This is a genomic window from Silvibacterium bohemicum (assembly GCF_001006305.1).
In the GTDB taxonomy this organism is placed as follows: domain Bacteria; phylum Acidobacteriota; class Terriglobia; order Terriglobales; family Acidobacteriaceae; genus Silvibacterium; species Silvibacterium bohemicum.
Genome location: NZ_LBHJ01000018.1, coordinates 17,320 through 108,583 on the forward strand (window position 1 = coordinate 17,320; position 91,264 = coordinate 108,583).

Below are 91,264 nucleotides of genomic sequence, written 5' to 3' on the forward strand. Positions count from 1 at the left end.
AATGCCCCGGTGCCATCTGGATGCACCTTCACCGAAGTTGAGTCCAAACTGAAGGCTTCGATACGAATGCGAACGATCTGTTCCAACTGCAGTTTCTCAAATACACGATCCAAGGCTCCGCTCTTGGACCAGCGGTTCATCCGGGTGTAGATGGTGTGCCAGTTGCCAAACCGTTTCGGAAGCCCGCGCCACTTGCATCCATGCTCGGCCACGTACAACACCGCATTCAGAAACTGCAGGTTAGATAAGTTCACATTCCCACGCTGTACCGGCAAGCTATCCTTGATTCGCGCATACTGCTCTTCGCTGATTTCCATCTATACATAACTTACCGCTAATCTATGGAAATAGTGTTAACACGCCCTAATCCATTCATGCGAAGTTACTCACCGCACCCAGCATGTCGCGGCGGAGTCGTAACAGCCTGCAATTGATCAGGTTCACTTCCTTTACATCTACACCGTCGCCTTGTTTGCCCAAGTGATATGAGTGTTTCTCCAAGGATTCAGCGTCCTTGCCCAGCCTCGCAGGGCTTTCAAATCTTGTCCGGCTCACACGTTCTTAAGGCGGTCGATCTACCCGAGGAAATCCAATGCCCGAACCAGAGAAAACATCCAATAACGGATCGAATAATACAAGAAGACCAATCAGGGGGAATGAAACGGAGAAAACTAGAAGAAGAGGATTGACAATGATCATTCAGGCAGGCGAGTCGGATGATGGAGCGATCAGAGAGTTTATCAACGATTGTCTCGTGCCGATTCTTGCGGAGCGATTCATGAGTGAACAAGAAAAATAGCGTGAAACATTTCAGTACGGCTGGATTCGGCAGATGCCAGTGACGACCTCGAACAGCGGCATAAGAGGCCGGCTTGTCGGCAAGTTGACATTTCTGATACGGCCACGAACGTCTAGACACATGGTGAAGATTATAAGAAGATTTCCTCAAGTCGAGCTATGAGTTTGTGAATGCTAGCTGTCGCATCGCCTGCGGCATGATGTCCAAAAGTCTATTACTGTACTCATCATCCGACGGGTTTTCGTTTGGAGTCGGCCTCAGTTCTTGCCGATCTCATTCAGCTTCTGGCGTCCAGCCTTACTCATCCGGAGAGTCTGCCCATCCGTCGGCACTAAACAACTAGTTCTCCAGCCTAAACAAATTCAAATAGGGTTTCAATCCACGCTCCCGCGTGGGGAGCGACGGTAAGGCGCGAAGAGCCGCGACCACATGTTCAGTTTCAATCCACGCTCCCGCGTGGGGAGCGACCTCTCGACGCGTGCCCAGTAATACCAGACCCTAATGTTTCAATCCACGCTCCCGCGTGGGGAGCGACGGATTGTGTCTCTCATCGCCGGCTATTTTATTTGGTTTCAATCCACGCTCCCGCGGTAAGCGTGTGGTATTGGCCGTTCTTATGACAGGTGTGAGAGTTATGTATCCACATAGCGTTATGTGGATACATAACTAAGCGGGTGGGGTCTGGGTTGAGAGCGCGAGGTTGCATGGCAGCAGTTCGTTGATTCTGGAGATGGGATGGTCTGCGATACGAGCCAGGACGTGGCGGAGATAGAGCTCCGGATCGAGGCCGTTGAGCTTGGCTGATCCGAGCAGCGAGTAGATGGATGCGGCGCGTTCTCCGCCCGCGTTTGATCCGGCGAAGAGGAAGTTCTTCCGCCCAAGGGCGACGACACGCAAGGCGCGTTCGGCTGTATTATTGTCGATCTCCAGTTGGCCGTCGTCGGCATAGCGGGTGAGCGCGGGCCATCGCGAGAGGGCGTAACGGATCGCCGCAGCCGTCTCGGACTTGCGTGAGAGCGTCGTCAGCGTAGCTTCGAGCCAGTCGTTGATGCCGTCGAGCAGAGGTCTTGCCCTCGCCTGCCGTATGGTCTTCCTCATCTCCGGAGTGCTGCCGCGGATCTCGGCTTCGATGGCGTAGAGCGCGGCGATGGCCGCTCTCCCTTGCGGTCCGGTGAGTAAGTGAACCATACCGCGGGCGCGGTCCGATCGCCGGAAGGCCGGTCATCGCGAACGTAGGCCCAGAGCCTTCCGGTCTTGGTTCGTCCGTTGCCAGGCGCAAGCACCGGGACGGGTGTGTCATCGGCGTGCAGCTTGCTTGCCGCCATGACGTGATCGTGAACCGCATCCACCAGCGGAGCCAACAGCTCGCTGGCCGCTCCGACCCATCCGGCCAGCGTCGAGCGGTCAAGGTCGACACCTTCGCGAGAATAGATCTCCGACTGCCTATAGAGCGGCATGTGATCGGCATACTTCGACACCAGCACATGGGCGAGCAAGCCGGGACCTGCAAGTCCGCGTTCTATCGGCCTTGAAGGAGCTGGCGCCTGCACGATGCGGTCGCAAGCGTCGCAGCTGAGCTTCGGCCGTACATGGCGGATGACCTTGAAGCAAGCCCGCACATACTCCAACATCTCTGCAACGTCTTCGCCCAGTTCGCGGAGACGGCCGCCGCAGTCGGGGCAGGCCTCGTGTTCCGGCATGTGGGTGTGTACTTCGCGTGGCAGATGTTCAGGCAGAGGTCGACGGAAGGGCCTTGCCGACGTTGGGCGCTCTGCCGGGGAAACAGCCTGTAACTCTTCGATCGCGCTTGCCGCCTGCAGCTCTTCCAGGTGCAGCTCAAGCTGATCGATCTGGCGGAGCACCTTCTCACTCTTCGCACCGAAGAGCATCCGCTGCAGCTTCTCAACCAGCAAGACCAGCCGTTCGATCTCGCTGGTGCGCGAGTTCAGTGCCGCCGTGTACTTCTCATGCTGATCGATCAACAACGCCTTGACGGCTCGAATGTCGAGCGCATCGAGATCAGGAAGCGAGGCGGCAACCATGCACGCAGTATGTCATAAACGCGGAGGCTATCAATAGAAGAAAACCCCTATGAATACTGGATAGAAACTCAAACACTCATCACTCGTTCGGCGGTCCTGGCAGGGCTTCTCCAGTCGATGCCTTCCAGCAACATCGAGAGCTGAGCACGGGTAAGAGAGACCGTTCCGCTCGACGCCTGCGGCCATACGAACCGCCCTCGTTCAAGCCGCTTGGCCAGAAGACATAGCCCGTCGCCATCGAACCAGAGACACTTCAAAATGTCTCCACGCCGGCCGCGAAAAACAAAGACATGCCCCGACAGAGGCTGCTGTTCAAGCACCGTCTGCACCTGGGCACTGAGCCCGTGAAAGCCGCGACGCATGTCTGTCACGCCAGCAGCGATCCAGATCTTCGTTCCCGCCGGAAGAGCGATCACGCGCGAAGACTCTTCAGCACAGTACGCACCAGCTCTTGATCGACACTGCCTTCGAGGCTGATGCGGATCTCTCCTGGCAACTCGATATGAATCGCCGCGGAACTCGAACAAGGCGCTACAGCCAGGGCAGAGTGCGGCGACTCCTCCTCCTCCGATACGCTGACAGGGAGCAACTTCATCGCGTTCGCCGGCGCCGCTCCCAGCTTGCCTTCGCGATACAAGCGACGCCACTGGAAGACCTGGTTCGCGTTGATGCCGTGCCGCAACGACACCTTCGCCACCGAAGCCCCAGGTTCCAACGTCTCCTCAACCACCCCCCGACGCTCCGCAGCGCTACGACGCCGACGAGGTCTCGCCCCTAAACCACCACTCACATCTGCGTCCACCATCCACACATCATCACGGCGCGGCCACACCATGTACACCCGGCCAACACTGCACGCTTACCCACCAACCGCTTCAGCTTCGAGTTCTCCTGCTCCAACTCCTTCAACCGCTTCGCCTGGTCTACCTTCAGTCCGCCGTACTCCTTACGCCAACGGTAGTACGTCTGCTCGACGATCCCTGCTTTTCGGCAGGCCTGATCGGTCGCCTTCCCGTTCGCCACAAGTACTTCCACCTGCCGAAGTACGCTCACAATCTGCTCGGGCGTATATCGCTTCCGCGCCATCCAAATGCTCCTTCAAAGAAATTTTCTCTCTTCGCATTTGGCCTAAATCTTGGCAGGCACTCCAGGTCAATGCGCTACACTAACTCCTCACTGGTACAAATCATCGGGCAAGCCAATTGGATAAGGCTGTGCCAAAGCCCGAAAAAATTCGGGAACCCTTTCGGCCCCTCGACATGGGCGAAGACATTCGGCCAGAGCCGATAAACAGGTGATATTGAAGGGGTTGGTGGTGGACCTGATCGGGATCGGAGTATCCTGCCTACTGATTCTATGCAACTTACTGATTTCAAAAGGGCCAGAATTGCCAAATTTCCACCATTGCCGCTTCGGACGTACGTTTTTTGTACGAAAATATCATAAATATCCTTAGACATTCCTCGGAGTAGCCATTTGACGTTTCCCAGTTGACACCGGCCACAGGCAAATGGTGAGATGTCGATGACGTAGGATCTCTTTCGCACATCGCTGAGCTGCTTTGGAACAAACTCAAACCCTCCATATTTAGTACTGCGCCTACAACTTCACCGACGAGCAGCTAAACGAAATCATTGCTTTCTACCAAGTCGAGCGCTGGAAGACTTACACACTGGAAGTCCACAACTAAGCCCACACGGGCGACGGCAGCACGGATATGAAGGCTAAGATTGAGGCCCTCCGTCCAATCGATGCCTCTCGTACTCTACGCACCTTGATGACTTCGGCTACTGCATACCCAGACCGTCGGCCTTATGATAATTAGGGTAAGGCGGCTTAGCGAACTGCGGCGATGGGTTCTTCTTCAGTTCGTCGAGCACAATTTGCACGGCACGTTCGAGCTGCGGGTCGTGACCATCCGCGGTCGACCGCGGATCCTCCTCGACAGTGACATCCGGTGCGACGCCGTGATTTTCCACTTCAAACTCCCCATGCAGACCGTACAGCGCCGTGCGCGGGGCGGTGACCGTGCCGCCATCGAGCAACACAGGATATTCATCGATGCTCACCAAGCCGCCCCAGGTGCGCGTCCCCACCAATTGTCCCAGCTTCGCCTGGCGGAACAGCCATGGTAGAGCGTCCCCGCCCGAACCTGCATTCTGGTTGATCAACATAGCCTTGGGTCCGAAGATCGCACCCGTCGGCTCGGTCGTGGTCAATCCCTCGCGTGACTCGTAATTGAGCATTGGCGTGCGCTTCAACACGTCGATGACGTAGTCCGCAATTTCGCCGCCCATGTTGTAGCGGTCGTCGATAACAACCGCCTTCTTATCCACTTGCGCAAAGAAATAGCGATTGAAATTATCGAAGCCGGCACCCGATGTATCCGGCATGTAGACATACGCCACCTGACCATTGGAGAGCCGGTTCACCTTGCGAACGTTGCCGTCGATCCACTCCTGACCGCGCATCGCTCGCTCGCTCGCCACAGGAAGCACCAACACTGTATGCGAGCCCGAGCCATTTGCGTTCGGGCCCACAGTGATGCGGGTCTGTCTGCCTGCAACCCCCTCGAACGCTGCGTACAAATTGTCCGAAGCGTACAGCGGAGTTCCATTCACAGCCAGCAGATACTCGCCATCATGAACGTTTACGCCCGGTTGCGTCAGCGGAGAGTAGAGCGTCGGATTCCAGTTTCCCCCCCTGACCACGTGCACGAATTTGTAACGGTCATGCTCAATGGAATAGTCCGCGCCCAGCAGTCCTGTCTTAGGAGCATCCTGATTCCTGTTGGGAGCCTGAATGAACATGTGGCCCACCGTAAGCTCGCCCAGCATCTCATGCTGCAGGTAGGTAAGGTCGCTGCGCGATCCTAGCCCCGAGAGATATGGTTCATACTTCGCGCTGATCTTCTTGAGATCCAGCCCATGATAGTGCGGATCGTAAAAGAACTCGCGCTCGATGCGCCAGGTCTCGGCATACATCTGCCGCCACTCTGCTTGTGGGTCGATATTTGCCTGCATACCGTCGAGGCGCAGCGATTTACCCGGTGTTCCATCCGCGGCTCCAGGTGCAAGATCGCCTTCGGCCGCAATAAACCAGCTGTCGCCTTTCCTATAAAGCATCTTATCCCCGTCGAAGGATATAAGCAGAGTCGCCACATTATGAAGTACATCCTCTGTCTTGCGCGTCTCCAGGGTGAAGCGCCAAACCGAGCGCAGCATCGAAGGCTCTTTGACGGAGGAGTTGGCCGCCGCCCCACCCTCACCCAACAGAAGGACACCGGTCTTGCCCACCTGCAGCGTCACATAATTTCGCGCCGGAATTGGCAGCGCTAGAATACGCTGTTCGATTCCATCAAGATCTATCTTCACGGCTGAACTGGGCTTGGCTCCATCCTCCTTCTTCTCCGAAGATGCGGCCGCATACCTCTCCTCATCGATCTTCGTGGCATCGGAAGGAGCAAGCTTCTTGTCCTCATCGGATTTCGCTTTTTCGTCGTCGCTCTCTGGCGGAACCGGCGACGGATCATCCTTCGACAAGACCGCAACATACACGTTCGCAGTGGTCGTGCGGTTGAACTTACTCATGCCAGCATCGTCGATCGATGGCCCAATATTCGTACTCGCTGTAAAGAAGATGTACTTCCCACCCGCATCGAAAACCGGGTTAGTAACATTACTCATGCCATCGGTAATCCGTGTGCTCTTGCGACTCTCGATAGAGTACAGAAATGCGGCATTCTCGAGGTTTGGCAGCGGCCGTACATAAAGAATCCACTTGCTATCCGGCGAAAAGCTTGCTCTGAAATGGGATGGTTGGAAGCCCTCGCGGAGGTACGTTTCGACTTTGATTGGCATGCCGCCATCGACATTCACATACCAAAGATTCAGCCGCTTATCGCTGAACAAAATGTGCTTCGAGTCCGGCGACCAGCGCGGAGCATAGTAGTAGGTCGGATCCGGTCCGAGAGCAATTACCTTTGGCGCCGACAGACCATCCTGATCGCGTATATAAAGCTGGTACTCCCCCGAGGCATCGCTGAAATACGCTATCCATTTTCCGTCTGGCGACCAAGCTGGCTCGCGTTCCGCTGAGCTCGAGCTATTGGTCAAATTGCGAACGTCGCCCTTCTCTGCCGGTACCGTGAAGATATCACCATGAGCTTCAAACGCCGCGCGCACCCCGGTGGGCGAGATATTCATATTTTGAATCTCATCGCCGCCAATCTTTTCAAGATGCGGTAACAACGCAGGCAGATCACCATTGAGCGTAATGCGCACTTCATGTTCCTCACTACTGGCAATGTCATACAGATGGATTGAGCCGAACTGCTCATACACAATCGTGTTGCCATGTCCGCCAAGTGTTTTCAGATCGAGTCCGTGATTGTCAATCAGCTGCGTCACATGCGCACTCTTCGTGTCGTAGCGGAAGAGCGTCATCGGTCCGTTGCGGTCGGAGAGAAAGTAGACGGCGTCGCCAAGCCATACCGGACGGGTGTCGTTCGAGTTCTCGCGCGGCACCTTCGTTACGGCGAGTGTCTTCAGATTGACGATCAGCACTGGCTGCGTTTGACCGCCACGATAGCGTTTCCACGACTCCGCCTGCCACTGCAGAAACGGGCTGAAAGCTAACTGTGTTCCATCCGGCGACATCGAACCGTCACTCACCGAAGGCAATGGCAACTGCTCTGGCAAACCGCTCCCATCCGCATGCACGCGATACATCTGAAAGTAGTTCCGATATGCATTCTGCTTGCTCGTCATCAGCACATAGCGGCCATCCGGTGCCCAACCAGTGACATAGTTCCCCGCTGGCTGATAGGTAATGCGCCTAGGCATTCCACCGTCCACGCCGATGCTATAGACGTCCTCACTGCCACCAACGAGCGCGGAGTACGCGATCGTGTGGCCGTCCGGCGAAAAGAACGGACCTTCAAGCACGTTTGCCGTCGAAGTAAGCCGACGCGCCACACCTCCACTCAGCGGCACCGTCCAGATATCGTCTGCATAGCGGAATGCAATCTCGGTATCGGACAACGACGGCGATCGCAGTATATGCGGGGTTTGGGAGTAAATCGAACGGACAGAAAAAACAACAGTGACACACGCAAAAGCGAGCGATTTAATTCGAAGCACGGAAGCTCCAGAGTTCCAGGTTGTAGCCATTCGAGGCTATTGATTGGATCCTCTTTCGGAATCTGCCACGACAGAAAACACGTCGCGGAGGCACAGCGTATTTCGGTAGTGCTCGGGCAAGTGATTGAAGGTAAGTACGCGAACAGACTTGTTCCACAAAGGCAGGCCGTAGGCCTAGAGTATTTCGTCACATCGATTAATACTTGTCAAACAATGACAAGTTATGAATAAAAGCGACATGATTCTACAATATCAAGATTATTCAGACTAAGGTTCACTCGCTACTTCGATCTGTCGCAGTAGATTTAACATCTGCTTTGGCTGATACCGCTTCCTTCGTACCATGCGCGCGCTTTTCAGTGTGTCTCTTCTACGCATGTACATTTCAGGACGGGTACTTCACCGAGAAGAAGAAACTCATCGTTTCGCTCGTATATATAACGAATCTTATAGGGTTTGGTTTACACAGCCATTCGATTTGCTTCATTCGAGTTGCTCCTTGAGCCGCAGGGTACCATCCCTCTTCCGTGGTACAGAATCAACGGGTTCTTGTTCTGCTGCTGAAGCTTTTTGAAAAGTCAAAGAAATTATCCATGCGAGGCAAGGTGAGCAGTCCCAGCATGCGAGGTTGCATGCCGGGATTTCACTACCAAATTTGGCTGGCAATCCACCATCGGTTATTGAAGAAGATCAGACTGGTCGCGCTACGCGTGTGAGGAATGGTTTCCAGGTCTGACTGCTTCGCACCTTCTCCTCCAATGCCATCCGCGTTCGCCAGCTTGACCCCTTGTGTTGGCCTGTCAATCATAGTCACGTGAACGGAGTCGACTTTCACATACCAATCCGTTTTTTGTAAAAGTTCGGTGAGGGCCTGGACCATCTTGTCCAGAGAAAGGGACGAGACTACTTTGGTCCCGTCGGATTGTGTAAAGACGTAGGAAAAGAGGACATTGGGGAGAAAGAGGGAGCGGAAGCGATCGGAGTTCCAGTCACCCTTGTGTCCGCTTGAGGACTCACCCATGGCTCTGACAATAGCCTCCGGGGAGGAGACGTCTTCGGGCCGGGCAGCCGGCACTAGTTTGGATAATTGTTCTGCGGTGTAGCTGGTATCGACCCATGGCTGAGGCGAGGTTGGGGCTTTGTCTTCCCCGGCAGGAGTTTTGTCCTGACTAAAGGTTGAGGGTGGAAGGAATGCGACAAGAAAGGCGATGACGAAGAGGTTGAGGGAGAGCTTCGAGGTATTCATGCCCTAATTCTAAGGTGCGCGAATTAGAATGTCAGTTGCTATTGATAATGCCGCGTTCGCGGTTGGCGATGAAGCCGGCGAGATAGGTTACAAGTTCGTCGGTTTAGCCTTGGCCACCATCATATGGATGGCGATGAGGGCTTCTAGATATTAAGTTTGGAGGTGAGGAGGGTGCGGTAGCGTCGCGTAGTTCTTTGAGCCGCTCTGGGGTAAGGTCTTGCGTTCGAGGCCGAGTTTGTGGGACTGTAGCATGCAGTCCCACTGGTTTCACTGATCTCTTTTGTTCGTTACCGACCACTGCCCAACAGCTCGTGCAGCTAAAGATTGAGTTAGGGAGGCGCCTTCCCAGAACTAAAAAGCGCACCAGTTGTGAAGTCGAAGCCGTCTATCAGTAATATGCCCCTACGAGATATCAACAAGGTGAGCTAGGATCGTGCGGAATATAGCAAATCCTTGCGAAGTACAAAATCCACGATGATCCATTTCATTTATTTTGTACAGATACCCGCATTCGTCAAGGCATTTTTGATCTATTGCGGTTGCTTCGAGAATCATTCCGTATTCAGTATTTCCATACATGTTTTCTTCGGACTCCGCTTTGTCCCAGATCGCGGTGTTTACCGATCCAGGTCCCACGATGATGACATCGATTCCGAAGATTAGTAACTCATGGCATAGCGATGCCTTCGAGCGCGTGCTTCGAGCGGTATAGGCTCCAAGAAACGAGAAGCCAATCTTTTCAGAAACCGAGCTTATGTTCACGCTTTTAACGGGGGACAGGACGCTCGCGGTCCGTTCCGAGAAGAGGAGCAAATGCCTCTGTCACCATTAACGGCCCAATAAGATCCACTTCGATCTGCCGCCAGAAATCTGGGAAGACAGATGCAGTAAGGGGCCCGAAATAACGATGCCCGCGTTATTCACCACTCCAGCCAGAGTGCCAGCGCCGAGCGCATTGTTCACCTTAAGCGCGGCTCTCTGGACGGCCTCAGAATCTGTCACACCCATCAGCAACGGTGTGAATGCATCGCCGAATTCAACCTAGAACCGTTCAGCATCACTCTGCTTGCGCACACTCCCGAAGACTAAATCCCTTCGAGATGAGTGCTTCGCAGATGCCCCAGCCAATGCCCGTTGAAACTCCTGCTACAACTACCGCCTTGCTTCGCGTACTGTCACCTCAATCTCAAAGATGTACGATATCCGCATCATGCACGCTACCCGTTTGTATTGACAGTCTTTCTGTGATAATTTTCATTTCACTCCTTTTACTTCGCTGTTCGCCACGGTCGCTATTACACTGATCAACGATACTGCAGAGTTGCATGAATGCGGTTTTCTCGGCTCTGATAGAAAAGATGCAGTACCTGGAGATTCCTTTTAAAGAATGAATTCTAATTAAGTTAGCGGGAATTGGCGGAAAGCACTGGTTGAACGCCACGCTTTCCCTCCGGATCGAATGCGATAGAGCGTCGGAATATGAGCGTTTTGTGCATTATGTGTCTTAAGGTACTGTAAAGGCGCACGCGACTACTCCACGTTTCTCTTGATTCGATTGGGTCCGGATCTCAGTGGTTGGCGACTACCGCGCGGCGCGGGTTAGACTGTACGGAGGAAACCGAGAAGATGCCGGAAGTAGACCTCCTGATCGTCCCAGAAGCACATATGGCTGCCGTTGGGGCAGATGGCGGAGGTGGCGTTGGGCATGAGGGTCGCCATCTTCTTCATGTCCTCGGGGTCCATCTCGTCATAGCGGGCGCCGATGGTGAGGGCACGGATCTTGATCTCGTGGAGGCGATCCCATCGCTCCCAGTCCTTCATGTTGCCGGTGACCACGAATTCGCTCTTACCCTGCATTTGGTTGTAGATTTTCAGATTGGCAAGGCGGAAGCTGCGGGTGACAGGCTCGGGCCAAGGATGGGTGCGGCAAAGCATTTGAGGATAGAGATCCTCCATCATGATCTTCTCGTAGGCCGGATTGTCGTAGTCCTGCTTGGCATCAACGGCATCGAGCTGCGCGATCTTTTCGGGGGAGAGCAGGGTTTGCTTCAGTGTGGCAGTGCGCTTGAGGTAGGCTTGCATGCCGGCGGCCATATCGGAGATAACGAGGCCGCGAAGGTTCTGCTGGTACTTGAGGGCATAGTCGATGGCGAGCATGCCGCCCCAGGAATGTCCGAAGAGAACAAAGTGGTCAAGACCGAGGCCGCGGCGGACCTCTTCGACCTCTTCGGTGTAACGCGCAATATTCCAGAGCGAGGGGTCATCGGGGATGTCGGAGTTGCCGCAGCCTAGCTGGTCGTAGTAGTACATCTCGATGCCGGCCGGGGGGAGGAAGGACTCCATGGCTTCGAGATAGTCATGGGCAAATGCTGGGCCGCCGTGGAGCAGGAGAACCTTGACCTTGCCGCTGCCAACCTTCTTAGTCCAAACCTTATACTTGCCGCCGACGACGGGGATCATGCGAATGCCTGCAGTTCGGATGCCGGGAGGATTGAGTGGCTCGCCGGTGGCTGAAACGGTTTCAGGGAATGGGTCGGTGGGGAAGGAGGCTGGTTCAAGTGCCACAGCGGCTCCGGTGGGAAGGCAGAGCGCGGCGAGGGCTGCAGTGCTGGAGACAAACGTACGACGATTCATTATCGATTTTCTCTTTCTTACTTAGTTGTTGTAGCCTATCGTCGCGAAGGAATTCATGAGCCAGACTACTCAACTTCGATTGGGTACTTGACCATTCAAGATCGCATTGAGTGGCCTGTCCATCAGAATTCAATATGGCGTACGCGTAAATAACATTGGAAGCACTAGAGGATCTCTAAGAGATCGAATGACAATAGTCAGCAGGCGCACGCCTCGCACATATAAATAATGAATTCTGGTGCTGTGTCCGATACTCTTCCGAAAGAAAGTGGTGGCGATACTTTGCACTGCCTCTGCAGGCGAAAGGCCTGCTTTAACTAAACGTCCATTTATTAGCCCCCGAGAGAACCCGTATGGAAGCACTGTTGCTGGGTGGGAGAACTGAATGAACGTTGATAAGTTGAAACCGTCCACTCGGATATCTGTTTCTAAACGTTCCAGTTACTCACTACAGAATTATTGCAAATAGTCCAAAGATCGCAGGCACTGTGAGTGCATGCATGGCGCCCGCGGACAATCGTTCCTCATGAAATTTGTTCTCGGCTTCGTCGAAGAATGACTCCTCACTAGGTTATTCAATTGTTCCACCTGGCACTTGCACAATAGTGACGCTTATGAAGAAAATAGCCATCATTCCGACACCCTGCGCCAGATAGGTCCCGCTTCGTGCAAGCACCTTATGCGAAGACGGCAACCACTAATGCGAGCAAGGAGCTGCCCATCACTCACCTTGCAGAATCTAAAGTGTCCAATTCCAAAATAGGTGGGGACTTCGGTTCCACCCCGGAATCTTATGTCCCAACCTCGACTCACAGTCAAGACGGCCAAAAGCGGCTTTCAATTAATGGGAATGGTCCGCCGCTTATGCTCTCAAGGAGGGGCTTGGGGTATAAGGGGTGCACGGAGGAGACGTCCATGGAACTACACACGATAGGCATTGATCTTGGCAAAACGGTCTTTCATCTGGTTGGCCTGAATGCATGTGGAGAACCCGTGGTGCGGAAGCGGTTTTCTCGATCGCAGCTGCTACACTTCACTGCGAATCGGAAAGTCGGAGTGATCGGCATGGAAGCTTGTGGCGGAGCGCATTTCCTTGGCCGTGCGTTGCGGGAGCGGGGTCATAACGTGCGATTTGACCTGAGCCCTCCAGTTCGTCCAAGTGAGAATACGATTTGGACGAGGGAAAGGGATGAGCAGAAGCAAGCACACGGAGGCGGCGATCATTGCCGCGCTGAAGCAAGTCGAGGCGGGGCGCAAGGTTGAAGATGTAGCCCGCGAGCAAGGTGTTTCCAAGCACACCGTCTACGCCTGGAAGGCGAAGTACGGCGGCATGGATGTGAGCGAGGCCGAAGAGGTCAAGCACCTCCGGGATGAAAACGCGCGACTGAAGAAGTTCGTCGCCGATCTGAGCCTTGATAAAGACATGCTGCAATCAGTCATAAAAAAACTCCCTCGGCTCGTAGCACGAAGGGCAGAAGTAAGGCGCTTGCTGGAGGAGTTCCGGGCCAGCGAGCGCCGCGTCTGCGGGCTGATGGACGTGCCAAGAATCACTTATCGCTACCAGAGCTGCCGCGACGACGGCGAGCTGCGCGAGCGCCTGTTAGAGCTGGCTAGGGAGAGGCCGCGGTTCGGCTACCGTCGACTGCACATCTTGCTGCAGCGAGAAGCGGTCACGGTCAACCATAAGAAGGTGCAGCGCGTGTATCGCGAACTGGGACTTACGGTAAAACGCACACGGCGCAAGCGGCTGGAGCGCCTGCTCCGGCCGCGGCCTGTGCTCACAGCTCCGGGCCAGGAATGGTCGATCGATTTCGCCAGCGATGTGACCGCCGGCAGTCAACGGATCCGCGTGCTGAGTGCGATCGACAGCTTACCAAGCAGAGCCTGGCCTTGGAAGTAGATACCAGCTTCCCCAGCCGGCGCGTGACCCGAGTGCTCGACCGAACCATCGGCAGGTATGGCAAACCGCAGGCGATTCGCTGTGATAACGGGCCTGAACTAACCAGTCGGCACTTCCTCGCATGGGCGATCGAGAACAAGATCGACATCCTGCACATCCATCCCGGAAAGCCTACTGAGAACGCCTATGTCGAGAGCTTCCCCAGACGGCTCCGCGATGAGTGTCTGAACGTGAGCTGGTTCTGGAACCTGTTCGATGCCCGAAGAAGATCTCTGCCTGGCAGCTGGATTACAACTCCCAGCGCCCGCCGTTCGTGAAGACGAACAAGAATGACTACATCACTGCTTCCGCAATCGCTTCATCGTGTGTAGCTCCATGGACGTCTCCTCCGTGCACCCCTTATACCCCAAGCCCCTCCTTGAGAGCATAAGCGGCGGACCATTCCATTAATTGAAAGCAAAAGCGGACGCTTACCTACGATCGGAAAACGATCACAACGATAGTGCTCGGGGCTTCCCACTACCTCAGTTGCTCACGCCCGTTAAGTTGACGATGTCTGCATTAGTTGGCGCTATCCTGCTTTGCAAACGCAAGAGTTTGAGCCTTTGTTGATCTCTCTACGCGCCTCCAGCATAACCACATCAAGATCGACGTCAGGATCATCAGCGGTGGTATAAACAGGCCGCCTTCCGGACCGATTTTCCCACCGCTCCAGAGGATAGAACCTGTCAAATGCGTGGACAGGAGATGCCCTTCTGAGACCAGGCCGCTGTTCGAGGTACCGAAAAAGTAGGTTTCAGCCCAGTCCCAGGCTGTATTGAAGCCGACCGCCCACCATAGTGAGCCGGTATACCAGAGGCTAAGGAAAAGGACCATCTCAAACACGAAGGCATTTCCTATATAGAGGAATCCCGCTCTATGTGTTCCGATCAAGAGAGAAAAGAGGAGCGAGAGGGTCAACGCGGCAAACCAAAAACCAATGCCTCGAGTAAGGGTGAACTGGAGATAACCGCGAAGCAGGGCTATTTCCCAGAAACAACCCACGATTAGCGACACAGCCCAAGCCAACGCAAATTTTATGACAGATGTCCCATGCAGTCCGACACCATCAAACATCAGCAGATGAAGGCTCCACAGTATCCCTACCAGAATGGACAGTGCGGCGAACCCTGCGACGAGTCCCCAGCACAGATGAATCCAGCCAGAGTTGTCGCCGAAGTTATATGCAGCGATTCTGCGTCCTTCTACTCTTGCCATGAGAACGGTACTTATCAAGAGAACAGCACTCTGGATCACCTCGCGCGTGAGGTGGTTACCCGGGGTAATGAGATGAGACCTGCCATTCCAGGCACCGAATATATGCTCCAGCGGCGAGGCAACAGCAGTTTGCAGTGACATGTAAATTGCCGCAAAGAGCAAGATGCCCCAAAGCGATCGAAGTTCTCCATGACGGAAGAACACATTTATGAGCCTGAATCTCGACGTTTGTTGATAGATTCCTTCTTGTATTCGATTCTTCATGCTCATCTATGTCCTAATCTTTGGCCTTTACACCCAAGCTTAGCTTACACAAAAAGCGTTAGTGGCTTGAGAGCCATAATGGCGGCGCAGATTGTTCGCGATCAGGTGAGGTCGTGGGAGGCACCGTCAAATTAATGATCGAGTTGCATCCTCGATGCGGGCAGGAGTTCGGGAGTTCGTTGCGATCCCATGTCCTCAGGAAGTGGATCTACAATTCCGATAGCATGCCAGAGCTGGGGTGCATGTGTGAGCAGACGCCGACAGCCACCTCTTTCCGCGGCCCAGAATCAATAGGTTCTTGATCTGCTGCTGTAGTCTTTTGAAGAGGTGTAGACGAGCATTGCGGGGTCCGCAGATTCGCGACGACTCGACTGATCAAATCGAAACGATAGGGGAGGTCAATTGGATCCGCATAGGTGTGGACCGCCCCAGGTTCTATCTGGGATTGCGCTTCAAGCATCTGAGAAAATAGGAGCAAAGCGATAAGCGCCTGAAACTCGAGGCAGCTCTTAAATCGACGTGCATGAATCAAAAGGCAATCTCCATCTTCTTCTGCTGGCCAAAAGAACATCCTTGCCATAATGGACGAATCTATTGTTAAGGCGTTATTGGCAATATGACGTGGGACGGCCGTTCAGGAGAAGAATATATCCGCTGGATAGCAGAAATATAATCTTCGGGTTTCGCTTGATAGATACTCTGAACAAACCGCTGGGGATTTCTGTCTATGACAGGAAACCAAGTTGATTGAACTTGCAACATGATTCGATGACCTTTCAGAAAGACATGATCGTGATCGCGCAAAGGGATTTCCCACAGTTCAGGTTTATTTGCAATGATCGGCGCGGCATGCTCAAAGCTATTCAGATAGCGGCCCCGCCGAATTTCCATAGCAATGGGCAATTCGTAGCCATTCATTGAATCAGCGTATGTCTGACGCTTATCTTGCCCTGATGAAGCTGTACTCTTTTGATTGCTCTGCGGGAAAATGTCGATCAACTTTACCACGAAGTCGGAGTCGGTACCTGAGCTCGAAGCGTAAAGCTCAGTTGTAATTTGTCCCGCTACAGTCAAATCATGTTCTAAGGGCTCGCTTACAAAACTGAGTACATCGGGGCGGTGATCTACAAAACGTTGATCTGCCATCTCCCAAGTAGGCCATCCCTCGCCTCCTATGAAGGTGGGTGATATCGGGCGCTGGCGGTAAGGAACAGGATTGGATGGATCCGACACATATTCGCGAAACTCAGAAACATCTCCATGCGGAGGTGCAAAAGAGAGAGAGCCATCGGAATGAAGATACAGGTTAGTAGGGACAGAAGACTTTGGAGGCCACTCAGAATAATGACGCCAACTGTTCGAACCCGTCTCGAAAATTGAGATTTTATTTACAGGTTTCTCCCCTTCTCCATGCAAATAGTAGCGAAAAAAGGGAGCTTCAATTTCACGTCGGAATTCAGCAGAGGTGTCATGTTCACCGAATGGCAATAAACCGATATGCGTTCCGTCGCCCTGCCACTGGCCATGGTACCAAGGTCCGGCTACCATAAAATCAGTATCGTTAGAACCTAGTTCCTCTACGTGCCGAAAGAGCTTCCAAGGTCCCCAGGGGTCTTCTTGATCCCAGAAACCCGCAACGTTCAGGTTGGGTATTTTGGAATGGCTAAGTTGGCCTAGCCACGCCTGTCGTTTCCAAAAATCGTCGTAGTCAGGATGCGTCACTATATCATTCCAGAACGACAGCGTTGAATGCAGATATTTAGCGTTTGCATTACTCAATGCACCAAGTTTTATATACCACTCGTAAGTATCGTATTCGTCAAAGTCGAAGATCGAGTTCTTATTCCGATCTGTCTCTTCTAATATCGAGTACTCGAATGCATAGCTCTCCCTCAAAGCTCCATAGCGGTGCGTATCATCATTCATCCATTGATCCACCGAGGCAGCTTGCTCGCTGATCGCCTTTAGAGCCGGATGGGGATGCAATAATGACAAAGCGGCTGTTAGTCCTTCATAGGAAACGCCATACATCCCAACTTGACCGTTATTGTTGGGAACATTCTTCACGAGCCAGTCGATTGTGTCATAGGCATCATCCGTCTCATTGGGACCGCCATGACCCGTGGGGTCATATCGGGAGGTTATATCGAATATGCCCTCAGAACCGAAGCGGCCTCGTATATTCTGCCAAACAAAGATATATCCGTCGGCTGCTAGTTCCCTCCAGCTATTCCGATCACGTCTTTCTCCGTTCAAGACCGCATTAAATGACTTTTCCGTAGGGATTCCGTACGGTGTACGAGTAAGTAAAATTGGAAGCGCTCTAGGATCTCTAAAAGATCGGATGACAATAGTCTGTAGACGCACGCCATCGTGCATAGGAATCATGAATTCCTGTGCAGTGTAAGACACACTTTCAGAGGCAAGTGATGGCGATATGTATGCGTCTGATGCTACCGGAACAAACAACGCTATAATAATTAGCCAATAGAATTTTATTTTCTCTCTATCAAACATATCTACCTCAAGCCCAATAATCTTGGGCGGTCATAACAATTCCCGTAAACAGGATCTGCGATAATGTACGATCTCCCATCGCCGCAGGTACATACGTGCCTTATAAGGAGTCGAGGTCACCATCATCAATGGTGATAGCGCCCGAAAGAGAAATGCCGTTCTGTTAGCGCAGGTTCAATGGAAATGATTTGAAACCCCGCAGCGCATAATTTGGAGCCCACTGAGGACGCTTGTTAGCAAAGCTCATCTTGGGGAAGCGTTGAGCTAGCTTAAGAATGGCCGTCTGCGCTTCCAAGCGGGCGATCTGATTTCCGATACAAAAATGTGGACCAGCACCGAATGCTAAATGCGAATTATTCGCTCGAGTCGGATCAAATATATCCGGATTCCCAAACTGTTTTGGATCGCGATTTGCCGCACCAAGCATGAGTAATATGGGCTCGCCAGCGCAAACGTTGGTCCCTTCGATCTCAAGATCCTCCTTGGCCAGACGTGTGATAAATTGCACAGGGCTCTGATAGCGAAGAAGTTCTTCGACGCAGCTTCGAATCAAATCTGGCTTGGCGCACAACCGCTGGAGCTCATCTGGATATTGCAGCAGCGTGTAGATTCCATTTCCGATCAAATTTCGTGTGGTCTCGTGGCCCCCGAACAGGAGCATCGCACACTGCGCATACAATTCATCTTCTGTCAGCATCTCCCCATCTGCTTCTATCTGGAGAAGCAAGCTGATCAGGTCTGTTCCCGGATTGGATCGACGCTTGGCGACAACCCCGCGGAAGAATTCGGTTAGCGAAAGCAGCGCATCCTGGGCAGCGGTGCATTGCTCAAGTGTTCGCTGAGGATTTCCGATCATTATTGCGATGGCATCAGACCATCGGATGAGGTCCTTGTGCATTGATTCCGGGATATCAAGTAAATGGGCGATTACCTTTACGGGAAGAGGATGAGCAAATTGGCTCATGAACTCGATTTCCGATTCGTCGGTGAGTGCATCTAGCATCTCGTCCGCGATTGCCTCGATGCGAGGACGAAGGAGTTCCGCCACGGCAGGCGAAAATCCCTTATTCATTAATTTGCGTAAACGCGAGTGCTCAGGGGGGTCCATGAAGAGCAACCAAAGCCCAAGCATTTTGACAAGTATCGAATAGTTCGATCGGTATTCTTCGGGGATGGCGCGCATAAAAGCGCCGGTACGCTTGGAGGAGAATCGCGGATCCCTTAGCAAAGAATATACCAATGGGTAGGAGAAGGCAGCTTGCAAACCCGTCCCAATATCCACGAAATGGATTGATCCTTCGGCCAAAAATTGTCGGTAGGCCGTGTATGGATCATCCAGGAACCCATCGACAACGATCTTCTTTGGTGAAGGCTTAATAGCTTCTGCTGACATGCAAATCTCCTGAAGGTGTTTCGCCTGACCAATGATGCGATACGAAAACATCCACTAAACATCTCTCGACGATGGCTCGATAGGAGACGGATTGTTCGTTTATTAAGGTCGGTTAGGGACCATCTTCAACGTGGCTAATCAGACCAATGTTGAGTGACGTATTGCTTCGACCTTTTCAAGACCTTCGAGCTCGACGCTTTCACGACTTATTCGTTCCACTTTGTTTGCGCGCTATGTGCCCCATAGAAAGATATGAATATTTCAAGGGCAGGAACCTCAAGCATCTTGAAGGTCGCAATGCTATCTCAAACCCGCTTCTCCCTTGACGGCCTCGAACAAACGCTCAGAGTCATAACCTAGTCCCTTCTTGAAAACAAGCTCGGGCTTACGGATAACTGAAGAGTCATGTTCGAAATCTCCGTCCAACAGAAGGAGATCGGCTTGCATTCCAACTGCGACTCTGCCGATTGCATTTTGTTTGCCAAGATACGTGGCAGCATTGCTTGTATATATTTTCACTGCTTCTGCGGGTGAAAAACCTGTTTTAATTAGAAGTTCCATCTCCCGCTGATCGCCAAATCCAGGAAGAACGCCGCCAAAACCTGTCGGATCACAGCCAGCCATCAACAATCCGCCCTGCCGTACGAACTCTTGTTCAAACTCCATCTCTATGCGTAAAAGCTGTTCAGATCGCGAGCCATCTTTGCGACTTTCATTGAAGTTTCGGCCCTTCATGTAGCTCTCCCAAGAGGCTGCCGCCATTGCATCGTGGCTGGTCCTAAGCGATTCGAGTGGAGGCTCGTCCGCGATCTCCATTTCAAATATGTCCAATGTTGAAGTAACGGCTACATGATGCTCCACCAAGGTACGAATCATCTTGAGCACTCGTGGATCTCTCATTTCGAGCGACTGCTCCATTTCGCGTGCTGATGCTTCAAAGTCAGGGCACACATCCGCCTGTTTCTTCGAATAGAACTCTGTATCGACAATGATTCCATGCTCGAGATTGTCAATTCCCATTTCAGCCGCTTCCGAAAATCCTACAGAACATAGGTGACCTGTGATCTTAGCTCCGAATTGATGTGCTGTATCGATTGAGGCTTTTAGCTCCGAAGGAGTGATATGCATGTAGGCTTTGAATGATGTGACACCCTCTTCGTGCCAATACATTACTGTTCTTTTTGCATCTTCCGGTCCACTAAGTTCATGGTTGGGAATCTGTAGAGTAGGCGATCCTTCCAGGTATGGCCCCGTGACGTCAAGATCAGGTCCGGCCTCACGCCCCTTTTCTATTGCTTGCCTCAAATTCAAGTCCAAGTACGGGTTTATCGATCCAGCCGTACGTGCCGTAGTGATTCCCGCCGCGAGGTAAAGCATCGGGCCTGAATCGCCTTGTTCGGAATACATGGCGATCTGTCCGCGGAAGCCCCCAGCGGTCGGATAAAACAGATGTTCATGCATTCCGATCAGACCGGGGAGCAACGTTTTTCCCTTTTCGTTGAGAATCTTAGTCCCGCTCGATGGAACGACATCTCGGCTCGAACCAACGGCAACAATCTTGTCGTGATCGATCACGATAGTTTGATCGTATCTGGGCGGCCCTCCGCTACCGTCGAATAGAGTTACATGTTCTAGTGCGATCTTCGGTCCAGGCTCGCGTACCATAGCGTCCGCGCGTACTGGGCCGATCAGACGATTCGTCGATTCGGGAAATAGGGGAGAAGATGAAACCTGAGTCTGAGAGTAGGATTGATGTGTGATAAATAACGAGATATAGAACAACAACTGGATCGGTAATTTATGACTTGGTATTTTAGAACTGCGCATTAGATTCTCCGAGATATCTAGATAGTGTTGTTAGGCCGTTTCTGCTTCCTATCGCATCTGATCAGGCTGGTTCCTTGCTGCACGACACACAAGGGCGACACCACAATCTTTGCCGTGTCTCGACATAGACTCAAGCTGTCGGCACATCCGCCGAGGGATCTAACAGACCTGATTTGCTGAAAACATTCTTCAATACGCCCAATAACATCCAGCCAATTACGAGATAGGGCCAAAGATTACCTGGCCGACTCGGCACTGGATACAGGCTGTTGTATAACGGCCAAAGAAGAAGTATTGTTCCTGCCAGACCAAGAACAATCCATCCAACATGTCGACGGCGAAATGCCTCTGCTGTCTCGGCGGCTGTCATCGAGAGATACACAAGAATGAGGGATAAGATTCCAATGGTCACCACGCTACCGCCAAACACTATAGGTCCGACCTTAATGCCCCACAATAAAAGAGCTGCAATGCTTGAACCGCTAACTGCCAATAGAGCTCTCGCTGGAGTACTGTTCTTGGGATGTAGAACTGCAAGCCAAGGTACTCCTCCGGCCGGCGCAAGAGTATAGAGCATACGCGCCGCTGCCGACAAGGAGCCGATCACACAAGCAAAGGCACTCGTCGCTGTGGCCAAGTCAATGCATTCCGCAAATTGTCGAGAGACGAACCGATTTGACAGATCACTAAGAGGTGCTTCTGCCTGAGCCAAAGTCTGGATATGGTCTATTCCATAGCCAACCACTTGGGCATACATCACTATGACATACAAAATGCCGGACAAGACCAAGGTTCCAATGATGGCTAAAGGAATAACCCGCTTTGGGTCCCTTGTTTCTTCTCCTAGAGTGGCTGCACCCTCAAAACCCGAAAATGAGAGGATCGCGAAGATCATACCGTAGCCAATTCCCGACCAAGCATGGAAGTTGTTTGGGTGAAACGGAACCCTTGAAAGGGGCACTCTCATCAGGATGCGGATGGCTAGAAACAGAATGGAACAGACCGAGAGCATTTCAAGACCAAGCATGACTCTCGTCGCGATCCGAGCATCGTTCCACGTCAACCAGAGACAGACGAGCATTCCTAGTGCGCTTATGTATAGCCACAGATGGGGGCTTTGGATTCCCCATTCAGCGAAAAATGCCGCAACAAAGTTACCGACCATTGCCGCTGCCCCCGCAGTAAGCATGAAATAGGTCAGGAGAAGCGCCCACCCAGACATGAATCCGCATCGAGGTCCAAACGTGTGTCCCACGTATGCATAAACTGAGCCCGAATTGCTAACACGTCGCGCGAATGCAACAAAGCAAAAGCCAACGATTATCATAGCGAAAGCGCCGAATACAAAGGATAAAGGAGCAAACACTCCAGCAGCGCCAACAGCTAACGTAGTACTAAAAGCCATTGCCATGGTTGGTGCGATTACTGAAAGCGAAAGTCCGAAAGCTTCAAGTAAACCTAAATCACGTCTAAGCTTAATCATTAACTGTCTCTCACGTTAACCAGAACTATGCATTTATTGGTCGCTTATAAGTTCCGCATTAATAATTAATAAATGATGGGGCGGAGCAGGTTGGAATCTTCAGAAATGGACAGACGGTATATACGCTCCGTTGGGGGGAATATAAGAGCCGATGGTCATGTGGGTATAGGGGATGATTACTCGCATCCCGTTCTCCAGACACCAATGGAACAACTCTCGATTGCGCGTGGGAATGAAGATTCCAGTGCCATCGATCCTGTCAGCATGGGAGAGCAAAGCTTGCATTTCTAGGGCGGATTCACATACGGCATGAGCTAGATATCCGAATCCTGAGGCATATCCAGCAATTCGGTCTTTATGTTCGACGACCAGAGCGTCCTTCCGCTCTATAGCGGCCTTTAGCTCAATGGAGCGATCAAAGCCATATACCTTGCGACAGATATTGTTCGCTGCGGCCAGATCGGCTGGTACAGCGACGCGGACTCTGCGATCAGGGATAATAGCCCGCGGTTCTATGGGCAGGCCAGCCATGACAGCCATGGGTTCTTGAACGGCAAAACCTAACTTTGCATATAAGGAGAGTGATTGAACATTGAAGGATGCCTGCATGAGGCGAATCCCCATCGACGAACGCTGCCGGGCTTTGTCCAAAGCCGCTATCATCAACATTCGCCCGATTCCACCGAACTGAGCATCTGGGCCCACGGAAATCGGCCCGATACCTATAATTTCAGTTCGCTCGTCGAGAAAGACGCTGCCGATTACACGCCCGTCCATTTCAGCCACAAGAAATTGAAAGTTCTGATCCAGAAACAGCAGATGGAGAAGATGCTTACCATCCTCTAATGTTGGCACCTCAGAAGGAAAGCCATGTTGGCTATTCACCATCGAGAATGCTTGATGGAAGATGGAACTGCAAATATCGACATCGTGCGCGCTACCCCTTCGTATTGACAGTCCTTCTGCAACAAGTGTCATTTCACTTCCTCTTCCGTTCGTTGTTGGTCATGGTCCATATCCTACTGATCAACCAGATATCGTAGCGGGTATTCTTGCCCGTGCGAGAGTGGCCATATGTAGCCGATCCTTTGAACTGATTGCTCAATAGAGTCGTCTGCCTTGGCGTTAGTACGGGTCACCTGCCGCCTTATAGTTCAGCGTTAGAAGCTAGTTGAGTTTCTGAAGTGGTAGCGGGAAACATTCTACATGTGATGAAAGGTTTGTATATCACCAGGGCCGATGCGCTCACCTGACAGCTTCAAACCTGGATAGCGTGTCAGATTGATCGTGATGGGTTGATGTTCGCTGAGCACGAAGGTTATAGGTGCATTGGGGTCTGAGGCCAGTGCAAAGCTGCCGTCTTTCTGTTTGAGCAGACGTTCAGGCATCTCATTGAGAGCTTCAATCATCAGTCGTCCGTTTTCTTGAAAGACGCGATATGTCTGCCGGTATTGGGAGAAGGATTCGTGGTAGGCGCCATTAATAACTTTCAATCGGTAAGTCCCGGTGAACTGGCTGCGCTCCGTCACTGTGGTCGGCTCATCAGACAAAAAATTATGCGAGATTTGGTTAGTCTGAAGGGCAACATCGGGAAGTCCGAGAGCTTTGCGGGCTACCGCCATTCCTATGTCGGCGGCGTTCTGGCCGGCCGTATTGCTGAGAACTACTACCGTCAAATCTTCTGCAGGGAATTCGTAAAGGCTGCCGCTGTAGCCGAGCAACGATCCATTCTGGCCGATGCTGCGGTGGCTATCTTCATGGTTGAGGACCAGTGCCAAACCATAATTCACATCGGGGTCATGGCCAGAAATGTGCAGACCAGAGGGATCTGCTGTACTCATCAATCGTAGCGTTTCGGGTCGCAGGAGCTTGCCTTGGCGAACTGCATGCCATACGCGATAAATATCCGTTACGTTGCTGCAATAGCGCAGGTCATAGCCGGCGGCAGCGCTATCCTCGGTGGCCGGAGTATAGCCGTTGGCAGACAAGTGGTAACCATGAGAGAGTCCGTGAACCAGCGTGGAGTTGTTACATGGGATGATAGTCGTTGCTCCTGAGGGAACGAAAAGGTTTTGCTGCATGTATTCGTCATAAGTCTGTCCAGTAACCCGCTCAATGAGCATATCAAGGAGCTGAAAGTTTGAGATGGACCAGTCCCACTTTATCCCAGGCGGTGCAACCCATGGTCGTCCGGAGAAGAGCGCCATCATCTCATCCTCGGACTTTGGTACCTGGTAAGTGGACTCGAACTGATCTCCAAGATAATGATAGTCTACGATTCCAGATGTATGGTTGAGGAGTTCGCGGACAGTTATATGATGTCCCTGGAGGGGAAACTCTGGAATAAGGCGGGAGATGTCGTCGTCGAGGGATAGCTTACCTCGCTCAACCTGTTGCATGATAGCTACCCCTTCAAAAGGGGCTATGGGTCCTACAACGTGATAAAAACTGTCTGCCTGGGTAGGGGCTTCAAGCGCTAAATCAGCAAAGCCATAACCCTTATGAAGAATGATCTTGTCGCGCTGGACGACCAGAACGGAGGCGCCAACAACTCGTTCCTGAAGGATCACTCGGTTAGCGGCGGTGTCAAGATTTGCCTCCATTGTTTGGCCGGCCAAAGTAATGCTATAGGCCGAAACAAGAGCTATAAATGCAATGAACGATGTGGCAGATGGCATATGAAGACGAGTATCCTTTGCAAAAGACATACTGTAGAAAGCGTAAAGGGTCACAGGGCGCCATTGATAAGTCGCTCTTGCCCATTACGTGCGGGACAAATAGCACGAAGCAATAGCAATGATAAAGTGCCACAATAACAAACCATCAGTTAGACCAAGGCGCGATCTTGATGGGTTCTCTCATGGTGGCTAATTGTTGTTGCTGGTGGAATAGAATGTATGAAGATCGCCGCTGCCGATGCGTGCGCCTGTAAACATATAGGGGCCCTCCTCCATATTCATTTCAATAGTGCGGTCGGCTTTGACATTGAACACTATGGATCCAGTTGGAGATGAGTTTCTCGCGAAACTTCCATCAGCCTGCTTGAGTAGGCGTTCTGGTGCGTCGCCTAGAGCTTCAATCATTAGACGCCCGTTTTCGTTAAAGACCCGATACGTACGGCGATACTGTTGCAGCGTCGCTCGACCTGTTTGGACCGCGGGCAGTCGAACAATATATGTCCCAGCGATTTGGCTTTGTTCTGTTGTTGAGATGGAGTTATCGGACAAAAGTCTTGGTGACTTCGACGGACCGTCCGTTGGCAATGTTGGCAGTCCCAGAGCTCGACGAGCCAGGGCTCGTCCAATAAAATAGGCGCTTTGATCATTCACATTGGAAAGAACCACTACCGTTAGATCATCCGCAGGAAACTCGTACAACGAGGCACTATGACCAAATGACGCTCCATGGTGGCCAATATTATTATGGCCGTCTTCTCTGCTAAGGACGAGAGACAGACCGTACTGTATCTCCCTGCCTGTCGCGAATGCATGAGTTGTTGGCCCCTCAGCAGTGCTCATTTGTGCGAGTGTCCCGGGGCTCACCAGTTCACCCTTTCGAAGCGCACGCCATATATGGTATAGATCAGTAACAGTACTGCAGTAACGCATCTCATAGCTGTCCGACATCCCATCTGCGTGCGATATGGCAAAGCCATCCCCAATGCGGTCGTATCCAGTGGAAAGACCACGTATCAATTTGGAATCGTCGTAGTATGTCGTGGAGGTTGCATTTGCCGGCTCTAATATGTTCTTGTGCACATATTCTTCAAAGCCTTCACCTGTGACTCGTTCGAGGATCGTCACCAAAAGTGGGAAATCGGAAATGGTCCAGTCCCAGCTTGCCCCGGGCGCATGTATCCATGGCCGGCCTGCAAAAAGAGAGATCACCTCGTCCATGGCTTTGGGTCGCCGCTGAACGCTATCGTCTGAATCTCCGAGATAGTGGTAATCGGGGATACCAGAGGTGTGATTTAAAAGTTGACGAACCGTGATAGTGTGCCCCTGCGTAGAAAACTCGGGTACAAATTTGGAGATGTCGTCATCCAAAGAGAGCTTGCCACGTTCCACTTGCTGCATCACTGCAATACCGACAAGAGGGAACGTGGGTCCAACAACGTGGTATACGCTGTCAGGCTGAGACAGGACACCTAGTCCTATATCCGCTTTACCATATGCCTTGTGGAGTAGAACATGGTCGCCCCGCGCCACAAGCACGGATGCGCCAACCACATGTAGCTGTGCGACAGCAAACCTAGCAGTCTCATCAAGATTCTTTTTCGACACCTCCGCGAAGCAGTTAGCCGTGAGGCTAACAATTAGAGATACAGCAAGAAAGAAGATATACTTGGTGTAAACAATATAGCCGCGCAGATCTCTAATGCTGACATGATTCCCGCAATAGCCAAGTTCCAATCGACTGCGATCGCTAGCTAGCGCGATTGACTTCGGAGGAAATATCTCCGACGCGCAAGAGAAGTCGTATGAAAAACAATGTTGATGTGCGGATATTGCCTGAACGTTGATAGGTCCCACACCGTTCACTCGGATGTTTTCTTCTAAACGTCCCAATTACTTACTCCAGAGGCTGTTGCAAATAGCTCAAGATCGAAAATGCTGTGAGGCCAATGGATGGCCCGCAGGGGACTGGTGGGTCTTGAAATCCGTTCCCCGCCTCCCAGGAAGATGCCTCATTCAATGGTACTCAATCGGTTCTAGTTGCACCTGCAAAATAGCGACCTATATGAACAAAACCGCCATAATTAGTTTGACACAGTTGGCAATCAACCTGCTCTTATTTAAGGAGTCGCAGTTAGGCGCGGACCGGTCGAGTTATCGCTATGAGCCTCGGCCGGACCGCAACGTGGAGCTGCGCGAAGCACTGCTGGAGCTGGCAAGGCAGAAGCCGCGCTACGGGTATCGACGACTGCACGCGGTGCTCTGCCGCCGTGGGCACGAGGTGAACGTGAAGCGTATTTACCGACTGTACTCGGAAGCAAAACTCGCGGTGCGACGGCGCAGGCGTAAGCGGCTGGTACGCGACTCGAGAGTGTGCGTTCAGACAATGGCCCGGAGTTCTGCTCACGCCGGATGCTGGGCTGGGCCGAAGAGCGCAAGGTTGCGTTGGTTCATATCCAGCCTGGCAGACCGACGCAGAACGGCCATGTGGAGAGCTTCCACGGACGGCTGCGCGACGAGTGCCTGAACGTGAGCTGGTTCCGCACGATGGCAGATGTGCGGCGCACCGTGGCGAACTGCGGGAGAAATACAACAGCGAGCGGCCACGCAGCTCACTCGGATATCGGACGCCTGCTGAGTTCCGGCAAGCGTTAGGCGGCGAGACAATCTCGACGACAAACCTCAACCAGAGAATCGCAGCTATGAATGGCTGAAGGTTCGGGGGCACGTCAGCGGCCTCTAAAATATCAAACCGCTCTATGTGGATTTCGTGGCTTCCCCGCAATTTGAATGCGGCATATCGACGGCGACCACAATGAGATTGCTTTCAGGTGAAGTAGAACCTCGCAGCCAACGGGGGCATAGGAGCGAAAGGGCTACTGATATGGGCCCGCGACTTTAGAAGGTTCAATCGCGTAGTTCGCTATAGCCACAATAGCACTTCATAAGTCTTCCCGGGCGAGACCGGGCGATCTACCGAAATGTTTGTGAAATGTTCGCGAAAAATGCGCCCCATCGGTAAAGCCTGACATCAACGCAATGTCGAGAATACTCAGCGAGCGATCTTGCAATAACTTACTTGCCTGCTGGAGCCTATATTGAATTATGTATTGATGAGGAGTTACTCTCATGCTCTCTTTGAACATGCGAAGAAAGTGACGTTTACTAACGCCTGCCTCTTGAGCCAGATCGCCGAGGCTCTGGTTTGGATCATGCTGGATGCGTTCAAGCACCCGGCGAAGGGATGCCCCAGGAAGTTTAGAAGAATACCTTCGCTCTCGGGCAGTATATGTGCGTAACCCATAGACCAAGCGCGCAGCTAAAGCATATGACAAGTGTGTTGCGTACAAACTTCCTATATGTTCTTGCTGGACTACTTCGCGGCCGAGAAGGCCTAATATTTGTTGCGTGGGAGGATCAGTAAAGAATTGATTATGACTCAGACGCTGCTCTGACACGTTATCGATCGCTTCGCGATCATCGCACATTTCGATTGCAACTTCTTCAACTAAAGACCGTTCCAGACCGCACAGGAATATGTTTGTCCGAGATGGATGCCTAAAAGAAGGAAGAAGTCCGGGCTCAAAGAGATGCAAACTTCTAGGGGGTTTTGTAAGTTTCTTCTCTGAGAAGTTTGATATACGGTGAAATACCGAAGTCGGAGTTGCCCCTAGATGCGTGGTCAGCAAAAAAAACGGGTTTTCGACGGCCTCATGTTCAGAAGGATTTGTGCTGTATTGCGCAATTCCAATTGCCTCCCAGCCGAGACCGTTACTTGAAAACTTCAGTGCTCCATTTCCTTCGTAATACAGATCACAGCCATTGTGCCACTCGACAATAGAAGTCATGTTCGGATAACAGCTCCAGTTTCTTAGGGATTCTTAGCTCGGGGTCGTATGCTCCGTCTCAATCAGACAGTCAGGTTAATGCATTTCACTTCGATTTCATCGCATTCGGTTATGGCACACAAACTGCGACATGCTCCTGGGTACGGTGCCAGACTTCGGTGCGGCCAAAGAGTGATACTCCGATGTACCCATGCAGTTTCAACCCGGAATCGTCAGTGACCATAGTCGCGCTGTAGGTCTTGCCAGAATCGGGATCGTAAATCTTTCCATCTTTGGCATGGCTGGGGTCGGTGATAACGAATCCCGCCCCAATTTGGATACCGCACAAGGGACGCTTCCTCAATCTCTCATCCGGGTTCTTGTCGTCCTTTGCTATCCGATCTGTAGTCCAGACGAGCTTAGTGCAAAGGGTTTGTTCGCCACACGGGTATACGGTGACTACTGAATGGTCGGGTGTAATCCAGTTTCCGATCATCGTGTTGTTGGCGGCGAGAAGAGGTGCTGTGTATATTGCTAAGAAAGTACCGAACCATACAGAAATCTTCATCAGTGTGACCTTTCGTTGCCAGGGGATGATGTTGCGAACGCATCGTCCTTTGAGTTCAGTGGCTTCCATGTAATCCAGCGGAGATCCAGGACAACAAATGCGTATAACGTAGGGACAAGGAGAAGAGTCACGATCGTGGAAAACAGCAGCCCTCCAATCTGGGCATAGCATAGAGGCTCCCAGAGCGGTCCGCCGTGTGCCGCCAAGGGGATGAGGGCGAAGGCGGTAGCTCCAACAGTGATGAGCACAGGGCGTAATCTAAGCAAGCCCGCATCAATGAGGGCTTCAATCAACGGCTCTCCCTTCTCACGTTCCTCCTCGATATAATCGAAGAGGACGATGATATGGCTCACGATTACCCCCATCAGACTGGCTACTCCAAGAAAAGCCATAAAACCAAAGGGTTGGTGCATCAGGTAGAGTGCAGCGAACGCGCCGACACAGCCGAAGGGGATTGCGGCGAAGACGATCAGGGGCTTTACGATATCTCGAAACTGGAGCATCAAGGCGAGATAGATTGCAAGGACTGACACGCTTAGCGCGACAGCAAGATCTGCAAACCCACTGTTTTGCTCCTTGTACTCGCCGGCAAAGACGAGTGAATATCCAGGTGGAAGATGCGCTTTCATTTGGTCGATCTGCGGCATGGCCGCATCCAGGACGTTCGAAGCAAGCCCTCCAGACATGGGATAACAGGAGACGGTGATCGCCCGCGAACGATTGAAGTGGAGCAGGACTCCAATCTCCGAGGTTAAGTCGGTTGCAGCTATTTGTTGAAGAGGAACTCGACGTCTGTCTCGCATGGAGTACGCATATTGATTCTGCACGTCAGATACAAGAGCACGATCCTGAAGACGTTGACGAAGGATGATCGGGATAGATTTATCCCGGTCGTAGAAGCTTCCGACCTGGATACCTGTCGTATTCATAGTCGAGGAACGGGCAACATCCTGATTCGTGATGCCTGCGATGGCCGCCTTGTCAGGATCAATCTGTTCAGCCAGTGCGAGTCGGTCTTCGCCCCAGTCATCGCGAATGCGGGTAGCCGACGGCACGGCACGAAAGATCGTCTTTAGCTGAGCAGAGAGGGTGCGCAGAGTTGTTATGTCCGGTCCGAGAATGCGGATGGAAACCGGTGCCGCGATGGGGGGGCCAGTCTGTAGTTGCCGGACATCAACCCTGGCGCTGGCCACCTTCTGAGAGATCGCTGATTGAAGAAGAGGCACTAGCGAGTTAGTATCCCGCTTATCGATGGTTTCAATCAGGATCTCCGCATAGTTGAGTTGAGGCGCTTCGGGAGTGACGGAATCCCAAAAGCGCGGACCACCCCCACCTGTGAAGCTCGTAAGTGACTTGAGTACCAGAACTCCGGGCTTCGCTCTGTGCGGGTCCTGGGTATACTGCGCGGATACGTTCCTGATGATCTCTTCGACCTGCCGAGTAGTTTCACTCGTCTCTGCGAAAGTCGCTCCTTCGGGAAGCCATATGTCCACATACGACAGGTACTGTAGGTCGTAGGGGAAGAAAGATGAGTCCAGCCTGGACATCAGGATTGCCCCACCAATCAGGAACAGGAGTGAACCTGAGAGGACAGCCTTTCGGTGTTCGATGGCCCACTGTCCGATGTTGGAATAGCGCTTGGCGAAGCGGGACTTTTCAACCGCTTCGCCCTGACTCCGCGACTTCCTGCGTAGCAATAGCTGACCCATAACCGGGACAAAGGTCATCGAGACGATGCGTGATGCAATGAGAGAGCAGGTAATGACGATGGGCAGAGAAAGGATGAACTGACCGGTATCACCATGCAGCAACAGGAATGGAAGATAGGCCAGAATGTTAGTCACTGTTGCGAAGAGAATCGCGCGAGCGAGCTTAGTCGGGCCCAGCCATCCGGCGATTCCGGGCGGGTGTCCGGATGCGAGCTCCCGCTGGATAGCATCGCCAGCCACAACGGGATCGTCTATGAGAAGGCCAAGCGCGATGATGAGACTGGCTATGGATACCTGTTGAAGATCGATTCCAACTGCGGCCATCATTCCAAGTGTCATGGCCAGGGTGATGGGAATAGAGCCGGCCATCAATGCCGCAGAACGCCAATCCCAAAACCCCATCAGAGAGACAGCTATGACCAAACCAATGGCTTCCCAAAGCGAGGTCGTGAACAGTCCGACATTTTCCCTGACCTGTCGGGGTTGATCGGAGGTGCGTGCGATAACAAGATCGTTGGGGACGACTTGCCTGATCTGACGCAGATCTGCATCCACAGCTTGGGAGAAATCTTCGATTTTGTGCCCCGGACGCATCTCCATGGAGATGGTGACAGCACGGCCTCGCTTCCATGTTCCTGATGGGTCACGGTAGGTCAGGAAATTGAGAAAACTCGGTGGAGACTCGTACCCGCGACTAATGGAGACGACGTCGCGCAGATACGCAGGTGCTTTCCCATTGCCGGAGGAAATGGGAAGCCCTGCCAGGTCTTCGAGCGAATGGAACTCGCCCTTGGAAGTAACGGCGACCTGCCGCTCGCCAGCGTTGATTGTTCCACTAGGCTCGACGATGTTACGACTGCTTAACAGATCTGGCAGGGCGAGTGGGCTGAAATTGAGAGATGCAAGACGATTGGGGTCAAAGGTGAGAAAGAGCCGTTCTTCGGGTACTCCGGTGCGATCGACTCTGGTTACTTCTTCTACCTTTTGAAGACTTCTGGCGATCTGGTCGGTGTACGTGTCGAGTTGGCGATAGGTGTACTTGTTTGGACTTGTCTGCTGGAGTTTAGTCTCCAGATCAGCAGGATTGCGAATGATTGCGGGTGGCCAGATGTCCGGGTCCAGTTCGTCGGACGGCATTCGCTGCTGGAAAAATCCATGCAGCGCCCTGGAGATCGTCAGGTCGTCTTGGTCGGAGGTGCCGTCCAGAATGATTGCACCTTGGTCCAACACGGTATTCAATGAGGTAAAGACGTGCTTCCTCAATAGATCTTCCGACAGCAACTGCAGCACGCTCTTGAGAGCGGTCGTATCCAAATTGGCAGGAAAGCAGATCACGATGGAAACAGCGGTACCCTGCTCTGCTTTTGCCTGTCGAGTATGTTCGATCAAAGGCTGGATCTGATGAGCTTTCAAGCCGATCTCCAGGTCGGAGACGGGCGGACTGGCGACCGTCAGCATCAGGGCCGAGGTATCGCCAAAATCTTTGATGTACTGCACAGGACCCGCACCAGCCGGGAGGTCGGAAATCTGAGCGAGTTTGATGCCTACATCATCGAATTCCTTGTCCGTATCCTTCGTATGAAACTCATCGAGTTCAAAGACAACTACCGACTGACCCGCACGCGAAGATGATCGTATCTCCGAGACCATGCCGTTTTGATCGAGAACTCCCTCCACCTTCTTGGTCACCAACTCTTCGACCTGTTCGGCTTTTGCGCCAGGCCACTCGGTTACAACCATTGCTTCCCGCACCGGAGTCTTCGGGTCCTTGCGCTGGGGCATGCTGCTGTATGCGTAAATCCCCCAGATGACGGTCAGTCCCATCAATAGCCATGCGATTGCATGATGCTTGACGAAGAATCGCGAGGTATTGTGGGTAGACCGGATGTGATCTTCGTCGCTAATGTGTGCCATAGATTTCAACCTCACCGAATCTCGGAGACTGCTTCTCCATCTACAAGATCGTTATTCCCCTCAAGCACCACCCTCAGACCTGATCGGAGACCACTGCGGATCGTGACGTTGTTCCCCTCAACTCGGCCGATCTCGACCGTTTGGCGATGGGCGAATGTCTTCCCGCCTTCATCTCTCAAAACGAACACCGAGTAGGTGCGGCCATTTGTGTTGGGTATAAGGGCGGAGATAGCAACGATCACCAGGGTGGAAGCATCAATGGCCGCTGGAGATGGCACACCGACGCTTGCGATCATGCCAGGACGAATCTGATGGTTGGGATTTCCGATCGTCACCTCAATCTGAAATGTGGAGGTTTGAGGATCGGCAGCAGGCGAGATCATGGTGACGGTCCCGACGAATGATTCAGTGCTGAGAACGTCCACGCGCACCGGAATCAGCAACCCCAAGTGAAGCTGTGGGAGTTGTATGTCCGGCACGGCGAAGGTAAGTTTTACATGGTCGATGTCAGCGAGGACAAAGGCTGTTCCGCCAATCGAGGCCAGACTGCCTTTCTCCACGTTTCGTGCGAGAATCACGCCGCGAAATGGTGCGTGAAGCTCTATATCTTCAAGCTGAACATTTTTTTCACGTCGCTGTGCGACTGCGTCTTCAATCCTCGATCTCTGCAACGATATGGCAGCCTTGGCATTCTCAAGCTGTGATTGAGCGACCTCATAGCGAGTCCTGGCCGAATCGTGGTCGGGTTGTGTCATCGCGGACTGTTGAAAAAGTCTCTCCGCCCGTCCCCAATCGATCTCCGCGTGCTGCGCTTCCACCGTCGTCTGTTGCAATTGAGCCTCAGCCTCCGCCCGAGATGCGTAGGCTCCTTGAACTGATGCGTTGGCCTGCGAAGAGCGAGCTTCGGACTCAGTTGGGCGTAGCCGTGCTAGAGGGGCTCCTGAAACAACCGAATCACCAGCATCGAGATTTCGCAGCCTGCCATCCGCTCCGCGCCGCTGATCGATCCACGCCACATATCCGCTTGTCTTGAAGGATAATTCCACCTCTGCGACCGGAGAGATCGCCGCTGTATATCGCGCTTCATCTCGTGCAGGCAGAATCGATGAGACGACTGAGGTAGTTACGGCTCGCGATCGAGGCTCGGCGCTGGGAACTTTATTACAAGCCACGAGAACCCCGCTCAGCATGAGCGCAAAGGCGAAGGTTAGGAACCCGATACGATTATTCACTCGTCTTCTCCCATTGCTTTCCTCAGCTCTGCATAGGTCGTTTGAACACTGCTGCTCGCTTGAAGCAACGACTGCCGTGTGCGTTGCCTGATACTTTCGAGCTTTAAGACCTCGTCGAGAAGGACCGCATGCTGTGCGTACTTTTCCTGCGCAATACGGAGGGCCTCGTCCGTACCTTCCGCGTCGATTTTCTCTGCTTGCAATAGTTGGCTAGCGGCGCGTGCATTGCGGAGAGCCAAGTTCACCTCAATGCTCATCTTTGCTTGCAAATCCGTCGCGTTCAGGCGAGCTTGGCTTACAATCGCAGATTTCTCGGCGAGTTCGTGGTGCTTCCGGCCCCAATCGAACGGTTCCCAACGAAGTTGAACTCCTACCTCAGCGTATCCAGGTCCTCCAATAGGCAGTGAGGCCCCAGTGAGGGCGACGTAAGAACCCTCAATGCTGACGTCCGGGATATACTCAGCCTTTTTTGCGCGTCGGTTCAGGTCGGCCTGTTCTACCTGCAGGCCGGCCACCTTAAGATCAGGACGAAGGGCCATTGCTCGTTCTACCGCTTCGGCTTGCGAGGGCAAAACTAACTCCTGTCCAAGATCGGAATCAAGCGTCATCTCCGCCTCAATCGGCCGTCCCAATACGGCGTTCAGCTCTTCTTTGTCTGTTGCCAAGGTATTGGAGGCGGAAGTCTCGTCATACTTTGCATGCAACAGATGCCCCTGTATGCCAAGTAGATCTGATAGGAGGGCCGCCTTTTCTGCAACATAGATTTTGGTGACTCGTTCGAGCTCCGAGTAGAGCCGGACGTCGGCTTCTGCGGTCTTAATAGCGCTGTCGTCATCGACGATCTGGCAGTAGAGCTTCCGTACCTGGTTGACTATCTCCTGCTGAGACCGTTGCATTCGCAGGTTGCTGATCTCATGCCCGACCTTCAACGCCTTTATTTCAAGGCCCAATTGATACTGACCTGTGAGAGGTTCAAGGACCTGGCCAAAGACGAAGGCGGAAGGTGTTCGTGAGGAGTTGAGCCTGAGAGCTTGCTGAGGAAATGGAGCGCCCCCGCTAGTTCCCAGCGATCCCGCGGTCAGATCGAGATAGGGCCGCGTCAAACTCTCGCCACCATCGGCCAACACCGAAAAGGAAGGTAAGCGTCGCGTAGACGCGGCTTTCACATTGGCGTCCGCCCGAGCGACATCAAGAACGTCCAACTGAATTGAACGGTTGTGCGCCAAAGCTAATTGAATTGCATCCTCCATCGAGAGATCCGCAGTTTGGGCACAAACCGAAGGCGGCAGGCACAGCAGCGCCAACACAGTTGCCGAAGCAACTCCACTTAGGGACACGGCCTTTCGTCTTTTGTGCTCAATGCTCACACTTGAAGCCTACCACATGTGCATACATTGCAACATTCGAGTTTATGTTCGTATTCAAATGTTGTTTGGTATATTAGTTGAAGCGGGGAATCTTCCTGCGCCTCGATGGTCTCTCTCTACCCTCCGCGCATTCAAACGACAAAGGACACACATGAACTACACCTCTGCAGCAGGCACGTTCGACAGGCCGTCTGCCCGCGGCGCCACATGGTTGGCATTCGTGGCCGCCTTTCTGATGGGCGGATCGTCGATCGGTCTGAACGCGCAACAAATTCCGGAGTTGCCGGATGCGCCCAGCTTCGCCGTGGCACCTCAATCGTCCTCACAATTCGAGAATTCGGAAGACAGGGCGTTCAATCCAAGACACAATCAGGGTTCTTCTCTGCCTGGCACACTCAATCCTTTGACTCCATTTGGAAAGTTCGTATTTGCCACGAAGAGCAACTTCAATGCGTCGGCACTACTCTTCGCGGCAGCCGGGGCAGGTATCAACCAGTCACAAAATCTGTATCCTGAATTTCATCAGGGAGCGGCTGGCTATGCACGAAATTACTGGCATGTCTTCACAGACCAAACTGTCGATGGCTATGTGGCCAGCTTTCTCTTACCTGCCACCCTCCATCAAGACCCACGTTACTATCCCCTCAATCAAGGAGGAGTGTTGAAGCGGACGCGGTATTCACTGAGTCGTCTATTTATCACTCGGACGGATGACGGTGGAACGACCTTCAATACCTCGGAAGTCCTTGGTTCTGGCATGGCAGCCAGTGTTTCAAGCCTCTACTATCCAAGGCGGGAGCTGACGTTCTCGATCGTCAGTCAGCGTTGGATTACGGACATCTCAGGGGATGGACTCATCATGGTGCTCAAGGAGTTCTCACCCGATCATGGGCATGCGCTAGGAAATATGCTGCCGGGTCATCGGAGTCGCAAGAATGGCTCCGAGGACTGATCGTTGCCATGACATGGCTGCCAAATCCCTTCCATGCTGAAGAGATGACCATTGTTATGATGATTGGATGGCCGCTGTGAAGAAGAGACTGACGAGACAGGAAAGCAAGGCATTGACCCAGGAGAAGCTGCTGGTAGCTGCCGCCAAAGCATTTGCTCGCCGCGGATTTGCCGGAGCCTCCATCGATGAGATTACCCAGGCTGCTGGATTCTCACGAGGCGCTTTCCACTCCAACTTCAAGAATAAAGATGCACTCTTTCTGGCTCTTATAGAACGAGAGATCATGACTCTCACCCACGGAGCACACGAGAGCATCACCGCCTCTTCGTCCGCTAAAGAATCGCTCGAAAACCTGCGGAAGTTTTATGCACCTTTCGGTAGCACGGAAAAGGATGCTTTCCTCCTCATTACAGAAGCTTATCTCTATGCGGTGCGGAATGTTCGGTTCGGGAAAAAGCTAAGTACGCTTTTCCGCAAAGTTCACGACGAACTGAAGCTCTCTCTTGAGCGCTTTCATGAGCAAACGCGCTATAAGAATCCTATTCCGGCCGACCAGCTCATCTTAATCGGGTTCTCCCTCGGTCACGGGTTGGCGCTTTATAACCTAATGGATGGCGAAAGGTATCCGGAAAAAATGGTCGAGTCCAGCCAGGAGCTTGTCTTTGACAGACTCATGGGTTCGACCGGAAAGTAAGCAAGGGGCGTTTTCACAAAGCATACACGAATGGAGATTTTCGGGATAGTTGCATTTCTCGTCTCCATGCTGGATAAGAACTGTGGAGCCACCACTAACACAGATTCTCCTACTACGTGTTGCTATGCGATAGTGTGTTGGCGGCCCTCCGATCCTTCGACATCGCGGCGAATCAGTTAGCTGCGAAAGTTAGATTTATCGATAGAGCAAGAACTACGATGCGCTTTTATAATAGAAAACTTAAAACCGATTTCGATGACTAGCTAACGTGACTGAATTTTGAGAGGTTTCCTAGACCAAGACAGAAGCTACATGGAAGGCGACGTCGATAGTGAATTATCGAATTAACGTTGGTTAGTTTACAAGCCGTCCTTTCGTGTCTTTCTAAACGGCCAAAAGGCTTTCGTAATATCTCAAAAAATTACATGCTCTGTGCGAGCATGCGTGGCAGCAGACGATAGTTTACTTGTGAAATCTGGTCGTTGGTCTCATCGGAACAAACCACTCATCGATAAAATGACTCAGTTGTTGATTCGGCAATTGCAAATAGTGGACCATTATGGAAAAAAGCGCCATGATTTTAAATATCCATCAGCGGAGTTGTCTTTACGAATGAACCCAGCCTGTGGTCTTCTTAATAAGTCTTAAGGACCCACATGCCTTGGAAGTTGGCTCATGAGCACTCAAAATCTATTCTTTTTGGGGTTGCTCCGTCCAATATGAGGGATGCGTATGACGCTGTTTCTGCGATGCAGGTTTGGGAACTTTGGGCTCTTCCAAGAACGATTCAACAGGAGGCAGACCTTGTGTTCATCTTGTGAGCTATGCAGGAATGTGGCGAGTATCCATAAGCCACATTGGAGAGCTATGCCATGCCGTCAAGTCCTGACCCTCTCGATCTGCAGTGCGCGGTGACACTTGCGGAAACCCTCAGTTTCACAGATACGGCAAACCGGCTGCACATGACGCAACCGGGCGTAACGGCACGAATCAACCGGGTGGAGAAGAATCTCGGATACAAGCTGTTCGAGCGAAGAAAGGGTATGGTGAAAGCCATCACGCCCGAAGGTTTCATCTTCGTGGAAGAGGCAAAGCTTGTGCTTGAGCAACTGAATCGGCTAGTCCTCCGAGCCGAAGCCGCCCATCGGGCCGTCTCGGAGACGCTTTCTATCAGTCGGTCACACCACACTGACCTGCAACTGCTCTCCATCGTGGTTGCGGCACAGGCAATCGAGGGTTCTCATATCTCAATCGAGGCTCCCTGCAACTCGGACGAAGAGGCCATCGACGCGCTCCTGACGGGGAAAGCCGACGTAGCGTTGGTCTCATGGCCGATCAACGAAAACCAAATAGCGGCTCTCCATCTCGTGCACGATCCCTTGGTGGCCGTGCTTCCGGAGAATCACATGCTTCGGGACCGCACCGAGATTCATGTCGTTGATCTCCGCAACGAACAAATCATTGGGTCGAAGTACCAGTTTCCAGCGACGCTGAAAGAAGCATTGCTAACGAAGTGTAAATCGCTTGGTTTCATCCCTGGATGGCTGTGTATTACAGCCTCTCCCGCCGAGTCCGTTCACTTGGTGGATACAGGGGTAAGAGCCGGTATTACCATCGTGACAAAGCAGTACGCGAAGGAACTTGCGCTGACAAAGGCCACCTGCGTTCCCATTGCGGATGCCGAACTTGCCTTCGAATATGGCGCGGCTTACCGGCAATCCGACCACCGTCCGGTACTGAATGCTTTCCTTCAATATCTGGTGGAGAAATGCCGGCCTATGCCGAGCCGGAAACGCAAGCCTGCTCGTGCCACGCCGAGTCTCACTCGCAGGGCGACCGGCTGAAGCTCGGTCTATGCCGGTCTCTGTACCTGAAGGACATCCTCCACGCGCCGCCTACCTTGGTGTCGGCTGATATAGACGACCAGGTCGATACATCGCTTCACATCCTCTTCCGCCACATCCAATTGCAGGTTGGCACTGCTGCGGCTGGCGAGGCTGGCGAGGCGGCGGACGGATTCGTGCGCGCTGCTGGCATGTATTGTCGCCAGCGTTCCACGATGGCCTGTATTCATGGCATCCAGTAGTGTCCGGGCCTCCGGGCCGCGCACTTCCCCGACGATGATGCGGTCTGGCCGATGCCGAAGGACAGCTTTTAACAGGTCGTCGAAGGTGACTTTATCGCGATGAGTGTCTACCTGGGATTCGGTCGAGACGATGTGCGGCTTGCGGATGTGAAGCTCTGCAGTGTCCTCGATAAGCAGGATGCGCTCCTCTTCGGGGATCGCATCGGCCAGCGTGCCCAGGAGCGTCGATTTGCCACTCCCAGTTCCGCCGGCGATGAGGATGTTCTGCCCTTCGCATACCGCTTGGGTCAGCATAATGGCCTGTTCGTCGGTCAGCATTTGGACCCGTATCAGGTCCGCCAGCGTAAAGTTCCGCGACGTGAACTTGCGAATAGTCATCAGGGGCCGAGGATTGACCACGGGAGGAATCATGGCCGCCATGCGGCTGCCATCGGGCAGGCGCAGATTCAGGATAGGTGAATCGGCGTCCAACTTTTTGCCGAAGCGGTTGGCGATCACCTCAAGGCCAGTCTGGAGCGCGCCCTCGTCGAAGCGGATGTCAGGGAGATGTTGGATATGTCCACCTTCCTCTATCCATATAGAAGAATCAGGGTTCACCATGATCTCGGAGACGGTCTCGGCATCCAGCAGATGCTTGATGGGTTTCAAAAATGGGGTGATGACTTCAAAGCTCACGGGCAGACCTCATGAATGAAAATCGTGATCGCGTGGTCGTGGCGATGGGCATGTGGGAATCGCAAGGCGATTTCCAAGGACAGGGGGAAGGGTGGGAAACAGCCCGACCGGTTTCCGTCTTTTCCTCGGTCCGGCATTTCCATCGCCTCTGCCGAAGTTTCATACGGACACCTGCGCGGGATCGAAGCCGATCTGCTCCTGTTCGAACCAGCTCATAGTGACAGGCAGGAAGTCCGGCTTGAGATAGCAGTAGGTGGCCGGCTGCGGACTGATCCCGTCGAATGCGACGACGATGGACTGCGCGTTCTTAAGATCGAAGAAGACCTTTTCCTCGAAGACAGGTTCTTTCTGTTTCTGATACTGCTTGACAGCAGCGACCGAACCTTTGCTGGCTGAGGTACGGCCCGAAAGCCACCCGACGTTGGCATTGGTCGAGGTCTCGGACAACGTGTAGCCAATTCGGGTGCGGTCCTCCTTGCCGCAAAGCTCTGAAGCATAGCGGGCGGTCTCAGGATCGGAAGTCGTCAGAAAGACTTTCGTGCGAAACGCCTGGAGGAGAGTCTTTACGCCTTCGTTCGGCAGAGCATCTTTCAGGCTGGCGACGGATTGCGTAGCGACGATGGGGATACAGCGCGGCTGACGCGAGAGCGACAGGAACCGTTCGTCTCCAGTCGGATTGTCGCCGCCTACCGTTGCGAAGTTCTGGTACTCATCGCAGATGAATACCGATGGCCGGTAGTGCTTGTCCGGTTCGGCATCCATTCGGGGTATGCGCAGGAGCATCGCCCGCTGATAGTCGATCTTCATCATAGTGCCGATAGTCTTGGCGAGCGCAGGATTCAAGGCAACGGGAAAGTTCAGCCCGACGACCTTGCCGGACTCGATCAGCTCGTCAAACGGCGGCATGACGATCCCGTCAGGATCGGAGGCGCAGGGTCTTCCTTGGTAGAGCTCCTTGGGCGGGCAGAAGACACGGCGCACATCTGGATCTGTCTCGAAGAGCGAAAGGAAAACGGCGATGCCCTGGACGATGGATGTCTTTACTTCGGAGCGAAAGAACTTCCAATGCTCCCAATACCAGTACTGGACGCTATGGAAGCGTTCGCGCGCAGCGGCATCGGCTGGCTTGCGAGTGAAGACGAGGAACTCGATGGAGGTCTGCTCGGTGAGGGCCGTCTCCAGTTGTTCATCCCATCTCGCCAGATAGAGATTTGACTTGGCATCCCATATGAAGCCGAGCGGAGCGAGCGGAGCTTCCTCGTTGAGATAGTTCTGCTTGTCGATGCCGATATAGCTGGTTGTGCTGAACTGAGAGCCTACTTCGACGAGCATTGCCTCCAGGCTTCCGGCGCTGATGACGGTCTGGAAGATATCGACCAGCGTAACGTAGCCATCGCGGATACGGTGCAGCAGAATCACGTAGCGGACCAGATCGGTATAGGACTGCTGCCAGAAAGGTTCTTTTCCCTTTCCCCATATGGAAGTGATGATGGAAGCGATATTGAACGCCTGGGCGTAGGCATCGAGCAAGTTGTTCAACGGGTTATAGCGAACGTTGCCGTGAAGCGAGATCTCGACATAGTCGTTGTCGCGCCCGCACCACTTCAGGATGCGTTGTAGCTGTCGGCAGAGATCGCCTTTGACTTCGAGCACGATGCCGGAAAGCTTTCGCTCAGGATCATCAGCTTTGTATGCGAAGAGCTGGCGCATCGTGGGCAGAATCAGTCCGTAGGTCTTGCCAGATCCAATAGAACCGAAGGACGCAATGCCGGTATAGAGTCCACGCTCGGGAATCGCAAGCCATGAAGGAAGCGCGGCTGCGCTTGGCGTCAACCTGCTATGAACTTCTCCGACGATTAGGGACAGGTCCCTACGCTCGAGCGGGTCGGGATACGGAGGCAATGCTCCGGGGTTCAGTTCCAGCTCACTCTTATAGAGATGGACATACAGAAGTGAGAAGCCCATCGACAGGAGAATGAATGGCGTCGAGTACAGGAACACTTGATGCGCCATCAATAAGCCATGCACGATTTCCGGCCTCTCCATCTCCATCAGCCGAAGCATGGAATCGGTATGGTCGATGGGAAGCAGTGTGTTCAGGATGATGTCGGACGCCGCGCTGAGACCAATCGAGAGCAGGAAGCGATAAGCAATCAGCGGGCGAATGATTCGTTGCATACGAGGAGAGGATCGCATTGAGGTCGTCTCCTTTATGCGTGGGCAGCGGTGCTCGATACCGGCACATCCGGTTTCGTAGCAGTTGCCGATGCTGGTTTGATGGGCGACGGTCCCGGCTTCGTGTCACTGGCGGTCTGTGTGGCATTCGCCGGGAGACTCGCCTTGTATTTGAGGAAGTCCTCTTCCTGCGCGATGGCGAAGCGCAGCAGCTCGTTGATGATGTAGTGGGTTTCATTGTTCGACCACTTGGCCATCAGCTCGATGTCATCGGCGACGGTCTGGTCGATGGAAGATTGCAATTTGGCGCGGCGGATGCGACTAACGCCGTGCTGTAGTTTCAGTCTGCTCATGAGTGTCTCCTGTGAGTGAGTTTGGAATCGGCAGCAGATGCAAACAGCATCAGCAAACGATCACGAAAGAATCTGGCTTGTATCCGTCGCAGATGGAACGAGCATCAGGAAAATATCTGCGACAGATACGTTGGGTATCCACGGTGCGGAGGGGGGAGCGACCAGCGCGGCGTTAGCCGTCGCGTCAGCCCCGAAGGGGCGGGGTCGCTCCCCCCTCCGCACCTACTTACCACTCATCACCACCGTCGCTAAATAGCTGTTCCTGCACAGTTTGGCGTTCACGGACTGTCGTGTTAGTAGACCGCTGGCTAGACCCGAGATCCGACACTTTTATGCGCTCTCTACGGAAGTGATGGAGCGGATAGCGGTATGGCAGGACGACAGGGACGAACTTCCTGCGCTCTGCCTGTCCGAGAAACCGGCGCCGGATGCGCTCGACGTCTCCTGCCGCGATGAGTGCCTGGTGTTCCGTGGCGGTGTAGATCGCGTCACCATCACGAAGGACGGCGAGGTCGCGCAGCGAAAGCGCCGACTGTTTCGTTTCGGTCTGCCGACGCACGCGAAGGTAGTCGATCAGGTGATCGACACCGCGCGGAGTCGTGGCGGTCGTTCCAGGCCGCTCGTCGGTGAGCTTTGAAGCAAACAGGCTGCGGGCACGCTCGAAGTTCTGCGGCGAGTCCGACAGATAAAGCAGCTCGAAGCCAGGGAGCGCACGGAACAGCGGGGCATATCGATCGAGGAAATGCTCGAAGCCGGAGGCGGAGAGCGCGCCCTCATCGATATAGCTGAACGAGAGACCGCCATCCTTATTAAGGATGGCGGGAAATTCCTCGGCGAAGGCCACGCCGCGGGAGCGCGGCAGGACAGACTCACTGAGGCCGCTCGTCTCAGTGAAGTGGCTCACCTTCGCGGCTTCGGTGTCCAGCAACGTCTCGCCAAGATGGTCGAGGACGAAGTCCAGAACCATGAGGCGTGACTTGATCGTCGCATCGCTTTTCAGCCGGCGATGGTGCGAAGCGCCGAGCCCGGCAGCTCCGTACACCTCGGAAGAGGTGAGGTGGTAGGCAGAGCGAGCCTGCCCGCAGGCGATGCTTTGGATGTGGCCGAGCGCGAAGGCCCGGCGCAGGAACTGCGCGGCCAGAGCGCCACGGCCCCGCTCGATGAAGCGGAGATACTGGCGGCGGAGAAAATATCCCGAGTGCAGGGCGGCGAGATACAGGAACGCGGCCTCGCGTTCCGTGTAGCCAGCCGACTGCAACACCGGAATGGGATCGTAGGTGAGTGTCATAGGTCCCATGCTCATAAATCAAAGATGTCCCGCATCATCTGGTGTTCGTCCTCGATCTTGGCGCTGATGCTGGCGCGGTCGGAGCTGGAGGCGTAGTTTCGGAAACCTGCCTGCGCCTTGGCGCGCAGGTGACCGCGCCGGTACGCAGCGGTCAGCACTTCGATGTCCTCGTGACCGCCCGTGCGTGAGCCCTGGTCGGCTTCCTGGCTGCGGGCGTCGTCATTCGGGTCAAACTCGATACGCGCGTCAGGGATCTGGATGCCGCCGTTCACAAACGGCAGTGAGTGCTTGGCGGCAACTTCTTCCTTGATGTCGGCCATATCACGCTTCGGGTCGGCCTTCCGTGCCCGGTAGATGTCTTTCTGGACACCAGCCTTAATCTCGAAGTCGAGCTTGACGCGGAGATTGCTGCCGCCGTCCCGCTCGATGCGCTGCGACGCATCGCGGTAGGCGCGATAGATGAGCGAGTCGTGCTCCATCTCGCGCGGCTTCACAAAGCCGTAGTACACGGTCTGGTCTTTCGGGACCTCGCCGCTCTTGCGAAGCCACGCGCGACCATCGCGAGTCAGCGTGGCCACTTCAGCGCGGTCAATCTGACGCCGCGTTCCATCGCGACGGAGATTGATGTGGCGCGTCTCTACCAGTCCTTTCGAGCGGAGATAGTTCAGGTCCTCACCAAGCTTGCGCTGCTTGCCGTCATAGACGGAATCGGCAAGATCGCGGGTGCGAACCACGCGAAACTTCCCCAGCTCCAGCATGACCTTGCGCTCCTCTGGGCGAAGCTGCATGCCGATGGTCTGGGAAGGAATCTTGTTTCGCTGGGGGCGACGCGGGTCCGTACTTTCGCGCGGGTCTTTGACGCTGCGCGGACGAGGAGCGGCTTCGCGTTGACGCTCGGGGCGCCTGGATGGAGCGGAGCGCGAAGGCGCATGGTTCGTGCGGCTTTGATCCGCACGCTCCTTGATGGATTGAAGGTGGCGCTGAACGGAGTTCGGCTCCTGCGGACGAGGCGCGCTCGTCTGCGGCGAGGTTTCTCTCCGGCGAGGCAAGTCCTGTGGAATCTCAATTCTCATGACTCATCTCCATCAGCGGCGCTGTCCTGAGAGGCCGTGAGCGAGAAGTCAATGGATGCCTGCTCTGTTTTCTTGCCGCGTTTCTTCTTCCCGGCATCGGGTGGCAGAACGTCGATCTCCAGCTTTGGTTTCCTGCCGGTGACACGACGAACGTCGTAGTCACCGGCATTCGTGAAACGGTCCATGTCTTTCTCGGCCTGCTCGCGCAGCGCACGAATCTTCGCAACAAGGTCAGGGGTGCGTTCGATTGGTGAGTCGTCGGTGTGCATGGCTAGAGTTGCTCCTCCTGATCGCTGAAGCGCGACAGAATCTCTGCCGATAACTCGCTCTTGCCGGTATGGATCTCCTGGTCGAAGTGCTTCAGCTTGCGGCCAGTGTCTCGCAGGAAGAACTTGCGCTCGATCCAGATGGTGAGGCCGAGGATATTGGTGAAGAGCAGAGCGCAGTAAAGCGCGATGGTCTTCAGGTAGGCGTGCAGGATGAGAGCGCGCCACGCGGTGAGGAACACAAACTCGCGCGACAGCCAGAAGATGAGTGCGAGAAAGGCCAGCGTGGCGACGAAGACGGCGTTGGCGATCATGGGGTCCTTTCTGCCGCGATGAAAGAGCGGCACTGTGAGAGAAAATGCGGAGAGGCGTAAGCCTCTCCGCGAGAAGGCGAAGGACGGCGTTAGCCGTCCTCGCCCGTATCGACGACTACCATCGGGCGCTCCAGCTTGCGAACCACGAGCGCGCGGACTTCGCCGACATATCGTTTCGCGCTGAAACGCTCGCCTTCCACGACAACCGGTCGCTCATAGTCGTGGACGTAAAGCTCTCCTTCGACCTCGACGTAGTCGCCGCGTCTCATGCCGCGGGTAAAACCGCAAAACCACGGGCCGGGGCAGACGACCCGGTGTGTGGTGATGCGTGGGGTCCACTCGTTGGTGGCGACATCCCATGTACCGGACATCGTTGCCAGGAACAGGACCGCGAAAGCGTCCTCGGTGATTCCATCCGAAGTCGGCACCTCGGCATCCTTCGTGAGGAAGCCACGGAGTTTGAGGGTGTTCTCAAATAACTGCATAAGTCACCTCCCGAGGGAGGACAACGCGGCCTAAGCCGCGTCGCCCTCCCTGACCGGCTGGGCGTCGAGGTTCTCGGCGCGTGAGCTCGCGGGCTGCTCCAGCTTCTTGACGAAGCTGGCGTGTACCTCCGAGTTGCGGAGAGTTACTTTCACCTTCTTCTTGGCGTCGCCGAACTCCTTCTCGTACTCGTTGCTGCACTGCTCGCCCTTGACTTGCACGTAGTCGCCCTTCTTCAGGTTCCTCGCGTGATCGGCGGGCTGGCCGAAGGCGACGATGCGGTGCCACTCGGTGCGGTTCACCCACTGCTGGGTCTGCTTGTCCTTGTAGCCGGACTTGGTGGCCAGCGACAGGACCGTGAAGGTCTTCTGCGTTTTGGTTGCGATGATCTCGGCGTCCTTGCCAAGGAAGCCCTTCAGCGTGATTTCGTTTTCGTAGAGTGCCATTGTTTTTCTCCTGTTTGTATTTGCCCGAAGTTCCCTCGGGACACTCTTGCGCGAAGCGACGCGAGTGTGCCCCGCTCCCAAGGCCGAAGACGTGCTTTTTCGGAAGGTTCGGAAAATCTTTTCTTTCCGCGTTCTTTGCGGGAAGATCCGAAAAGATTTTCTGAAAGCCGAAACCCGTAGGGCGCACGAAGTGCGAAGCAGAACGGCTAGGCCGACGGGCGCGGGATAAGCACCGAAGCGAGTGACCGAGGGAAAGCAGGGAAAATACGGGAGAAATGGCGCTCTATGGAAACGGGTACTTTGCTGAAGGCCCGTTGCACCGGATGCCGACGCAACCAGACAGCGACAGTACCTGCGCTCACGGTACTGTCGCTGGCTACCCGCACCGGCTACAAAAGCAGATCGTGGGTGAACCACACCGATCTCTGCGCCCCATCGTCCCCCGCAGCCCGCCATGCGAGGAACCTGTATGCGGGCGACGGAGGCAAGGGCGAGTTGTACGGCTCCGATGCGAAGATCGGCGACGGCAAGAAGAAGACCGCTCTCTTGCGACACGGGGGTACGCGCCAGTATCGTCTGCTGTGCCTGAGAACTCATGCGTCCCCCTCGACACCGGGGCGGTCACGGAGGATCGCATCGACGGCTTCAATGCGTTGTCCGATCCAGCGCATGACCGGGACAGCCATTGAGTTGCCGAGAGCTTTGTAGCGGGGGCCATCGGATGCCATCTTCCCGCGATACTCGACCAGGGTGTAATCGTCGGGGAATCCCTGCAACCGCTCACACTCGCGCGGTGTCAGTCGGCGCACAGCCATCTGCGGAGTCATCACGCCATCGACCCGTCCGCCCTCGCCGCCACGTTGAAGAGTCCCGGCTACATCCGTCGATGCCGTCAATTCTCCCGACCAGGCGACAGGCTGCTCCTGTAAGACGGCGGTCGTTGAGCTGTTCTCGATACCGCCGGGGGCGCGGGTGCGGAGGCTTGCTGCAACTTCGGTGGCCGAGGCTCCGGTGGTACTCTCGCTGCCGTGGAGTGTAAACGCAATCGTCGGTGCATTGCGCCCGGTGGCATTGGAATTAGTGCCAAGCGACTGCATCACATCGCCGCTCAGAACCTCGCCATCCTGATTCTGCGCGAAGGCGATCGCTACCTGTCCACCACCGTTCGGATGGCTTCCGTCGTGACCCATGCCACGTAACGTCGGCGCAATGTCACTCGCGTCGCTGCCGGAATCTTTCGCGGAGAAGGCGATATAGGATTGCTGCTTCACACCCGGCCGCGACGCCAATGCGCCGACTGTTTTGCCGTCTCCGCCAAACAGCCGCACCTCGTTACGGAGGTTTTGCGAGAAGGCGACAGCCTGAGTTCCTCCGCCACTTTCCAGCGTATGCGCGACGTGGTCTGAGAAGCCGCTGCCGTTGGACTTCGTGTGTGCGGTGCTGATGGCGACGGGAATCATGGGCACGCCGCGCCCGGTGCCGTTTTCACCGGCGTCGAAGCCATCGGCGCTAAGGGAATGGACAACGGCGGGAACAAATAGGCCCGCACCGTTAAGGGCATGTTGGTTCTCCAATCCCATCTTGCTGCCGAAGTGCGTATCGATGGTCGGGGCTATCTCAACAGGCAAGTCTTCCAATACGCCGACGCCTAGTTGATTGCGGACGAAACCATCCTTGCACCCTGCGTCGATGGTCGGAGCGATGTCTGTGAGGCGACCGCCAGCAGGGCCGACCTCAACGCCTGCGGCAGTTCTTTTCCGCGTTTCTCGGCGCGGCGGAGGATACCCCGACAGGCTGTGCCGCTCAAGTAATACTGCCGCGGCAGCTCGCCAGTTTCCAAGACATCCGACAACGAAGACGCGACGCCTTCGCTGGGGTACTCCAAAGTGTTGAGCGTTAAGAACTCGGTAGGCGACCCCATACCCGAGTTCGACCAGCATCCCGAGGAAGGCTCCAAATGTCCGTCCGTCGTCGATCGACAGGACGCCGGGGACGTTCTCCCACACCAGCCATAGGGGCCTGAATCTACCAGCAAGTCGAGCAAATTCGATGGTGAGGTTGCCACGCGGGTTATCCAGTCCCGCTCGCTTACCGGCGACGGAGAAAGACTGGCAAGGTGTTCCTCCGGCCAGAAGGTCGATTGCTCCAACATCGTCCGCTCCTATCTTTGTGAAATCTCCGGCGTTCACAATCGCGCCATCGGCAGGCAGAGCAACGACGTTGCGAATGGCTGCGGCGCGGCGCTTCGCCTCGTTCCTGTCCGGCGCATCGTGCGGGCTGGGCATATGAATAGGCCGCGATGCGCGATAGCGCGAGCTTAAAAGCCAGCAACAGAACGGGTCGATTTCGGCGAACATCGCAGGCTTCCAGCCGAGAGGTTGCCATGCAACCGACACGGCTTCTATCCCAGAGCACACGGACAGATACCTCACGCCGCACTCCGTGATGCGCGCTTCCGCGCGCAGAGCACGTTGAGCGCGCCGAGGATATGGGCCATCGAAGTGTTCCGGCCATAGAGCACCATGTCCGCGTAGCGGACCGGTGCAAGGTCCCCTGCGCGATCTACCAGCAGTACAGGTGCGTGGAGGTCCGCTTCCAGCAGCCGGTGAATGAGCCTGCCCGCGAGGTCACCCTGCCGTGCATGGATCAGGATGCCGCACACCAGATCGCCGGTGACCATGACGGCAGCGGCGCTGCGGCAGTCATCGACAGCAGTGACCTCATAGGGTTGCAGACGCAGTGCGAACGCTGTGGAAGACAGCAGCTCGCGGTCCGCGCAGTAAAGCAGTATGGGTTTCTTGGATCTCATAGTTGTCAGCTCCCAAACGCCTGGTCTTCGTGGACATAGCTGATGACCACGCCGAGCGGGTTGGTGAGCAGCATCGCGTTCGGCACCGTGTCGCGGAAACCATAGACGACATTGGCGGTCCATCGCTCGCGACTCTGTTCCTGCTGATCGCCGGGCGAATAGAAGACTTTCTCCAGCTCGATGTGAGCGCGATACAGGGCTTGCCGCGTATCGTCGAGCACCACGGCTTTGATCTCGATGTCCACGTTGGGCGCGCTGGGATCAAGCAGAAACGTCTCAAGTGTTTTGGCCTTGTTCACGCGCGCGAGTGTGCCGGACTGCAACTCGTTCGAGAAGAAGTTCAGCGACTCGGCGAAATCACGCTGCAATGTGGCGTGATTTCGTCCGTAGTAGAGCTGCGCCCAACGTGCGAGGTAATACTTGCTGACGCGCTCGATAGGGACCTTCGAGAAGTCGTCGTAGTTGACGACCTGCCCGCGTCCGATGTCGGAGACAGAAATGACGATGGGCTTCAATCGCAATGCCGCGGTCTGTGCTCGGTAGAGGAGCGCAAGCGAAGCAAGCGTGACGACCGAGAGGACGAGCAGCGCGACCTTCAGATAAGTATTGGTGACGACCGGTTCCGCATAGCGTTCGAGAAACCTATGGCCGGCGCTGGTAGTGATGGGAGTCTCTAGAGTCGGCATGACTAATCTCCCATCACGTTGACCCAGGTGCCCGTGCGTCCGCTGAGGATGGCGGAGGTCAGCTCGGGGATTTTGACAAGGCCGTAGACGCAGACGAAGAGCGTAATCAGCAATGCCGGCAGGATGGTCAGCGCGTTCTCAATCGTGATCGTGCCGATGATTTGGAACATGGCAGCGAGAACTTTGGCGAACACATAGATGAAGGCCGACGCGACAACCTGATAAAAGCTGAAGCCGATGAAGGCTTTTAGCCAGCCCCAAAACAGCCAATCCATCTTTGGCACGATGAACCACGGGATGAAGACGGGACCTATCAACACACACACGGCAGCGGCCACATAACCGTAGGCGATGACCGCGAAGGCGACGGCCTCCATCGTGGCGAGGATGACGGCGACCAGCAGGTAGGTGAGGTCTTCGAGGATGTTGAAGCTGCCCGGAGGCTGACCGAGTTGCTGCTCGGCGTTAGTGATGGTGGTGGCGATCTCCTGCGTCTGGCTGGATTCGATCTTCGTCGAGAGGCTAAGGCCCTCTTTGGTAATAAGGTCCGAGAAGCTGTAACTCGTGCCGGGGATCGGCGTCGAGTAATACGTCAGCATTCCGAGACCAAGCGAGATCATCAGAATCAGGTCGGCGAACTTGGCGAAGTGGAAGCCGCCGAGTCCCTGCGAGGCGGACAGGGCGGACTTGATGCCGAACCACACGATGAGGATGGTGGCCAGGCCACGGAATATGTCGAGTCCCGTGGCCTGGAGGGTATTGCTCTGGGAGGACAACAACTGAGTGATGGCCTGCCCGAGTTGGGCGATGATGTTCTGTCCCATTAGTTGCTCCCGTTGATGCTGAGTGAGATCGAGTGCATCGAGCCGCTCACGCCGTTGTTCACGTTCTGCATGGTCGTCGGGAAGTTTTGCTGGAAGTAGACCGAGTTATTGAGGGAGCGGTTCTGCCCATCGATCTGCTGCTTCTGCGCGACAAGCTGCTGTTGCAGCGCGGCCATCAGCAACTGATTGGTGTCCTGCTGCGAATGAATCTGGAGCAGCGTGGCGGAATTGATCTTGCCGAGTAGGGCGTTCTCGGTCTGTTGAGTAGGATCGGTCGAGTACGTGTCGGACTCAAGGTTCGCCAGCTTCGTGGCGAACGTCTGCGAGTCCGAACGAATCGTCCCGAGCGTGGCAAGTGTGTTGGTGGTGGTCGTCTGCGCCAGCTCGGACGTAGCGTACTGGTTGGCGACAGTTGCCTGACTGCGTGAGTTGAGCGAGGAATAGTTACCGGAGGGATAACTCTGCGCCTGAATGTAGGCGCTGTTATATCCCTGCTGTGCATTGGTAAGAGCGCCGTAGTTGAGCGCATTTACGAGCGCGGAAGTATTGCCGTAGGTGTTCGCCGGGGCCTGCAGACTCGTCCACTGCGACCAGTCGGCCTTGTACCGCGCTTCGAGGTTCTGCGGCATCTGCGCCATCTGGTGGGCGAGGTTGTACATGGTGACGATCTGGTTGCGGGTATCGACGGCGGTCGTATAAATCTGCGAGCCCTGCTCGATCTGCTGAAGCGCATGCGCAGATTGCGTGGGGTCGAAGACGATGCCGCTGCCGAACTGCGCGTGCGCCATCGGCGCGAGCGCGAGAACAGAGAGAAAGAGGCTGTACAGCTTGATGGACTTCATGGTGGAACCTCCGTAAAGGCGCTCACAGAGCGCCGGGTTATGAATGGATGGGCTGCGTTACATCACGCTAGACATGTCGTGGTTTTCGTATGCGGGCAGGAGCATGTCCTGGGTGATGTAAATCTTGATCCGATGGCCGTTGCGGATGGTGATGGTGGGTGGGATATTGATGAAGCGATCGAGTACCGTCGCACCGGACTGCGAGAGGCTCGAAGCGATGCCTTGCCGGTAGGCTTCGCTGCCGGTCTCGTTGTAGCCCTGGTTGAAGCTGGTAGCCTCAGCAGCGCCGGAGATGACACCGAGCGCAATCGACGCGCCGAATATCTCCATGTAGTGGTTGTTGACCTTGTCCTTGACGCCGCTCTCACCTGCCTGGTCGAGACCGTGGAACGCATCAAGGTCCACGGAGTATTTGTCGGGCATGAGCATCCGGTGGAAGGTAAGGGCGAGGCGCTTCTGGCCGAGGCTGCCGACCTTCTGTGCCGTACCGAGGATGAATGTACCTTCGGGGATCAGGACGTGCTGACGGTCCTCGCTGTAAACGGGATTCGTCACCATGACCTTCACGTCGCCGACGAACTCCCCGTCGAGGCGGTCCACCAGAACGGTGTCGATGGTCGTACCCTCGAAGAGCGCATAGGGCAGACCATGTGCGGCGTTCAGGTTGATCTCCGGCGCACGTTTGCTGGCAGTGGCGGATGCAGCAGCAGCGGGCGCAGCAGCAGCCTGCGTGGGAGCGGTCGGCGGCAAGCTCGAAGAGCGAGCAGCGGCGCTTTCGCTGAGGCTGACAGGCTCTGCCGATGGGTGCGAAGCATCACCATCGGCGGAGACGAGATTCGACGCGAAGCGGGATTTAAAGGCCAGCGCCTTTTCTGCATCCGCGACGGTATCGCGCGGCGGTTCTGCCGGGGGCGGCAACTGCATAGCAGGAGCCGCCGTCCCGACAGGCTGGCCGGTAGCAGGGTTGATGGAGGAGGGAGTGGTGGCGGGAGCGGCTGTGCTTGCTGTCCGCGCCTGCTGCTGGCTCTGGCGCTGGTCGGCACTCAGATCCTGCTCCAGCTCCTGTATCTTCCTCTGGTTGGCATCCGTGGACACGGCCAGCGGCGATGACGCCGTGTCCTTCGGTACCGGCTTGGCATGGTTCTTGGAGAACATGACCGCCATGAGGATGAGCACAGCGAGGCCGGCCATGACATAGCCCTGCGCCTGCTTCGGAACAACACCCTCCGGCCTGGCGCGTTTGTCTTTCACACCAGAGGTGTTGTCGGTGGATGGAGCCGCAACCTGCGACTCCAGAGCGGGTGTCTGTTTTTCGTCCGCCATCGGCATCACTCCCCCTTCCGCTCGAAGTTGAGCTTGCGTTTGCCGATTTCGAGATAACCCTTATCGACGACGGTGGGGATGACGTAGGTGCCGTTTTGCAACTGAAAGGTGATGAGGTCGGGCTTGCCGTCCTTCAGTTCGTAGATGGAAAACTTCTCCGAGGCTGACGACTTGATGTAGGTGAACTTGTCGTCGTGATAGATCGCGCTCACATCGAAGGGCGATTCATTGTGATAGCTGTAATCGAACTTGAGCGCCGCAGTGGGATAGTCGGCACGGAACTGCTCGACCGCAGCAGCGGCGTGGGTTTGTGCGGCTTGCGCCTGGGCGCGTGCCGCATCCACCTCGCCAGCGGACACGAGCTTACCGGCGCCATTGGAAGCGGCAAGCGAGGACGGGTCGGACGGCTGGATCACGACCTTCAGGTCGGGGTCGCCGGACTCGACATCGTCGAGCACGAACGAGTACACCGTGCCTTTATCGGTAATGAGGTTGAGGTTCGAGTGGATGCCTTCCTTGGCAGGATGCAGGAAGCAGTAGTTGCCCACGGTGTCGATGATCCAGAAGTCCTTATCGCCGGTGGCGACCTCCAGAATCTTCTCCGTGCTGGGCAATTCAATGAGCGTGGTGTAACGCATCTTGGCATGGACGCTCACGATGTCGTTGGTGTGGTATTTAACCAGGCGGGCGGTCTGCTGGCCGTGGGCCACGGTCGCGGCCAAGCCAAGTAAGAGTGGAATGATGGGTGCTACGGGGCGCATGAAATCTCCTTTGAGAATGGTTGGAGTTATGAGTTGAGTGGGTTGGGGTAATCGTGAGCGAGTTGGATCAAACCTTGTTCCGGGCCGAAGCGGTTGAAGTAATCCTGTTTGCGGATGTTGTCGCGGGCGTTATTGGTGGCCATCCAATACGTCAGTGCATCGACTTCCAAAACCAATTTCTTAGTGCCGCTAGGCTGGATAAGCAGCAACTCGCGCTTGGGCACCAGCGACTCCAGCAGCTCAAGCTGGGTATCGTTCAACTGGAAGATTTCGGCGTACAGCTTGCGGTCGATGTTGGGGTTTGCGAGGAATATCTTGGTGGGGCAAGACTCATTGATGATGTGCAGCATGTCGGAAGCCGCCAACTCCACCACCGACTGCGTAGCGAGGATCATGGCCGCGTTCTTCTTACGCCACGTCTTCTCGGCGCGGGTGATCCAATCGCGGATGATTTTATTCTTAAGGAAGATCCACGCTTCATCGATCAGGAACGGCTTGAATGTGCCGACATTCTCCGAGGTTTCGATCTTCGAGGAAGCCCGCTGCAAGACATAAAAGAGCAGTGGCTCCAGGATGTCCGGGTAATCGCTCCATCCGTCGAAGTTGAAGGTCTGGAAGCGGGCGAAGGCCAGCGTGTCGTCTACGTTGTCGAAGAGATAGCCGAACTGTCCGGCCTGAGTCCAGCGGTGCAGGCGTTCTCCGAGGGGTCCGAGGATGGACGCGAAATTGGTAAGCGTCCGAATCTCGCTCGGAAGTTTGTAGACGCGTTCCAGTCCTGCATAGAGCGCCTTCTCGTCGGCAGTGGTCAATTCATAGCGTCCGCCGCCTTCGATCAGTACGCGAAGGAAGAGAAATAGAAAATTGAGATTTTCGAGCGTGGGTTCGAGGGAGAATGGGTTGATGCTGAAGCCTGGGTTCTTGAGGCCGACGTTGAGGTACGATCCGCCGAAGGCCCGCGTCAGCGTCTCGTAGCTGCCGCCCAAATCGAAGACAAAGGTGAACGGTTCATACTTCTGCGCGGATTGAAGGATCATCGAGGCACAGAAGCTCTTACCACTCCCCGTAGCGCCGAGCATCAGCGTGTGAGCCACATCGCCGCTGTGGAGGTTCAGGTAGAACGGGGTCCCATGCGTCGATTCAAGGACCGCGAGATATTCCCGCTCCAGATGCGGGTTCCATTGAGAGCCGCCATCGACCGTGAACAGAAACGAGAGGTCGGCATAGTTGCTATTGAGCGCCCACTGTTTGCGAAGGTTGAACTGCCTGTTGCCGGGGATGGTGGCGAAGAAGGCATTGAGCAGGTTGTAGCGTTCCTCGTACAGCAGCCCGTCATGCTGGGTGAACAGCTTCTGGAACTCGGCGACGGTGTGCTCGACCCTCACATGGTCTTCGTCATAGATGACAACAGAAAGCGTGAACTCGCCGAAGTTCTTGCCCTCCATGCCCATTGCTGTGAGCGCATTGCCAAGCTCCGCAACGGCAGCGGCTTTGGAATCGTCTACGAGGTTGTCCTGGTTGGCGGTGTTGCCACGGTCCTGAAGGTTCGATACGAAGCTGGTCTTCGAGTTGTGGTGATGGCGGCGGCGTGACGCGATTTCTTTCCGTGCCTTTTCATTTGTCACCGGATGCCACTCGGTAACGACGTGGAAGCTGGCCGGCACATCGAGCAGGCCTTGCAACAGCAGAGGGCGCGTTTCGCTGGGGAGCTCTTTCAGCGTGAGGACACGGACATAATCGTCATCGAGGCGGAGGTAGCCGCGATGGGCCTCCAGTTCCGAGTCGCACACCTGCCAGTCGAGATGGCGGGCATCGCACAACGGAGTGTCATTGATCTTGGAGGGGCGGAGGTTAGTGAGACGGCGCAGTATGCGAAACGTCTCCTCCGCCCCTGGCAGCTCGACCGTCATGAGGTCGTTTAGCTGTCCACTCAAACTGTTGGCCTTCTGCTGCAACCGCAGGCGGTCGCGCTCGATCTGCTCATAAAGCAACGTGCGTTCTTTGTTGCCGGAGAACAGTGCGCGCAAGTCACGAAGGGACGAGCGCGGGTGTTTCGGCAGCCCGGCGAGCGCGTGCAGCAGGCCGGTCTTCTGGAAGCTGCCATCGACCATGACGATCCAGAAGATTTCAATGGAATAGAGCCGGTCGGCCTTCGACGCGAGGAACGCGCTGCGCTGTTCGACAGCGGCGCGAACGAGCGGATTTTCATACTCCGCGTGCGGAATCGAAGGCCGGTTGTGTTTGAACAGGATTTGATACAGCCTGCACTTGTCGTCGATGGAGCGGAACGCGGCCTCCAGCCGCTTCACCGCATAGTCGAGACCGGCATAGTCGAGGCTCTCGTAGTCGATGCCGCCGATACGCAACGCGCATCCGAGGTCGCCGCTCTTGGTGAGAAACGAGTGATCGTCCCAAAAGCCGTACAGGTTCACTTGCGCGGCGAACGATCCCGCTTCCTTCCAGTCCTTCGTAATTGTTTCAACCTTGTACATTGCGCCTCGCTATGCGGACTTGCAGGGTGTCGGCTTTCATGGGGTCGTAGCGCCTGCGGAACTTACTGCTGTTGAACAGCACATGGAGAATCTCTATGTCGTGCTTGGTGGCAATGCGGGCGATGATGACGCCCACGATGAACAGCCCGATGCCGCCGAGTAAGGAATGAAGCAGAGAGAAGATCGATCCTCCCGAGATCAGAGCGACGAAGAACAATCGCCGCTCTGCTCCCAGGACAGTCAGCGGCCTGTTCATGGCCTTGAAGACGGGGTTCACGCGACGTTCCGCTGACTGAGACAATGGATCACCTCCTCTCTAGCTCGGAAAGAGCCAAGCCATGAAATTGACCGCGCCAATAGCCATTCCCACGCCGAAGACGATGCCGGCGAGGGTCTTCTTGGACTGACCTTCGCCGTAGGCGAACATCAATCCACCGACGACGATGGCGACCAGGCTGAGGCCCTGGGCAATCGAGCCGGTGAAGGCGGTTTTGAGGACGTTGACTGCGTTGTCCCACGGATCGCTCCCGGTCGATTGGGCGTAGACCGGCAGGGCGGACAGCAGGAGCAGCGGGGCTGCATATCGGGATAGGTGGTGACTGCGTGCCAACTTAAGGACGCGGCTTCGCTTCGAAGGACGGGTGCTCTCCATAGGAGGTCTCCTTGGGTGATGTACCGTCGAGTGGCCACTCTCGGTGTTTCGTGCTGGTTGTGAAGGTAAGAGCAGCGCGGCGAAATGGGAAATCATTATTTCGCGCGGAGGTATCACGAATTTTTATAACTTTGGATGGTGGTTGGAACGGCCACAAACGCAAGGCCAACGGGCAAGAAAGACAGGCGTGCAGGATGAACACACTCCTTCATTCCCACGATGAACAGCGAACAACGTGCGGGACGGAGGGAGTCAAGGCCGTGCGATCACAAGGCTGCGGAATAGTTCGCCTTGACACACGCCGGGACGCACGCACCATCTACCGGACGTGGGAATGAAGAAGAGGACCTCCTCACGGAGATCCTCTCGGTCACTCGATTCATGCGGCTCACGGCCTGCTCATAGTACGAATCGTCGAGCTCTACACCGCGATACTTACGGCCTGTCAGCAACGCTGCGGCGCATGTGCTGCCGCTACCTGCAAAGGGATCGAGAACCAACTCGCCGGGCAACGTGAAGCTGCGAATCAACTGCGCGAGCGGCTCTACCGGCTTCTGCGTCGGATGCAGCTTGTTGCCGCTGTACGGCATATCGATTACATCCGCTACCGGCTGCTTCGGCAACGGCGGCCTGCCCTTCGCCAGCAAGTATGCCTGCTCGTGCCGATAGCTGAGGAACCGGCTCTTTGAGCTATAGGTCTTGCGAAACACGATGTGTCCGACAGGCTGAAAACCCGCGTCTTTCCAGGCTGCGAAGAACTCGTCTACTTTCGTCCAGCTATAGAACATGATGGCTACGCGGTTCATCTTGAGTACCCTGTATGCCTCGCGCATCGCTGGCTTCAACCAGTCGGCGTTGGCATCGTTCTGGATGGTGCGGCCATCGCGGTCGCGGTAGTTCACCAGGTACGGCGGATCGGTAAGGATGAAATCGGCGCTATTGGCGGGCATCTCGTGCATCTTCTCGATGCAGTCGCCGTGAAGGATTGCGTTGACTGGAAGCTGCTGTTGGATCGTGTTCGTGTTCATGATGTCACTCCGTTTTGTGTGGTCTCCCGATGAGTCGGGACACTCCTGCGCTCTGCGCCGCGAGTGTGCCCCGCTCCCAAGTGCCAAGCGACGCATTTTCGGAGAGCCCTAAATAAAGTTTTCGCGTTCTTTGCGAAAAGTTTGTTTTGGCGAGGTCCCGAAAAAGCAAGTCGCGCCGTGCCGCAGGGCGCGGGATAAGCACCGAGCGAGTGACCGACTCAGAGCGAGACCATACGGTGGAGTGTTTTGAACACGATGGCTATGCAACGACACCTGTTCAGCAAGAAATGTACCTTGCGAGAAAGGTATAAAAAAACGTGATACCTTCGCACGAAATGATGATTGGACGCTGACTGGGACTTCTCCGAGAATGCCCACATGCGCGGTTCTGCATACAAAGTATCGGCGGGGCATTGGAACGGTGGGCAGTGGACGGAGCCGGGGCCTCCTATCGGAGATCCCGCCCTGGAACGGCACTACTCGGTCAACGAGATTGCTAAATCGTGGGGACTTAGCGGAAACACCATCCGCAGGATATTTGAGAAGGAACCGGGTGTGATCGAGTGGGGTACGACGGAAACCCGGTTCTCGCGTGGCTATCGAACTTTGCGGATACCGGAGAGTGTCATGATGCGCGTCCACCAGCGTTTGCGAAAGTAAGCACAGGACTGTGTCATCGCTGCTGACACGATCGGCGCTCCTTGAAGTTGTAGTAGAAAACTACTGCAATCGTAGTAGAACCATACTGCGGTTCAATGGCAAACAAACGGGCAATTCGTCGTGGCAGACCTTCTCGAAAACCTTCTTCAGTTCAAAAGTGATGTTTACGTCACTTTATCCAGGTATTCGACCCAAAAGTGATGTATTCATCACTTTCGCATTGGATGGGCGGCCCAAAAATCAAGGTAGCTCGATCTCCTGAATGTCCACTGTTTCTTTGTGAAGATCGATCTCAATCACACGATTGATGAGGTTCGTGCGTCCTGCTAAGTATTCAAGTCCAGCCCGGAACAATTGTCTTTGAACTTCTGGCCGCATCAACGGCAAGATAATAACGAGTCCGGGATGAATTTCAGCTTTGCGTGAGAGTTTCCGAAAGTCCTGGGCGTTGTTGGTGACGAAGATCGAATCGTCCTGAAGCGCACGCTTCCATAGCTGCCAGTCTGGGGCACCCTTCAAGCCGAGATGCTCGATGTGGTAAGCGGTGTACCCCAGCCCGTTTGCGACTTCGACGAGGCTGGCATGAAGACACTCGTCGATCAGGAATGAGAGCGTATCAGGCACGCTTTAGAGGATATGCCTTTCGTGCAATGACACGCGCCCCTCGCGGCAACCGTGTTTGAGCCTTAGGACCACGCCGGGGGTGAGCTTGCACGTAAAGCTCCGCCAACGCGATGTGCTCGCGTGTAAGGCTTGGATACCCTTCTAGAATCTCCTCGACCGATGCTCCTTGACTCCGCATCTCTGCGACGAGCTGCACAGGAATCCGCGTCCCGCGGATTACGGATGTCCCTCCCATGATCTCGGGGTCTTCGACGACCATCGCATGTGCTTTCTTATAGCTGGTCATCGCACTCTTGAGGTCCGTTCTGGCCCTGCGCACTTCGATGATGACTGCTTCGGATTCCTTGAGTTGGGGAATATTGGGTTGGGCAAGGACGGCACGATAGATGCGTCTGCGATATGCAAGTGGAAGCCGCCCTACGCCAAGCTGCTCCAGCTTCAAACAAAGCAGCCCATCACTGGAAATGATCCGCTGCACAATGCGTCCAGAGCGTACTCTCCGCGATGGCACAGCGTCGTCCTCAAGCGCACGACGCACGGCGGTCAGTGGCAGCCCGGTAAGCAACGATGCTTCATTCGGTGTATAGCCGGTCATGGATGGTTCCCCTTGCCTAATTCTACCCCATGAGGGACATAAATAGCGATTGCACTTGGCTCACTACGCAGCATTCGCCGCAAGAGCTTTCTTCCCTGCCGTGGGTGTGGTCGGGCGTTTGACACCAAATATACTTTCGTATTATCTTCGCCAAGCACTCTTCTTGGAGAAACTGCCTGGATTCCCACAGAGGTATAGATTCGTTTGTTCGATATAGGATTGGTAGAACTCAAACGACTTCCCGCAACATGACGTTCAACCTTGACAGTTGGCTACTCCACAAAGGCGCTGAGAAACATGGCGGGGAGTAAAACTCTTCCAGCCCACAAGTACGGTAGAGCGGTTGGCGCGGCATTTCACGCTAGGCTCGCTGATGTTTGGGCTGCCCGCAATGTGGCTGAACTTCCGCTTTGGGAAACGGTATCCGGTACTCCCAACAGATTCTTAGTTCCGGTCGCTGAGGGCTGTTTTTTGGTTTTTGAGTCAAATCACGCCGCCTATCGCGAGGCGGGTACAACCATGGCGGTCAACTGGCGGCAGGTAACACGAGTTAAACTGTTAGAGGTGAGGTTCAATGGCTAATACCGCATTTCGTCCGAATTGGGCATCGCCTCCAGGGGAAACGATTCGCGCCGTTCTTCACGCGAAGGGTGTAGGCATTGATGTTTTTCGGCTTGAGATAGGTCTCAATGAGAGACAAGCTACGGATCTACTTGCGGGCGTGTTACCAGTGACACCCGTCATTGCGAAAAACCTAGCGAAATCGGTTGGTTCCACTGCGCACTTCTGGCTTGAGCGTCAAAAGCAATATCGGGACAGTTTGGAAGAGTTAGCGGCTGCCGAACCGGAGTTGGGCGAATGGAGCGCGACTTTCCCGGTAAAGAAGATGATTGACTCGGGTTGGCTACCTAAGCCCTATGCAAAAGGCGATGTGGCTTTTGAGCTACTTGATTATTTCGACATAGGGAGTGTAGAAGAGTGGCGTAAAAAGTATCCTACTCGTCTCGGGCTTGCGAAATTCAGGACATCGTCGGCATTTCAGAATGATATGCCGACGACGTTGGCTTGGATCCGTCGTGGAGAGTTGCTTGCCGAAGATATCGAGTGCGCAAAATGGGATCGGCAAAGCTTCTCCACTAGCCTACGAGAACTGAAGCCACTTTCTAAAATTGAAGACCCAAAGAAATTTCTTCCTGTTCTTCAGAGAGAATGTGCGAGACACGGTGTAGCAGTCATAGTGAGCCGATCTATTCCTGGTTGTGCAGCCAGCGGTGCGACCCTCATGCTGAGTGAAGATAAGGCCCTACTTTTATTGAGTGCCAGATTTCTCTCAGATGATCAATTCTGGTTTTCATTTTTTCATGAGGCTGGACACTTGGTATTGCACGGAGACGAACCTCATATTGAGCAAGAGAGTGCCTTAACTCCTAAGCAAGAGGCTGAGGCGAATCAATTCGCAGAAAAGATCATTCTGGAACCTGGGGGTGAGGCTACTCTGAAAGCCATCAGGGTCAATCCATTCTCAATAGCTAGGCTCGCACGCCAATGCAACGTTTCTGCCGGTGTGATCGTCGGGCAGCTTCAACATCAAGAACGGATCTCTCCGAAACTGTTCAACAAGTTCAAGACACGTTACAACGTGAGTAGCTTCACCCTCTAAATTGGACCGGGTCAGTTGGACTTTTCTGCCAATTACAGAGACTGTCTTCGATTACCTGTTTGTCGACCTGCAAATGTGAAGCTAATGAATCAGACAGCGATTCCAGCTTTTTACTTGACCCCTTCGATTTCAATTTTCCGCTGAAAAGAAGGCGCGCTCCTGCCACCGGTCCGGTCGCACCATCAAAATGGACTGAATCGGGACGAATTGCCGCTAGTCCAAGTTTGCCTATCATAGACAAATAGTCGAACTTGGCTGTTCGCCCAAATGATCTGACTGCGTTCATCTCCTTGTAGAGATGTGCAAATGCTTCCTCTGGATTATCATCGGCGGCCGCCAAAGCATTTGCAAACAGTTTTCCATGGCCGCCTGAATCTGTTACCCAAGATATGTAGGTATGGACCGCCTCACCAGTGCCATTAGGTTTCCACGCATCGAGACTTTGATACTTGCGATGATTCCCAAACCCTCGGTGTATGCCACCCAATGTCTTGAGATTCTGTTGATTCTTGTCTAACCAGTGCCTGAATTCTAGTGGATCTTTGCTAACTTCCGCCCACGTCCAAACTCTTCCGTGGCCTAACCTTCCATAGACGTCGGCTATAAGTCGGTAGCCGCTCTTAACATTTTTCCCAAAATGCACGAAAAGAAACACGAGCCAAGACGCCTCGTCTATATCGCCCACTTGTTTGTATAAGATTGCAGCCCGCACAGGATCGAAATAATCAGTTGCCGGATCTTTTCGCGATTCCGCGATTGACCGGTTGGACACTTGCTGCACGAAGCGAATCCGCCTGATGCTTTCGACTATTTGGAAGATGAAAGTACGCCTCGCTTCCTCATCTTCAATACCAGGCAATGGGTGGACATTTGCTTCAAAGGCTTCTAACCGCTTAGATGTCGCTTTTGCGAAAACCAAGTCTTCTTTACGCATGAGGAGCCACACCAAAAGGCAATTCGGGAGCTGACACAGCAGGCACCGTTTCGCGCTTTTCGGCCTTTTGTTGCCTCATCTCAATGTATGCAATATAAGCATCTGAATGCATCCGCTTGCGCATGTTGCGAAGCATAGCTGCAGATGCATCATCCTTGCCAGCGCGGAATATGGACAGAAGCCTAGCTAGATCTTGCCAATATACCGGTAAGTCAGTCGGTATTCGTGGATGTCTGCCGAGGCGAGTAGCACGTTCAAATCGGAGAATTGTCTCAATTTGCGGGAATGGATCTCCTAAAGGCATGATTGGCATAGCTACTTTCTTCTGGAAGCCCTCAGCTAAGTAGCGCTCCGCTTTTCTCCTATCGGCGTCATACAGATGAAGACTCCCTACTAAGTGCTTATAACGCCCCGGCTCAACATTTAATGCCATAGCTATGATTTCTTGGATCATGGTGAACGCAAAAATATCACCGGGCAGGCCCACGTATGCGTCATTGGACCTCATATGGGTGATCAACTCTAAACGGCGTCCCCTCAGAAGAAACTGCAACGTACAAGTGCAGGGGACCTCTGGAAGGTTGGCCTGTGTATCCTTCGGCTGATAGATAGGAATTACAGCACGTCTTGTGTCAGGCTTTTTCTTGATGAGGTCAACGACCCACTTCAGTTGGTCTTTGTTTTTCGCTCGAAGCCTCGGTCCATAGGCAGCCATGACCTTAGTCGCACCTTTGTAATCCGGCTTGTAATCCTTGATGTAGTACCTGATGAATGAAAAGTCATCATTTCCGGCGAGGTACCAAAGAAATTCGCCAAGCCAACTAAAGATCACTGCACGGGCTTCCGTGCGACTCATGCGTGCCCTTGGGTTGGTCAATTCCAGAACCACTCCAGTGACTTCAAAGGCTTTGCCCTTACTCGGGTATGTCTCCTGGCCTGACGCAATGAGCCGGCGGAAGACCTCGTTTAGGAGATCGTCAAGCGTTGATGCACGGACTTTCAAGCGCACCTCTAAGGATGATTGTGATTGGCACACTTATTGTATCTCTAAATTATTGAATCGGCAGTCCTCTTCATTGTCGGGGCAGGTTCCTCCGCGTGACCCTGGAAAAATGATCCCTCACTTTAAGTAGCAGTCGGATCCCAATTGCTGTACCGCGCTGGCTAGAGCTCTATGGGGGTGACCTGCAAACTTTTATCAAGGTGGTTCAACCGCCGCTTTAGTTCAGCAGCGCTGAGAATCGCGCGTATGGCTGGGATACCATAGCTGCACCACCCATTTGTTGCGAACAGTCGTGCAAAGTTGAGTTAACGGCGTAACGTGTATGGACATTTCAGCCCTCAAATTGGCGATACAGCAGCACATGAGCGATGGCTTGGTAACGATCGTCGGCTCGGGTTTGTCGTGCGCCGAAGGCATTCCAGGCATGAACGCTCTTGCAAGTCACCTATGCTCTGCGATGCCATCGCTCGTGGGGGGCTCCCTCCTTGACGAATGGGTCAAAGTGTCGCCGAACATCACTACCTACGGCCTTGAAGAGGGTCTGACGAAGATCGCACCATCGACGGACCTTGAAGAGGCAATCCGCGTGGAAGTCGGGCGTGTTGTTTCCGAAGCGGAAGCAGCAATCACCGCGGAAGTGTTCGCTGGCACGAGAACTCTCCGTTTCACGCGACTGTTGCCACATCTTTTGCGACCGAGCGGGGGTTTACAGGTCGTCACGACGAATTACGATCGGCTACTGGAAGTTGCTTCTGAGGAGGCCGGCCTCGGCGTCGATGTAATGTTCAACGGTGTCTTCGCCGGGCGCCTCGATGAGCGCGAGACGCGTCTGAGCTTTTGTCGTGACGTGAAGCTGCACAAAGGAACATCACGCTTTCTCTACGCGGAGAGAGTGGTCATCAGCAAACCGCACGGAAGCCTGGACTGGTACGAGCGCAATGGTGAACCGGTGCGCCATTGCGGTCAGCTGCGGAACGTAAGCAGGCTCATTATTCCGCCGGGCCAAAACAAGTATAGGAATGGCTATAGCAGTCCCTTCGATGTTCACCGCGAACGTGGAAATAAAGAGATAGACCGCGCGTCGCGCTTTTTAATCGTTGGATATGGATTTAACGATGTACATCTGGAAACGCACCTGACCGACCGAATCCGCAAAGGGACACCAACCCTGATCTTGGCGCACACCCTAACTGATAACGCAAAGAAGGTTGTCAGCGCGAACCCCAATGTCATCGCTTTGGAAAGCTCCGTCGTCAGCGGAACGGCGGCTACGCGCGTTTACAGCCAAGGAAGCACCGACATTTTTGCCGGCCTGTCCTTGTGGGATCTTGAACAGCTAGTAACGGAGGTCTTCGAACCATGAGTGAAGCGGCCCTCAATTTCGCCGCGTCCGACCATATCGGGCGCGTGGTGTCCGTTGATACGAGCCGCGTGCTCATCAACGTGTCTGATTCGGTTCTCCTAACCAGTATCGGTATCGGACAGCTCCTCGCGATCAAAGGTACGACGCAACAGGAGTTTTTAATCGCGATCACCGAGAAAGTGACACGCACGCTTGGCATGGAGTTATCGCCGGAGGCCGAGACCGGTGATGACGAGTCACTGTCGACAGTCCCCACAGATCTTATGAGAGCGGCACTCGTCGGAACATTTAGGACCGTAGAAGGCGAAAAGAAAAACACGTTCAAGCGGGGCGCAGATAGCTTTCCTCAGATCGATCGCGATTGCTATGTCATCAGTGGCGGCAATCTCCAGCGCTTTATGGGCATCCTTGGCCAGGAGATCGCGGAGGACGAGCGTTTATTACTGGGTCGGTTTGTCGCTGACCGTTCCGCAGAAGCGATCGCCAACGGCGACAAGTTTTTCCAAAGACATGCAGCGATTCTCGGAAGTACAGGTTCGGGAAAGAGCTGGGCAGTAGCTCTGATACTTGAGCGCGCATCCAAGCTCAAATTTCCGAACATAATCGTGATGGATATGCATGGTGAGTATGCACCTCTTGCCGATAAGGCGAAGGGCGGGTTCGCGCAGCGCTTTCGGATCGCCGGCCCAGGGGATTTGGATAAACCGAAAGATGATGTCCTGTTTCTACCCTATTGGCTTCTTAACCGGGATGAGATGTTGTCGATGATTCTGGACCGCAGCGATCAGAACGCGCCTAATCAGGCGTCGAGATTCACATCGCATGTACGGCAACTCAAACAGGAGTTTCTGGACAGTGCGAATAAGCCTGAGGTGAAAAAGACATTCACGGTCGATTCACCAATTCCATATCAGATGAAAGACTTGGTCGACCTGCTTGACGGCGACAATACGGCAAAAGGAATCTCCAGTTCGACCGGTAAGGCAGTTAAAGGCGACTGGGAAGATAAGCTGACGCGATTCATCTCGCGTCTCGGAGCAAAGCTCGAAGATCGCCGCTATGGATTTATGTTCACGCCACCGGCTGAGGCTCTGAAGTACGACTGGTTGTCACAGCAACTTGTGAAGCTGCTGGGTTCGGGCGATGGTGCCGGAATTAAGATCATCGATTTCTCTGAAGTGCCTGCGGACGTTTTGCCTGTGGTGACCGGCACCTTTGCCAGACTGCTCTACGACGTTCAATTCTGGATGAAGGCCGATAGCCGAACCCCCGTCACGATTCTATGCGATGAAGCCCACCTTTATCTTCCTGTCCGGGAAGATGCAGATGCGGTTCAGCGGCAAGCTTTGGGTGCATTCGAGCGGATTGCAAAAGAAGGCCGAAAGTATGGCTTTTCTCTGCTCGTTGTGAGTCAGCGTCCATCGGATGTCAGCAAGACGATCCTCAGCCAGTGCAATAACTTCCTTTCGCTTCGGCTGACGAACGAGACGGACCAGAATGTCATTCGACGATTGATGCCAGATTCATTAGCTGGACTTACCGACATTCTTCCCTTGCTCGATACTGGCGAAGCGGTTCTTCTTGGTGACGCTGTTTTACTTCCAACTCGAATCCGATTGGATAAGCCCGTTATTAGGCCGGACAGCTCTACGCGTGATTTCTGGATTGAGTGGTCGACTAAGGAAGCAGATACCGACGCCATTGTCGCGGCCGTTGAGTGTTTGCGAAGTCAGACGCGGCGGCTGCCCTAATGCGTTGGAAACTGTGCTCGGGCTAGGCGCCGAAGAATCCACGACAAAGGGACTCGCTCGGAATCGCACACTACTCCTCAGAAGTCGGCTTGCGGAAGTAATCAATACAACCGTCCTTAGCAACAAATTCGGTTGCGGCGCAGTGCTACGCCGCGTGTACGGCAATGGATTTCTTGGGTCTTACAGATGCGACCTGCCGCTTTTTGCCTGTCTGCTCCCATGCCATGCGCGCCGATTGCGCCAGTTGTTCCTGCCGGGCTTTTACAAAAGGTGCATAGTGCTTCTCTGTCACCTTGACGCTGCTGTGTCCAAGCAGCAGCGATACCTGATCGATGGGCACGCCTGCCAGCAGCAATTCTACGGCGAAGGTATCGCGGAACATATGCGAGTGGCAGCGCTTCAACGTGCCATCGGGGTTCTTAATGGACACATTGCCGAAAAGCAGCGTAAGCGAGCGGACCCATCCGCGTTTCGCTGTCTCCGGCTTCCCGTTGCCACTCCAGAAGAAATAGTGCGGATTGGAGTTCGGCAGCGAGGACAGGAGAGCAACAACGTCGGGAGGCAACGGCACATAGACCGGCACGCCGGTCTTGGCGCGGTAGAGAAACAAATTGCCACCCTCGCCGAGGCGGGTGCGCTCTAGGGTCACAGCATCGGTGATCGCAAGCCCAGACCAGCGCATGAGCAGGACCAGCGCGCGCAAGCGGTCGCGGCGGTTCTCGAAGTCGTGCCCGCCATGCCAGTTTCCATAGGAGTAGGTCCCGTCGACGATGGCCTTGAACTCGTCCTTGGGGAAGTAGTCGGTAGGCGTCGTGGCGACCTTGATGCGTTTGAGGAGGATGGCGGGGTTCTTCTGTATCCAGTCCATACGCACGCAGAACCAAAAGAAGGAGACCATCCGCTCATGCTTGCGCTGCATGGTCTGCGGCGCGTTCTCCCAACCGGAGCGGAACTTGGTCAGCAACGGCGGCGTGAGCTGGTCGAGATAGACGAGACCTTCCTGCTTGGCCCACTCCTTCAGTTGTGTCTCGAAGAAGTACCGGCTCCTCTGGAGGGTGCTGTCGGTAAGACCACGCGCATCTTCGTCGTCGCGGAAAGTCTTGATCGCATCGGCGATCTTCGCGCGCGGCCTGGCCTCGGGCTTGTTCGGGTCGGACTCATCCTCCAACCGACGGCACAGCGTCTCGGCCTTCTCCCAGCTCCGCGTCTTCGCCGTCTTGCGCAGGTAGCGGCCATCGGGCAATGTGCCCTGTATCCATTTGGGGCAGCGGCAACGGCGATAAGAAATATCGGTCTGGTTGCAGGGCGGGTAGTGGCGTGTATAAGGCGACAGCATGGTGTCGTCCTCCTCTCCGTGTGCGACGGGCGGGCACGACGACAGTATAGTCGGCTGTACGATTTCTGTACGGTTACTCCGGCTAGGCTGTATGTTGCTGATTTTGCGGTAGTTTATTTGGTGGACCTGATCGGGATCGAACCGATGACCTCTTCCATGCCATTTTTCCCGTTATTGGACCCCTAATGGACCCTCAAAAGCGGACTCCCTCATCAACGATCGCTCCTTCTCCCCGGAGCCGTGTCAGCGCCTCATCCAGGTCGGCCTGTGAAATCGCGACACTGGGAGGGACGATGGCTTCTAATTGAGGAACAATCGGTAGTTCCGCCAGACACTGCCCCAGCACGAACTTGAGTGCGAAGTTGCGGCGCTGATTTGCCAACTCCTCCAGAGATAAATCTCGATAAGTTGCGGCTTGGAGTTGGGCAGATATCAACTCGACTAGGGCGTTAGTAGAAGGAGCGAATAATCCCAATACTTTTATCCTCACCTGAAGGGATTATGGCGCCACTTACGTTCTTATGTATAGAACTTCCGTCTTGGTCTGTCGTGGAATAGTTCGCGCATGTCGGAGTAGTTTGAAGTAGTTTTGACCTGGCTGCGCAATGATTTCATTGCTATTTTTGTGGATCAGCGTTGAGAGCGCTGACCTATCCTCCCTACTTGAAAGGGTACGAACCACGATCTGCCTGCACCCGCAGGCGACGCCGGATTTATGCGACAAGTACCGGCCCTGGAAGATCGCTACGATGGCTGAATCCAAGACAGCTGCTGTTGCCGCAACCGCCCTGCTGACGAGAGCTGGATCGCCTCGCCACGTTCAATTTGAGCCCCGGCAGATCCTCTTTGCTCAAGGCTCAAGTGGCAAGACCCTGTTCTACATCACAAGGGGTCGGGGGAAACTCGTCATTTCATCTAGTAGCGGCAAACAAGCCACTATCACACTCTTCACAACAGGCGATTTCGTTGGGGAGGAATCGCTGGCAGGCGGATACAGCAAACGAATGGCGACTGCCACGGCGACTACCCGTTGTACTGCGCTGGAGATTGAAAGGGACGCTATGATCCGTCTGCTGCAGATGGATCATGACTGTTCTGACCTCTTTTTAGAAAGGCTGCTGGCGCGGAGCATGCGACTCCAGGCATCGCTTGTCGATCAACGTTTTAATTCGAGCGCCAAGCGCCTGGCAAGAACGCTCTTGTTGATGGCAGAAGCTGGAGAGCCGAGCGGCGGAGCAATCTTGATTCCGGAAATTTCGCAAACGGCCTTGGCGCAAAGGATTGGGGCGACTCGATCACGGGTCAGCGACCTCATGAAGCGCTTCAGGGAACTAGGTTTTCTTAAGGATTCCGGAGGAATCAGGGTACATAAGAGCCTGATCAACGTGCTTTTGCACGATGAGGACTATAAATAAACACCTTTTAAACCCTTTATTACCTGCAGCTTATCAGGATGCGTAAACGCGAATACTAACAATGTTCAAAGTTGCACACCTGCCCATCCCCATTAATGGGATTATGTCCCATTAATGAGAATTTTTAGCCAAGAGGGCCTGAGGATGCCCGACAACAAGGCATCGTGTACCGACCACCTCTGGCGAACGTATCAAATATGGGAAACGCTGTCTGTCTGTTATCTGACATTCAAATACGTGCCTTTCAAAGAGTCGTATCGGAGAGCTAGCGTAAGGGCCCGTTCATCTCGCTCCGGGCATGCATCGCACGGTTGAAGTCCGGATGAGTCATCAAGCATCCGCTGCTTTTCTGCAAAGGAGCGCTCAATGGCCGAATTGCCTTGGACCGAATTTAACGCATTCATGTTTCTCACTAGGAGCGGAATGGGACGAAGGATCATGCAATTAAGCGCCAAAGAGGCCTTTTTTGCTCAGGGAACCCTCGCGCAGTCCATCTTCTATCTTCACAAAGGCCGGGCGAAACTAACCGTCGTATCCCACAGCGGAAAAGAGGCGACCATCGCTCTGGTGTCTGCGGGAGATTTCTTCGGGGAAGAGTCGCTTCGAGACGTTGACGGTCAGCGAACGGTCACGGCTACAGCCATTACGCGATGCACAGCGCTTCAAATAGACCGAGAGGAGATGATTCAAGCTTTGCATCGGGAACATGCTCTCTCCGATGTGTTCGTCAAATTTATGCTGACACGCGCGATGCGCGTCCAGGCCGACCTCGTGGATCAGCTGTTCAACTCGAGTGAAAAGCGGCTGGCGAGAACTCTTTTGCTGATGGCGCGATATGGGATGGAAGGTCCGCCCGAAGCCCTCATCCCGCCAATCACACAGGAAACCCTGGCAAATATGATCGGCACTACTCGCTCCCGGGTGAACTTCTTCATGAATCGCTTCCGCAAGCTTGGGCTCATTGAATATAAGGGGCGCATCCGGGTTCACGAAGAGTTGGTCAATGTGATCCTAAATGAGGATCTGGAACCGCTCACGGAAAGATCCTCCATATCAATCCCATACTATGGATTGAATTAGTGAGTGCCAAGCTCGCGCAACTTATTCGTAAACAAGACTGTAATGATAGTTAGCGAGACAGCACGGCCATCGTGAATAATAAGTATCTCTGATCCGCCGATCTCCGGGCGTTCGCCGCCAAGCCATCGTTCGAATTTAGATATGAGTCAAGAAACAGCAACCGCCTTAATGCGCTCAAAGGGAGCTATACAACTTGACGGCGAGAGAAGAGCCTTTGAAAATACTCTACATCGGGACCGATCCGAACTCTATTGAGAAGATTCGATGCGCACTTCAGGCGCCAAGAGCTAGCAACTTCGAATTGATCAAAGCATCCACCCTGTTGGAAGGTATTGAGCGGGTGAGCAAAGAAAAAACTGCGGTCGTCTTGCTTCAGTTTGACCTGCAAGGCAACCTGGGGGTCGATTCACTCGAAACGTTTTGCAGCACTGCGCCGGGGATTCCCGTATTGATCTTGGTAAAAGACGGTCAGGAGGCTTTCGCTGCCGAGGCTTTAGAACGCGGAGCCAGGGACTACCTTTTACCGCACCATCTCGATAGCTACTCTTTGCCGCGTGCGCTAACCTATGTAGCCAAGTGCGAGAGAGTAGCAGATGAGCTGATCGCCGAAAAAGATCGCGCTCTGGCTACGCTCAACTCGATCGGGGACGCCGTTCTCTGCACCGATAACTCGGGACGGGTCACATATCTCAATACTGTTGCAGAAGGCTTGCTCGGCTGGCGACGTGAAGACGCCATCGGTTTAGAACTGAGTCAGGTCTTCCACATTGTCGACGGTGTCACCCGAAAGCCTTCTCCCGACCCGATGAAGTTGGCAATACAGGAAGATAAGACAGTGGGCTTAAGCGCCGATTGCGTTCTTGTCCGGCAAGATGGATGCGAATTCGCGATTGCAGATTCTACAGCGCCGATCCATGATCAAAGCGGTCAATGTGTTGGTGCCGTAATGGTTTTTCATGATGTCACCGCCGCGCGAGCAACTGCGCTTCAGATAAGCTACGCGGCACAACATGACATCGTGACCGATCTTCCGAACCGTCTGTTGCTCAACGATCGCATATCTCAGGGAATTAGCTTGGCCCGGCGGCAGAATAGGCCAATCGCCGTGATGTTTCTAGATCTGGATCACTTCAAATACATCAATGACGCTCTAGGGCATGGTGTGGGAGATAAGCTTCTTCAGTCGGTCGCGAAGCGACTGGTAGCTAACCTGCGTAGCTCTGACACGGTGAGCCGCCAGGGTGGGGATGAATTCGTGATTCTTCTTCCCGACATCGTCCATTCCGCAGATGCCGCGGCAAGTGCAAAAAACCTTCTTCATTCCCTTCGAGAGCCTCATGACATTGGCGAGCAGAGCCTTGTCATTGACGGAAGCATTGGGATAAGCATTTACCCGACGGATGGTCTGGATGCAGAAACACTGATCCAGAATGCGGACACCGCGATGTATCACGTTAAAACTGAAGGACGCAACGACTGTCAGTTCTTCAAAGAATCGATGAATATGAAGGTTGTAGAGCGACAGGCTCTTGAGGCAGGAATACGTCGCGGGCTCGAACGAAAGGAGTTTTTCCTGCACTATCAGCCGATGGTCTGTCTCTCCACAAGGGAGATTACAGGAGTCGAGGCGTTGATACGCTGGGAGTCTCCCGAACGAGGACTTGTTCCGCCGTCCGAGTTTATACCTGTCGCCGAGGATTCCGGCCTCATCGTTCAGATGGGCAGATGGGTGCTCCACTCTGCTTGCGAGCAAGCTCGGGCATGGCAGGACGCGGGGCTTCCCCCGGTGCCAATTTCGGTGAACGTATCGGCTCTTGAGTTTCGGCATCTGGGTTTTATTGACGGCGTCCAGGCTGCACTCTCTGAGACGGGTCTTGCTGCGCGATATCTTGTCCTGGAGCTTACCGAAGGCGTCCTGATGGAAGATGTCGAATCGACCGTATCCTTGCTGGCGCAATTGAAGAGCCTGGGGGTGCATCTGGCGGTGGATGACTTCGGCACTGGATTCTCGAGCCTAAGCTATCTTCGGCAGTTTCCGATAGACGTCCTGAAGATCGATATCTCTTTCGTCCGCGAGATCGGTCCCGTTCAGACAGACTCCGCCATACTGAGCGCCATCATCAATATGGGGAACAGCCTCAAATATCGCGTCATTGCGGAGGGCATCGAAATAGATAAGCAGAGAGCATATCTTCTAGACAAGCAATGCGCGGAGGGGCAAGGATACTTGTTCAGCCCCCCTCTTCCCGCGCCTCAACTGGTCGACCTATTTCTGAGCGAGCCTTTGGGACAACGGAGCCGGAAAATGGCTGGAAGTGGGAACAGCCCCCGGTATGACTCCTAAATAATTCCGGCTACGCATGCGTGCATTCCATCTCTCTTGCTTATGCTGTCATGACTCGCGGCAGGTAGCTATATCGCCACTCTCGACCGGTAAGTGGAGTGATGCATGCATGATCGAATGCAAAAAAAAACAGCGGGAAAGCGAACTTCGGGAAAAATATGAATTCGCCTCCATATGTCCAATATTGCTCAGACGAGTAATTCAGGTTTCACTAATCTGAAACGCGTAGGTAGGTAGATGGCGGCTCCGGCGTCCGCCTCGTCACCTGCCTACCCTTTTAAGTCGATATGTTCCCGGCAAGCGATGGCTCTCTTTCTCTCCGCGGGGCCGCGTCGCAAAGAGCCCACGCATTTCTTTCGCCCTACCAGAAGATTCTCCTTATACACACCTGGGATTTCAGCAGAGCCCCTTATACACACCTGGGATTTCAGCAGAGCCCGAAGTTCGCCTCGACTGAGTCTCCATCTGCTTACCCATGGGCAAAGTGGATTTATTACTTCTCTGTCGATAAATGAGATCTAGTGATAGAGGTGAGGCTAGCTTGGGCATTACTTAGAATTGCGCCATCACTCTTGAAAGAATAATCATCAAGATATCGTAAAAACAGGAAATCATTTCCCAGCATCGGGATCTTGTGTGCACTTTTGCTCAGTCTAGTAATCGATTGGTTGCTAATTATTACAAGGTTGATTCCGATGCTCCGCGCGTCCGCCCAGGAAAAGCGACGGTTATACGTAATGTCACTAACGTTCCACGAGAGGACGCAAAATGCGTAGACCTAGATTCGGAGTTACAAGCTACCTTGCTGCAGTGCTGGTTGTGCTTTTCACCGGGTGCGGGCAGGAGACAGCGAATATCCCGGACACGACTCCGCCGGTTGTGGTGTCGACTACCCCAACTGCCGGCGCGACAAATGTAGCCTTAGCTCCCACAATTAGCGCGACTTTCAGCAAAGCTATGACCGCGAGCACAATGAACGCGGCGTCATTTACGTTGACGGGGCCGGACGGAGCTGCAGTCGTCGGAACGGTCACCTACACAACGACCGGTTCTGTCGCGACGTTTACACCGAGCGCCGATCTCGCATACGGAACTCTTTACACGGCCACAATCACGACGGGAGTCACGGATACGGCCAGTCCAGCGAACGCACTGGCAGCAAATTATGTGTGGACCTTCACAACTGGGGTGGCGCCCGTACCCCCGACAGTGATCTCGACCATTCCATTGAATGGGACCACAGGCGTGCCGCCGGGCCAGATCCTCAACGCAACCTTCAGCGAGGCAATGAACTGCGCTACACTCACAGCCTCTGCAACAACCTTTACATTGACGGGACCGGCAGGAGTATCTGTAGATGGTACGGTTAGCTGCACGGGCAGCGTCGCGACGTTCACCCCGACAGCCGTGCTCGCAGTCAACACCTTGTATACGGCTACGATCACGACCGCAGCCCAAAGTGCGGCGGGCGCGGCACTGGCTGCCAATTATGTGTGGAGCTTCAGAACCGGTTCGGCGTCTGCTCCACCAGCGGTGACCTTCACCACGCCTGTGAATGGAGCTACAGGTGTCCCCATCAACGATACCGTCACCGCGACCTTCAACGTAGCAATGAACCCTGCCACGATCAGCGCGACGACGTTTACGTTGACCGGACCCGGCGGCGCGCCAGTGGCCGGAACAGTTACGTACGTGCCGGCTGGCTCGGTCGCAACGTTTACCCCGACCGCCAATCTCGCGCTAAACACCGTCTACACGGCAACCATCACCACCGGAGCCGACGATCTGGCGGGCGCGGCGTTAGCCGCCAATTACGTTTGGACATTCACCACCGGAGCGGCCGCAGATACTACCCCACCCACGGTGATCGCAACAATTCCAACGAACGGCGCCGTGGCTGTGCCCATCAATCAAGCAATCACCGCCACCTTCAGCGAGGCGATCAATCCCACAACGGTCAACGCGACTACCTTTACACTTCAGGCGCCCGGCGGAGCTGCCGTCGCCGGCCTGGTGTCTTATGCCGCGATCGGAGATACAGCCACATTCACGCCATCGGCCAATTTAGCGCCGAACACCCTTTATACGGCCACAATCACTACAGGCGTTACTGACTTAGCAGGCAATGCACTGGCCGCAAACTACATCTGGACATTTACTACCGGGGCGACCGTAGATACTACCGCCCCGGAGATAGTGTCGACGGTTTCGGCAAACGCAGCCATAAACGTACCCCTCAACCAGACAGTAAGTGCAACCTTCACCGAAGCGATGGACCCGCTGACGATCACGACGGCGACCTTCGGGTTGACTGGTCCCGGCGGAACTCCTGTCGCCGGTACAGTGACTTATAACCCCGTCACATTCATCGCCACTTTCACTCCGACTGCAGCTTTCACTGCTGGCACAGCCTACACCGCAACAGTCACAGCCGGGGCAACCGATCTGTCCGGCAACGCGTTAGGCACTACCGGCGCACCCAATCCGTGGAGCTTTACGACGGGGACTGCAGTGATTCCGCCAGCCGTCGATCTAGGAACAGCGGCTCTCTTCGGCGGTTTTGGCGGCGCGGCCGGGATGACGAACCAGGGAATTTCAACGGTGATCAATGGAGACATTGGGACGACCGGCGTTTCTACTCTAATCACCGGATTTCATGATAACGGCCCAGGATGTATCTACACGGAAACGCCACTTAACGTTGGGTTGGTGAACGGAGCGATCGATACCGCCCCTCCCCCGCCTACGGTCGCGTGTCCCACCGAGGGAACTGCCGTGACCGCCGCGATTGCAGCACAGGCCCAAGCCGATACGCTCACTGCCTACAACGCTCTCGTTGCCTTTCCGAACGGTCTCGACGTATCGACCTGCCCGGGCTGCGGGGGCGGCAACGCGGGCGAGCTAGGGAACCGGACTCTCGCGCCGGGCATCTATAAGTCCGCGTCAGGCAGCTTCGGCATCACGCAAGGCCCTCTTACGCTCGACGCTCAGGGCGACCCCAATGCCTTCTGGGTGTTCCAGATGGCTACAACGCTGACGGTAGGCACGCCCACGGCTAATCAAAGCATCGTCTTGGTCAACGGTGCCCTGGCCAAAAACGTCTTCTGGCAGGTAGGCACGGCCGCGACGATCAACGGCATCCTCGGTGGCGGAACCGTGCAAGGAACCGTCATCGCCCAAGCAGGAGTTTCAGTATCAACGGCCGGTGTTGTTGCCATAACCACGATCAACGGCCGAATGCTGAGTCTGGTTGGACCGGTCACGGTCGTGAACACCGTAGTGAATGTGCCTGCTCCATGAACCCATGCCGGATCGGACACATAGGGCAATCCGAGTTCGTGCAAGAGAAAGCGGCGCTGGATCGTGATCGCGCGACGTGCAATTCAGGAGACAAAATGAAATTAAGTGCACGGATGATTGCCACCCTTACAGTCGCTGTTTTACTCATGCCGGTAGCTTTTCTCAACGCGCAAGAGCTGGTAGGTCCGTTAGATGGGGCAGTTGTCGGGTCTGCAAACCTATTCCAGCCTCCTGCCAATCCCTTTGCGGGCGCCGCTCAATATCCTGGCGCTCCAAGACCGTCTGCCAGCTATATCGATACGCCGAGGATCGATTTGTTTGTGGGTTACTCGTACTTACGAGCCACACCGACCCTGGCGGACGGAAATCGCTTCGTGCATCTGAATGGCGGAGAGACATCGATCGCGTTCAACCTGAATCGCTATCTCGGATTAGTTGCCGACTTTGCCGGTTACGACGACACTCAGCTGCGCCTCACGGGGCCTGGAGCGAATCCCAACCGTGTGGCCGACTCTGGCGGTTCGGCTTATCTCTACCTCTTCGGCCCGCGAATTTCCTTTCGAAACTACAGCAGGGTCACACCGTTTGTTCAGGCACTCTTCGGCGGAGTCTATGCCAGCGACGTAACTCTCTCCGGATGTACCGGTGCCGCCTGCACGCCGCTCCCCGCACAGAATGCATTTGCCCTGACCGCAGGAGGAGGACTCGACATAAGGGTATCTCGCCATGTATCGATCCGACCGGTACAGGCGGAATATCTCATGACACGATTCGCGGATACAGTCACAAATGCGGGTGACATGCAAAATAACATACGCTTGTCGGCCGGATTGGTCTTCAGCTTCGGCGGAAATGCCCCGTTGCCGCCGCCTCCAAACCGCGCACCGAGCGCCGTGTGTTCGACCGACAATAAGACGATCTACGCGGGGTCGGGGGACGTAGTCCTCGTCCGTGCGCAGGCAAACGATCCTGACAACGATCACCTAAGCTACGCCTGGACGGCGAATGGCGGCACGCTCGATGGCACCGGGCCTGAAGCCCGATGGAATTCGTCAGGTACAGTGCCGGGAACCTACACGATCCATCTCCTAGTAGACGATGGCAAGGGCGGCACTGGCGATTGCTCGGCGGATGTGGAAGTCGCGCCACGGCCAAATCGAGCGCCAGTGATCAGCTGCATCGCTGATCGAGATTCGGTCAATGCGAGCGAGGTCGTCTTGATCACGGCTACGGCGAGCGACGCGGATAATGATTCACTGACATTCTCCTGGAGTGCAAGCAGCGGGAAAATCGTGGGCTCCGGATCCTCTGTGAAGCTGGACACCACTGGATTAGCCAGCGGCAGATACACCGTTACGGGAAGCGTAAGCGACGGACGGGGCGGAACCGCAGACTGCTCTGTCAACATAGACATACAGAGTCCTACAGCGCTGGAGTTGAGGCTTGCTTTACACAGCATTTACTTCCCGACAGCGAAGCCCACAGTGAAAAATCCAACCGAGGGCCTTCTCGCAAGTCAGAAACAAATTCTCGTCTCATTGGCCAGCGATTTCGGTCAATATCTCCAGAGCAAGCCGGATGCTCACCTGATCCTCGAGGGCCATGCCGATCCGCGAGCTTCTGCGGAGTACAATCAGGCGCTATCTGAGCGCCGGGTTGAGAGTACGAAACGATTTCTCATTGATCAAGGCGTCCCATCGGGAAACATCGAGACGAAAGCTTTCGGCGATCAACACAATCTGACCGATTCGGAGGTGAGGGATGCGATTGAGCGTAACGACGACCTGACCCCGGCGGAGCGGCAGAAGATGCTCGACAATATGACTACCATTATCCTGGCCAGCAATCGACGGGTTGACGTTAGTCTAAGCACTACCGGCCAGCGCTCCATCCGTAAATATCCGTTTAACGCCGCGGATGCAGTCACGTTGCTCAACCAAGACGGTACCTCGCGAGCGAAACGAACAACAGTAAAGCAAAAGGTCACTCCGGCGACCGAGTAAGCGTGCGCTCCTTGAGAAGATAGAAGAGGCTTCCAGAAGTCATACGAAATGATGCGAGCTTCCTCCCCCTTGTCGCCAGGCGGACTAATAGCTTTTGGCCTATATTGTCGAATTCACTGCGAAGCGGAGGATAGCTGGAAGACGCGGAGTGGTGAGAAGAACTTGCAAATGAACGGATATGCGCTGCGGGATCTTCTTCGAGCCAGGATCGTAATCTCGGAGAAATGCACCAACAGCTGACACCTTGAAGGAGTCACAAATGCAGTTAACCACACGTCTACTTTGCATCGGAATATTGCTTGCGCCGCTGGCCCGGGCGCCTACCGCTAGCTCTCAGGTCGTCATTCGCATAGGCACGCCGCCTATCTGCTCCTACGGTTACTATGACTATGCGCCTTACGCCTGTGCCCCTGTGGGCTTCTATGGGCCGGGATATTTCTATAACGGCGTATTCCTAGGCATGGGCCCTTGGGCAGGATGGGGCTATAGCCACGGCTGGGGCGGCCATCGTTTTACCGACGGTGGCGGAGGACGATATACAGGACGGGGTGGTTACGCGGCGAATCAAGTACGCGTCAATCATCCGTCGTCCGCGGCACGCGCCGGCAATGGAAGACCGTCGAATGCGCGACCGACACAGAGTCCGTCCCGTGATGCCGGACCGCATGGCGCCACATCCCATGGCGCTTCTCGTGCGCCAACCGCGCACAGCCAAGGAGCACATAGTGCCTCTCGGGGGACAGAAGCGCATGGCGGAGGTGCTCACGGTGACGGAGCACACAAGTAACCGTCACTTGTATTCGGAAGGAGTAGCTGCGGTACAAATGGAGACGACACAGCATAAGGCTGTGTCGCTTTCTGTTGGATAACCTAAAGACTATCGTCCTCGATGCGATTGACAATGCCATTCAGGCAGTAATTCCCATCCAGCAAGCGACACGTCAACGGGCCCTGAATATGTGCCGTACTGAACAGACTAAGGAATGTGGAATAGCCCACCATGGCAATCAGTACTAACGGCAGTTTGTAGGCAGGGTGAGCGGGACACCTATAAAGCGGTCATCACTCCGATATATCGTGAGAGTCTCAGCCGGTCTTCTCTCTCAACTTGCCTACTATTTTCCATCTTGCGTAACGCGTCCGTTTCTGACGTTGGCGCTTGCTCAATGAGCATGTCTCTTTGGGCCATCGCGTGGAGTTTTTGGGTTCTCCTCAGCCCGCGGGCAGGAGGGGCGGGACTTCAATTGTGGAAACACTGGTCGTTCTATAGAAGATGATCGCTTGTTACAGCTCTTTCGGAAATCTCAGGCTTTGGCCAGCGTAGCTCGTCGAGCATGTATCGCACAACCGTGATCCGGTTCCTATAGTTATCGTGTAAGGATCGCAAGTGATCTTCTTTTATGGAACGAAAGTGAACATCTGAAGTCTGATATTTATTAATGATAATTTCCTTCTCGACATTCTCGAGATCTCTGCCTAGTTCATCGATAAACTTCTGCAACAGTTCGATGGTAGGATTTTCCATAGAAATCCTCTTTGATTCGAAAATTATGCGGAGACCCATTGGTTCCTTTCTGGAGGCGATCGGGTTCGGCCCCCGAGAGTAGATATTTAGCCAACGTCGTACACGGACAATTCTCCGACACGGAGAGCGCCGTAGTTGTTCAATAGTGAACAGATCGGCGTGCAAATAATTCACCTGCGACCTAGGCATTGCGCGAGTAACAACCTGACGTTGTCCTGATCCGAGTGTTAACGAATCAACCTTGTGTGAGATCCTATTCGGGCTTATAAACAGTTAGAATTGTGCGAGCAATGCGACATTGTGGAGCGAGCGGCGCTACTTATTCGGCCTTGTGCCGACGCTCAGGGTAGGAATGAAGAAGGGAAGATATCCTACGTAAGCGTTATTCAGAAAAGGTATCGCGTGGCACGCATCATTCAGAGATTCCAATCGAAAACCGGACGGGCAAAGAAATGCGAGTCTGGGATGATTAAGCCATTTTGAAGATGACCCCGCTCGCAGAAAGCATTGAAGGCAATCGCATTCGGGAGATGAGAAATGGCCGTCGCCAGCTTTCTCGGGCCCGCCGTATGAATTAGAAATGGCGCCCGGCAACTCTCTTGGCTGCATGTCATTTCAATACAGATCAGAGATAAGAGACGGAAGGCGAAAATTGTCTTCCACGGTGGCCTTGGATCGCATTGGCACTCCGACGATAAATACGAGGACACTTCTTTACAGATGAGACACGCGAAGTTTCTCGGGAGGCCGTCTGGAGGCCATGGTCGATGAGTACATCCTGTGTCGATTTGATTGGCTGGTGGCAACCAAAGCCTGCTGGGGCAGAGTATATTGTGGCATTGCATGAAAAACATTACCGGCATCGGAGCCTCCGACGCGACTAGCATATGCAATTTCGCATATGGATGATGTTCAGAATGACTCATGATAGGAGCTTGGAAAGGTATAATGTGGCTCAATGGACACCATGGTGCTTTTACTGGAAAGACAGCGGCTCGGGGTGTAAGCAGTATATCTACATCAGTCGCTGTTTAGATAAAGATGACACGATTTCTATATTTACGGTGATGGGCAGTTCTGAGTCATTGTGATATGCCGCCGAGAGTAGTTATGGTTTCCAGGGATATCTATTGACCTCTGAATGAGGTGACATATGCACGTGGATATATCCGAAGTTCGCTGCGCGCTTCAGGACGAGAGAGTCCTGCCGTTTTTCCAGCCCTTGGTGGATCTTCGAAATGGTCAATTGGTTGGCGTGGAGATCCTGGCACGTTGGCAGAGTGCAGAGTTTGGGCCGATCCTTCCAGGGAACTTTATTTCGCTCGCCCAAGAGAATGGGCTCATTGATTCACTGATGAGTCAGGTGTTGGGAAAAGCGGCTATCTCTGCCTCAATACTGCCAGCGCCATTGGTGCTCGCCACGAACATTTCTCCGATTCAGCTCCGGGATTTGAGCCTCCCGAATCAGATTCTGCATATTGTTGAAAGAAGCGGCTTTCCTTTAGATCGGTTGACGATTGAGATTACAGAGAGCGCTCTTATCGACAACCTAGATCGGACACAAACGATTGCCCGTGAGTTGAAGGCGATGGGCTGTAAGCTGGCTCTGGACGATTTTGGGACTGGATATTCCAGCCTCGGCCATCTTCAGGCACTCCCGTTCGATCAATTGAAGATCGATAAAAGCTTCGTCCAATCCATGACGAAGACGCGAGAAAGCCGAAAAATTGTCGCAGCGATTATTGGATTGGGCCACAGTATGGGTCTCACCACCGTGGCGGAGGGCGTGGAGACCGAGGAGCAAGCAAACATGCTTCTATGGCTGGGCTGTGTGCAGGGACAGGGATGGCTTTATGCAAGACCTTTACCGGCGGACAGACTGCCAGAGTTGATTGCAGCGCCTCCTAGGCCTGTTTCTCCAGAACTCTCAACACCGGGGGATGGATGGGCCGTTTCCAGTCTGGAGGCTCTCCCGACACAGCGCCTGGCGCAACTGAAAGCGATCTATGACGGTGCGCCGGTAGGCTTATGCTTCTTGGACCGTAATCTCCGTTACGTAAGCATCAATCAAAAACTTGCAGAGATGAATGGTGCGTCGGTTGCCGCTCATATCGGGCGGACTGTTAAGGAGGTCATCCCCGAGTCATTTCCGATACTCGAGCCATACCTTGTTCGTGCACTCCGGGGAGAAGCAATTTCCGACGTGGAGGTCTCCAGGCCTGCAAATGGTTTTGATGGAAAGGACTGGACAGCTATGTTGTCGTACCAACCTGCTTTGGACGAGGCCGATGAGGTGATCGGAATCTCTATCGCAGTCGTTGATACTACGAACCAGAATCGGACCAGGGAAGAATTGAACGAGAGCGATGCCCGTCAACAGCAACTGATCGAACCCGACGACCAAGTGCCATGGATCATGGACGCTGATGGCAACAGCTTACATATCAGTTCTAGATGGGTCCCGGCAGCAGAATTGAGCCGGAAGAAAGTGCGCAATCTGGGGTGGCTGGAGGCCTTGCATCCCGACGATTTGGAAACCACAATGAAGACGATGAAGAATGCACTACGTACTGGAAAATCGATCGACATCGAATATCGGGTTATGAGCCTCGATGGGGGTTGGAGATGGATGAGATCGCGAGGTTCTCCGCGCTTTGGAAAGTCGGGTGAAATCGTTCGTTGGTACGGCTCGGTTGAAGATATCAATGAGAGCGAGAGGAGCAATAGCCTATAGATGCCAAGTTCCGCAAGAGGTCGGTTTCACGATCACCAATTTGCGAATGAGGAGAGGCTAGCTATTCACTAAACGGAATACCAAATGCCAATACAGCATTTTGGGGCGGACGATGTTGAGCTCCGATGGGCCTTGGTTGCTTTTCCATTGACTGCCAGATCAGAAATGCAACAGTATTCATGTAAAGTAGTCTTAGCTGCGCTCGATCTTTGCCCAGCTGGCTGTAGATGCTGATAGAGGTGATAAGCCTCAGCTGCCCCGATTCCTCAAGATAGTTTCGCATGCTCAGCGCTGGAGCGTTCTGAATATCCTGCACTTCGTCGGCGCTTTGAGCGACAATTTCATAATTCAAGGGTCTTGGTAGGTAGATCCCATGCAGCTTGAACAATAAGTCATTAGAAGTGTAATAAGGATGGCGTGCGATATCATCAAAAAGGCCTACCGCCGGGGCTGTCCTAGCATGACCTCTCTCCGTTATTTGTTGATATACGCGATCCTTCAAAAATTATCCTTCACCGCATTCTTTGTGCAAAGCAGTAATATCTCCGCCAGCAATTCGCGCAGCGGACCGGCCGCAGCGCGAATATTCGAAGGAAAGCATCAAGGAAATGTCGCTCGGCTGCCTTGAACTCAATCGAGCTGCAAAGAGGACACTGGCGGTGTCTCCAAAGAATACGAGGAATGCTGCTAGGCCAATGCCGGTCTACAATTTCCATTTGCCTGCCTCCTCTTCGTCGAGACCATACACGCTAAGAGTTGCCGTGGCTGTTTGGGGGAGAATTCAGGTCCAGCCAGGACAGAAGGCAGCGGATGCTGCCTGTGGCTAAGGCCATGCATGAATCAGCAGCTCCATAATAGAGGTGAATGCTGTCTCCGTCGGCTCCGATGGTCTGCCCACACGGAAACACCACATCGCTCACGTCTCCTCCCCGTTCATAGAGAGCCTCCGGCCCGAACATCCAAGAGTCTCCACGCTGCAGGCAGACATCGGGCCTATCGATATCAAAGAGTGCAAGGCCTAGCCGATAGATACTGCCTGAGGCCGTCTGGCGTACCCCGTGATAAAGCACCAGCCAACCTCTCTCGGTTTCAATGGGAGGGGAGCAGAGTCCAATCTTGTTCGCATCCCACCATCCGCCTCGCCTAGCCTCGAGCATCACTTTGTGTCTGCCCCAATGCCGAAGATCTGGCGAATAGGAAATCCACATATGGGCGCCCAGCGTCGTGACCGGCCGATGAATCATTGCCCAGTAGCTTCCAATCTTACGAGGCAGCAGTGCGGCATCCTTGTCTTCCGGGGGCATGATGACGCCATATCTCTCGAAGCTCTTAAAGTCTTTCGTGAGTGCTAACGAGACACCTGGGCCCCCCTTAGAAAATGAAGTATATGCAACCGCGTATTGTTTGAGCTCCGGCACGTAAGTGATTCGGGGATCTTCGATACCCCATATCTCTTCGGGATATTCCTTCGGTTGCGGCAGCAGTGTGGGCTGGGAGTCTATCCGCCAGTCATCGATACCATTTGTGGATCGTGCGGCGCAGAGATGCGATAGGCCACGCCGATCTTCAACCCGGCAGAGTAAAAGAGTGTCTCCATCGGCAAGCACGGTTGCGGCCGCGTTGAAGACACTATTCACCGGATATGGCCAGTCTTTTCGGCTGAGGATGGGATTGCCGGCGTGGCGTACGAATAACGCCTCATCGGCGCATGGGCGTGACTTCGCTTCTGTAACACTGATAGGAGTAGATGACATTTCAGGAAGCATAATTGGGTTCAAGACCGACACTCATTTCTTGTTTTACTTCTTTGACGGTTGGTGTTTCTGTCTTCTGCATATCTATTAAGGCCATCAGGAACGAAAGTGTGGATTCGGCACCCTGATTTTCGTTTACGCGGTCAGGGTGGAGTCCATCGCGGCAACCTCCAGTAGAGTTGTCATAAAGCGACACTTGAAGATCGTTCTCCCCGAGAAACCAACGGAAAGCGCACCAAGCCTCTTCGAGCCAAGCCTTGTCTTCCGTCATCTGGTATGCCTGGAGACAAGCGGAGATTGTCGCGCATGCTTCGACAGGTTGCTGATCAAAGCGGGCCTTCTCCCGGCTCTGTGAAAAGAAGCCCATGGAGCCTACCGGAACAAAGATATCTTCATCCTTGGGATGCTGGGCGGCGACAAGCCAGTTGAGGGATTCATATCCAACGTCAATCATTCTGCGGTTCCCGCTACTCAATCCCGCAACCAGTAGCGCTTGTGACAGTCTTGCATTCGAATATGACAAGCTCTCCTCAAACCATTGCCAACCATCCGAGTGCGTTCGCTCATAGATGTCCAGTAACTTGTTAGCAAGTAGATCCCTAGCTCCCTGAACAACCCTGTCGCCGGGAAACCAGTCCAGATACGCTTGCATCCCAAGTACGGAAAATGCCCAAGCGCGAGGACTGGAGAAGGTCAAAGTTGCCGGCATGGCGGCCTCAAAGAGCCTTCCTGCAGCACCTCTCAGTCCCGGATCGTCCGAGCGGCCGAGCACTGTTCCTATCGCCCACAACGCGCGACCATGGCTATCTTCCGAGCCCACTTCCTCGTGCCATTCCCGGTTATAGCCAAGAAAGTTTCTAAACCTGACTTTTTTCTCGTGAAAGGCAAGCCAAAGGAAGGCTAAATACCGGCGCGACAGCAGAGCGTGTGTATCGCGATTGCCAGGTAAAGGTCCATTAAGCAAAACAGAGACGATGAGCGCGCGTGCATTGTCGTCTGTCGTATAGCCTTCGAGAGAATTAGGCACGGTGAAGATAGAGTGCTGTAGGATGCCGGTGTCGTCCGTCATGCTTACCAAGTGAGTGGTATCGAACTCCGGCAAGAGATCCGTCTCCTTCGTGGCAAAAATGTATTGCAAGGGCGCGCGCGGCCGCGCTATGCGTTCCGTGCGTGCTCTCTGGAAGCTTGCCATGTACGCCTGAGCTGTCTTTTGCCATGTTGTGCCGCGCGAATGAAGATATGCGCGCTTCCGCATGGCATGACGCTCGGCATCATTCTCCAATAAGCTGTTGGCTGCCTGCGCTATGGATTGAGGGTCGTCGAATGGAACGAGAACACCTCGCGCGTCCGCAAGAAGCTCTTTAGCATGCCAGTATGGTGTGGAGATAATCGCCTTGCCTGCGCTAAGTGCGATGGCGAGGGTGCCCGAGACAACTTGTGCCTCCTGGCGATATGGCGTGATGTAAATATCAGCAGCGCCAACCTGCTCGATCAGTTCTTCTGCACTCACGAAACGATTGTTGAAGATTACGTGCGAGGAGACACCATATTCGGAGGCTAGGGCCTGCAGTTCGTCTCTGTATCGCTCTCCTTCGCGCCGGCGAATGTGGGGGTGCGTCGCTCCGGAAATGATATACACCAGATCCTGGTGCCTGGACAGGATGGCCGGGAGACCTCGAATCACATTTTCGATGCCCTTGTTTGGCGATAACAATCCGAAGGTGAGTAAAACAGACTTTCCCTCGCAGCCAAATATATCTTTGAAGTAATTCGGATCCGTGAATGGAAGATCTGGTACGCCATGTGGAATAACATCGATTCTTTCACCTGGAACGCTGTACACATTGCGCAGAAGATCCGCAGCATACTGGCTCATCACGATTAAACGATCGGACAACTGCGCAAGCTCATCGAGAACTTCGCGCTGTTCGAAATTCGGATCACGTAAAACGGTGTGAAGCGTCGTCACCAACGGCATCTTCAAGTTGCGAAGGAGAGTTAATATGTGGCTGCCAGCTTCGCCGCCGAAGATGCCGTATTCATGTTGAAGGCAAACTAAATCGTTCCCATTGAAATTAAGAAAATCAGCGGCTCGCTTGTAGGAGGTGATGTCTTCCTGCATCAGTTCGATGCGCACCCTCTCGGGATATTCATAGCTGGACTCGGGATCATTGACAGGGATTGCGAAAAGCCTGCCGCTTCCGTATTCGGCTGCTACCGCATTGCATAAGTCCGTGGTGAACGTAGCAATCCCGCATTGCCTGGGTAGATAATTTCCAATGAAGGCGATGCGTGTAGGCAGGGGAAGTAGGGAAGCGCTCGACGCTAGTTGTTGATGTTGTTGGTAGCTGTGAATCCCCTCGGATAGAGAAATGGGTCCACGCTTTCTGGGTATTACCCGCTGAGATTTATGCAAACTTCAAAGCAAGCCAAGAAACGTATTTTAGGCTCGGGCTTACGCAAAGAGCGGCGCTGGTTATTCCACGGCTAGATGTCGAACCGCCGCACACTTTATCGGGCTAAGTAGAGCTTCCTGCTGTATATGGCGGGCATGCAGGGTAACTCGAGCTATCCGAATGCCTGGATATCTCGAGACTTTTAGCTCGTCGAAATCTGCGGCATTGAAGCCACTGTCGATTTCTTTGAGAGCGCGGGACAGAGCTTTCGTGACAGCTGTCGTCTCAGTTTGGCCGAAAGCTAGACGCGAATAAGCGTCCTTGAGCCAGAGAAAATTCCATCCTGAGCGTCGAACTTTTACGTCCATCATCGCTGAAGTTGCATCGACATATGTCCATGTGTTGCTGAACTGCTTTTGTGTCAGATTGAAATCGTTTGGGAGCGCGCATGCGCTTCGTAGAAAAATCACATGCGGCATCACGGCCGGGGCGCTTTAATTGTGAACGTGTTGGCGAGCAGGTCGCTGCCAATGGCAGTACCACCAGAATTGATATCGCACCCAGGCGTAACAGATGATTGTCCGCCGGTGGAAGCACTCATAATTGGAGCAGTAGTTTCGGAGTCGCGAATTCTGTCGTTCGAATATCCTGTTGCATCTGGCTGGCTTCGCTGCCTGAAAGGCAGTAGCTTTCCGGTTGCTCCGGTCCGCAGATGATTTTTTACATCTGATTTTTTGATTAAGCTCATACGATGACTCCAGTAGCTAGTTGCGTACTTGAGAGATGCTCGTCTGGTGCGGAGTGCGGAAGGCTTGAGGCGAGGAATATATATCCAGGTTACTTCTTAAGTATACTCCGCAAATGACCCGCGTGCGGCAGATGTTGAAGAACATGGAGCTATACTTAGAACCTGCAAGATCGGAGAAGATCAAGCACTTGCCACGCGATTAGCCGGCGCTTGCGCACAGGAGATCTTCTTTGGGGAAGTTCTTAAGGGGCGCAGGGATCTACCGGCAGAGAGAAGCCTGGGTAACTTTCCATAAGGACCACTCGCGTACAGACAAAGCGCAGGCCATTCTTTGTTGGATGGCTGATGAAGCGGCACGGCAGTTCATTCATGGACCCGCCCGATAGGGAAGTAGGAGATTCGGGTTTCCTGGATTTTCCCTCCGAGAAGCTTCGGGCGAAGACGTTGGCTCGCATAAGCCGGATCGGCAGTTTGATTGAGAAGATGAAACGAAACGCGTCCATTTCGATGCTCCTCTAAAATGTAGTGACTCTCTTAGGCTACCCTGATCGTCCGTCGTTTCAGCAAGACTTCATCGACCCACATGAAGTCTTGAAAGGGGCGCGAAGAGGCCGAAGAGGTTTGCAATCCAAAGCACAACGACAATGACCACGACCCCGTTTAGAATAGATTTAATGCTCGATTGCATCGGGATGAAATGATTGACCAGCCATAACAAAACCCCTACGACAATGAGTGTGAGAACCAATTGTATGAGCGGCATCTTATCTTTCACTTTCGGGCTCCCAGCTGACCGAAATCCTGCATAGACTTCGATCAGCGGAGTCTGGTGTAGGGTTATTTGCCGGTTCCAGGATTGGCTTCGGCGATCGCGCTCGCCCGGCCTGTTGCGGCAACGGCATTCATAAAAGCGATAGTCGACCGCGGCGCGGCGATTCTTCCGGAAAGAATGGCTCGGAAGGAGCGGTCGCGACCATAGATTGCCTGTGTAGAGTCATTATCTTGTTCCACCACGGCGCCATCCAACGTGATCCCCGCGAATAGCCCCTTGGATCGCGAGTAAGTAAGGATCTCGCTGTTCATTTTCCAGTCTGTATCGGCAGATGCATGACGTCCCACTGGACCTGCGGAGGCAGACGCATCTCCTCCAATCTGGAATTTGCTGGAGAGTAAGTGTTGGAAACCATGGTCGTTCATGATCAGCATGACGAGGTCAACGCCTTCCACGCCGATCTGTAATCCCCAACTTCCTCCACCGACGGAGATAAATGCTGGAGCACTCCAGCCAGTGGCGGTCCGGCATGTTGCGATTCCTCGGCCGTGCTCGCCGCCGATGATGAATCCACCCTTCACCAGGTGCGGAACGATCACGATGCACTTCGCGCTGCTCAATACTTCTTCAGGAATACCCCTGTCTGGAGCCTCGATGATGGAGTGGAGTACGCTCGACGACATCCGCAGGCGCTCGATCGAGTCCTCATGCCCTGTGCCGGCCCAGAGAAGTCCATTCGAAAGCACAAACAGGCCAGCTAACAAGAGTGGTCTCATTTTCATAGGTTGTCCTCGTGAAATATGTAGAGCTAAGAAGGGACATATGTCAGATGGGCTGACTTAGCTCAGAACCATGAGGGAGCCAACGACGGACTCTTCTCCAGCATCATTGTTCCAACGTTTCTAAAAAATAACTGAGCAAAATAGCTCACTCGAATCAACCAGGAGAGAATCTAGGCAGCGCCTACAACGAGAGCATCTGTCTCGGAGATTGCCTCAACGGGAGTGATAGAGGGAGGCATGTCTTTTTCCGACGTGAGCAGAACCACGTCCTGTTGAATCTGGTAAGGATAAACCCTCACTTTGGCGATGAAGAACCAGGGATATTGGACTAGCTCGATAGTGTCGACATTAGCAGCATTAAAATGAGGGCTCACGCGACGAAGCGCAAGCTTGAGTGCCGCAGCAATCGCAGCCTGCTCCGTCTGTCCTACTCCGCCCCGTTGCGACGAATCTGCTATCCAGATGAAGTGCCAACCGCACTTTTGAATTTCTTTGTCGACCCAATGAAGATCCCCGGACCTCAAGAAACTCCAGCCTTCGAGGAAGTCTTCCGTCTCTACCGTGAGGTTATTAGGGAGTTTCACCGTAACGCGTGATAGGACTGTATGTTCTGTGATGTCTCGCATAGGGAACCTTTCTTGTGCAGACCAAGATCCGTTGACTTAGTTAAGGTCCGGAAGGCCTATGGCGGCTGGTATACCAGAGCCCGGTTTCCGCTGGAATGATTGCGCAAAGGCAGGCTCGTTAGGTTGGACGATTGCATAGTGAATCACACTATGGCAGTAGACGCAGTTCGTCTCGTGTACCGGCAAGATAATTTCGCCAACTTCTCCCGGAAACGTCCTAAGGCAGTCGGGGCATGTGATGATCAGGTGTGGCTTTCCGGCATGATCCTGGCCGTTGTGCGAAATCCAGATGGGAGTCAAAGCGCCGTTCTGGTGGGGCGTCTGAGCGCGCTTCGGTTGGCTCATACCATCGATAATTCGCAGCAATGAGGCGAGGTCGCTGCCCTTCTCATAGAAAGCATCGGCGGCGACGCCGGGCGGGATTCCCTTTCCCGAATAAGCACCGCTCATGGCGATGGTCTGGACCGCGGGAAAGCGGCGACGAATCACGGAGAGAAGTTCGAAACCGGACATGCCTGCCATATTGAGGTCGGAGAGAATAATGTCTGGAATTCCGTTGCGCAACTCACTCAACGCAGAGAATCCATCTTCTGCCGAACGGACTTCATATCCCGATTCGCGAAGAACCGCCTTTAAGGTCGTCCGGAGTGCAGGATCGTCGTCGACAATCAGAAGTTCAGACTTTTTGATAGACATCGATTTCCTCCGACGGTGCATCAAAGTTCCACCAGGCGAAGATTCGCACTATCTCAAACTACGATCTGTTCACTTTTGACCACTGCGGTGATTTTTATGCTCCTGGCCGAGGCACGATAAAGAAAGAAGTCTGTTCGTTCCTCGCTGATCTCCAGCACATAGTTGTAGCCATTCTGATGAGGACGGCTCCTGAATGGGATCAAGGCCGAGCGAGGGAGGAGTAGAATCTCACGTATCGCCGTCAATCCTGACGCGCGGGCCGGCCTGGCTTGGCCTTGCTATTCTTCCGCGGAACATTATTGAGTGAAGGGGTAGTGGCGTTTGGTTTGGTTAGCTGATCGTGCAGTATCACATTGAGCAACGACTTATGCACATGGATTCGACCGTTGTAATCGATAAAGCCAAGCTTGCGAAAACGATTCATGAAGAAGCTGACGCGGGATCTCGTGGTCCCGATCATCTCTGCCAGGGCTTCCTGAGTGATCTTAGGGATCATGGTCTCCGGCTCTCCCGGCTTCCCGAATTCCGCCATCAACAGGAGGATTCTCGCTAGACGTTTTTCACTGGAGTTGAAGAGCTGATCGACCAGATCGGCCTGAGTGCGCATGCTCCGGGCGAGAAGAAACTTGAGGAACAAGTCGGAAAACGCATGCTCCTCGTGCATGACGCGGACCATCTCTCCTCGTTCTATTTTGAGAGCGGTGCAGGAACTCATCGCCGTGGCCGTTGCCAAACGCCGGCCCATCACTCCCGCGATTGATTCTTCTCCAATGAAGTCTCCGCTCGAAAGGAGGGTAATGGTGGCCTCTTTCCCCGCAGCCGAAACAACCGCTAGCTTTGCCCGGCCTTTCTGGAGGTAAAAAATGGAATCCGCTAAGCTTCCCTGCGAAAAGAAAACATCTTTGGTCTTCAACTGGACGATTCTTCGTCCCAGCCCGGAACTTGCGAGAAATTCTTCGAGATCAAACGCGCGCTGCTGGTCGTTCACTATTGGGGCCCTCATTCCGATCTCGTGCTGGCTCTGACGTCTTCGTAAAGGATACGCCGCTGGCTCCGGCGTTGAAGATACATCGGTGATGGGCCTGGCGAAAACAGTACCAAATTGAGAGTTAGTTTTTGGCAGAGAACTTACCCTGAAGAGGGCGGAGG

General features: G+C 54.2%; 71 protein-coding genes and 4 pseudogenes. 19 read left to right on the top strand and 56 right to left on the bottom strand.

The window, feature by feature from the left end; genetic code table 11:
* Positions 1-317, bottom strand: a 317-nt coding sequence (locus XX99_RS21225) for an IS5 family transposase (RefSeq protein ID WP_050061431.1), incomplete at its 3' end; no start/stop codon positions are given.
* A 275-nt stretch (positions 318-592) separates the two neighbouring features.
* Here XX99_RS21225 and XX99_RS27435 point away from each other — a divergent pair.
* Positions 593-799 carry a hypothetical protein gene (locus XX99_RS27435; protein ID WP_156186129.1) on the top strand — a complete coding sequence of 69 codons (207 nt, stop codon included), beginning with the start codon at positions 593-595 and terminating at the stop codon, positions 797-799.
* A 666-nt stretch (positions 800-1,465) separates the two neighbouring features.
* Here XX99_RS27435 and tnpC read toward each other — a convergent pair.
* The 7 genes and pseudogenes from tnpC to XX99_RS21270 form a co-directional block, all read right to left on the bottom strand.
* Positions 1,466-2,841 (bottom strand): annotated as a pseudogene (gene tnpC / locus XX99_RS21230) (IS66 family transposase).
* A gap of 68 nt (positions 2,842-2,909) precedes the next feature.
* Entirely contained in the window at positions 2,910-3,257 is a 348-nt protein-coding gene (gene tnpB / locus XX99_RS21235; protein ID WP_050061432.1) for an IS66 family insertion sequence element accessory protein TnpB, read from the bottom strand.
* Positions 3,254-3,604, bottom strand: a pseudogene (gene tnpA, locus XX99_RS28435) (IS66-like element accessory protein TnpA); the annotation flags it as partial. The pseudogene tnpA and the gene tnpB, both read right to left, overlap by 4 nt.
* A 95-nt stretch (positions 3,605-3,699) precedes the next feature.
* A pseudogene (locus tag XX99_RS21245) lies at positions 3,700-3,927 on the bottom strand (transposase); the annotation flags it as partial.
* Between the two features lie 701 nt (positions 3,928-4,628).
* The gene (locus tag XX99_RS21250; protein ID WP_231581546.1) at positions 4,629-7,883 is read right to left on the bottom strand and encodes a S41 family peptidase; all 3,255 of its coding nucleotides are present in this window, start codon (positions 7,881-7,883) and stop codon (positions 4,629-4,631) included.
* A gap of 745 nt (positions 7,884-8,628) precedes the next feature.
* A complete protein-coding gene (locus XX99_RS21255) occupies positions 8,629-9,228 on the bottom strand; it encodes a hypothetical protein (protein WP_050061436.1) in 600 nt (199 codons plus the stop codon).
* Positions 9,229-10,827: 1,599 nt separating this feature from the next.
* Complete coding sequence (locus tag XX99_RS21270) at positions 10,828-11,862, bottom strand: proline iminopeptidase-family hydrolase (RefSeq protein ID WP_050061439.1); 1,035 nt, start codon at positions 11,860-11,862, stop codon at positions 10,828-10,830.
* Between the two features lie 1,189 nt (positions 11,863-13,051).
* Here XX99_RS21270 and XX99_RS21275 point away from each other — a divergent pair.
* A complete protein-coding gene (locus XX99_RS21275) occupies positions 13,052-13,762 on the top strand; it encodes a transposase (RefSeq protein WP_050061440.1) in 711 nt (236 codons plus the stop codon).
* The gene (locus XX99_RS21280) at positions 13,753-14,079 is read left to right on the top strand and encodes an integrase core domain-containing protein (RefSeq protein ID WP_184085315.1); all 327 of its coding nucleotides are present in this window, start codon (positions 13,753-13,755) and stop codon (positions 14,077-14,079) included. The genes XX99_RS21275 and XX99_RS21280 overlap by 10 nt, the downstream gene beginning before the upstream one ends.
* 244 nt (positions 14,080-14,323) lie before the next feature.
* Here XX99_RS21280 and XX99_RS21285 read toward each other — a convergent pair whose 3' ends face one another.
* The 8 genes from XX99_RS21285 to XX99_RS21325 form a co-directional block, all read right to left on the bottom strand.
* On the bottom strand, positions 14,324-15,289 hold the full coding sequence (locus XX99_RS21285; RefSeq protein ID WP_156186130.1) for a CPBP family glutamic-type intramembrane protease: 966 nt from the start codon (positions 15,287-15,289) through the stop codon (positions 14,324-14,326).
* 591 nt (positions 15,290-15,880) lie between these two features.
* Entirely contained in the window at positions 15,881-17,800 is a 1,920-nt protein-coding gene (locus tag XX99_RS21295) for a CocE/NonD family hydrolase (protein ID WP_050061444.1), read from the bottom strand.
* Positions 17,801-17,963: 163 nt separating this feature from the next.
* Positions 17,964-19,193 carry a cytochrome P450 gene (locus XX99_RS21300; RefSeq protein WP_050061502.1) on the bottom strand — a complete coding sequence of 410 codons (1,230 nt, stop codon included), beginning with the start codon at positions 19,191-19,193 and terminating at the stop codon, positions 17,964-17,966.
* 300 nt (positions 19,194-19,493) lie between these two features.
* Positions 19,494-21,020 carry an amidohydrolase family protein gene (locus XX99_RS21305; protein ID WP_050061445.1) on the bottom strand — a complete coding sequence of 509 codons (1,527 nt, stop codon included), beginning with the start codon at positions 21,018-21,020 and terminating at the stop codon, positions 19,494-19,496.
* Between the two features lie 130 nt (positions 21,021-21,150).
* The gene (locus XX99_RS21310) at positions 21,151-22,503 is read right to left on the bottom strand and encodes an APC family permease (protein ID WP_082125805.1); all 1,353 of its coding nucleotides are present in this window, start codon (positions 22,501-22,503) and stop codon (positions 21,151-21,153) included.
* Between the two features lie 99 nt (positions 22,504-22,602).
* Complete coding sequence (locus XX99_RS21315; RefSeq protein ID WP_050061447.1) at positions 22,603-23,481, bottom strand: GNAT family N-acetyltransferase; 879 nt, start codon at positions 23,479-23,481, stop codon at positions 22,603-22,605.
* A 224-nt stretch (positions 23,482-23,705) separates the two neighbouring features.
* Positions 23,706-25,181, bottom strand: a complete 1,476-nt coding sequence (locus tag XX99_RS21320) for a serine hydrolase domain-containing protein (protein ID WP_050061448.1) — start codon at positions 25,179-25,181, stop codon at positions 23,706-23,708.
* 189 nt (positions 25,182-25,370) lie between these two features.
* Positions 25,371-27,071 carry a serine hydrolase domain-containing protein gene (locus XX99_RS21325; RefSeq protein ID WP_082125807.1) on the bottom strand — a complete coding sequence of 567 codons (1,701 nt, stop codon included), beginning with the start codon at positions 27,069-27,071 and terminating at the stop codon, positions 25,371-25,373.
* Positions 27,072-27,327: 256 nt separating this feature from the next.
* On the opposite strand from XX99_RS21325, the pseudogene XX99_RS28710 reads away from it, so the two are divergent.
* A pseudogene (locus tag XX99_RS28710) lies at positions 27,328-27,528 on the top strand (IS3 family transposase); the annotation flags it as partial.
* A 23-nt stretch (positions 27,529-27,551) separates the two neighbouring features.
* Positions 27,552-27,833 (top strand): integrase core domain-containing protein, encoded by a 282-nt coding sequence (locus XX99_RS28190; protein WP_082125809.1) that lies wholly within the window; start codon positions 27,552-27,554, stop codon positions 27,831-27,833.
* Between the two features lie 287 nt (positions 27,834-28,120).
* On the opposite strand, the gene XX99_RS26895 is transcribed toward XX99_RS28190, so the two are convergent.
* The 5 genes from XX99_RS26895 to XX99_RS21355 form a co-directional block, all read right to left on the bottom strand.
* Positions 28,121-29,026, bottom strand: coding sequence for a helix-turn-helix domain-containing protein (locus tag XX99_RS26895; RefSeq protein WP_082125810.1), 906 nt, complete (start codon positions 29,024-29,026; stop codon positions 28,121-28,123).
* A 109-nt stretch (positions 29,027-29,135) separates the two neighbouring features.
* Positions 29,136-29,573 (bottom strand): DUF2147 domain-containing protein, encoded by a 438-nt coding sequence (locus XX99_RS21340; RefSeq protein ID WP_050061452.1) that lies wholly within the window; start codon positions 29,571-29,573, stop codon positions 29,136-29,138.
* On the bottom strand, positions 29,573-33,196 hold the full coding sequence (locus XX99_RS21345; RefSeq protein WP_050061453.1) for an efflux RND transporter permease subunit: 3,624 nt from the start codon (positions 33,194-33,196) through the stop codon (positions 29,573-29,575). The genes XX99_RS21340 and XX99_RS21345 overlap by 1 nt, the downstream gene beginning before the upstream one ends.
* Before the next feature lie 11 nt (positions 33,197-33,207).
* Positions 33,208-34,428, bottom strand: a complete 1,221-nt coding sequence (locus tag XX99_RS21350) for an efflux RND transporter periplasmic adaptor subunit (protein WP_050061454.1) — start codon at positions 34,426-34,428, stop codon at positions 33,208-33,210.
* The gene (locus tag XX99_RS21355) at positions 34,425-35,735 is read right to left on the bottom strand and encodes a TolC family protein (protein WP_184085308.1); all 1,311 of its coding nucleotides are present in this window, start codon (positions 35,733-35,735) and stop codon (positions 34,425-34,427) included. The genes XX99_RS21350 and XX99_RS21355 overlap by 4 nt, the downstream gene beginning before the upstream one ends.
* 211 nt (positions 35,736-35,946) lie before the next feature.
* On the opposite strand from XX99_RS21355, the gene XX99_RS21360 reads away from it, so the two are divergent.
* From XX99_RS21360 to XX99_RS21370, 3 genes are all read left to right on the top strand, one after another.
* Positions 35,947-36,747, top strand: coding sequence for a hypothetical protein (locus tag XX99_RS21360; protein ID WP_050061456.1), 801 nt, complete (start codon positions 35,947-35,949; stop codon positions 36,745-36,747).
* 76 nt (positions 36,748-36,823) lie between these two features.
* Entirely contained in the window at positions 36,824-37,441 is a 618-nt protein-coding gene (locus tag XX99_RS21365) for a TetR/AcrR family transcriptional regulator (protein WP_184085305.1), read from the top strand.
* An 872-nt stretch (positions 37,442-38,313) separates the two neighbouring features.
* Positions 38,314-39,285, top strand: coding sequence for a LysR family transcriptional regulator (locus XX99_RS21370; RefSeq protein WP_050061458.1), 972 nt, complete (start codon positions 38,314-38,316; stop codon positions 39,283-39,285).
* 8 nt (positions 39,286-39,293) lie between these two features.
* On the opposite strand, the gene XX99_RS21375 is transcribed toward XX99_RS21370, so the two are convergent.
* From XX99_RS21375 to XX99_RS21470, 20 genes are all read right to left on the bottom strand, one after another.
* Positions 39,294-40,202 (bottom strand): CpaF family protein, encoded by a 909-nt coding sequence (locus XX99_RS21375; protein WP_050061459.1) that lies wholly within the window; start codon positions 40,200-40,202, stop codon positions 39,294-39,296.
* Positions 40,203-40,361: 159 nt separating this feature from the next.
* Positions 40,362-42,398: a type IV secretory system conjugative DNA transfer family protein gene (locus XX99_RS21380; protein WP_082125812.1), complete on the bottom strand. Its 2,037-nt coding sequence runs from the start codon at positions 42,396-42,398 to the stop codon at positions 40,362-40,364.
* 14 nt (positions 42,399-42,412) lie between these two features.
* Positions 42,413-42,730, bottom strand: coding sequence for a hypothetical protein (locus XX99_RS21385; protein ID WP_050061461.1), 318 nt, complete (start codon positions 42,728-42,730; stop codon positions 42,413-42,415).
* Positions 42,731-42,956: 226 nt separating this feature from the next.
* The gene (locus tag XX99_RS21390; RefSeq protein ID WP_156186132.1) at positions 42,957-44,018 is read right to left on the bottom strand and encodes a hypothetical protein; all 1,062 of its coding nucleotides are present in this window, start codon (positions 44,016-44,018) and stop codon (positions 42,957-42,959) included.
* A gap of 11 nt (positions 44,019-44,029) precedes the next feature.
* Positions 44,030-45,091, bottom strand: coding sequence for a hypothetical protein (locus XX99_RS21395; RefSeq protein ID WP_050061463.1), 1,062 nt, complete (start codon positions 45,089-45,091; stop codon positions 44,030-44,032).
* Positions 45,088-45,360, bottom strand: coding sequence for a hypothetical protein (locus XX99_RS21400; RefSeq protein ID WP_050061464.1), 273 nt, complete (start codon positions 45,358-45,360; stop codon positions 45,088-45,090). Before XX99_RS21400 ends, XX99_RS21395 begins: the two co-directional genes overlap by 4 nt.
* A gap of 2 nt (positions 45,361-45,362) precedes the next feature.
* A complete protein-coding gene (locus tag XX99_RS21405) occupies positions 45,363-45,671 on the bottom strand; it encodes a hypothetical protein (protein ID WP_156186133.1) in 309 nt (102 codons plus the stop codon).
* An 89-nt stretch (positions 45,672-45,760) separates the two neighbouring features.
* Complete coding sequence (locus XX99_RS21410; RefSeq protein ID WP_050061466.1) at positions 45,761-46,156, bottom strand: single-stranded DNA-binding protein; 396 nt, start codon at positions 46,154-46,156, stop codon at positions 45,761-45,763.
* Between the two features lie 30 nt (positions 46,157-46,186).
* Positions 46,187-46,600, bottom strand: a complete 414-nt coding sequence (locus XX99_RS27830) for a single-stranded DNA-binding protein (RefSeq protein ID WP_050061467.1) — start codon at positions 46,598-46,600, stop codon at positions 46,187-46,189.
* 593 nt (positions 46,601-47,193) lie between these two features.
* Positions 47,194-48,996 (bottom strand): DNA cytosine methyltransferase, encoded by a 1,803-nt coding sequence (dcm, locus tag XX99_RS27835; RefSeq protein ID WP_197081927.1) that lies wholly within the window; start codon positions 48,994-48,996, stop codon positions 47,194-47,196.
* 32 nt (positions 48,997-49,028) lie between these two features.
* Positions 49,029-49,409, bottom strand: a complete 381-nt coding sequence (locus tag XX99_RS21425) for a hypothetical protein (protein WP_050061469.1) — start codon at positions 49,407-49,409, stop codon at positions 49,029-49,031.
* Between the two features lie 5 nt (positions 49,410-49,414).
* Entirely contained in the window at positions 49,415-50,095 is a 681-nt protein-coding gene (locus XX99_RS21430) for a VirB8/TrbF family protein (RefSeq protein WP_050061470.1), read from the bottom strand.
* Positions 50,096-50,097: 2 nt separating this feature from the next.
* Positions 50,098-50,919, bottom strand: coding sequence for a type IV secretion system protein (locus XX99_RS21435; protein ID WP_050061471.1), 822 nt, complete (start codon positions 50,917-50,919; stop codon positions 50,098-50,100).
* Positions 50,919-51,761, bottom strand: coding sequence for a hypothetical protein (locus tag XX99_RS21440; RefSeq protein ID WP_050061472.1), 843 nt, complete (start codon positions 51,759-51,761; stop codon positions 50,919-50,921). The genes XX99_RS21435 and XX99_RS21440 overlap by 1 nt, the downstream gene beginning before the upstream one ends.
* 57 nt (positions 51,762-51,818) lie before the next feature.
* On the bottom strand, positions 51,819-53,084 hold the full coding sequence (locus tag XX99_RS21445; RefSeq protein ID WP_184085302.1) for a TrbI/VirB10 family protein: 1,266 nt from the start codon (positions 53,082-53,084) through the stop codon (positions 51,819-51,821).
* A 5-nt stretch (positions 53,085-53,089) separates the two neighbouring features.
* The gene (locus tag XX99_RS21450; RefSeq protein WP_050061474.1) at positions 53,090-53,845 is read right to left on the bottom strand and encodes a TrbG/VirB9 family P-type conjugative transfer protein; all 756 of its coding nucleotides are present in this window, start codon (positions 53,843-53,845) and stop codon (positions 53,090-53,092) included.
* Between the two features lie 26 nt (positions 53,846-53,871).
* The gene (locus XX99_RS21455) at positions 53,872-56,334 is read right to left on the bottom strand and encodes a VirB4 family type IV secretion system protein (protein ID WP_050061475.1); all 2,463 of its coding nucleotides are present in this window, start codon (positions 56,332-56,334) and stop codon (positions 53,872-53,874) included.
* The gene (locus XX99_RS21460) at positions 56,321-56,635 is read right to left on the bottom strand and encodes a VirB3 family type IV secretion system protein (protein ID WP_050061476.1); all 315 of its coding nucleotides are present in this window, start codon (positions 56,633-56,635) and stop codon (positions 56,321-56,323) included. The genes XX99_RS21455 and XX99_RS21460 overlap by 14 nt, the downstream gene beginning before the upstream one ends.
* Before the next feature lie 15 nt (positions 56,636-56,650).
* Positions 56,651-56,986 (bottom strand): TrbC/VirB2 family protein, encoded by a 336-nt coding sequence (locus tag XX99_RS21465; protein WP_050061477.1) that lies wholly within the window; start codon positions 56,984-56,986, stop codon positions 56,651-56,653.
* A gap of 266 nt (positions 56,987-57,252) precedes the next feature.
* Complete coding sequence (locus XX99_RS21470) at positions 57,253-58,014, bottom strand: DNA methyltransferase (protein WP_082125815.1); 762 nt, start codon at positions 58,012-58,014, stop codon at positions 57,253-57,255.
* 378 nt (positions 58,015-58,392) lie between these two features.
* Here XX99_RS21470 and XX99_RS21475 point away from each other — a divergent pair, with 378 nt between their 5' ends.
* A complete protein-coding gene (locus tag XX99_RS21475; RefSeq protein ID WP_156186134.1) occupies positions 58,393-58,674 on the top strand; it encodes a hypothetical protein in 282 nt (93 codons plus the stop codon).
* A gap of 240 nt (positions 58,675-58,914) precedes the next feature.
* Here XX99_RS21475 and XX99_RS21480 read toward each other — a convergent pair whose 3' ends face one another.
* Together XX99_RS21480 and XX99_RS21485 are read right to left on the bottom strand one after the other, a co-directional pair.
* Positions 58,915-59,298 carry a DUF5615 family PIN-like protein gene (locus XX99_RS21480; RefSeq protein ID WP_050061479.1) on the bottom strand — a complete coding sequence of 128 codons (384 nt, stop codon included), beginning with the start codon at positions 59,296-59,298 and terminating at the stop codon, positions 58,915-58,917.
* Positions 59,291-59,893, bottom strand: a complete 603-nt coding sequence (locus tag XX99_RS21485; RefSeq protein WP_050061480.1) for a DUF433 domain-containing protein — start codon at positions 59,891-59,893, stop codon at positions 59,291-59,293. Before XX99_RS21485 ends, XX99_RS21480 begins: the two co-directional genes overlap by 8 nt.
* Positions 59,894-60,467: 574 nt before the next feature.
* On the opposite strand from XX99_RS21485, the gene XX99_RS21495 reads away from it, so the two are divergent.
* Positions 60,468-61,553 carry an ImmA/IrrE family metallo-endopeptidase gene (locus XX99_RS21495; protein ID WP_050061482.1) on the top strand — a complete coding sequence of 362 codons (1,086 nt, stop codon included), beginning with the start codon at positions 60,468-60,470 and terminating at the stop codon, positions 61,551-61,553.
* Here XX99_RS21495 and XX99_RS21500 read toward each other — a convergent pair.
* Positions 61,543-62,487: an alpha-glutamyl/putrescinyl thymine pyrophosphorylase clade 3 protein gene (locus XX99_RS21500; protein ID WP_156186135.1), complete on the bottom strand. Its 945-nt coding sequence runs from the start codon at positions 62,485-62,487 to the stop codon at positions 61,543-61,545. The two genes, XX99_RS21495 and XX99_RS21500, sit on opposite strands and share 11 nt — an antisense overlap.
* Positions 62,480-63,490 carry a thymidylate synthase gene (locus XX99_RS21505; protein ID WP_050061484.1) on the bottom strand — a complete coding sequence of 337 codons (1,011 nt, stop codon included), beginning with the start codon at positions 63,488-63,490 and terminating at the stop codon, positions 62,480-62,482. The genes XX99_RS21500 and XX99_RS21505 overlap by 8 nt, the downstream gene beginning before the upstream one ends.
* A gap of 322 nt (positions 63,491-63,812) precedes the next feature.
* Here XX99_RS21505 and XX99_RS21510 point away from each other — a divergent pair, with 322 nt between their 5' ends.
* A complete protein-coding gene (locus XX99_RS21510) occupies positions 63,813-64,853 on the top strand; it encodes an SIR2 family protein (RefSeq protein ID WP_050061485.1) in 1,041 nt (346 codons plus the stop codon).
* Positions 64,850-66,604 (top strand): ATP-binding protein, encoded by a 1,755-nt coding sequence (locus XX99_RS21515; RefSeq protein WP_050061486.1) that lies wholly within the window; start codon positions 64,850-64,852, stop codon positions 66,602-66,604. Before XX99_RS21510 ends, XX99_RS21515 begins: the two co-directional genes overlap by 4 nt.
* Positions 66,605-66,749: 145 nt before the next feature.
* On the opposite strand, the gene XX99_RS21520 is transcribed toward XX99_RS21515, so the two are convergent.
* Together XX99_RS21520 and XX99_RS21525 are read right to left on the bottom strand one after the other, a co-directional pair.
* Entirely contained in the window at positions 66,750-67,940 is a 1,191-nt protein-coding gene (locus tag XX99_RS21520) for a tyrosine-type recombinase/integrase (RefSeq protein ID WP_050061487.1), read from the bottom strand.
* Positions 67,941-68,133: 193 nt separating this feature from the next.
* Entirely contained in the window at positions 68,134-68,415 is a 282-nt protein-coding gene (locus XX99_RS21525; RefSeq protein WP_050061488.1) for a hypothetical protein, read from the bottom strand.
* 274 nt (positions 68,416-68,689) lie between these two features.
* Here XX99_RS21525 and XX99_RS21530 point away from each other — a divergent pair, with 274 nt between their 5' ends.
* The 7 genes from XX99_RS21530 (at position 68,690) to XX99_RS21565 (ending at position 82,341) form a co-directional block, all read left to right on the top strand.
* Positions 68,690-69,355, top strand: coding sequence for a Crp/Fnr family transcriptional regulator (locus XX99_RS21530; RefSeq protein WP_050061503.1), 666 nt, complete (start codon positions 68,690-68,692; stop codon positions 69,353-69,355).
* 423 nt (positions 69,356-69,778) lie between these two features.
* Positions 69,779-70,435, top strand: a complete 657-nt coding sequence (locus XX99_RS21535) for a Crp/Fnr family transcriptional regulator (protein ID WP_231581547.1) — start codon at positions 69,779-69,781, stop codon at positions 70,433-70,435.
* 214 nt (positions 70,436-70,649) lie between these two features.
* Positions 70,650-72,779: a putative bifunctional diguanylate cyclase/phosphodiesterase gene (locus XX99_RS21540; protein WP_231581548.1), complete on the top strand. Its 2,130-nt coding sequence runs from the start codon at positions 70,650-70,652 to the stop codon at positions 72,777-72,779.
* A gap of 768 nt (positions 72,780-73,547) precedes the next feature.
* Positions 73,548-76,079 carry an Ig-like domain-containing protein gene (locus XX99_RS21545; protein WP_050061490.1) on the top strand — a complete coding sequence of 844 codons (2,532 nt, stop codon included), beginning with the start codon at positions 73,548-73,550 and terminating at the stop codon, positions 76,077-76,079.
* Positions 76,080-76,174: 95 nt separating this feature from the next.
* A complete protein-coding gene (locus tag XX99_RS21550) occupies positions 76,175-78,082 on the top strand; it encodes an OmpA family protein (protein ID WP_184085299.1) in 1,908 nt (635 codons plus the stop codon).
* Between the two features lie 259 nt (positions 78,083-78,341).
* Entirely contained in the window at positions 78,342-78,869 is a 528-nt protein-coding gene (locus XX99_RS27460) for a hypothetical protein (protein ID WP_156186137.1), read from the top strand.
* Between the two features lie 1,891 nt (positions 78,870-80,760).
* On the top strand, positions 80,761-82,341 hold the full coding sequence (locus XX99_RS21565; RefSeq protein WP_050061494.1) for an EAL domain-containing protein: 1,581 nt from the start codon (positions 80,761-80,763) through the stop codon (positions 82,339-82,341).
* A gap of 61 nt (positions 82,342-82,402) precedes the next feature.
* Here XX99_RS21565 and XX99_RS21570 read toward each other — a convergent pair whose 3' ends face one another.
* The 9 genes from XX99_RS21570 to XX99_RS21610 all read right to left on the bottom strand — a co-directional run bounded on the left by XX99_RS21570 (position 82,403) and on the right by XX99_RS21610 (position 91,118).
* A complete protein-coding gene (locus XX99_RS21570) occupies positions 82,403-82,843 on the bottom strand; it encodes a hypothetical protein (RefSeq protein ID WP_231581549.1) in 441 nt (146 codons plus the stop codon).
* Positions 82,844-83,090: 247 nt separating this feature from the next.
* Positions 83,091-84,095 carry a glycoside hydrolase family 130 protein gene (locus XX99_RS21575; RefSeq protein WP_050061495.1) on the bottom strand — a complete coding sequence of 335 codons (1,005 nt, stop codon included), beginning with the start codon at positions 84,093-84,095 and terminating at the stop codon, positions 83,091-83,093.
* 1 nt (position 84,096) lies between these two features.
* On the bottom strand, positions 84,097-86,232 hold the full coding sequence (locus tag XX99_RS21580) for a glycosyltransferase family 4 protein (RefSeq protein ID WP_231581550.1): 2,136 nt from the start codon (positions 86,230-86,232) through the stop codon (positions 84,097-84,099).
* A gap of 737 nt (positions 86,233-86,969) precedes the next feature.
* Positions 86,970-87,239 (bottom strand): hypothetical protein, encoded by a 270-nt coding sequence (locus XX99_RS27465; RefSeq protein WP_156186138.1) that lies wholly within the window; start codon positions 87,237-87,239, stop codon positions 86,970-86,972.
* Positions 87,240-87,810: 571 nt separating this feature from the next.
* Positions 87,811-88,002: a Thivi_2564 family membrane protein gene (locus XX99_RS28505; protein ID WP_050061497.1), complete on the bottom strand. Its 192-nt coding sequence runs from the start codon at positions 88,000-88,002 to the stop codon at positions 87,811-87,813.
* A gap of 74 nt (positions 88,003-88,076) precedes the next feature.
* Complete coding sequence (locus XX99_RS21595) at positions 88,077-88,793, bottom strand: lipid-binding SYLF domain-containing protein (RefSeq protein ID WP_082125818.1); 717 nt, start codon at positions 88,791-88,793, stop codon at positions 88,077-88,079.
* Positions 88,794-88,963: 170 nt separating this feature from the next.
* Positions 88,964-89,419: a hypothetical protein gene (locus tag XX99_RS21600; protein WP_050061499.1), complete on the bottom strand. Its 456-nt coding sequence runs from the start codon at positions 89,417-89,419 to the stop codon at positions 88,964-88,966.
* A 36-nt stretch (positions 89,420-89,455) separates the two neighbouring features.
* A complete protein-coding gene (locus XX99_RS21605; RefSeq protein WP_050061500.1) occupies positions 89,456-90,115 on the bottom strand; it encodes a response regulator in 660 nt (219 codons plus the stop codon).
* Between the two features lie 241 nt (positions 90,116-90,356).
* On the bottom strand, positions 90,357-91,118 hold the full coding sequence (locus XX99_RS21610; protein WP_050061501.1) for a Crp/Fnr family transcriptional regulator: 762 nt from the start codon (positions 91,116-91,118) through the stop codon (positions 90,357-90,359).
* Between the last annotated feature and the right edge of the window lie 146 nt (positions 91,119-91,264).

What these genes read in the sequence shown, in the direction of transcription:
- XX99_RS21500 (WP_156186135.1), bottom strand. Translation starts at nt 62,487, where the DNA reads ATGCGTAAAGAAGACTTGGTTTTCGCAAAAGCGACATCTAAGCGGTTA.
- XX99_RS21510 (WP_050061485.1), top strand. Translation starts at nt 63,813, where the DNA reads ATGGACATTTCAGCCCTCAAATTGGCGATACAGCAGCACATGAGCGAT.
- XX99_RS21545 (WP_050061490.1), top strand. Translation starts at nt 73,548, where the DNA reads ATGCGTAGACCTAGATTCGGAGTTACAAGCTACCTTGCTGCAGTGCTG.
- XX99_RS21425 (WP_050061469.1), bottom strand. Translation starts at nt 49,409, where the DNA reads ATGAGATCCAAGAAACCCATACTGCTTTACTGCGCGGACCGCGAGCTG.
- XX99_RS21470 (WP_082125815.1), bottom strand. Translation starts at nt 58,014, where the DNA reads ATGAACACGAACACGATCCAACAGCAGCTTCCAGTCAACGCAATCCTT.
- XX99_RS21595 (WP_082125818.1), bottom strand. Translation starts at nt 88,793, where the DNA reads ATGAAAATGAGACCACTCTTGTTAGCTGGCCTGTTTGTGCTTTCGAAT.
- XX99_RS21400 (WP_050061464.1), bottom strand. Translation starts at nt 45,360, where the DNA reads ATGCACACCGACGACTCACCAATCGAACGCACCCCTGACCTTGTTGCG.
- XX99_RS28505 (WP_050061497.1), bottom strand. Translation starts at nt 88,002, where the DNA reads ATGCCGCTCATACAATTGGTTCTCACACTCATTGTCGTAGGGGTTTTG.
- XX99_RS21385 (WP_050061461.1), bottom strand. Translation starts at nt 42,730, where the DNA reads ATGAGCAGACTGAAACTACAGCACGGCGTTAGTCGCATCCGCCGCGCC.
- XX99_RS21605 (WP_050061500.1), bottom strand. Translation starts at nt 90,115, where the DNA reads ATGTCTATCAAAAAGTCTGAACTTCTGATTGTCGACGACGATCCTGCA.
- XX99_RS21295 (WP_050061444.1), bottom strand. Translation starts at nt 17,800, where the DNA reads ATGTTTGATAGAGAGAAAATAAAATTCTATTGGCTAATTATTATAGCG.
- XX99_RS21430 (WP_050061470.1), bottom strand. Translation starts at nt 50,095, where the DNA reads ATGCCGACTCTAGAGACTCCCATCACTACCAGCGCCGGCCATAGGTTT.
- XX99_RS21485 (WP_050061480.1), bottom strand. Translation starts at nt 59,893, where the DNA reads ATGACCGGCTATACACCGAATGAAGCATCGTTGCTTACCGGGCTGCCA.
- XX99_RS21270 (WP_050061439.1), bottom strand. Translation starts at nt 11,862, where the DNA reads ATGAATCGTCGTACGTTTGTCTCCAGCACTGCAGCCCTCGCCGCGCTC.
- XX99_RS21610 (WP_050061501.1), bottom strand. Translation starts at nt 91,118, where the DNA reads ATGAGGGCCCCAATAGTGAACGACCAGCAGCGCGCGTTTGATCTCGAA.
- XX99_RS27830 (WP_050061467.1), bottom strand. Translation starts at nt 46,600, where the DNA reads ATGGCACTCTACGAAAACGAAATCACGCTGAAGGGCTTCCTTGGCAAG.
- XX99_RS21495 (WP_050061482.1), top strand. Translation starts at nt 60,468, where the DNA reads ATGGCTAATACCGCATTTCGTCCGAATTGGGCATCGCCTCCAGGGGAA.
- XX99_RS21475 (WP_156186134.1), top strand. Translation starts at nt 58,393, where the DNA reads ATGCGCGGTTCTGCATACAAAGTATCGGCGGGGCATTGGAACGGTGGG.
- XX99_RS21410 (WP_050061466.1), bottom strand. Translation starts at nt 46,156, where the DNA reads ATGCAGTTATTTGAGAACACCCTCAAACTCCGTGGCTTCCTCACGAAG.
- XX99_RS21440 (WP_050061472.1), bottom strand. Translation starts at nt 51,761, where the DNA reads ATGAAGTCCATCAAGCTGTACAGCCTCTTTCTCTCTGTTCTCGCGCTC.
- XX99_RS21600 (WP_050061499.1), bottom strand. Translation starts at nt 89,419, where the DNA reads ATGCGAGACATCACAGAACATACAGTCCTATCACGCGTTACGGTGAAA.
- XX99_RS27435 (WP_156186129.1), top strand. Translation starts at nt 593, where the DNA reads ATGCCCGAACCAGAGAAAACATCCAATAACGGATCGAATAATACAAGA.
- XX99_RS26895 (WP_082125810.1), bottom strand. Translation starts at nt 29,026, where the DNA reads ATGACTTCTATTGTCGAGTGGCACAATGGCTGTGATCTGTATTACGAA.
- XX99_RS21535 (WP_231581547.1), top strand. Translation starts at nt 69,779, where the DNA reads ATGGGACGAAGGATCATGCAATTAAGCGCCAAAGAGGCCTTTTTTGCT.
- XX99_RS21575 (WP_050061495.1), bottom strand. Translation starts at nt 84,095, where the DNA reads ATGTCATCTACTCCTATCAGTGTTACAGAAGCGAAGTCACGCCCATGC.
- XX99_RS21380 (WP_082125812.1), bottom strand. Translation starts at nt 42,398, where the DNA reads ATGCGATCCTCTCCTCGTATGCAACGAATCATTCGCCCGCTGATTGCT.
- XX99_RS21515 (WP_050061486.1), top strand. Translation starts at nt 64,850, where the DNA reads ATGAGTGAAGCGGCCCTCAATTTCGCCGCGTCCGACCATATCGGGCGC.
- XX99_RS21455 (WP_050061475.1), bottom strand. Translation starts at nt 56,334, where the DNA reads ATGTACAAGGTTGAAACAATTACGAAGGACTGGAAGGAAGCGGGATCG.
- XX99_RS21360 (WP_050061456.1), top strand. Translation starts at nt 35,947, where the DNA reads ATGAACTACACCTCTGCAGCAGGCACGTTCGACAGGCCGTCTGCCCGC.
- XX99_RS21550 (WP_184085299.1), top strand. Translation starts at nt 76,175, where the DNA reads ATGAAATTAAGTGCACGGATGATTGCCACCCTTACAGTCGCTGTTTTA.
- XX99_RS21315 (WP_050061447.1), bottom strand. Translation starts at nt 23,481, where the DNA reads ATGACACTTGTTGCAGAAGGACTGTCAATACGAAGGGGTAGCGCGCAC.
- XX99_RS21285 (WP_156186130.1), bottom strand. Translation starts at nt 15,289, where the DNA reads ATGAGCATGAAGAATCGAATACAAGAAGGAATCTATCAACAAACGTCG.
- XX99_RS21340 (WP_050061452.1), bottom strand. Translation starts at nt 29,573, where the DNA reads ATGAAGATTTCTGTATGGTTCGGTACTTTCTTAGCAATATACACAGCA.
- XX99_RS21310 (WP_082125805.1), bottom strand. Translation starts at nt 22,503, where the DNA reads ATGATTAAGCTTAGACGTGATTTAGGTTTACTTGAAGCTTTCGGACTT.
- XX99_RS21395 (WP_050061463.1), bottom strand. Translation starts at nt 45,091, where the DNA reads ATGAGAATTGAGATTCCACAGGACTTGCCTCGCCGGAGAGAAACCTCG.
- XX99_RS21450 (WP_050061474.1), bottom strand. Translation starts at nt 53,845, where the DNA reads ATGCGCCCCGTAGCACCCATCATTCCACTCTTACTTGGCTTGGCCGCG.
- XX99_RS21435 (WP_050061471.1), bottom strand. Translation starts at nt 50,919, where the DNA reads ATGGGACAGAACATCATCGCCCAACTCGGGCAGGCCATCACTCAGTTG.
- XX99_RS21530 (WP_050061503.1), top strand. Translation starts at nt 68,690, where the DNA reads ATGGCTGAATCCAAGACAGCTGCTGTTGCCGCAACCGCCCTGCTGACG.
- XX99_RS21275 (WP_050061440.1), top strand. Translation starts at nt 13,052, where the DNA reads ATGAGCAGAAGCAAGCACACGGAGGCGGCGATCATTGCCGCGCTGAAG.
- XX99_RS21305 (WP_050061445.1), bottom strand. Translation starts at nt 21,020, where the DNA reads ATGCGCAGTTCTAAAATACCAAGTCATAAATTACCGATCCAGTTGTTG.
- XX99_RS21405 (WP_156186133.1), bottom strand. Translation starts at nt 45,671, where the DNA reads ATGATCGCCAACGCCGTCTTCGTCGCCACGCTGGCCTTTCTCGCACTC.
- XX99_RS21345 (WP_050061453.1), bottom strand. Translation starts at nt 33,196, where the DNA reads ATGGCACACATTAGCGACGAAGATCACATCCGGTCTACCCACAATACC.
- XX99_RS21255 (WP_050061436.1), bottom strand. Translation starts at nt 9,228, where the DNA reads ATGAATACCTCGAAGCTCTCCCTCAACCTCTTCGTCATCGCCTTTCTT.
- XX99_RS21465 (WP_050061477.1), bottom strand. Translation starts at nt 56,986, where the DNA reads ATGGAGAGCACCCGTCCTTCGAAGCGAAGCCGCGTCCTTAAGTTGGCA.
- XX99_RS21520 (WP_050061487.1), bottom strand. Translation starts at nt 67,940, where the DNA reads ATGCTGTCGCCTTATACACGCCACTACCCGCCCTGCAACCAGACCGAT.
- XX99_RS27460 (WP_156186137.1), top strand. Translation starts at nt 78,342, where the DNA reads ATGCAGTTAACCACACGTCTACTTTGCATCGGAATATTGCTTGCGCCG.
- XX99_RS21445 (WP_184085302.1), bottom strand. Translation starts at nt 53,084, where the DNA reads ATGGCGGACGAAAAACAGACACCCGCTCTGGAGTCGCAGGTTGCGGCT.
- XX99_RS21565 (WP_050061494.1), top strand. Translation starts at nt 80,761, where the DNA reads ATGCACGTGGATATATCCGAAGTTCGCTGCGCGCTTCAGGACGAGAGA.
- XX99_RS21300 (WP_050061502.1), bottom strand. Translation starts at nt 19,193, where the DNA reads ATGTCAGCAGAAGCTATTAAGCCTTCACCAAAGAAGATCGTTGTCGAT.
- XX99_RS21390 (WP_156186132.1), bottom strand. Translation starts at nt 44,018, where the DNA reads ATGACACTCACCTACGATCCCATTCCGGTGTTGCAGTCGGCTGGCTAC.
- XX99_RS27465 (WP_156186138.1), bottom strand. Translation starts at nt 87,239, where the DNA reads ATGAGCTTAATCAAAAAATCAGATGTAAAAAATCATCTGCGGACCGGA.
- XX99_RS21320 (WP_050061448.1), bottom strand. Translation starts at nt 25,181, where the DNA reads ATGCCATCTGCCACATCGTTCATTGCATTTATAGCTCTTGTTTCGGCC.
- XX99_RS21370 (WP_050061458.1), top strand. Translation starts at nt 38,314, where the DNA reads ATGCCGTCAAGTCCTGACCCTCTCGATCTGCAGTGCGCGGTGACACTT.